The sequence below is a fragment of the Streptococcus sp. AM43-2AT genome (assembly GCF_003603405.1).
Lineage (GTDB): Bacteria > Bacillota > Bacilli > Lactobacillales > Streptococcaceae > Streptococcus > Streptococcus ilei.
Map to the genome: position 1 here is coordinate 1 of NZ_QTND01000004.1, position 115,343 is coordinate 115,343.

Annotated in this window: 109 protein-coding genes and 2 tRNA genes (1 of these 111 running past the window's edge); 18 read left to right on the plus strand and 93 right to left on the minus strand. The window is 42.6% G+C overall.

Annotated elements, in window-relative coordinates:
* The 27 genes from DW930_RS08270 to DW930_RS08400 all read right to left on the minus strand — a co-directional run.
* Window positions 1-317 (minus strand): ATP-binding cassette domain-containing protein (locus tag DW930_RS08270; protein WP_123159908.1); only part of this gene is annotated, 317 nt, incomplete at its 3' end.
* Window positions 318-676: 359 nt separating this feature from the next.
* A complete protein-coding gene (locus DW930_RS08280) occupies window positions 677-1,609 on the minus strand; it encodes an alpha/beta hydrolase (protein ID WP_165851219.1) in 933 nt (310 codons plus the stop codon).
* Between the two features lie 142 nt (window positions 1,610-1,751).
* A complete protein-coding gene (gene lacG / locus DW930_RS08285) occupies window positions 1,752-3,158 on the minus strand; it encodes a 6-phospho-beta-galactosidase (protein ID WP_123159765.1) in 1,407 nt (468 codons plus the stop codon).
* Window positions 3,159-3,252: 94 nt separating this feature from the next.
* Entirely contained in the window at window positions 3,253-4,953 is a 1,701-nt protein-coding gene (locus tag DW930_RS08290) for a lactose-specific PTS transporter subunit EIIC (RefSeq protein WP_023027669.1), read from the minus strand.
* Window positions 4,953-5,270 carry a PTS lactose/cellobiose transporter subunit IIA gene (locus tag DW930_RS08295; RefSeq protein WP_117745228.1) on the minus strand — a complete coding sequence of 106 codons (318 nt, stop codon included), beginning with the start codon at window positions 5,268-5,270 and terminating at the stop codon, window positions 4,953-4,955. The genes DW930_RS08290 and DW930_RS08295 overlap by 1 nt, the downstream gene beginning before the upstream one ends.
* Window positions 5,271-5,312: 42 nt before the next feature.
* The gene (locus DW930_RS08300; protein ID WP_123159766.1) at window positions 5,313-6,146 is read right to left on the minus strand and encodes a transcription antiterminator; all 834 of its coding nucleotides are present in this window, start codon (window positions 6,144-6,146) and stop codon (window positions 5,313-5,315) included.
* A gap of 291 nt (window positions 6,147-6,437) precedes the next feature.
* Window positions 6,438-7,418: a tagatose-bisphosphate aldolase gene (lacD, locus tag DW930_RS08305; protein WP_123159767.1), complete on the minus strand. Its 981-nt coding sequence runs from the start codon at window positions 7,416-7,418 to the stop codon at window positions 6,438-6,440.
* Window position 7,419: 1 nt separating this feature from the next.
* Window positions 7,420-8,349, minus strand: coding sequence for a tagatose-6-phosphate kinase (locus DW930_RS08310; RefSeq protein ID WP_117745227.1), 930 nt, complete (start codon window positions 8,347-8,349; stop codon window positions 7,420-7,422).
* 11 nt (window positions 8,350-8,360) lie between these two features.
* Window positions 8,361-8,876: a galactose-6-phosphate isomerase subunit LacB gene (lacB, locus tag DW930_RS08315; RefSeq protein WP_023027663.1), complete on the minus strand. Its 516-nt coding sequence runs from the start codon at window positions 8,874-8,876 to the stop codon at window positions 8,361-8,363.
* Window positions 8,877-8,892: 16 nt separating this feature from the next.
* Window positions 8,893-9,318: a galactose-6-phosphate isomerase subunit LacA gene (gene lacA, locus DW930_RS08320; protein WP_006595007.1), complete on the minus strand. Its 426-nt coding sequence runs from the start codon at window positions 9,316-9,318 to the stop codon at window positions 8,893-8,895.
* A gap of 213 nt (window positions 9,319-9,531) precedes the next feature.
* The gene (locus DW930_RS08325) at window positions 9,532-10,287 is read right to left on the minus strand and encodes a DeoR/GlpR family DNA-binding transcription regulator (protein WP_023027661.1); all 756 of its coding nucleotides are present in this window, start codon (window positions 10,285-10,287) and stop codon (window positions 9,532-9,534) included.
* Window positions 10,288-10,441: 154 nt separating this feature from the next.
* The gene (locus DW930_RS08330) at window positions 10,442-11,323 is read right to left on the minus strand and encodes a class II fructose-bisphosphate aldolase (RefSeq protein WP_048789867.1); all 882 of its coding nucleotides are present in this window, start codon (window positions 11,321-11,323) and stop codon (window positions 10,442-10,444) included.
* A gap of 192 nt (window positions 11,324-11,515) precedes the next feature.
* Window positions 11,516-11,968, minus strand: a complete 453-nt coding sequence (locus tag DW930_RS08335; RefSeq protein ID WP_123159768.1) for a hypothetical protein — start codon at window positions 11,966-11,968, stop codon at window positions 11,516-11,518.
* 77 nt (window positions 11,969-12,045) lie between these two features.
* A tRNA-Leu gene (locus DW930_RS08340) sits at window positions 12,046-12,131 on the minus strand.
* Between the two features lie 127 nt (window positions 12,132-12,258).
* Window positions 12,259-12,954, minus strand: a complete 696-nt coding sequence (locus DW930_RS08345) for a phenylalanine--tRNA ligase beta subunit-related protein (RefSeq protein ID WP_123159769.1) — start codon at window positions 12,952-12,954, stop codon at window positions 12,259-12,261.
* Between the two features lie 263 nt (window positions 12,955-13,217).
* Window positions 13,218-13,796, minus strand: a complete 579-nt coding sequence (gene rpoE, locus DW930_RS08350; RefSeq protein ID WP_006595011.1) for a DNA-directed RNA polymerase subunit delta — start codon at window positions 13,794-13,796, stop codon at window positions 13,218-13,220.
* Between the two features lie 217 nt (window positions 13,797-14,013).
* A complete protein-coding gene (gene tig / locus DW930_RS08355) occupies window positions 14,014-15,297 on the minus strand; it encodes a trigger factor (protein ID WP_123159770.1) in 1,284 nt (427 codons plus the stop codon).
* Between the two features lie 218 nt (window positions 15,298-15,515).
* Complete coding sequence (locus DW930_RS08360) at window positions 15,516-16,079, minus strand: TIGR01440 family protein (protein ID WP_123159771.1); 564 nt, start codon at window positions 16,077-16,079, stop codon at window positions 15,516-15,518.
* 3 nt (window positions 16,080-16,082) lie between these two features.
* The gene (locus DW930_RS08365; RefSeq protein WP_048691530.1) at window positions 16,083-16,553 is read right to left on the minus strand and encodes an ECF transporter S component; all 471 of its coding nucleotides are present in this window, start codon (window positions 16,551-16,553) and stop codon (window positions 16,083-16,085) included.
* Window positions 16,543-17,304, minus strand: coding sequence for a bifunctional hydroxymethylpyrimidine kinase/phosphomethylpyrimidine kinase (locus DW930_RS08370; RefSeq protein ID WP_123159772.1), 762 nt, complete (start codon window positions 17,302-17,304; stop codon window positions 16,543-16,545). Before DW930_RS08370 ends, DW930_RS08365 begins: the two co-directional genes overlap by 11 nt.
* Window positions 17,297-18,043 carry a tRNA pseudouridine(38-40) synthase TruA gene (truA, locus tag DW930_RS08375; RefSeq protein ID WP_123159773.1) on the minus strand — a complete coding sequence of 249 codons (747 nt, stop codon included), beginning with the start codon at window positions 18,041-18,043 and terminating at the stop codon, window positions 17,297-17,299. The genes DW930_RS08370 and truA overlap by 8 nt, the downstream gene beginning before the upstream one ends.
* A 145-nt stretch (window positions 18,044-18,188) precedes the next feature.
* On the minus strand, window positions 18,189-21,749 hold the full coding sequence (locus DW930_RS08380) for a family 20 glycosylhydrolase (protein ID WP_123159774.1): 3,561 nt from the start codon (window positions 21,747-21,749) through the stop codon (window positions 18,189-18,191).
* Window positions 21,750-22,373: 624 nt separating this feature from the next.
* Window positions 22,374-23,615 carry an aminopeptidase gene (locus DW930_RS08385; RefSeq protein ID WP_023022163.1) on the minus strand — a complete coding sequence of 414 codons (1,242 nt, stop codon included), beginning with the start codon at window positions 23,613-23,615 and terminating at the stop codon, window positions 22,374-22,376.
* Window positions 23,616-23,634: 19 nt separating this feature from the next.
* On the minus strand, window positions 23,635-23,784 hold the full coding sequence (locus DW930_RS10470; RefSeq protein WP_023022162.1) for a hypothetical protein: 150 nt from the start codon (window positions 23,782-23,784) through the stop codon (window positions 23,635-23,637).
* A 15-nt stretch (window positions 23,785-23,799) separates the two neighbouring features.
* Window positions 23,800-24,477, minus strand: coding sequence for a hypothetical protein (locus DW930_RS08390; protein WP_123159775.1), 678 nt, complete (start codon window positions 24,475-24,477; stop codon window positions 23,800-23,802).
* 37 nt (window positions 24,478-24,514) lie between these two features.
* Window positions 24,515-24,793 (minus strand): type II toxin-antitoxin system YafQ family toxin, encoded by a 279-nt coding sequence (locus DW930_RS08395; protein ID WP_023022161.1) that lies wholly within the window; start codon window positions 24,791-24,793, stop codon window positions 24,515-24,517.
* Window positions 24,786-25,049, minus strand: a complete 264-nt coding sequence (locus DW930_RS08400; RefSeq protein ID WP_023022160.1) for a type II toxin-antitoxin system RelB/DinJ family antitoxin — start codon at window positions 25,047-25,049, stop codon at window positions 24,786-24,788. The genes DW930_RS08395 and DW930_RS08400 overlap by 8 nt, the downstream gene beginning before the upstream one ends.
* Before the next feature lie 191 nt (window positions 25,050-25,240).
* On the opposite strand from DW930_RS08400, the gene DW930_RS08405 reads away from it, so the two are divergent.
* Window positions 25,241-26,824 carry an ABC transporter ATP-binding protein gene (locus DW930_RS08405; protein WP_123159776.1) on the plus strand — a complete coding sequence of 528 codons (1,584 nt, stop codon included), beginning with the start codon at window positions 25,241-25,243 and terminating at the stop codon, window positions 26,822-26,824.
* A 9-nt stretch (window positions 26,825-26,833) separates the two neighbouring features.
* On the opposite strand, the gene DW930_RS08410 is transcribed toward DW930_RS08405, so the two are convergent.
* The 16 genes from DW930_RS08410 to DW930_RS08485 form a co-directional block, all read right to left on the minus strand.
* A complete protein-coding gene (locus DW930_RS08410) occupies window positions 26,834-27,697 on the minus strand; it encodes an Rgg/GadR/MutR family transcriptional regulator (RefSeq protein WP_123159777.1) in 864 nt (287 codons plus the stop codon).
* A 289-nt stretch (window positions 27,698-27,986) separates the two neighbouring features.
* Complete coding sequence (locus DW930_RS08415) at window positions 27,987-32,378, minus strand: PolC-type DNA polymerase III (RefSeq protein ID WP_123159778.1); 4,392 nt, start codon at window positions 32,376-32,378, stop codon at window positions 27,987-27,989.
* A 142-nt stretch (window positions 32,379-32,520) separates the two neighbouring features.
* The gene (locus DW930_RS08420; RefSeq protein WP_123159779.1) at window positions 32,521-34,371 is read right to left on the minus strand and encodes a proline--tRNA ligase; all 1,851 of its coding nucleotides are present in this window, start codon (window positions 34,369-34,371) and stop codon (window positions 32,521-32,523) included.
* Between the two features lie 17 nt (window positions 34,372-34,388).
* Window positions 34,389-35,648: an RIP metalloprotease RseP gene (gene rseP / locus DW930_RS08425; protein ID WP_123159780.1), complete on the minus strand. Its 1,260-nt coding sequence runs from the start codon at window positions 35,646-35,648 to the stop codon at window positions 34,389-34,391.
* Between the two features lie 41 nt (window positions 35,649-35,689).
* Window positions 35,690-36,493 (minus strand): phosphatidate cytidylyltransferase, encoded by an 804-nt coding sequence (locus tag DW930_RS08430; RefSeq protein ID WP_023022154.1) that lies wholly within the window; start codon window positions 36,491-36,493, stop codon window positions 35,690-35,692.
* An 11-nt stretch (window positions 36,494-36,504) separates the two neighbouring features.
* A complete protein-coding gene (locus tag DW930_RS08435; RefSeq protein ID WP_023022153.1) occupies window positions 36,505-37,254 on the minus strand; it encodes an isoprenyl transferase in 750 nt (249 codons plus the stop codon).
* A 131-nt stretch (window positions 37,255-37,385) separates the two neighbouring features.
* Window positions 37,386-37,715 carry a preprotein translocase subunit YajC gene (yajC, locus tag DW930_RS08440; protein ID WP_023022152.1) on the minus strand — a complete coding sequence of 110 codons (330 nt, stop codon included), beginning with the start codon at window positions 37,713-37,715 and terminating at the stop codon, window positions 37,386-37,388.
* Window positions 37,716-37,903: 188 nt separating this feature from the next.
* Complete coding sequence (locus tag DW930_RS08445) at window positions 37,904-38,149, minus strand: hypothetical protein (protein ID WP_023022151.1); 246 nt, start codon at window positions 38,147-38,149, stop codon at window positions 37,904-37,906.
* A 290-nt stretch (window positions 38,150-38,439) separates the two neighbouring features.
* Window positions 38,440-40,545, minus strand: coding sequence for an ATP-dependent Clp protease ATP-binding subunit (locus DW930_RS08450; RefSeq protein ID WP_123159781.1), 2,106 nt, complete (start codon window positions 40,543-40,545; stop codon window positions 38,440-38,442).
* 435 nt (window positions 40,546-40,980) lie between these two features.
* Window positions 40,981-41,745, minus strand: coding sequence for an amino acid ABC transporter ATP-binding protein (locus DW930_RS08455; protein ID WP_006595036.1), 765 nt, complete (start codon window positions 41,743-41,745; stop codon window positions 40,981-40,983).
* Between the two features lie 19 nt (window positions 41,746-41,764).
* Window positions 41,765-42,451, minus strand: coding sequence for an amino acid ABC transporter permease (locus tag DW930_RS08460; protein WP_006595037.1), 687 nt, complete (start codon window positions 42,449-42,451; stop codon window positions 41,765-41,767).
* Between the two features lie 3 nt (window positions 42,452-42,454).
* Complete coding sequence (locus DW930_RS08465; protein WP_123159782.1) at window positions 42,455-43,147, minus strand: amino acid ABC transporter permease; 693 nt, start codon at window positions 43,145-43,147, stop codon at window positions 42,455-42,457.
* A 66-nt stretch (window positions 43,148-43,213) separates the two neighbouring features.
* A complete protein-coding gene (locus DW930_RS08470; protein ID WP_123159783.1) occupies window positions 43,214-44,092 on the minus strand; it encodes a transporter substrate-binding domain-containing protein in 879 nt (292 codons plus the stop codon).
* A 27-nt stretch (window positions 44,093-44,119) separates the two neighbouring features.
* Entirely contained in the window at window positions 44,120-45,121 is a 1,002-nt protein-coding gene (locus tag DW930_RS08475; RefSeq protein WP_123159784.1) for a uroporphyrinogen decarboxylase family protein, read from the minus strand.
* 99 nt (window positions 45,122-45,220) lie between these two features.
* Window positions 45,221-45,421, minus strand: coding sequence for a hypothetical protein (locus DW930_RS08480; RefSeq protein WP_123159785.1), 201 nt, complete (start codon window positions 45,419-45,421; stop codon window positions 45,221-45,223).
* 17 nt (window positions 45,422-45,438) lie between these two features.
* Window positions 45,439-46,440, minus strand: coding sequence for a uroporphyrinogen decarboxylase family protein (locus tag DW930_RS08485; protein ID WP_123159786.1), 1,002 nt, complete (start codon window positions 46,438-46,440; stop codon window positions 45,439-45,441).
* A gap of 317 nt (window positions 46,441-46,757) precedes the next feature.
* Between DW930_RS08485 and DW930_RS08490 the strand changes: the two genes are divergently transcribed.
* Window positions 46,758-47,579, plus strand: a complete 822-nt coding sequence (locus DW930_RS08490; RefSeq protein ID WP_123159787.1) for a Cof-type HAD-IIB family hydrolase — start codon at window positions 46,758-46,760, stop codon at window positions 47,577-47,579.
* Between the two features lie 371 nt (window positions 47,580-47,950).
* On the opposite strand, the gene glmS is transcribed toward DW930_RS08490, so the two are convergent.
* The 6 genes from glmS to DW930_RS08520 all read right to left on the minus strand — a co-directional run bounded on the left by glmS (window position 47,951) and on the right by DW930_RS08520 (window position 55,609).
* A complete protein-coding gene (glmS, locus tag DW930_RS08495; protein WP_123159788.1) occupies window positions 47,951-49,759 on the minus strand; it encodes a glutamine--fructose-6-phosphate transaminase (isomerizing) in 1,809 nt (602 codons plus the stop codon).
* A gap of 326 nt (window positions 49,760-50,085) precedes the next feature.
* Window positions 50,086-50,964: an ABC transporter permease gene (locus tag DW930_RS08500; protein WP_117744927.1), complete on the minus strand. Its 879-nt coding sequence runs from the start codon at window positions 50,962-50,964 to the stop codon at window positions 50,086-50,088.
* Window positions 50,957-51,886, minus strand: a complete 930-nt coding sequence (locus DW930_RS08505) for an ABC transporter ATP-binding protein (RefSeq protein ID WP_123159789.1) — start codon at window positions 51,884-51,886, stop codon at window positions 50,957-50,959. Before DW930_RS08505 ends, DW930_RS08500 begins: the two co-directional genes overlap by 8 nt.
* A 354-nt stretch (window positions 51,887-52,240) precedes the next feature.
* Window positions 52,241-53,167 carry an XRE family transcriptional regulator gene (locus DW930_RS08510; protein ID WP_243635768.1) on the minus strand — a complete coding sequence of 309 codons (927 nt, stop codon included), beginning with the start codon at window positions 53,165-53,167 and terminating at the stop codon, window positions 52,241-52,243.
* 217 nt (window positions 53,168-53,384) lie between these two features.
* Complete coding sequence (locus DW930_RS08515; RefSeq protein WP_165851220.1) at window positions 53,385-54,770, minus strand: glycoside hydrolase family 1 protein; 1,386 nt, start codon at window positions 54,768-54,770, stop codon at window positions 53,385-53,387.
* Between the two features lie 146 nt (window positions 54,771-54,916).
* Entirely contained in the window at window positions 54,917-55,609 is a 693-nt protein-coding gene (locus DW930_RS08520; RefSeq protein WP_123159791.1) for a gamma-glutamyl-gamma-aminobutyrate hydrolase family protein, read from the minus strand.
* A gap of 168 nt (window positions 55,610-55,777) precedes the next feature.
* Here DW930_RS08520 and DW930_RS08525 point away from each other — a divergent pair, with 168 nt between their 5' ends.
* Window positions 55,778-55,966 (plus strand): Blp family class II bacteriocin, encoded by a 189-nt coding sequence (locus DW930_RS08525; protein WP_117744932.1) that lies wholly within the window; start codon window positions 55,778-55,780, stop codon window positions 55,964-55,966.
* Window positions 55,967-56,180: 214 nt separating this feature from the next.
* Entirely contained in the window at window positions 56,181-56,339 is a 159-nt protein-coding gene (locus DW930_RS08535) for a class IIb bacteriocin, lactobin A/cerein 7B family (protein ID WP_023027625.1), read from the plus strand.
* Between the two features lie 299 nt (window positions 56,340-56,638).
* Here the strand turns inward: DW930_RS08535 and leuS are convergent, their stop codons facing one another.
* From leuS to DW930_RS08600, 13 genes are all read right to left on the minus strand, one after another.
* Complete coding sequence (gene leuS, locus DW930_RS08540; RefSeq protein ID WP_123159793.1) at window positions 56,639-59,140, minus strand: leucine--tRNA ligase; 2,502 nt, start codon at window positions 59,138-59,140, stop codon at window positions 56,639-56,641.
* Window positions 59,141-59,411: 271 nt separating this feature from the next.
* Window positions 59,412-61,394 carry a peptide ABC transporter substrate-binding protein gene (locus tag DW930_RS08545; protein ID WP_006595054.1) on the minus strand — a complete coding sequence of 661 codons (1,983 nt, stop codon included), beginning with the start codon at window positions 61,392-61,394 and terminating at the stop codon, window positions 59,412-59,414.
* Window positions 61,395-61,581: 187 nt separating this feature from the next.
* On the minus strand, window positions 61,582-62,256 hold the full coding sequence (locus DW930_RS08550; protein ID WP_123159794.1) for a type II CAAX endopeptidase family protein: 675 nt from the start codon (window positions 62,254-62,256) through the stop codon (window positions 61,582-61,584).
* A gap of 18 nt (window positions 62,257-62,274) precedes the next feature.
* Window positions 62,275-62,496, minus strand: coding sequence for a hypothetical protein (locus DW930_RS08555; protein WP_123159795.1), 222 nt, complete (start codon window positions 62,494-62,496; stop codon window positions 62,275-62,277).
* A gap of 61 nt (window positions 62,497-62,557) precedes the next feature.
* Window positions 62,558-62,698, minus strand: coding sequence for a bacteriocin (locus tag DW930_RS08560; RefSeq protein ID WP_123159796.1), 141 nt, complete (start codon window positions 62,696-62,698; stop codon window positions 62,558-62,560).
* A 211-nt stretch (window positions 62,699-62,909) separates the two neighbouring features.
* On the minus strand, window positions 62,910-64,001 hold the full coding sequence (locus DW930_RS08565; RefSeq protein WP_123159797.1) for a glycerol dehydrogenase: 1,092 nt from the start codon (window positions 63,999-64,001) through the stop codon (window positions 62,910-62,912).
* Between the two features lie 14 nt (window positions 64,002-64,015).
* Window positions 64,016-64,684: a fructose-6-phosphate aldolase gene (locus tag DW930_RS08570; protein ID WP_023027620.1), complete on the minus strand. Its 669-nt coding sequence runs from the start codon at window positions 64,682-64,684 to the stop codon at window positions 64,016-64,018.
* Between the two features lie 15 nt (window positions 64,685-64,699).
* Complete coding sequence (locus DW930_RS08575; protein WP_123159798.1) at window positions 64,700-67,138, minus strand: glycyl radical protein; 2,439 nt, start codon at window positions 67,136-67,138, stop codon at window positions 64,700-64,702.
* Window positions 67,139-67,280: 142 nt separating this feature from the next.
* Complete coding sequence (locus tag DW930_RS08580; protein WP_123159799.1) at window positions 67,281-68,582, minus strand: PTS sugar transporter subunit IIC; 1,302 nt, start codon at window positions 68,580-68,582, stop codon at window positions 67,281-67,283.
* An 11-nt stretch (window positions 68,583-68,593) separates the two neighbouring features.
* The gene (locus tag DW930_RS08585) at window positions 68,594-68,902 is read right to left on the minus strand and encodes a PTS sugar transporter subunit IIB (RefSeq protein ID WP_123159800.1); all 309 of its coding nucleotides are present in this window, start codon (window positions 68,900-68,902) and stop codon (window positions 68,594-68,596) included.
* A gap of 14 nt (window positions 68,903-68,916) precedes the next feature.
* Complete coding sequence (locus tag DW930_RS08590; RefSeq protein WP_123159801.1) at window positions 68,917-69,240, minus strand: PTS lactose/cellobiose transporter subunit IIA; 324 nt, start codon at window positions 69,238-69,240, stop codon at window positions 68,917-68,919.
* A gap of 166 nt (window positions 69,241-69,406) precedes the next feature.
* Window positions 69,407-70,378 carry a sugar-binding transcriptional regulator gene (locus tag DW930_RS08595; RefSeq protein WP_123159802.1) on the minus strand — a complete coding sequence of 324 codons (972 nt, stop codon included), beginning with the start codon at window positions 70,376-70,378 and terminating at the stop codon, window positions 69,407-69,409.
* Window positions 70,379-70,392: 14 nt separating this feature from the next.
* Window positions 70,393-71,136: a DeoR/GlpR family DNA-binding transcription regulator gene (locus DW930_RS08600; protein WP_123159803.1), complete on the minus strand. Its 744-nt coding sequence runs from the start codon at window positions 71,134-71,136 to the stop codon at window positions 70,393-70,395.
* A 129-nt stretch (window positions 71,137-71,265) separates the two neighbouring features.
* Between DW930_RS08600 and DW930_RS08605 the strand changes: the two genes are divergently transcribed.
* The gene (locus DW930_RS08605) at window positions 71,266-72,042 is read left to right on the plus strand and encodes a glycyl-radical enzyme activating protein (RefSeq protein ID WP_123159804.1); all 777 of its coding nucleotides are present in this window, start codon (window positions 71,266-71,268) and stop codon (window positions 72,040-72,042) included.
* A 168-nt stretch (window positions 72,043-72,210) separates the two neighbouring features.
* On the opposite strand, the gene DW930_RS08610 is transcribed toward DW930_RS08605, so the two are convergent.
* A complete protein-coding gene (locus tag DW930_RS08610) occupies window positions 72,211-74,106 on the minus strand; it encodes a M13-type metalloendopeptidase (RefSeq protein WP_123159805.1) in 1,896 nt (631 codons plus the stop codon).
* Window positions 74,107-74,254: 148 nt separating this feature from the next.
* Here DW930_RS08610 and DW930_RS08615 point away from each other — a divergent pair, with 148 nt between their 5' ends.
* The 4 genes from DW930_RS08615 to tpx all read left to right on the plus strand — a co-directional run bounded on the left by DW930_RS08615 (window position 74,255) and on the right by tpx (window position 77,342).
* Window positions 74,255-74,977, plus strand: a complete 723-nt coding sequence (locus tag DW930_RS08615; RefSeq protein ID WP_123159806.1) for a metal ABC transporter ATP-binding protein — start codon at window positions 74,255-74,257, stop codon at window positions 74,975-74,977.
* A complete protein-coding gene (locus tag DW930_RS08620) occupies window positions 74,974-75,816 on the plus strand; it encodes a metal ABC transporter permease (RefSeq protein WP_123159807.1) in 843 nt (280 codons plus the stop codon). Before DW930_RS08615 ends, DW930_RS08620 begins: the two co-directional genes overlap by 4 nt.
* A gap of 11 nt (window positions 75,817-75,827) precedes the next feature.
* Window positions 75,828-76,760: a metal ABC transporter substrate-binding protein gene (locus DW930_RS08625; protein WP_123159808.1), complete on the plus strand. Its 933-nt coding sequence runs from the start codon at window positions 75,828-75,830 to the stop codon at window positions 76,758-76,760.
* An 87-nt stretch (window positions 76,761-76,847) separates the two neighbouring features.
* Entirely contained in the window at window positions 76,848-77,342 is a 495-nt protein-coding gene (tpx, locus tag DW930_RS08630; RefSeq protein WP_040802778.1) for a thiol peroxidase, read from the plus strand.
* Window positions 77,343-77,449: 107 nt separating this feature from the next.
* Here the strand turns inward: tpx and DW930_RS08635 are convergent, their stop codons facing one another.
* A complete protein-coding gene (locus DW930_RS08635; RefSeq protein WP_123159809.1) occupies window positions 77,450-78,475 on the minus strand; it encodes a DUF3114 domain-containing protein in 1,026 nt (341 codons plus the stop codon).
* Window positions 78,476-78,615: 140 nt separating this feature from the next.
* Here DW930_RS08635 and DW930_RS08640 point away from each other — a divergent pair, with 140 nt between their 5' ends.
* Complete coding sequence (locus tag DW930_RS08640) at window positions 78,616-79,269, plus strand: metal-dependent transcriptional regulator (RefSeq protein WP_123159810.1); 654 nt, start codon at window positions 78,616-78,618, stop codon at window positions 79,267-79,269.
* Between the two features lie 293 nt (window positions 79,270-79,562).
* Here DW930_RS08640 and dtd read toward each other — a convergent pair whose 3' ends face one another.
* Window positions 79,563-80,006 (minus strand): D-aminoacyl-tRNA deacylase, encoded by a 444-nt coding sequence (dtd, locus tag DW930_RS08645; RefSeq protein ID WP_123159811.1) that lies wholly within the window; start codon window positions 80,004-80,006, stop codon window positions 79,563-79,565.
* A 454-nt stretch (window positions 80,007-80,460) separates the two neighbouring features.
* Window positions 80,461-82,680, minus strand: coding sequence for a bifunctional (p)ppGpp synthetase/guanosine-3',5'-bis(diphosphate) 3'-pyrophosphohydrolase (locus tag DW930_RS08650; RefSeq protein WP_123159812.1), 2,220 nt, complete (start codon window positions 82,678-82,680; stop codon window positions 80,461-80,463).
* 261 nt (window positions 82,681-82,941) lie between these two features.
* On the opposite strand from DW930_RS08650, the gene DW930_RS08655 reads away from it, so the two are divergent.
* The gene (locus DW930_RS08655; RefSeq protein ID WP_123159813.1) at window positions 82,942-85,410 is read left to right on the plus strand and encodes a bifunctional 2',3'-cyclic-nucleotide 2'-phosphodiesterase/3'-nucleotidase; all 2,469 of its coding nucleotides are present in this window, start codon (window positions 82,942-82,944) and stop codon (window positions 85,408-85,410) included.
* 40 nt (window positions 85,411-85,450) lie between these two features.
* On the opposite strand, the gene DW930_RS08660 is transcribed toward DW930_RS08655, so the two are convergent.
* The 6 genes from DW930_RS08660 to DW930_RS08685 are packed head-to-tail and all read right to left on the minus strand — an operon-like array spanning window position 85,451 to window position 89,614.
* A complete protein-coding gene (locus DW930_RS08660) occupies window positions 85,451-86,200 on the minus strand; it encodes a 16S rRNA (uracil(1498)-N(3))-methyltransferase (protein ID WP_123159814.1) in 750 nt (249 codons plus the stop codon).
* A gap of 1 nt (window position 86,201) precedes the next feature.
* Complete coding sequence (gene prmA, locus DW930_RS08665; RefSeq protein ID WP_123159815.1) at window positions 86,202-87,152, minus strand: 50S ribosomal protein L11 methyltransferase; 951 nt, start codon at window positions 87,150-87,152, stop codon at window positions 86,202-86,204.
* Between the two features lie 10 nt (window positions 87,153-87,162).
* Window positions 87,163-88,062, minus strand: coding sequence for a GIY-YIG nuclease family protein (locus tag DW930_RS08670; protein ID WP_123159816.1), 900 nt, complete (start codon window positions 88,060-88,062; stop codon window positions 87,163-87,165).
* On the minus strand, window positions 88,063-88,497 hold the full coding sequence (locus DW930_RS08675) for an NUDIX hydrolase (RefSeq protein ID WP_123159910.1): 435 nt from the start codon (window positions 88,495-88,497) through the stop codon (window positions 88,063-88,065). It abuts the gene before it with no gap.
* Between the two features lie 48 nt (window positions 88,498-88,545).
* Window positions 88,546-89,088: a hypothetical protein gene (locus DW930_RS08680; protein WP_123159817.1), complete on the minus strand. Its 543-nt coding sequence runs from the start codon at window positions 89,086-89,088 to the stop codon at window positions 88,546-88,548.
* Window positions 89,089-89,143: 55 nt separating this feature from the next.
* The gene (locus tag DW930_RS08685; RefSeq protein ID WP_023027600.1) at window positions 89,144-89,614 is read right to left on the minus strand and encodes a DUF3013 family protein; all 471 of its coding nucleotides are present in this window, start codon (window positions 89,612-89,614) and stop codon (window positions 89,144-89,146) included.
* Between the two features lie 114 nt (window positions 89,615-89,728).
* Between DW930_RS08685 and DW930_RS08690 the strand changes: the two genes are divergently transcribed.
* Together DW930_RS08690 and DW930_RS08695 are read left to right on the plus strand one after the other, a co-directional pair.
* Window positions 89,729-91,000, plus strand: coding sequence for a replication-associated recombination protein A (locus DW930_RS08690; RefSeq protein ID WP_117744953.1), 1,272 nt, complete (start codon window positions 89,729-89,731; stop codon window positions 90,998-91,000).
* Between the two features lie 264 nt (window positions 91,001-91,264).
* Window positions 91,265-91,337, plus strand: a tRNA-Lys gene (locus DW930_RS08695).
* A gap of 86 nt (window positions 91,338-91,423) precedes the next feature.
* Here the strand turns inward: DW930_RS08695 and DW930_RS08700 are convergent.
* Genes DW930_RS08700 through DW930_RS10675 form a run of 4 tightly spaced genes read right to left on the minus strand, consistent with a single transcriptional unit; the run spans window position 91,424 to window position 93,970 of the window.
* Window positions 91,424-92,563, minus strand: a complete 1,140-nt coding sequence (locus DW930_RS08700; RefSeq protein ID WP_123159818.1) for a site-specific integrase — start codon at window positions 92,561-92,563, stop codon at window positions 91,424-91,426.
* Between the two features lies 1 nt (window position 92,564).
* A complete protein-coding gene (locus DW930_RS08705; protein WP_002903611.1) occupies window positions 92,565-92,753 on the minus strand; it encodes a DUF3173 domain-containing protein in 189 nt (62 codons plus the stop codon).
* A gap of 11 nt (window positions 92,754-92,764) precedes the next feature.
* Entirely contained in the window at window positions 92,765-93,742 is a 978-nt protein-coding gene (locus DW930_RS08710; protein ID WP_123159819.1) for a replication initiation protein, read from the minus strand.
* A 45-nt stretch (window positions 93,743-93,787) separates the two neighbouring features.
* On the minus strand, window positions 93,788-93,970 hold the full coding sequence (locus tag DW930_RS10675) for a hypothetical protein (RefSeq protein WP_003009863.1): 183 nt from the start codon (window positions 93,968-93,970) through the stop codon (window positions 93,788-93,790).
* A gap of 207 nt (window positions 93,971-94,177) precedes the next feature.
* Here DW930_RS10675 and DW930_RS08720 point away from each other — a divergent pair, with 207 nt between their 5' ends.
* From DW930_RS08720 to DW930_RS08735, 3 genes are all read left to right on the plus strand, one after another.
* On the plus strand, window positions 94,178-94,687 hold the full coding sequence (locus tag DW930_RS08720; RefSeq protein ID WP_123159820.1) for a helix-turn-helix transcriptional regulator: 510 nt from the start codon (window positions 94,178-94,180) through the stop codon (window positions 94,685-94,687).
* Window positions 94,688-94,909: 222 nt separating this feature from the next.
* Window positions 94,910-95,425 carry a DUF308 domain-containing protein gene (locus DW930_RS08725; protein WP_023022109.1) on the plus strand — a complete coding sequence of 172 codons (516 nt, stop codon included), beginning with the start codon at window positions 94,910-94,912 and terminating at the stop codon, window positions 95,423-95,425.
* A 578-nt stretch (window positions 95,426-96,003) separates the two neighbouring features.
* Window positions 96,004-97,014 (plus strand): YeiH family protein, encoded by a 1,011-nt coding sequence (locus tag DW930_RS08735; RefSeq protein WP_123159821.1) that lies wholly within the window; start codon window positions 96,004-96,006, stop codon window positions 97,012-97,014.
* A gap of 593 nt (window positions 97,015-97,607) precedes the next feature.
* Here the strand turns inward: DW930_RS08735 and DW930_RS08745 are convergent.
* Window positions 97,608-98,147, minus strand: a complete 540-nt coding sequence (locus tag DW930_RS08745) for a T6SS immunity protein Tdi1 domain-containing protein (RefSeq protein WP_123159822.1) — start codon at window positions 98,145-98,147, stop codon at window positions 97,608-97,610.
* 126 nt (window positions 98,148-98,273) lie between these two features.
* A complete protein-coding gene (locus DW930_RS08750) occupies window positions 98,274-98,759 on the minus strand; it encodes an immunity protein YezG family protein (protein ID WP_123159823.1) in 486 nt (161 codons plus the stop codon).
* A 491-nt stretch (window positions 98,760-99,250) separates the two neighbouring features.
* Between DW930_RS08750 and DW930_RS08755 the strand changes: the two genes are divergently transcribed.
* On the plus strand, window positions 99,251-100,354 hold the full coding sequence (locus DW930_RS08755; protein ID WP_123159824.1) for an ABC transporter permease: 1,104 nt from the start codon (window positions 99,251-99,253) through the stop codon (window positions 100,352-100,354).
* Between the two features lies 1 nt (window position 100,355).
* Complete coding sequence (locus DW930_RS08760) at window positions 100,356-101,045, plus strand: ABC transporter ATP-binding protein (protein WP_123159825.1); 690 nt, start codon at window positions 100,356-100,358, stop codon at window positions 101,043-101,045.
* Between the two features lie 44 nt (window positions 101,046-101,089).
* On the opposite strand, the gene DW930_RS08765 is transcribed toward DW930_RS08760, so the two are convergent.
* The 15 genes from DW930_RS08765 to DW930_RS08835 form a co-directional block, all read right to left on the minus strand.
* On the minus strand, window positions 101,090-102,412 hold the full coding sequence (locus tag DW930_RS08765; protein ID WP_123159826.1) for a HAMP domain-containing sensor histidine kinase: 1,323 nt from the start codon (window positions 102,410-102,412) through the stop codon (window positions 101,090-101,092).
* The gene (locus tag DW930_RS08770) at window positions 102,409-103,062 is read right to left on the minus strand and encodes a response regulator transcription factor (RefSeq protein ID WP_009731294.1); all 654 of its coding nucleotides are present in this window, start codon (window positions 103,060-103,062) and stop codon (window positions 102,409-102,411) included. Before DW930_RS08770 ends, DW930_RS08765 begins: the two co-directional genes overlap by 4 nt.
* 70 nt (window positions 103,063-103,132) lie before the next feature.
* Window positions 103,133-104,509: an ABC transporter permease gene (locus tag DW930_RS08775; protein WP_123159827.1), complete on the minus strand. Its 1,377-nt coding sequence runs from the start codon at window positions 104,507-104,509 to the stop codon at window positions 103,133-103,135.
* Between the two features lie 12 nt (window positions 104,510-104,521).
* The gene (locus DW930_RS08780) at window positions 104,522-105,163 is read right to left on the minus strand and encodes an ABC transporter ATP-binding protein (RefSeq protein WP_023027590.1); all 642 of its coding nucleotides are present in this window, start codon (window positions 105,161-105,163) and stop codon (window positions 104,522-104,524) included.
* A 6-nt stretch (window positions 105,164-105,169) separates the two neighbouring features.
* Window positions 105,170-106,432, minus strand: coding sequence for an ABC transporter permease (locus tag DW930_RS08785; protein WP_117744962.1), 1,263 nt, complete (start codon window positions 106,430-106,432; stop codon window positions 105,170-105,172).
* Window positions 106,433-107,180: 748 nt separating this feature from the next.
* Entirely contained in the window at window positions 107,181-108,803 is a 1,623-nt protein-coding gene (gene groL, locus DW930_RS08790) for a chaperonin GroEL (protein ID WP_023022100.1), read from the minus strand.
* A 23-nt stretch (window positions 108,804-108,826) separates the two neighbouring features.
* Window positions 108,827-109,111, minus strand: coding sequence for a co-chaperone GroES (gene groES / locus DW930_RS08795; protein WP_006595108.1), 285 nt, complete (start codon window positions 109,109-109,111; stop codon window positions 108,827-108,829).
* Window positions 109,112-109,238: 127 nt separating this feature from the next.
* Window positions 109,239-109,532 carry a hypothetical protein gene (locus tag DW930_RS08800; protein WP_023022099.1) on the minus strand — a complete coding sequence of 98 codons (294 nt, stop codon included), beginning with the start codon at window positions 109,530-109,532 and terminating at the stop codon, window positions 109,239-109,241.
* Between the two features lie 102 nt (window positions 109,533-109,634).
* Complete coding sequence (locus DW930_RS08805) at window positions 109,635-110,489, minus strand: PTS system mannose/fructose/sorbose family transporter subunit IID (protein ID WP_042361448.1); 855 nt, start codon at window positions 110,487-110,489, stop codon at window positions 109,635-109,637.
* Window positions 110,473-111,315: a PTS sugar transporter subunit IIC gene (locus tag DW930_RS08810; protein ID WP_023022097.1), complete on the minus strand. Its 843-nt coding sequence runs from the start codon at window positions 111,313-111,315 to the stop codon at window positions 110,473-110,475. Before DW930_RS08810 ends, DW930_RS08805 begins: the two co-directional genes overlap by 17 nt.
* Window positions 111,316-111,379: 64 nt before the next feature.
* Window positions 111,380-111,874 carry a PTS sugar transporter subunit IIB gene (locus DW930_RS08815; protein ID WP_006595112.1) on the minus strand — a complete coding sequence of 165 codons (495 nt, stop codon included), beginning with the start codon at window positions 111,872-111,874 and terminating at the stop codon, window positions 111,380-111,382.
* A gap of 17 nt (window positions 111,875-111,891) precedes the next feature.
* Window positions 111,892-112,332, minus strand: a complete 441-nt coding sequence (locus DW930_RS08820) for a PTS fructose transporter subunit IIA (RefSeq protein WP_023022095.1) — start codon at window positions 112,330-112,332, stop codon at window positions 111,892-111,894.
* A 134-nt stretch (window positions 112,333-112,466) separates the two neighbouring features.
* A complete protein-coding gene (locus tag DW930_RS08825; protein WP_117744963.1) occupies window positions 112,467-113,774 on the minus strand; it encodes an extracellular solute-binding protein in 1,308 nt (435 codons plus the stop codon).
* On the minus strand, window positions 113,771-114,457 hold the full coding sequence (locus DW930_RS08830) for a response regulator transcription factor (protein WP_023022093.1): 687 nt from the start codon (window positions 114,455-114,457) through the stop codon (window positions 113,771-113,773). Before DW930_RS08830 ends, DW930_RS08825 begins: the two co-directional genes overlap by 4 nt.
* A protein-coding gene (locus tag DW930_RS08835; RefSeq protein WP_123159828.1) for a sensor histidine kinase crosses the window boundary here: on the minus strand, window positions 114,454-115,343 show its 3' portion. Its footprint extends 430 nt past the window's final position; 890 of the gene's 1,320 nt are visible here — the last part of the coding sequence; its start codon lies off the right edge, out of view; it ends in the stop codon at window positions 114,454-114,456. Before DW930_RS08835 ends, DW930_RS08830 begins: the two co-directional genes overlap by 4 nt.

The following is a 115,343-nucleotide window of genomic DNA, read 5'->3' on the forward strand; positions in this document are numbered from 1 at the left end:
CGTTGTCCGAAGACTACTCCAATATCCTTGACATAATCCTGGCGATTGTCCTGCGGAATCTTGCCATTAATTCGACAAAAACCAGATGTTGGTTTCAAAATCCCTGTTAGCATTTTGATGGTTGTCGACTTCCCAGCCCCATTGGCTCCGATAAAGCCTAGAATCTGCCCCTTGGGTACTTCGAAAGTCAAATCCTTGACCGCTTCAAAGGTCTGCTTTTCAGGATGAATAAAGGAACGCAAAGCCCCCTTCAAACCTGGCTCCTTTACTGTCTTCACAAAATTTTTCTGAAGATGTTCCACTTCTATCATTGCCATATCTATCTCCCTATCGTAAGAAGCAACATTGTATTTTTGACTACAAATATTCTAAATCCTTACTTTCTACACTTTTTCAATATTATTACAGAAGGCTTTATACCAACCTATTATAATCTAATAAAAATAGGACTGCAAGCGTTTGCTTATTGATTATGAAATTAGAGATTTCTCTCTTAAAATGAAACTTTTAATCAAAAATTCTGTTAAATAGTTTCCTTAAGACACCAAAAAAACCACCCTCACGAGAAGGTTTATTGTTAAGAAAAAGAATTTTTTTAATCGAGAAAATTAACGATTCTACTGTTAATCCTTCAGCATTTAATTATTATCATCAGTCTCAATGAATTTTTAAGCCCTCAATTATTCTCTAAAAATTCTTTAATACGAGAAACAATAGCATCGCTTTGATAATGATAGAGGTCGTGAGGCGCATCCATATAGTCAACTTGAACATTAGACTGGTCGCTTGCAAATCTCTCTGCATAACGTTGCCACTCTGATTGGCTAAAGGTCGTGCCTTCACCGTTAGAAACCAGGAGTAAGGCTGGAATTTTCGGATTAATGCTAGATGGAACTTTCTTAGCATTTTCCTTTGCCAAACGGGATTCATGAAGCATGGCTTGTGACATCAACTGCTTATATGCTAGTAATTTATATTGTTGTCGTTCAGTTTCAGTCAGAGTTGGATTTTTTATATAAAAGAACTCAGGGAAATAGCGTAATAAGCCAATCTTACTGCTCCAATAAGCCACAGTAAGCAAGGCCTGATTATCCTTTAAATCCTCATAACTTGCTGGTAATGCCCAATCCAGACCAACCAAGGCTTTCACTTCATTAGGATATTTCTCTTGCCAAGCAAGGCTCTCAAGGCTAGCCATTGAATGAGAAACAATCACATAAGGCCCCGAAACTTCGGCTTGAGACAAAGCTTGACGGGTCTCAGAAAGAACCGTCATCACATCTCTTGATTGATTACTATCTTCACTAAAACCATATCCCGCTCGCTCTACGACGACTACTTTGTATTTTTTGGATAGGGAATCTGTTAGATTCTTAAAGTCTAATATAGGTGAAGCAATACCTGCACCTGAAAGAAATACTACCGTTTCAGATCCTTCACCTTTAATGTATACATTCATTTGATGTCCATTGACTACAACCTTCTTACCTATAGGCATGAGAAGCTTACTTTCATTTCGTAAACTGAATTGATGAAAAACAAATGTAGCACCTAAAAAGAGGATAAGAAAGCCACAAAGGATCCAACTCCACTGTTTAAATTTTTTCATAGCGTTATTGTACAAGTTTTAGAGTATTTTAGCAATACGACTTAGAAATCTTTGTTGCAATTATAAAAGAGATAAATAATCACCTCCAATACCAACAAAAAGGCTTATCCTTGCGGATAGACCTTCTTACATGTTTATTTCTTTATTCAATCACTTGGCTTTCTGCTACTTTCTTGTACCAATGTGCAGATTTCTTAGGATAACGTTCTTGCGTTTCAAAGTCCACATAAAAGAGACCATAGCGTTTTTCGTAACCATTTGACCAAGAGAAGACGTCCATAAGAGACCAGATGAAGTATCCTTTAACATTTGCTCCATCCGCAATCGCATCGGACAAGACTTCCAAGTGTTGCTTCACATAATCAATCCGGCCATCATCGTAAACAGTGTTGTCCACAAATTCATCTTTGTATCCCAGTCCGTTTTCGGTGATGTAGATCTTCTTGTAGTTTGGATAATCTTTCTTGACACGCATGATTTGATCATACAAACCTTGAGGGTAGATGATCCAGTCCCAGTCAGTGCGAGGTACATAGTCAGGAGCTACACGACGACCAACACATTTAATTTGGTACTTAGAGCTTCCTTTTTCCCCTTTACCGTTGTGGATGATTTCAGTTTCACCATCAAATGCTTCCATCCAGTCACTCATGTAGTAGTTAATTCCAAGGAAGTCGTTCAAATCTTTAGCTGCTTCAAGCGCTACAAAGTCTTCGTCACGAAGATCCAAGCTACCACCATTTACTGATAAGATGTGGTTTACCCCTTCCATGGTTGCATCTGAGTAGTGTCCAAGGTAAGTAGCATCCAAGATAAATTTGTTGTGGATGATATCTTCCAACTCAGCCGCACGAACATCTGCTGGATTTTTCGGATCCAAAGGATACTTAGTTGGAAGAGCATGTACGACACCAATTTCACCCGCATAACCTTTGTCTTTGTACAATTTCACAGCACGGGCGTGCGAAATCATCATATTATGGTGTGATTGGAAAACTTTGGCAAGATCATACTGGATTCCTGGCGGGAATTTACCTACCAGGTACTGACCATCACCGATGGGACCAATTTCATTGAAGGTTGTCCAATAGTTAACTTCTGGGAATTCTTCAAAACAGAAGGCAGCATAATCTACAAAGTGTTGGATGTTTTCACGATTCAAGAAATCTCCATTTGAATGAAGAGCTTCTGGTGTATCAAAGTGATGGAGGGTTACAAAAGGCTCCACATGGCGTTTGTGGCATTCCGCAAATAGATTGTGGTAGAATTCAACCCCTTTAGGATTGACTTCCCCGTAGCCAGTTGGGAAGATCCGCGACCAAGCGATGGAAATCCGGATGCCATTGACACCGTATTCTTCAGCCAATTGAAGATCTACTGGATATTTGTGGTAGAAATCACTTGCTGGTTCTGCTGTATACCAATAGTTATCAGCTAAGTATTTGTCCCAAGCAACTGGACCTTTTCCATCAGTATGAGTAGCACCTTCTGCTTGATAGGCAGCCGTTGCCCCACCAAAAATAAAATCTTTAGGAAGTGTTTTTGTCATTATTTCACCTATTTCTTGATTGAATCAAATGAAAAGTGAGAGGAGAGGAGCTAGTGAGCCATCCATCTCCATCTCACTTCTTAGTTCTTAGTTCTTATTCTTCAAATTGAGCTTGAACAAAGGCGAGAGCACCTTGTCCATCACGTGTTAGTTTAATGTACTGAGCACCTTCTGTCTTAGCCAGTTTGATGCCCAACTTGTCTGTTTCTGCCTTCATATCTTCGAAGTTTGAAGCAACCTGAGGAGCTAAGATGACTAGATCAAACTCTGGCAACATTTCACGGTGGGCACCGTAACCACCTGCTGCCGCTTTGACAGGAACCTTATATTCAGCTGCAGCCTTATTCAAGGCATTGGCAAGGAGGCCACTGGTTCCTCCACCTGCACAGAGAACCAAGACGTTTGTTTCTTCTGTAATCGTATTTTCAGCTGGTGCATCTTCAACACCTGCTTTTTCAAGAATAGCGTCTGCTTTGGCAGTATTGAAGTTTGCAGCTACTTTTTCTTTTAATTCATCGTTTGCTTTACCAGAGCGTTCTTCTTCAAGAATCTGCTCATCATAAACCTTGAGGAATGGATAGTAAATAGCAACGTCTACAACAATCAGGAGGGCCGCCAAGATAAAGGACAAGACTTGGAAGTTCGTACCCAAGATTTGTCCAAGTGGTGCTGGAGTAGTCCATGGAAGGTTGGTCGTGAATGAGTTCATCCCAAGCGTTTCAATAAAAAACTTGAAGATCCAAACGTTAGCGATTGGCGCAAAGATAAATGGAATAAAGAAGATTGGGTTCAATACAAGTGGTGCACCGAACAAGATTGGCTCGTTTACACCGAAGAAAGTAGGAACGACTGATGCACGTCCAATAGCACGATTTCGTTTCGATTTACATAGCCACATAAACATAAATGGAACTACTAGGGTCGCACCTGTTCCACCCATGGTAACGATAAACATTTGCGTACCAGAAGTGAGAATCTTATCCGCATGCATCCCTTCTTTTAGCAAATTCAAGTTAACTTCGGCATTTGCGTAAGTAATCGCTGCAATAGCAGGTTCAACAATAGATGGTCCGTGAATCCCAACAAACCAGAAGAAAGCAAAGGCCCCAAAGATAATGGTAATTCCTACATAGCCATCTGCTGCAGAGAAGAGAGGAGCGAAGAGTTTACCAATCGATTCGGCCACACTTGCCCCGTCAATATGACGAACAATCAAATCAAGAGCATAAAGAGAAACAACTGAGAGTGTGAATGGAATCACATCTTTAAAAACTTGAGAGATATTCGGTGGAACTTCGTCCGGCATGCGGATGGTAACATTGTTTTTCACACAGACCTTGTAAATATTAACAGTAACAAAGGCCGCAAGGAAAGCAGAAAGCAAACCTTTTGTTCCAAGGAAACCTGTAGAAATACCACCTTCAATTGGGTCAGCAGCCAGCATCAACAAACCAACGATTGCTGCCAAAAGTGTTGACATATAGTTGATTTGATTGGTTTTTTCCATATTACGATTGACAGAGTCTGTTAAGGACTTGGCTGTTGTTCCTGCTACCAATAGAGCAAGGATCCCCATGGAATAGCTGTAAGGTTTCATCAAGAAGCCCACTACATCATCAGACCATTGGAAGCCCCATGAGTTTGGTACGAAGGCAATCAAGATAAAGATACTTGAAAAGAGAATGACTGGCATTCCCGCAATAAAGCCATCACGGATGGCGCGGAGATAAATATTCCGCGATAATTTTTCAAAGAAAGGTTTCTTTTTTTCAATAAATTCAATTAATTTATGCATTATTTTACTCCTCTTTTGTATAGTTCAATGAGATGATGAATCACATCTTTTAATAGGATCGTTGTCATTAAGTGGTCCTGCCCATGCATCATGGTAATGCTGTAAGGGAGGTCTTCTCCGGCTGCTTCTTGCGCTAGCATAGTTGTTTGAGACTTGTGAGCCTCTGCGATGCAGCTTCCTGCTTCTTCTACCAAGCTTTCCGCTTGAGCGAAGTCACCCTTCTCAGCTGCCTTGAGGGCCTCCAAAAGTTTAGAGCGAGCATCCCCTGCATAGGCAACGATCTCAAAACCTAATAGTGTCATTTCTTCTTTGGTCATGACCAATTCCTCCAATTTGAATTTCTTAATTTTTAAAAGTTGTTACAATAATCGTTGAATGTGTAAGACAAGATAGACCCGTTCGCTCTTGTACAAGTCAACTCCAGTCTCCCTAGAAATCACATCATAAATCTTGGAACCAATCTCAAAGGCTTTGGGATAGGAGCTTTTGATGTGCTCCTCCATATCTAGAAGTGATTGATTATCGTCTCGATTGCGATCCAGGTAATCCAAGAAGTAGTTGAGATGAATCATGAAGCGATCATAAAAGTTATTGTTGGTCTCGGTTCGTTTGATTGAGTAACTATCCAAAACCTCTTCCACACCTTTTAAGATTTCTTTGCGCTGGTCCATGGAATCCACGATTTCCAATCCATTTTCACCTTCTGCGTTGATGAAATGATAGGCGATGCGAGTGATCTCATCTTCAGGGAAGCTAGTTGTGAGCTTCTCCCGATAGATATCTACTGCCTCTTTGGCAATCTCAAAAGCCACTGGATAGTTCTCCGAGATATCCAAAAGATTACTTTCCTTATACCTGCCTTGGGTCATTGCTTGGTAAGAGCAAAACATGTGGTCGGTCAAGGTCACATAGATATATTCTTGAACGGGATAGTGATACTTTTTGATCAAGTAATCAATCATCTCGTAGGTCACTGTGATGAAGTCTAACGGAACATCTTTTAGCAGGGTCATAAAGTTCTCTCGGGATTCCTCTGTTTTCATCCGAAAGAGCTTTTCTACCTTTTCTTTAGGGACTAGGTCGCCCTTCTTTTTCCCAAAAACAATTCCTTTTCCAATGACAATCAGTTCTTCCCCTTTGTCATTTCTCACCAGAGCAACATTGTGATTGAGTGGATTTAAAATCCGATACATGGTACTCTCCTTGCTAGTTTATTTAAGGTTTAGGGTATAAAAAATGACCACAAATGAGATCAGAGAGGGTTCTCCCCGATTCATCTGTGATCATGCGTAATCTAACTTACTAACACTCACCTTGTATTCACTTATGGACTAAGTATAGCATACGCTTTTGTTTTTGTAAACCCTTTCTTAACAACTTTTTAACTTTTTTGTTTTTTCCTAACAAATAGCTGTTTATAGCTGTCTTCTCTGGGCTCTTCAAGGAAATTTGAACGCCCATCGTTAAAGGAGTGGTCTACACTTTTAAATACGCTCTTTCCAAGAAGTTGCGACTTGGTCCAAGACTTGGTTGAGTTCTTCAATGTTGCGACGACCTTCGGTACGCAACCATTCACGAGCTGCAGCTTCCCCATTCTTGATGTAGGCTTCTACAGATCCAGCCCAAGTTGCACGTCCGCAAAGAACCCCGTTGAAGTTTGCGCCTGCTTCATGCGCAAAGACTAGAGTTTCTTGGAAGAGTTTGGCAGAAACACCTGCACTCAAGTAGATGTATGGAAGGTTGGTTGCTTCTTCTTGTTCTTTAAAGAAGGCCGCAGCTTCCTCACGACTATGCACAATTTCTCCATCGCCAAATCCTTCTACATATTTGACATTGACTGGCACTTCTACTTTCAAGACATCGATGTTGAAGCGTGGGTCTGAGAAGACTTTCATCGCTTCGATGACCTTGCGAGGTTTCACTTTAGCGTATTCTACAGAACCGGCATCAGCGATTGTTTCATCGTAAGCCAAGATTTCAAGGAAGAATGGAATTTCTTCTGCCGCACATTCTGAACCGATGCGTTCGATGTAGGCTTGTTTTTCTTGGTTGAGTTCGTCTGCACTATCCACATCATAGTAGAGCAAGAATTTCACTGCATCTGCACCCTGCTCTTTGATGCGTTTAGCTGACCAAAGGTTGAGGCAGTCTGGCAGACGCTTGGTGCTAGAAGTGTCATAGCCTGTTTTTTCATATGCCAACAAAAGCCCTGCTTCTGCATCCAAGACCTTGGCCGCTGGAAGTCCATACTCAGGGTCCAAGAGCATAGAAGATGCGAATGGAGTCAATTCTTCAGCCACCAAGACCTTCAATTCTTCCATTTGAGCCACTGTTGGTTCTGTATCTTGATACTGAGCCATGAGACGTTTCAAGGCACCGCGTTGGTCAAAAGCCAAGGCAGAGATCACACCCTCTTTGGTGCTCAATTTTTCTAAATAGTTGCGTTTTTGTTCTGTTAATACCATCTTATACCTCTTTTACATTTATCTGTTGATACAAATCATCATAGTGATGAATATTGATATGGCCTGTCGTTGCTTCTTGAGCATTCAACATGCCAAGGACATTGGCTTTGGTTAAAAGCGCTTGGTCATCTTCCTGATGATAGAGAGCTGAGGCAATCCCAGCAACCGTTGAATCACCAGAGCCCACTGGGTTGACGACTTCAATTTTTGGAATATCCACTTTATAGAAGACATCTCCGTGTTTGGCAAAGGCACCGTCAGCTCCTAGGGAGACGATGATCCAGTCAATGCCTTCAAATAAGTCAGTTTGAAGAACTTCTTTTAATTGATCAAAATCCTTGGTCACCTCATAGCCCAGTAATTGGGACAATTCTTCATTATTTGGCTTGATAACCGTTGGTTTAATAGGGGCTGCTAGAGCTTTTTCTAAGGAAGCACCTGAGCAATCCAGAACGACTGGTTTTCCTGCCTTCTTAGCACGCTCGACCAATTTCACATAATAATCAACTGGTAACCCAGCTGGTAAACTTCCTGAGATAACAACAACTGTTACAGCTGGAAGCAAAGCTTCAAAGTGAGACAGAAAGGCTTTCCCTTCTTCTTCAGAAACAGATGGACCTTTTTCCAGGATTTCAGTTTGTTGCCCTTCGTGGAGAATAGCAATACAATTGCGGGTCTCCCCTTGAATTTCAAAGAATTCTTTGCCGATCTTCTGATCCAGATGTTCCAAGATAAATTGGCCTGTTGAACCGCCAACCAGACCAGTCGCTGAGACAGGATCTCCAATCTCTGCTAGGACCCGTGTGACATTGAGTCCCTTACCTCCTGCAGTTTTGCTTACCTTGCCTACTCGATTGACCGTATCCAATTGTAAGGTTTCTAATGGATAGGAAATGTCAATAGATGGGTTCATGGTTACTGTTAAGATCATAATCCCACCTCTTAGTCGTGGTATTCACCACGATCCCATTTTTCAAGGAATTCTGTGAAGAAATCCTCATCTTCTTGATGGTCGTTGTGGGTTTCCAAATGTTGAATCTTGGCGATCAATTTCTTGTTTTCTTCACTTGGTTTGTATTCTGCATGAATGAAAGCTTCAATAATATCGCACATGAGCAATTCACCAGTTACTTTCCCACCGAAACCAATGACGTTGGCATTGAGTTCTTCTTTGGCATAAAGTGCAGTTGTCATATCGCGGACCAAGGCTGAACGGATTCCAGGGACCTTGTTAACCGCGTTGTTAATCCCAACGCCAGTTCCACAGATACATACTCCAAAATCTGCAAGACCACTAGCTACAGCTTCTCCGACTTTTTTCCCAAAAATTGGGTAGTGGGTGCGAGCATGGTCATAGGTTCCGAAATCAAGGACTTCATAACCTTTTGATTTCAAAAATTCAGAAACAGCCATTTTTTCATTCGTGACAATATGGTCACATCCAATTGCAATTTTCATTCTTTTACTCCTCCCTTTAGCACATCTTGTTGAGCATATCCACACGGATTTGGTGGCGACCACCGTCATACTTACCGTTAACAAATCCCTTGGCAATATTTTTCGCCAATTGGTCACCCACGATTTGAGCACCCATGGTGATCATGCGAGAATTGTTATGACCACGAGTCATATAAGCTGAACGCTCATCTGAAACTTCTGCCGCAACCATTCCTTTAATTTTAGTTGCGACCATGAAAGGACCTGCTCCATAGGCATCAATGACGATACCAAGATTGTCTTCTGCTTGTTTGACTTCCTTAGCGACAGCCAAAGTCACATCGACAAAGTCTTGCCCTTCTTCTGTCACATCCACTACTTGGAAACCTTCTGCTTCCAAATATTCTTTGACTACTTCTTTTAAGCGAATACCTGCTGCATCCGCACCAACTACAATTGCCATATGATTCTCCTTTTTATATTTCCGTCAACAAAGAAAGTTCTCCTCTTTCTTCATCCGACTTCGTTTTGTTGTTCACAAACATAGTATAGCGCTAATTTTGTTTGTTGTCAACTATATTTGTTTATTTTTTTCATTTTTGTTTTAATTTTCAATCTTATTCTGTTTATAACAAACAAAAAGAGAGAATGATTCTCTCTTTTTTCAGTTCATCATTTATACAATCACTCGTGTATACTCCTCTAATTCTTCATGTGCTTTCTCAGATGCATCGTCCGTTATCACTGCCGTCACTTTCTTTAAGGAGCAGATAGAGGTAAAGTCTTCTTTACCAATCTTGGAGGAATCAATCAGTAGGTAGGCTTCGGAAGAACGTTCTAAAGCCAACTTTTGCGTATAGGCTTCTTCGAAAGAAGATGTTAGAACGCGTCCATCCACTATGCCGTTCCCACTGAAAAACATCTTGTGGAAGTACATTCTTTCCATGAGAGTGTTCGTTATCTCGCCGACAAAAGCTTGACTGGTTTCTCGGAGCTCCCCTCCCAAGAGGATCACCTTAAAGGTATCACTTTTCTTCTTTAACAACTCTTGGAAAATCGGCAGACAGTTGGTCACCACGCGCAATTCCTTATTATTAATAGCTTCGGAAAGAACTTCAACAGAGGTCCCCGGTCCAAGGAAGATACTCTCACCTTCTTTTATCAGTTCGCAAGCTTTCTTCGCTACCTCACGCTTAGCCAGTATATTCTTGAGCAACTTCTCTTCATGAGGAAGTTCTCGTGAAGGGAGGAATTGGTTACTTTTAGCTCCGTTTCGAACCCGAATAATCAGCCCCTGTTTTTCCAGTTCAATCAAATCACGACGGACCGTCATATCCGACACCTGCATACTTTCCATTATATCTTGAACGTAAACGGTTCCAGCCTTATTAACCAGATTGATAATCTCATTCAGTCTTTCCTGTTTCTTCATTTCCTACCTACTTGCTTCGTTTTTGTTTATTATAACCTTAAACTGTCAGAATCGCAATCATTATTTGTTTGAAACAAACATTTTTCCAAAAAAGAGAAATCAAAAAGGTTTATCCTTACGGATAAACCTCTGGTTACTATCGTTTCAAGCGAAATTAAGCTTTGTTTTCTGAACCGAATACGTCGATACGTTCTTCAACTGAAGCTGTGATTGCTTCGAATCCTGGTTTCAAGAATTTACGTGGGTCGAAGAGTTTCTTCTTGTCGTATTCTGCTTCGTTTGCATCGTATTCACGTACGAATTGACGAGTTGCGTTAGCGAATGCGATTTGGCACTCAGTGTTAACGTTAACTTTCGCAACACCAAGTTTGATAGCTTCTTTAATTTGCTCATCAGGGATACCTGAACCACCGTGCAATACGATTGGGAATCCTGGAAGAGCTTCTGTCAATTTCTTCAAGTGGTCAAGGTCAAGACCTTCCCAGTTTGCTGGGTATGGACCGTGGATGTTACCAATACCTGCTGCCAAGAAGTCAATTCCTGTAGCAACCATTGCTTTAGCATCTTCGATTGGTGCCAATTCACCTTTACCAACGATACCGTCTTCTTCACCACCGATTGTACCAACTTCAGCCTCAACTGAGATACCTTTAGCGTGAGCTTTTTCTACAACTTCTTTCGCCAATTTAAGATTTTCTTCAACTGGAAGGTGTGATCCGTCGAACATGATTGAAGTGTAACCAACTTCGATACACTCAAGAGCATCTTCGTAGTGACCATGGTCCAAGTGGATTGCAACTGGTACAGTGATACCCATTGCTTCAACAAGGTTAGCGATCATGTTGCGAGCTACTTTGTAACCACCCATGTATTTAGCAGCACCCATAGAAGTTTGGATCAAAACTGGAGCTTTTTTAGCTTCTGCTGCACGCAAGATAGCTTGAGTCCACTCAAGGTTGTTTGTGTTAAATCCACCAACTGCGTAACCATTGTCACGAGCTGCTTGGACAAATTTTTCTGCTGAAACGATTGCCATTAGTAGTAGGCCTCCTCTAATTTTTTGTGGTTAAACCACTTACATTGTTTATTTTATCACTTTTTCATTGAAAATGCTAGCTTTTCCTGTAGCTTTAAGCGCTTTCTTATGATAAATGAGAGGAATGCTTACTTTTCCAAGACTTCCACAGGCCATAGAAAAGTAAAAGAAGGGAGCCCAAGCCCCCTCATTTCAATTCTCTGCTTTAAAATTTTTTAATGAAAGGAGAAAACCAATCCCGCAAATCACTAGAAGTACTGCTACAAGCCATTGAGCATAGAAGAAATAGGTAAATACATGAACTTCCCCAAAGATTTTTCCGAATAGCCACATCAAGGGACCTTCAAGAGACGATAAAATCCAGGACTTAACAAGTACATTTGTAAGAAAAAGAATAAATCCCGCCACCAGAAAGAGATTGGGAATCCATTTTTTGATTCTTTTTTCATCTTTGAGGAGCCATCTAGAAACAATTGCCAGGATAAAGACAAAGAGGTTCCAGCTATTTAAAGCCATAATGGCACTTCCAAAATCTTTGTGAGCAGCAAGCCCCATCGCCAAAATCATGACCGGAGCAAAAACATTAATGGCACTTCCTAAGAGCGCTAGTAGGCCATCGGCTAAAATTAGATACTTCTTCTTCATTTTCTCACCTCCTACCTATTCTATCACAAAACTCTTGAGAAACAAAAAAGACAGCCGAAGCTGTCTTGATAATCCGATGCGGAGAGAGGGACTTGAACCCTCACGACCTAAAGCGGTCACAGGATCCTTAGTCCTGCGCGTCTGCCAATTCCGCCATCCCCGCGATTGAGTACTTTACTAGTATATCAATCTTCTACTTTCTTGTCAAGATTTTTTTCAAACTTTTTTCAAAGTCTACACTTTTCTCTCCTGTTCAGATAGTGACAAATCTTCCTTACTGAAGGACTTCTTTAAGGGACTGGAATTGTCTCACGGGGCGTAACCAGAAACTTTTCAAATTCTAATTCAGACATGCATGAGGCCAAATCTTCTCTGATCCGATTGAGTGCTTCCAAGCGCATCTCTACAGAGGTCGCTCGATTCCCCTGGATGATAAAGAGGACATTACAGGTCGTCTCCTCCATCTTGTAGCGTTCACCATCTCTCACATCTAGCCAGGCCATAATACCTTGTTGATCTCGGTAGACCGGATCGGTTTCACTAACATGCTTTTCTGTTGATAAGATGGGCAAAAAGGTATCCTCTCTTTGACTAATCGTAAACTCGATTGGTTCCTGTATCTTATCCAAATCATGCCCTCCGATGGCTAGAAAGGAACGAAGACATTCAACATTATAGATATCAATCACACTATTGATTGTCGGAAGGAAGCCACGACTTTGGATATTCTTAATCAAAGCAAGAATAGTCGGCGGGTTCTTCTTAGCACTACGCCCCACTTCCTTCAACAAGTCGATATATCCTTGTACAACTGCCTCCTCTTTCACCGAGCTGAGATCACAATTCAGGGCCCAAGCTTCCATCTCCTTCTTTTTAGATAAAAAATCTGCAGATAAGGGAGCTTGCGGATCCACCTGTTTGGCCACTCCGATTACAACTGTCTCAATCCCCAAATCCACCAAACTTTGATTCAGTATCCAGTCCATATCCCCTTCCTCCTTCTACGCTACATCAGTCTTACACCCTTATTATACTCCTCCTTGAAGCGTTCTTCAAGTAAAGAAAGAGAGTGGGACAGAAATCGGTAATTCGTTAGAATTCGATTTCGTCGTCCAACCTCCGCACAGTTGAGTAGGGCTATAAAAGCTGATGAAATCAGCGTAGTAGAGCCCACTCAACCACTGCGTCTTGCTCGACAATCCAAATAAACATAGAAAGAGGCTAGGAATTTTGTCCCAGCCTCTTTGGGTTATTCTTCTTCTTCGTAAGAATCTTCTTCGTCTTCTTCGTCACTTAACTCAACTTCCTCATCCAACTCATCTGGTGAGATTTCATTAATTTCAGCGTCATAAGCTTCCACTTCATCCTTCTCATCTTCTGGGTTTTCATCATCGTAAGTAAGCGCTGGATCTGCTTCATAGACATCTTCGTCTTCTGGATCATCCGCATTATAATCGATCGCGTCTTCGTCTCCGTCCATAAAGGCATTGACACGTTTTTTCTTACGTTTTTTAGGTTCTTCGTCCTCATCTGTTTCTTCAAGAGCGATGATTTCTTCATCTACCTCATCAATCGCATACCATGAGCGAAGTCCCCATTTGTTATCCCCTAGTGGGATAAAGCTTCCATCCACATTCAATTCCGTATAGAATAATGGAAGAGCTTCACGAATTTCACTGTTTGATTTTTCGAGGTAGTTTTGAATTTCATTGACCAGGTCATTGAAATACATTTCATGATCACGGCCACGTGACTCCAAAATCGCACGGGCTACTTCAATCATTGAAAGTTCACTTTTTTCTTGTCCAGCAAATACTTCTAATTCCAAGGTAGATCTCCTTCATTTTTATCTCAAGGCAACACTCTTTTTCATTAAAAAAGAGGATACCCCTAGAATACATCATTTATCGTTACACTCTATTGTACGATAATTTTCCCCTTTCGTCAAAGGAAAATTCCGCGCCAATAAGAAGAGAAAAGCCGGGACACATGGCCTCAGCTTTTCCTCTTATGACTTCTTTCCATCATGATGGAAGATCATCTTTTTATTTTACTTTCGCAGTGCTTGTGATCACTTCAACAGCTTTCTTCACAGCGATATCGTGTTTCAACATTTCTGGTGAAAGCAAGCTACGAACTTGTTCAACTGGCATGTTGTAGTCTGCTGCCAATTGTTCGATTTCAGCAGTTACTTCTTCGTCGGTTGCTTCGAAGCCTTCTGCTTTAGCAACTGCTTCTACGACAAGGTTTGTCTTAGTACGTGCTGCTGCATCTGCTTCATATTGTTTGTGAAGATCTTCTTGAGTTGTTCCAGTGATTTGGAAGTACATGTCTGGAGAGATTCCTTGACGTTGCATGTTTCCAAGGAATTCATTTACAGCACGGTGTACTTCTTCATGGATCATTTCTTCTGGAAGGTCAATGATTTCTGCGTTTTCTACTGCAAGGTCAATTGCTGCTGACTCAACTGCATCTTTGTAAGCTTCTTCTTTCGCTTCAGCCAACTCTTTGCGGTATTTTTCTTTCAGTTCAGCAAGAGTTTCAACTTCTTCGTCGATGTCTTTTGCCAATTCATCGTCAAGAGCTGGTACTTCTTTTGCTTTTACTTCGTGGATCGTTGTCACGAATTTTGCTTCTTTACCTGCAAGGTCAGTTGCTTGATAGTTTTCTGGGAAAGTTACGATGACATCAACTGTTTCACCAGCTGAGTGTCCAACCAATTGGTCTTCGAAACCTGGGATGAATTGACCTGAACCAAGTCCAAGTGAGAAGTTATCTCCTTTTCCTCCGTCAAACTCAACACCATCAACAGAACCTACAAAGTCGATCACAACAGTATCACCTTCAGCTGCTGGTCCTTCTTTGATTACCAATTCAGCCAAGTTGTTGCGTTCGCGTTCGATACGTGCATCTACATCTTCATCTGTTACTTCTTTAGAAACTTCTACAGATACTTCAAGGTCTTTGTAAGCACCCAATTTTACTTCTGGTTTTGTAACAACATTTGCTGTCAATGTCCAATCTTGACCTTTTTCCATTGATACAACGTCAAAAGTTGGTTGAGCAACCACTTCAAGACCTGCTTCTTTTACTGCAGATTCATAAGCTGCTGGAAGAAGATCGTTCAAAGCATCTTGATAAAGTGATTCTTCACCAAAACGTTGGTTGAAGATCGGACGTGGAAGGTGACCTTTACGGAATCCTGGTACGTTCAAGTTTTTCTTAACAGACTCAAACACGCGGTCTAAAGCTGGTTTAATTTGGTCTTGACTGATGGTAAAAGTCAATACTCCGCGGTTTGTTTCTTTGTTTTCAAATGATACAGACATTCTGTCTCTCCTTAAAATAATATAGTCATTCCTTATAATTTTACCATAAAACTTCGAAAATGCAAGTTTTTGGACATCCTGGTTTTGTGAAAACTGCTTCTTTTTAGAGAAATATTATAGTGGTTTCTGGAGACCAAAAGATTTTCAATCCCTTTCCAATCTTAAAATTTGTCCCGGAACAAAAAAACCAGTCCATGCCTGAACTAGTTTCCTTCCTATTAGGATTTCCGAAGCGAATCTTCTTGGTAAGTAGCACGCGCCCCACCGATTAACTTTGGACGACTCGCTAGAGCCGTCACATGAGCGCCACCCAGTTCTTTCAAGACAGGGCGAACGGGTACTTGCACATGCTTGACATGCATCCCAATAGAAGTGTCCCCGATGTCCAAACCAGCCTGAGCTGTGATATATTCCACTTCGACAGGGTCTTTCATATAACCGAAGGCTGCCAACTGTCCGGCACCACCCGCATGGAGGCTCGGTAGTACATTGACGATTTCTAAGTCTTTCTTTTCTGCTAGTTCACGTTCGACCACAAGAGCGCGGTTAAGATGCTCACATCCTTGGACAGCTAAGTAAATCCCTTTGGGAGTTAGGGTATCTAGGATGGTTTTCACAATGGCTTGCCCAATCTCTAGGCTTGAGTTCTTCCCGATACTTGCGCCAGCGACTTCACTGGTGGACAGGCCTAATACGAGGATTTGTCCCTGATGCAGATTGTCCTTGGATAAAAGATCCAGCAAAATCTCCTGGGTTTCTCTTTTTAATTGCTCTAACTCCATCCTCTAATTCCCCTTCTTTGGCAAGAAATGGTACAGAGCATATCCCAGAGCCATCCCAACGAAGTTTTGAACCAGATTATGAGGAACCTCTTCAATGGCCGCTACCCAGGTATTTCCTAAAAAGAGCGCTGATGCTAGGGCATAGCCGCCTACCATGATAACCGTTCCTAGAAGCAGACCGATGTAACGGGCTTTTCCTTTAAAGCCAGCAAAGTAGCCTTGAGCTCCGTGGAAAAGGAGACTAAAGAACATCCATTGAGGATAGCCAGAGAGGAGGTCTAAGAGAAAGGCTCCAAGACCACCGACCACTGCTCCTTCTTTGCGCCCCAGATAAAAGGCGGTAAAATAAACGCCTAAATCCAGCAAGGTCACCATCCCGGTTGGAGTTGGCAACTTGGTGTAATAGCCCAGCACAACTGTCAAGGCGGTTAAAATGGCTAAATGCGCGATTACTTGGGTACGGTTATTGGTCATATTGAACTACTCCATATTGATCTGATTTTTGAATGGCTTGGTAGACAAAGTCTTTAGAGGCTTTGACAGCTTCTAAGGTTGCCTTCCCTTGGACTAACTGGCTTGCTATGCTAGAGGCAAAGGTACAACCAGCTCCTGTATTATTCTTTTCTAAAACGTCTTCTTCGAAGACCGTAAAGTCTTGGCCGTCATAAAAGACATCGATGGCTTTTTCCTTGTTAAGGCGGTTGCCCCCTTTGACCACGACAGTCGCTGCTCCCAATTCATGGAGCTTGCGCGCCGCCTCCTTCATATCGTCGAGCGATTGAATCTTGCTTTGAGTCAAGATCTCAGCTTCTGGTAAGTTTGGCGTGATGATGGTCACATAAGGGAAGAACTTGATCAATTCGTCTCGAAGGGCTGACACTTCCACGTCATGGGTTTCCTTGCAGACCAAGACAGGGTCTAGTACCACAGGGATACCGGCATGAGCTTTGACATAATCCAAGGCTAAGTCTGCCACTTGGACATTTGGCAAGAGGCCGAGTTTAATAGCAGAAAAAGGAACATCTTTGAGAGAGTGGAGCTGTTGGGCAAAGGTCGTCGGATCGACCGGAATCACTTCAAAACCATGCTCGGTCATAGCGGTCAAACAAGTCACCGCTACAAAGCCATGTTGTTTGTTGGTTGTATAGGTGGCCAGGTCAGCGTGAAGGCCTCCCCCACTAAAAATATCATTTCCTGAAATAGCTAGAATCAATTCATTACTCATAACGGATCTCCTTTAAATATAAGCCATTTGGCGCTGCTGTAGGACCTGCTAGATTGCGGTCCTTCTTTTCTAAAATCAGATCGATTTGCTCTATCGGCATCCGATCATTTCCAATCTTCAACAAGGTCCCCACCATATTGCGGATTTGCTTGTAGAGAAAGCCATTGCCCGAAAAGGTAAAGATAAGGCGATGATGTTCTGCATCCTCGTCCAAGCGAGCCTCTGTAATCGTGCGAACCTTGTCTTCCACACTGGTACCCGAAGCTGTAAAACCGGTGAAATCATGGGTTCCCTCCAACTTTCGGATGGCTGCTTGCATCTTGGCCACATCCAAATGATAAGGGTAGTGGGTGGCATAGTGGCGCATCATGGGGTTCTTGGGACGACCATAATCCACGATAAATTCATAGGTCTTGCTGTGCTTCCGGTAGCGTGAATGAAAGTCATCTGCTACTTGCTCCACCCGGATAAAGTCAATATCCTCTGGGGTTTGGGTATCGAGGGCAAAGCGAAGCTTCTCCTCATCCCGCGCTTGAGGGAGATCAAAATGGATGACCTGTCCAAGGGCATGGACACCTGCATCCGTCCGGCCTGCTCCATGGATGGTCACAGGATTTCCTTGATTGAGACGCATCAAGGTCTTCTCGATTTCTTCTTGCACACTACGGGCATGCGGTTGTCGTTGGAAACCTGCAAATAGAGTTCCATCGTAAGAAATAGTTGCTTTGTATCGTGTCATGTTTTTATTTTATCAAGTTCATCCAAGCTGAACAAGGCAGAAAAGAGAGAACTGTCCGGGTACAGTTTCCGAGACAAAAAAAGAACCAAGTCTTTCCTTTTCCATGTCTGGAAAATAGAAAGACTTAGTTCAATCGGGGGGCTGATTAGTCTTCTTTCCGTCCTTTGATACTCATCCCAGTTGCTCCTAAGATCGCTCCAAGCAAGGCCAAACCTAGGACAGATTCTTGTCCAGTCTCAGGAAGCTGATGACTAGACGGTGTTTGATCTTGCATCGGTGTTAGCTTAGCCTCTTCTACTGTTTTTTGTTCTGAAGCGACTGGAGCTGGTTGAGCGTTCACAAGTGGCTTCACTTCAGGAGTTACTGGTCTTACTTGATGATGACCTCCTTGATCAACTTGAGGTAAGTCTGGTTGAGGACTAGGACGATCCTGTATACCTGGAGTCGGAGTGATTACTTCTGCCTCCTTGGTTCCCACTTCCACAATCTCAGCAACAGCTTCTTTCGATACTTCTGTCCCTAGCACTTGGCGACTTTCATCAAGGGCAGAGACCGCAACAAATTCACGTTGCTGGCCTTTGACACCTGTTTGAACCACTTTTCGTTCACCCTTGGCTAGTTCTGGATTGGTCCGTTCGACAACTTCAAAATCTAGTTCTTTTTCAATGACTTCCAAGCTTGGTTTGTCTTCTACCAAGGCTCTGACATCATTTTCTGCTTGGCTTCCCACTTGGGTGATTGGTTTCAATTGACTGAGAGCTTGAGTTACCTGTTCAACCTGCTCTGCCACTTTTTCTTGATGAGCACGACTGATCTTCCAATTTAACTGATCTAGCACCGTTGCAAGAGCTGAACGAGATTCCTCAGTGTAGATGGAAAGATCGGTTGGAACATTGGCAAGAGCCACACGAAGGGCTGTATAGTCAGCTTTGAAGTAGTCCTTATTGTGGTTGGCAAATGCTTCCATGACCTGGAAGACTTCTTCTTCCTTGTATTCATTAGCTGGTTCATCTGCCCAAATTCCCAACATACTTCCGGACACTGGTAATTTCACATCAGGGTATTTGGTTGAAGCTAATTGTTCAAATGGAACGGTTTCTGAATGTTGAAGAGCTTTATCGAGTGGATAGCTTTGATCTCCTCTGTGGCCCAAAACATAGTACCAGTCCCCGTTTGTATTGAGGAATTTGTAGCCCTTGTCTGCTAGGTACTGTGGTGATGCGAGGTTATAGCCCCACCATCCTTTAGACCAGTAAGAAATCAAGACGTCCTTGTCAAAGGAAACATCATCTTCGTCTCCATAGTAGAAGCCATCGTTAAAGGCCATTGGTTGCAAGCCTTTTTCACGGGCCATGGCTGCCAGACTATTGGAATAGTCCGCAAATTTACCATAAAGCTCATACCATTTGAGGTAGTACCAGCCTTGGGCATTGGTAGCATCATTGGCGTATTCGTCTGTTCCGTAGTTAAAGATCTTAGACTTGCCTTTGAAATAATCCATGTACTTGCCAATGAGGGCCTTGGTGAAATTGACTGCTTTTTCGTTGGTCAGATCCATGGTTGTCTTGGAAACCGTATCAAAGGTCGCTTGCGGATGTTCGATACCTAGTTTTTCCATCGCTACCAAGATAGCATCCATATGACCTGGACTATTGACTGCTGGGATCAAGCCAATTCCTTTAGAAGTCGCATAAGCTAACAATTCGTCCATTTCTGCTTGGGTCAAGGCTTGACCATTTGGATCGTCATAGTAGGCCTTGGTTCCTTCGAGAAGGGCCTGTTTCACGTCATCGCTGGCATAAGTCTTGCCATTGGCTTCCACCGTCATATCATCGAGGACGAAGCGCATGCCATCGTTTCCGACAAGGAGGTGCAAGTCAGAGTACCCTAGCTCACTGGCCTTGTCCACGATTCGTTTCAGCTGATCCAATGAGAAGTATTTGCGTCCTGCGTCAATGGAAATCACCTTGCTCTTAGCTAGTTTTTCAGCAGCTTCCTTGTCTGCCAACTCTTTGGCATAGCTTTCTGTATAGACTAAGGACTCTTGAGCGGCTTTGAGAGAAGCAATTAGTTCCTTAGCTTCTGCTCGAGTCGTCTCTGCTCCTACTCCTTCCAGCGCCTTTTTTGCTGCTGTAAAGGCTACTAGGGATTCCGGTGTGTAGTGGTCCAAATCAGTTGGAGCTTCCGCCAGAGCTTTTTCAACGACTTCAGGATCCGCTACAAAGTAGTCCGCATTCTTATCCGCAAAAGCGTGCATGAGCTTAAAGAGAAGCTCTTTTTTGTAGGTTGCGGATGGCGTATCTGCCCAGGCAGCTACCATTCCACCGATGAAGGGAACCTTAGCCCCATCATTTTTCTGAACGGAATCGATCGCTGATTTAGAAATTCCTTCAAGACCTTGATCAAGATTGTACCAACCTGATCCAGCTTTGTCACGACCGAGGACATAGTACCAAGCATCATTGGTATTCAGAATTTGATGGCCTAGTTCAGACAAAAGCTTGGATGAAGCAACATCATAGCCATTCCAACCACCTGTCCAGTAGGATACAATGATATCCTTATCAAAAGTTCCATAGGAAGTATCGCCATTGTAGTAGATACCATCGTTGAAGGCCATTGGCTTCATCTTGTGTTTTTTCACAATAGCCGCTAGATCATTGGCATATTGGATGAATTTTTCGTATCCTTTGTCTGGATAGCCTTCGTCTGGCCAATACTTGCTGGCTTGAAGGACTTGCCAACCATGGGCATCTGTTGCATCATTGGCATATTCGTCCAAACCAATGTTAAAGATTTCTGTCTTGCCACTGAAATAAGCCGCATACTTGTCCACCAAGGCTTTGGTGAAATCTAGGGCTTTTTGGTTGTCTAAATCAACGGTCCGTTCTGATTTTTTCGTACCAAAGTAATTGAAGTGAGGGTTTTCGATCCCCAATTGCTCCATAGCTGTCAGAATTGCATCCATGTGCCCTGGGCTATTAATCGTTGGAATCACGCCTATATTCTTGGATTTGGCATAAGCCAAAATGTCATCCATTTGAGCCTGAGTCAAGGCTGTTCCATTTGGATCATCATAATAAGCTTTGGTTCCTTTTTCGACTGCTTCCTTCACCGCCTGGCTAGAGTAGGACGTATCTCCTACCTGCAAGGACATATCATCAAGAACAAAGCGCAAACCATCATTTCCAACTAAGAGATGCAAATCGGTATAGCCCGTCTTACTAGCTTCATCAATGATTTCCTTGATTTGATCAGGTGAGAAGTATTTGCGACCGGCATCGATAGAGATGACCTTTTTCTTAGCCAATTTTTCTTCTTGCTCTGGATCTTTAGCTGGTGTTTCAGTCGTTGCTGTTACCGGTTGAGCTGCCACATCAGCTTCTGTGACAGAGATTGCTTCTTCACGAATCAAGCGATCAAGATCGGATGCGCGTAATTCTCGATCAGGTAGGGTCGGTTGACTTTGATCGACGATTGGAGCAGGAACAATTGGTTTTTCTACTGCTGGCTGAGTAGCTTCATCAGTAGTAGAGGGAGGCAAGTCTCCTTCACTTGCTTGCGTCGGAAGAGTCGTTGCAGGATTTTCTGTAACGCTCGGCGTATCTGCTGCTACAACTTGACCACTGGCAAAAAAGCCAACCAGTACCGAAGCAGCTCCTACAGCATACTTGCGAATAGCATAACGTGGTTGATGTGATTTCATCAGGACCTCCTAAATTTTGTTGTTTGTAAACGTTTACTCTCAGTCTATCTAGAAAGCCTGCCCTCGTCAAGGCTTCTTTGAAATGTTCTTTAATTAAGAGAAGAAGCTATAAAATTTTATCCCTATATTTTATTAAAACTAGCGGACACAAGAAAAAGAGCTTGGCTGTTAAAACCAAACTCTTTATTTTTATTCTCAAAAAACAACCGCTCTGAGTGCCTGATTTTTATTTCTTGGCGCAGTGGTTGATTGCTCAAAACACTGTTTTGAGGTAGCGGATAGGGATTGCGAAGCAAGGCCCTTCCTAAGCAACTGGACGGTGGACCTTTTTTGCCCGAGCCTTAAAATCGAGAAGCGAGGAAGAAATCAAACTCTTCGAGTTACCGATTTCTGTCTCTCGGCGCAGTGGTTGATTGGAACTACTCCTACCTACGGTACTCGTACTTCCTAATCAACTGTGCGGGGGCAGGACTACGAAATCGAGACTGCGTTTACCGATTTCTGTCTCTCGGCGCAGTGGTTGATTGGAACTACTCCTACCTACGGTACTCGTACTTCCTAATCAACTGTGCGGGGGCAGGACTACGAAATCGAGACTGCGTCTACCGATTTCTGTCCTGCTCCCTATATTGCCCAATCTCCGTTGCGGAATACTGGGACGCGGGTGCCGTCTTCTCGGATGCCGTCGATATCCATTTGGCTTGAGCCGATCATGAAGTCGACGTGGACATCTGAGCGGTTAAGGCCGGCTGCTTCGAGTTCTTCTTCTGTGAACTCTGCGCCACCTTCTACACTAGTTGCATAGGCTGCTCCGATGGCCAAGTGGTTAGAGGCATTTTCATCAAAGAGTGTGTTAAAGAAGGTAATGCCTGATTGGGAAATTGGGCTTGGGTCTGGTACGAGGGCACATTCACCCAAGGCACGCGCTCCCTTGTTTTTGAAGACCAAATCTTTCATGACTTGATCGCCTTTTTCAGCTGTAATATCTACAATTTCTCCATTTTCAAAGGTCACTTTGATCCCTTCGATGATATTCCCATTGTAGCTAAGCGGTTTTGTAGAAGTTACATAACCTTCTGCGCGACGGAAGTCAGGAGCTGTGAAGACCTCTTCTGTCGGCATATTTGGCAAGAATCCTTCGCCTTGGGCATTAATAGCTCCGGCTGATTCCCAAACGTGGTTTTTCGGTAAACCAAGGGTCAAATCTGTTCCAGGCGCTGTGTAATGAAGGGCTGAGAATTGCTCCTTGTTCAGCATCTCTGCCTTGCTCTTGAGAATAGCAGCATGCTCTTCCCAAGCCTTGACTGGATCTTCTTCGTAAACCCGGCAGGTCTTGAAGATTTGATCCCACAGGAGATCCACTGCTTCTTCATCGCTAGCCGCATTTGGGAAGACCTTCTTCGCCCATTCTAACCCTGCTGCAGCAGCAACTGTCCAGCTGACCTTATTAGACTGAGTGGCGATGCGCATGGGTTTCATGGCCATGCCCAAAGCCTTAGCAGAGGCAGAAAGCTTCTCTGCATCGACACCATTTAAAGCACCTGGGTCAGACGAGCGAACACCCAAGCGACTCGCCTTGTGGTCCAAGAGGTAGTTCATCTCTGCAATCTTGTAGTCAGGTACATTGTCCAAGCGATCCATCGGGGCATGGAGGAATTTTTCCCGATTAGTGAAGTCATCCGCCCATTGGACAATGACTTCGTGCGCCCCCAAGGCATAGGCTTCCTTCACAATCAAGTGGGCTAATTCTCTTTGTTCCACATCGATGTTCAAAGCCAAGGTATGGCCAGGCTGCACGTTAACTCCGTTCGCAACCAACAATTTAGCATATTTTTCTAAGTTTTCTTTAAAATTTGGTAAAACCATTTTTCAATCCTTTTCTATATTAATCCTTTAAGAGTGACAAGAGATTTGCTACCACGACAGTGGAGCAGACCAAGCCAGTGACTTTTAAAATTGTATCGGTATCTAGCTCTAATTGATAGCTAAATGTTTTTTGAGCAGGTTTGTCTTCTGCAAAAATTTTTACTCTCATCGTTCCATTCCTTTCTTAGTCATCCTCCTCACCTAGATAGAGGCGTCTTGCCTCTGGGCTGTTGGTAAGAATATCGATATAGGTTTCATAATCATCGGGCAGGGGCTTTCCCAAAGAGATATCTAGCTCTGGATTCACATTTTTCCCATGGAGAAAGCAGAGATAAAGACGTTCATTGAGCGTCGGAAAGACTTCGATGGACATGAGCTCAGCCTGACCTACCCGCTCCCAATCTTTCTCTTGGATATCTGGTAAGATATAGGCTTGGAAGAGTCCCATTAGAGGATTATCCTCTGGTAGGCCACTTTCCTTATCCGCCTGAACTAAGGAAAGCCGTTGGCCAAAACCAGCTACTTGGCGCTCCCGTCCCTTCACCGAAACCGTAATCGGATGCCCTCCCATATGGCTGTAAATCCATTCTTTAGGTAGCCGATAATCTAACAGAGGCTCAAGATCTTTGACAATCGTTACAGGACTATAGCGTAGAAACTGACGAGTGACTGCTTTACAAAAGAGAATATTCTCCTCTTTCAAGGTCACTCCCTTCCAACTATTTTCCTCCTTAAAATGGTTAAAAAATACCAGATAGGGCTCTCGGACCATTTGCGCTAAGACATAGACGCCATTCCGTAGGCGAATGGAAATGACTTTCCCTGACTTCCAGGGTGTTGCTCTTTTTTTCTTTTCTATCATTAGCCAACCTCAAAACGAGCGAGGATCCTTGAATCCATCAAAACAAATCACTATGACTTCCTGTCCTCAGCAAGTTTAAAATCAATTCATCCTTGTCCACTTTATACACCAAAAGCCAATCCGGCTGGATATGACACTCACGAACACCTTGAAAATGCTTGGAGTTGGTCAGTTGATGGTCACGATATCTGACAGGAAGTTCTTTTTCTTGAATCAGAAAATGCAAGACTTCTTCTAACAAATCTGCTTTCAATCCACGCCTCATTGCCAACTTAAAATCTTTTTTAAACTGTTTATGATAGCGAATCTTAAGCACGCAAGTCCTCCATCAAGTCTGAGACAGATTCAAAAGACCGACTCATATTCCGATTTTGATCTACATCCGTTACTACTTGAAGCAATTTCCGATTATCGTCTATTCTAACATCAAAAGGTAAGCCCTGATATTGAATAGCCTGACGGAGAAAAATGTTGATGGCTGTTGTCATATCCATCCCTAAATGATTAAAAACCTGTTGAGCCTGTTCCTTAACCTCACTATCCAAACGAATACTCATACTCGTCTTAGACATATTCTCACCTTCTTTCTATTGATTATTATAACAAAACATAAGGCTAATGTAAACTCATTGGATATACAATGGATAGCTGTTAGCTAAAATATAGTAAAGAAATAAAATTAATGTCCCAAATATGGGAGATCTCAGCCTGAGTTTTAGTTTTAGAATATAATGTTGCTATCATAGATTAAGAGGTGAAAAATATGAACCAGATTATGAAACAATATAAATTACTATATTTCTTGATTATTTTATTAAGTTTGACAAGTGCTCTTTTAATGACATTCTTCTCTCTTCAATTAGGAAGAATACTTGATAGTATAACTAATTCAAATAGTGGATTACTCTTTCATATCACTATTTGTGTAAGTTTAATTTTACTGTGGTTCTTTATCTCTTGTTCTTATTCCTATCTTAAAAATCAATATGTAAAAAAAGTTATTATAGATCTAAAAAAGGGTCTCTTATTACATTATTTATCGCGTGAATTTAACCAAATTGACAACCGTAACCATTCAGATTTCTTAAATAATATCACCAAAAATAGTGACCTTATTCAAGAAAATTTATTGATTCCTAGAATCTCTCTAATTGCAAATTTAGGGACCCTTATCATGAGTGTTGTTGCCATTATCTATATAGAATGGCGATTAGCATTAGTCTTTCTTTTATTGTCGAGTATAACGATTTTTCTATCTCAAATTCCTGGAAAGTTAATGACTAAAGCAACTAATAATTATTCCCTACAAAATAGTCACTATTTGTCAAAAATGACAAACTTTATTAATGGTTTTGAACAAATTAAGTTATTAAATATTCAAAGCTGGACCCAAGAAAAAATTCAGGGAATCAGTTTAGAATTTGAAGAGTCCAGAAAGACATATCAATTCTTAAAAGACTTAGCTTCAACTACTGGAATTTTACTAAGTTTTGGCTCTCAACTATCCTGTATGGTCGCTGGTATCTTTTTTGTAAGAAATAACTTACTGACTATTGGACTACTAGTAGCAAGTATTCAATTATTAAACGGTGTTTTTGCTCCATTACAATCTATTCTTTACAATAAAAATTTAATCAGCAGTAGCAAGTCCATTATTGATAATATCCAAGAAAATCTATATGAGACAAATCATGGAACTTTCCATAAAACAAGTACAATTGATTGTGATAACATTTCGACTATTTCTATTAGCCAATTATATTATGAAATTGAAAATAGAATATTATTTGATCATTTTTCCTATGAATTTAAAAAAGGCAAGCGCTATGCCATTATCGGTGCTTCAGGAACTGGGAAAACAACTTTAGTAAAATTAATACTAAATTATTATCCAAAAAATCTTTATGATGGAGAAATAAAAATCAACGGAAAACAGAATATTGATATTCCCTCAGAGGAGTTATATAAAGATATTGCGTTTGTGCAAAAAAATGACTTTCTAATTGAAGGCAATATTCTAGAGAATATCAAATTGGCTAGAAACCTTCATTTAACTGAAAAATTAAGAAAATCCTTAGGTTTTAATGAAGACTTCCTTCGTAAAAACCTAGCTCAATCAAACAAAATCATTTCAGAAGGAGAAAAGCAACGAATTGATTTAGCTAGGTTTTTAGTCAAAACATATTCAGTTTATATATTTGACGAACCTACAAGTAACCTTGATCCAATAAAAGCAAAAGAAATAATGGACTACATTCTATCCATTAAAGATGCAATTGTTATTGTCATTACTCATGATCAAAATCCAGAAATATTGGAAGAGTTTGATCACGTTATTACCTTATAGATAAATGGCCTAGTCTACTAAATGAATGATGTGTTTCTCAAAGTATTGTTTGTAATTTTTGTAGATTGTTTTATTGAAGAGTTCGAAAATTTTTAAAGCTTCTTTGATTTTTAAAAGTGATTTTTGATTATGATAGAATTTCAGTTCCAAATATCCATCTAAATATAGCAAAATAGTTTGTTCAAAAAAATCTGTGGAATCCGCTAATATATTCTTCGTAGCCTGTTTTAAAAATAAAGATTCCTCATATAAGTCGTTCTCAATCATTATAATCAAAGAATTGAGAAGTAGTTGAATGAGAGATTGTCTATTTCTAGGTATAGGACTATACAACTTCCCTTTTTTGAGCGCCTCTTTGGCATATCTAAATAATAAATCTGGAGATAGAACACGACAGCAATTTCCAAGGATGAGCGTTTCGTAATAACCCCAGTTTTCAACGGAAAATAAATAGTTTGTAAGATAAGAGGCGTCTTGACGACTCAATTGATGATTCTTATCCATTCCCGAAACAATACTTTCGATGAAAATAGCATTTAATTTATGGTAATGAGAATTTGTCTCATGAAAAAGTTCTATTTCTTTCTCTACCATATCTAGTAATGCTTGAGCATCTTCATTATATGCGGCCTGTTTAACAGAAGCTATTAAGGTATTAAAATCCGAAGGTTGATAATGATTACAGATAAGCAGAAATTCTTCTAGTGTTACTCCTATTCTTTCAAGAAGATACAATAACTTAAAGACAGAAATCTCTGTTTCTCCTAATTCAAATCTAGATATTTGAGATTTTGAAATTTCAGCACCTGCTAATGAAGAAATAGAAATCCCCTTTTCTTCTCTTATTTTCCTATAAGTTTCACCTAAAATCATACTTATCTCCATTCCATATCGAAAAGTTATTAAGGTATAGCAAACACTACTTCCATTAAGCTTACTCTTGTTTGAGAGTATCATTATTAGTAATTTATAGCAATCATTTTTGATAATTTCAATATATAACTTCCTAAAGTTTTAGTCTTTGGATAAAAACTTACTTATACTCTATCATATCTAAAAACCAGTAGAAATGAAAATCATAAAAAATCATCTCTACTGGTTTTACTGTTAAGTCTTAATTAGATGAAACTTAGTCGGCTTATTTGAACAAGTTGACTTTAAATTAGAACAAATCATCAAAGAGGCTCAACTGGTTATCCTCTGGCATATTGCCAAGGATTCCCATCTCGTCCATCTTTTCCACCAGGGTTGAGGAGACGCCGCCACGTTTGCGCAACTCTGTTTTAGATAGGAATTCTCCTTCTTTGCGAGCTCGTACAATCTGCTTGGCGACGTTTTCTCCCAATCCATCCATGGCGACAAATGGTGGGATAAGGGTGTCTCCATCGATCAAGAATTCCGTCGCATCACTACGATAGAGATCTAGCTTGCCAAACTTGAAACCTCGCTCCCACATCTCATTGACAATTTCAAGCGTCGTGTAAAGGTCAATTTCTACGTTGGAAGCTTCGTTGTTCTTGCGTTTTTCAGCAATCTCCTTCATCCGCGCTTTCACGGCTTCTAGGCCTGCACCCATAGTCTTGATATCAAAGGCCTTGGCACGGATTGAGAAGTAAGCACAGTAATAGTAGAGCGGATGATGAACCTTAAAGTAAGCCACCCGCAAGGCCATCATAACGTAGGCTGCCGCATGGGCTTTAGGAAACATATACTTGATTTTTCCACAAGACTCGATGTACCATTCTGGGACGTTGTTAGCCTTCATGGCCTCGATATAGCCATTGCGCTCTTCTTCAGGAATCTTGAGCCACATGCCTTTCCGCACCCGCTCCATGATGGTAAAGGCCATTTTTGGATCTAGGCCAGCGTGCATGAGGTAAACCATGATATCGTCCCGACAGCCGATAACGGTCGATAGGTCGGCAATTCCCGCCTTGATCAAGTCTTGGGCATTTCCCAACCACACGTCGGTACCGTGAGACAGCCCTGACAGCTGAAGCAACTCGGCAAAGGTGGTTGGATGGGTCTCATCCACCATTCCCCGAACAAAGTTGGTCCCAAACTCTGGGATTCCCAGCATACCGGTTGAGGTACCGATTTGCTCCGGTGTGACTCCTAAGATATCGGTTCCTGAGAAGAGAGCCATGACACCAGGATCATCCATAGGAATATCGTTTGGATCAATGCCTGACAAGTCCTGAAGTTTGCGAATCATGGTCGGATCATCGTGTCCCAGGACATCGAGCTTGAGAACGTTCTCATCGATATCGTGGAAGTTAAAGTGAGTGGTTTGCCATTCGGCTGTCACATCATCTGCTGGATACTGAACAGGGGTGAAGTCATAGACATCCATGTAGTTAGGAATAACAACGATTCCCCCTGGGTGCTGACCGGTCGTCCGTTTGACTCCAGCAGCACCTTGGGCCAGACGTTCTACCTCTGCATCTCGGTAGTACTTGCCATAGTCCCGCTCATAGCCTTTAACAAACCCATAGGCCGTCTTGGCCGCAACCGTACCTACTGTTCCTGCCCGGAAGGCATATTCTTCCCCAAAGATATGGCGAACATCCAAGTGGGCACTCGGCTGGTCTTCCCCTGAGAAGTTCAAATCAATATCGGGTACCTTGTCCCCATCAAAACCAAGGAAGGTCTCAAACGGAATGTCTTGGCCGTTTTTGCTGAGTTGGTGACCACAGTTTGGACAGTCCTTATTGGGCATATCAAATCCTGAACCATAAGAACCATCCGTGATAAACTCACTGTATTTACACTCCCCGCAGACATAGTGAGGAGAGAGCGGATTAACCTCGGTAATCCCGATCATGGTCGCAACGAAACTGGATCCAACAGATCCCCGGGAACCAACCAAGTAGCCCCGTTCATTGGAACGGTGCACCAAGAGTTGGGAAGCCAGATAGATCACGGCGAAGCCATTCCCCAGGATAGAGGTTAATTCTTTTTCAATCCGTAAATCAACAATATCAGGTAGCGGATTGCCATAGATTTCAAAGGCCTTCTGATAGGTCAATTCGGCAACCGTTTCTTCGGCCTTGTCGATAAATGGGGTATAGAGGTCCCCCTTAACCACTTCGACAGGTTCAAAGATTTCTGCCAGAGCATTGGTGTTTTCAATGACCAGTTTTCGTGCTAAGTCTTCCCCTAGAAAAGCAAATTCATCCAGCATTTCATTGGTTGTACGGAAATGGGCTTTTGGTAGGGGTGCAGGTTGGGCGTTTTCTCCATGACCGATGGTCCGGTTAATCATGGCCCCTTGCCCAAGACTGCGGACAATGATTTCTCGATAAATCTCATCCTCGGGCTCAAGGTAGTGGACATTTCCTGTCGCGAGGACTGGCTTGCCAAGGCGATCTCCCACCTCAATCAAGCTCTTGATGATAGTCTGGAGCTCGTCCATGTCTTTGACCTGCTCTTTAGCAATGAGGGGCGCATAGATGGCTGGAGGCATGACCTCAATAAAGTCATAATACTTGGCCACTTCCACTGCCGCATCAACTCCTTGAGAGACGACCGCGTCAAAGACTTCTCCTTCAGAACAAGCCGTTCCCAGGATTAAACCTTCCCGGTGGGCATCTAAAACTGTTCGCGGAATCCGAGGAACTCCCTCAAAATATTGGGTATTGGAAAGGGAGACCAATTTGAACATGTTTTTCAAGCCCGTCTGGTTCTTGACATAGATGGTTGCGTGTTTGACCCGAGCCTTTTTGTAGGAATCCGGACTAATCAAATCCAAATTCAGCTTGGCAAGATTAGTCACGCCATGCTTTTCTGCTACATCCTTGATAAAGATAAAGAGCAAGCGACCCGTCGCTTCTGCATCATAGTTGGCCATGTGGTGGTGTTCCAAGGCAACCCCAAACCGCTTGGTCAAGGGGCCCAAACCATGACGCTTGTACTCTGGATAAAGGTTCCGAGCAAACTCTAACGTATCAATTACTGGCTGGGTGATTTTGGGAAGGCCATGACGCTCATAGTTGGCATTCATGAAGCCCACGTCAAAAGTGGCATTGTGGGCAACCAAAACCGCATCCTTGCAGAATTCCTGGAACTCCTCCAAGACCTGTTTCAAAGGTTTGGCATTGCGAACATGGTCATCGGTAATGCCTGTCAGATCCGTTGTAAAGGCGGAAATGGGGTGCCCTGGATTGATAAACTCATCAAATTCAGCAATGATATTGCCCTTGTGCATTTTAGACGCGGCAACCTGAATCAGATCATTGTAAATTGCTGAGAGTCCTGTCGTTTCCACGTCAAAAACCACATAGGTCGCTTCATGAAGGTCTAGATCGACTTCATTGTAGGTAATCGGTACACGGTCTTCAACGATATTGGCTTCCATCCCATAGATGAGTTGGATACCAGCTTTTTTAGCTGCCTTGTAACCATGAGGGAAGGACTGCACATTGCCATGATCGGTAATAGCAACTGCCTTGTGGCCCCATTTGGCTGCTTTTGCGACCAACTCCTCTACCTCAGGTAGGGCATCCATGGTCGACATATTGGTATGGGCATGGAACTCGACCCGACGCTCGCCTTCTGGCATCAGATCCTTACGCTCATAGTGGACCACTTCTTGAACATCTTGAACATTCATAGTCAAATCTCGTGTAAAGCTATTGACCTCGATATTCCCACGAACCCGTAACCAAGAGTTTTTCTTGATCATATCAAACTTCTGAGCTTCTTCTTCATTTTTAGCCCATTTCTGGAGCGAAAAACTGGAGGTATAGTCGGTCATCTTGAAATTGATCAAGACTCGACCTGTCCGAGTTACCTTTTGCTCGACATCAAAGACTACCCCTTCAAAAACGATGCGGTTCTCTTCTGTCGTGATATCAATCATAGGAGTGATCTCTGCCTTATCCAGCTTAGGCTTGGCCGCAGCCTTTTTGGCTTTGAAATCAAAGGCTGGTTTTTCCTCTGCTGGTGGAGGAGCCATTTGAGACAAGGACTCCATAGCCCGCAAAGTTTCTTCGTTGGCTGCTTGGAAGATTTGATCCTTCTCAGCTTCGAAGGCCTGTTGGAGTTCTTCTGTCAACTGGTCATCAGCTTCTACCCGACACTGAAAATGAGGAAAACCAAACTTGGTCAATTGACTAGCAAGATTTGGCAGATGGTTTTTCCGGTGATGCTCCGTATCCACAGATGAAGGGCCACTAATGATCAGCTCTTCTCCCTGTGCACGAACCTGCAAGTGTTGATACATGCTCTTAAAGCCCTGGCTCGCACAGGGACCATCTTCAAAAGCTTCCTGGTAATAGGCTTGCAAGAGCTCCTCACTAAAAGTTGGATTCTTTACCTGAATCTCAAACACCGCTCGATTGCCTGTCTTTGAAAACTCCTCAGCCAAGCGGTTTTTGAGCTCCCGAAAAATCGTGATGGGAAGAATTTCGGCAAAAACAAAACGAAATTCCCAAACACGACTGAGCTTATGGACGATGACCTCTTGGATTTCAGCCCCTTCAAAAGCGCCTGATTCACGCATTTCCAAAGGCATCCCTAACTGATTCATTAAAATTTCAAAGCTAGTTGACATGATTTCTCCCTGACGAATTACTAGCCTTTATTTTATCATATTTCGCCTAACTTTTCGACTGTCAGAAGGTCCTTTCGTCTAGCTGGCTCAGCTTACAAAAAAGAAGGCTAGGGTGTTGAGCATCCTAGCCTTCTACTATTGCTTATTTATTTAAAATTGAAAGGGTTTCAAGCAGGTTGTCTGCATGCACTTCAATCGTGTCTCCTGAAGCTTTGATTTTCACTTCTACGATACCGTCAGCTGCTTTCTTCCCAACAGTGATGCGGATTGGCAAACCAATCAAGTCACTATCGCTAAATTTAACACCTGCACGTTCGTTACGGTCATCCACCAAGACTTCGTAGCCAGCCTTGACCAATTGGTCTTCGATCTTGCTAGTCAATTCAAGAGAGGCTTCGTCTTTGACATTTACTGGAATCAAATGCACATCAAACGGCGCCAATTCTTTAGGGAAGTTGATTCCCCAAGCGTAACGGTATTCACCTTTTGGTGTCTTATTAACGAAGAGGCGAGCGTGTTGTTCCATGACTGCTGAAAGGAGACGACTCACACCGATACCATAGCAGCCCATGATGATTGGCACAGCACGGCCATTTTCATCCAAGACATCTGCACCCATACTTGCTGAGTAGCGAGTACCAAGTTTGAAGATGTGACCAATCTCGATCCCACGCGCAAAGTTGAGAACACCTTGTCCATCTGGAGAGATTTCACCCTCACGCACTTCACGGATATCCACATATTCGGCAGTAAAGTCACGGCCTGGATTCACACCCGTCAAGTGGTAAACATCTTGGTTAGCACCCACAACAGCATTGCGGCTATCTTGCACTTTGCGATCTGCAATAATTTTGACAGTTTCTGGAAGATTGACTGGACCAAGAGAACCAAAGTCAGCTCCCAACAATTCTTTCACTTCTGCCTCAGTTGCAGGTTCCAAGAAGTCTGCTCCAAGGTGGTTTTTCAACTTGACTTCATTGAGTTGGTCGTTGCCAACCAGTAGAGCTACAACTGGCTCTTGATCTGCGATATAAACCAAGGTCTTGATGGTTTGTTCTTCAGAGATGTTCAAGAATGCTGCGACTTCATCAATTGATTTGACACCTGGTGTTTCCACGCGAGTCACCTCTTCTTCCGTCACAACGCGGTTGCTTGGTTTGTAGGCGTTGGTTGCCATTTCCAAGTTGGCCGCATAGCTTGACTCACTTGAGTAGGCAATGGTATCTTCACCAGAAACCATCCATTTGAGCAATTCTGCCTTGATTTCTTCTTGCACTTCTGCAGGAATCTCGTCAAATGATGCAACAGACTTGTCTAACACCACCCAACGGTCAAGGTCTGTACGAGAAGGAGTAATGGCCATAAATTCTTGGCTATCCTTACCACCCATGGCTCCACCGTCACCGATGATGGCTTTGAAGTCCAAACCACTGCGAGTGAAGATACGCTCATAGGCTGCCTTGTACTCATCATAGGTCACATCCAAGCTATCATAGTTAGCGTGGAAGCTGTAACCATCTTTCATGATGAACTCACGAGTACGAAGAAGTCCATTACGAGGACGTTTTTCATCACGGTACTTGGGTTGGATTTGGTAGAGATTCAGTGGCAACTGCTTGTAAGACTTAACAGAATCACGGACAATAGCTGTGAAAGTTTCTTCGTGAGTTGGCCCCAAGATAAAATCTGACTTCTCACGATTTTTCAATTTGTACAAGTCTTCCCCATAAGTTTCATAACGGCCAGATTCGCGCCAAAGGTCAGCGCTGAGAAGGGCCGGAGCCAACATCTCAACGGCACCAATCTTATCAAATTCCTGACGCATGATCTTCTTAGCTTTTTCGATTACACGGTTGGCAAGTGGTAGGTAAGAGTAGACACCTGCTGATACTTGACGAACATAACCAGCACGGAGCATCAAAGCGTGGCTGATGACCTGCGCATCACTTGGCATTTCGCGAAGTGTTGGAATAAGCATTTTACTTTGTTTCATTCAGATTCATTCCTTTTCTATTTCAAAAATAATTTCATGATATCGTTCCAAGTCACAGCAATCATCAAGATAACCATGACCGCCACTCCAGCAAGGGTCAAGTAGGTTTCTACCTCCTGTTTAAGAGGTTTTCTACGAACAAGCTCGATCAGATTGATCAAGATTTTCCCACCATCCAAAGCCGGAATAGGAATCAAGTTAAAGATTCCGATATTAATAGACAGCATGGCCATCAAGGATAGGATAGCTGGAAGTCCTAGCTCCGCAGCTTGCGAACTAGCTTTGTAGATCGCTACCGGACCACCCAACTTGTTCAAACTAAAGTGGAAGATGATATCCTTCAAGGCCGTCAAAATACGAGTTGCTGTGTACCAGGTATCTGTCACACCTGAGAAAAGCTTATCTAGGAAGCCTGTCTTGACAGCATTGGTCACACCGATATAATACCGTCCCCCATCTTCTTCTGGTTGAACCGTCACTTTTTGAGTTTTCCCGTCTCGTTCATAGGTAATCGTTACTTCTGGATTTTTCCCTTGGTTACGGGTCGCCTTCTGGACAGAATCTGTCAACTCATCCCAGTTGGAGACCTTGTATTCATTGATTTGAACGATCTGGTCATTGTCTTTCAAACCAGCCTTAGCCACCACTCCTTGGGGAACGACCCGAACATGGTTGCTATAGTAGTCCACTGCACCTCCCTGCATAAAGGCAAGGAGAGAGTACACGACAATACTTAAGATAAAATTGTTCATTGGACCAGCAAAGTTGGTAATGAGACGTCCCCAGATACTAGCGTTTTGATACTGCACATCCAGAGGAGCAATCCGTACTTCTGTCCCATCTTCCTCAACGATGGTTGCATCATGGTGGACAGGATAGGTTTTGGTCTCTTCGATGACGATTCCTGTAATTTGAAGTTTATCCTCAAAATCAAAATCTGTGACATTCATGGGAAGAGCTGTCTGGTCGATATTTTTTCCAGAAAGGTTAATCCGAACAACTGTTCCCTCAGGGTTCAAGGTTAGACTGACAGGAGTTCCTGTCTTAATCTCTGTCGTGTCTTCGCCCCAACCTGCCATTCGGACATAGCCCCCCAATGGAAGGATTCGAATGGTATAGGCTGTTCCGTCCTTGCCTACATGGGCAAAAATCTTTGGCCCCATCCCAATCGCAAACTCGCGGACTAGGATACCTGATTTTTTTGCAAAATAGAAATGACCGAACTCATGCACTAGGACAATGACGCCAAAAATGATAATAAAGGCAATAAATTGCATACACGCTCCTTCGTTTTATCTGATGATTGGATGATTTCTGTTTAAAACAGACCGAAGAATAGCATCAGTGGGAAGACAAAAATCAAGCTATCGAATCGATCCAAGACACCACCGTGGCCAGGAATAAAACGGCCAGAGTCTTTCACTCCAAAATGGCGCTTGATGGCACTTTCAACTAAGTCACCAAACTGAGCTGCTATACTGAAAAGAATAGTAAAGAGAATCATGGTCACCCAACCGTAAGATCCCGCAACAGTACGATCTAGTATCATAAAGATCAGCGTCACGACGACAGCACAAGCGATCCCGCCTAGACTTCCTTCAACAGTCTTATTGGGCGATACTCTTGGCAAGAGTTTTTTCTTACCGAACTGGCTCCCAATGAAGTAGGCCCCTGAATCCGTTGCCCAAACAATAAAGAGGGCCAAAAGAATTTTATCCACACCTGCTAAGCGCGCTTGAATCAAGGCATGGAAGCCAAAGCCAACATAAAAGCTTGAAGCAATCGGATAGACAACCTCGTCATAGGTATAGCCTTGCGCCAAGACAGTTGTCCCCATCAATAATAAGACCAAAAGGCCGTAGGCGATGAAATTCCCACCTGCTGGCAAGAAAGGGAGGTAACTTTCTAAAGGCAGAGCCAACACAAGAGCTGCTAGCATAGCCAAGGCTCCTTCGATGGTTTCGGTCTGCAATCCTTTCATCTTCAGCAATTCATGAACACCCAACATAGCGATGAGTCCCACTACAATCTGAAAAACAACTCCTCCAATAAGGACGACTGGAATAAAGAAAGCTAAGGCGATTCCTCCAAAAATCACTCGCTTCTGTAAATCTTTTCTCATATATTTCTCTCCTATACACCACCAAAGCGTCGATGACGATGGCTGTATTCTTCTATTGCATCATGCAAGGCCTTTTCTCCAAAATCCGGCCACATCACATCGGTAAAGTAAAGCTCACTATAGGCCGCTTGCCAAGGCAAAAAGTTACTCAAGCGAAGCTCCCCACTGGTCCGAATAATCAGGTCAGGATCTCGTAAGTCCTTGGGTAGACTACTGGTATACAAATAATTGGCAATCATCTCTTCTGAAATATCGCCTGGATTCAAGCGCGCATCTAGGACTTCCTGGGCAATTTGTTTGACTGCTTGGGTCAGTTCTGCCCGTCCTCCATAGTTCAAGGCGAAATTCAATATTAAGCCTGTATTGGAGCGTGTTAAGGCCTCTGCCTTTTCCAGAGCCTCCAAGGTTTCCTTCGGAAGACGGGAAACCTCGCCAATCATCTGGATCTTCACATTATTTTTGTGAAGCTCTGGAACAAAGCGGTCATAGAATTCAACTGGAAGATTCATGATAAAGCTCACTTCCTGTTGAGGACGTGTCCAGTTTTCAGTTGAGAAAGCATAGACCGTTAGGGCTTGCACACCCATCTCCTTGGCTGCAATGGTTACTTCTTGCAGAGCCTCCATACCAGCTTTATGCCCAAAGACACGAGGTTGCATCCGTTTTTTGGCCCAACGACCATTCCCATCCATGATAATTCCAATATGCTTGGGCACTTCTAGGGGAACACTTAACTTTTCTTTCTTTTTAAAACGAAACATGTTTTTCTACCTATTTCACTGTTTTTATCGCTTCATTATATCATAAATCCGCTTAAAATGGCAGTCTTGTCCCTTTTCTAGGGGGATCTAGCTAAAAATAAAAAAAGCGACCTTTTGATCGCTCCTTCTTATTATTCACCGTCGATGATAGAATCTGATTCGCCAGCGCCTTCAACTGCACCAGCTGTCACTCCTTCTGAAACTGGCAAAACTGTTTTAATAGCTGTCAATTCAAATGTGAGGTATACGCCATCCACATCCAAGACAACGGTTTTCCGTTCAGTGTCTACTTCATCAACTGTTCCATACAAACCACCGATGGTAATCACTTCATACCCTTTTTGAAGCTTGTTCAAGCTTTCCATCCGTTTTTGGTATTGTTTCTTTTGGCTACGGCTCATGAAGAACATCATTCCGACCATTAGCGCAAGCATAAATAGCAAGGTTGTACCACTTTGCATACCATTTCTCCTTTTTAAATCATATATGCTCTACTATAGCAAATTTTATAGGGATTTTCAATATGAACCCCTGATTTTCAAAAAATAAGTCGGTAGATGGAGATGGTCTGCTCACTATTCGATCCAGACAGCTTTCCTAGTGATTCCTTTTTTTAGAAAAAGAAAAAACCATAAAAAATAGGTTTTTGCTAATCGATTGTGATTCCATATTTTTCATGATTTTTATCATACCATTCAATCAACAACATGGCTGTTTGGTAGGTAATGTTTTTTATTTTACTGGTTCCTTTTGTCAAGGTAGCTAGACTCATCTTGCTAATATCTGTCTCAGTCGCTACTCTATAACTTGTCACCTTTCCATCCACCATCAATTGAACGACAGCTTCAACTTTCTTATAATCTTTTGTCGAATAAATATCAATTGGATTTTTCATAAAATCATCCTATCCCCTTAAATTTAGTCTTTTATATATTATATAATTTATTTGTTCATTTATAAGAAAATCTTGCTTACAGACGCTTTCTAAGGCATTTTCATGCTGTATTTTGCACTAATTTATGAAAAAACATACCTATTTTTTATCATTTTTCACTTTCTGGGAAAAAAAACGATAAAACTATACCTCATATATTTTCTTTTGTTGACATAAAAAAGGCTAAGAATTTCTTCCTAGCCTTCTTTTTCAAACTGATTTTCTCTTGTTTATGGAGCTAGATGTCTCGGTTATTCTTCTGAGGTTCCATTCTCTTTAATAACCAATTCTCCATCTTCCATATCAGCCAACAAGTGTTTTGCGTCAAGGTGATCCAAGTGGAAGTCTGTCACCTTATCACGGATTTGTTGCTCAACCACACGACGGAGTGGACGAACACCCATGACTTCATCGTATCCTTCTTCAGTCATATATTCTTTAGCCGCATCGGTAACTGTCAAATCAATGTCTTTCTTAGCAAGCGTTTTGTTCACTTCTGCTAACATCAAGTCAACAATCTTAGAAAGATCTTCCTTGCTCAAGTGTGAGAATTCGATGACAGCATTGAAGCGGTTGAGGAATTCTGGACGGAAGAATGGTTTCAAACGATCCATAAGTTCTGGTTTGTCAGCATCTTCTGTCAAGTTAGCCTCATAACCAAAGCCAGCGTTTGAAGTAGCGATAATGACCGTATTCTTGAAGTTAACGGTGTTTCCTTGACCATCTGTCAAACGACCATCATCCAAGACTTGAAGGAGAAGGGTGATCACTTGAGGATCCGCCTTTTCAATCTCGTCAAGAAGGACGATAGAGTATGGATTACGGCGAACACGTTCTGTCAAGGTATTGTTGTTGTCGTCGTAACCGACATAACCGGCAGTTGTACCGATCAATTTAGACACGGCTGTACGGTCGCTGTATTCTGACATGTCCAAACGGATGATGGCATCTTTAGTACCAAACATATCAAGGGCCAATTGTTTAGCCAACTCAGTCTTACCGACACCAGTAGGACCTACGAAGAGGAAGCTACCGATTGGGCGGTTTCCTTCGTCAAAGCCTGCACGGTTCCGACGGATCGCTTTGGCAACGGCTTCAACAGCCTTGTCTTGACTAATAACCTTGGTTTGCAAACGGTGACCCATATCTTTCAAGCGTTCGATATCAGTTGCACCCATTTGTGATACTGGAATACCAGTCATCCGTTCGACAGACTCTGCTACGTCATTGACAGTTGCCGTCACCTTGTGATCTTCTGTATGGTTTGCAATTTGTTTTTCAAGTTCTTCGATCCGAATTTTTGCATTAAGGGCTGCTTCGTAATCTTCTTTAGCAGCTGCAACTTCTTGTTTCGCTTTTTCTTCTTCAATTTCATGTTCCACAGCATGGACATCTGTCACTGGGTGTTGTGCTGCCAAGTGAGCAGCTGTCACATCGACCAAGTCGATGGCCTTATCAGGCAAGCTACGTTGTGGAATGTATTGAACAGAATAATCAACTGCCGCTTTCAAGACTTCATCAGGCAAGACCACATTGTGGTGTTGTTGATACAATTCACGGATTCCTTGGAGGATCTTGAAGGTATCTTCAGCAGATGGAGCATTAACCTTGACTTCGTTGAAACGACGTGCAAGAGCTGCGTTTTTCAAGATGGTGTTGCGGTATTCATCTTGAGTGGTTGCCCCAATCACGGTCAATTCCCCACGTGAAAGAGCTGGTTTCAAGATATCCGCAAGACCTTTAGATCCTTGACCATCCCCTGTGCTACCTGCACCAAGGATTTGGTGGATTTCGTCAAAGAAGAGGATAATGTTTCCAGCTTCTTTAACTTCGTTGACCAAGTTTTGAATATTTTCTTCAAAGCTACCACGGTATTGTGTACCAGCTTCTAGACCAGAAATATCAATGGAGATGATTTCTTTGTTCTTGATAGCAGCTGGGACATCCCCATTCACGATAGCTTGGGCCAATCCTTCTACAACGGCTGTTTTACCAACACCAGCATCACCAACAAGAACAGGATTGTTCTTAGTACGGCGAGAAAGAATTTCAGAAGTTTCTTGAATTTCTTTATTACGTCCAATAACTGGATCCAATTTTCCTTCACGAGCTTCTTCAGTCAAGTTACGACCAAGTTTTGCAAGGATCCCATCTTGTTTCATGCCTTTACCTTGATGGTGTTGCACTTGCTCGCTTCCTTCAGTTGGAAGTTGTCCAGTTTGACGGTAAATAGCGAATTCTTCCGGTGTCACTTCACGACCGTTGATCATATAGCGACGGCTTTCAGAACGAAAACCTCCCATGTTTCCCATTAGTTGATTGAAAAGATCATCCATATTGTTAAAGTTGTTATTCATAGTTGTTACCTCTAGTTTACATAATTTTAATTTATTCTTGAAAATGAGTAGCCAATTTGGCTACTTTACGTTTTTTACATAATTTTATTTTACTTTTAAATGAATAGCCTCGAGGGCTAGGATCTTGTATTTCTTCTTTTATCAATTAGTTTTCTATATTTTGGAAATAGCATTTCACCATCTCCTTTCCACTATTGATCTTGTATTTCTTCTTTTATCAATTAGTTTTCTATATTTTGGAAATAGCATTTCACCATCTCCTTTCCACTATTGATCCTGTAAACTTTTGAGATTTTCTCAACCTCTTTTTGTTTACATAAATTATTATAAAGCAGACTGGGTTTTTTGTCAACACTTTTTTACATAATTTTTTACATTTTTTAAAAAAATTTTTCCGAAGCAAAAAAACACACCCTTACCAGGGTGTGCCTCTTATCAAATCATGTATTCGACGCTGTAGGTGGCGTCGGATAGAATCCGTGAAAGGAATTGTTTGGTTCGTTCTTCTTTTGGACTGTTGAAGAATTCATGCGGTTCATTTTCTTCGATGATGTGCCCGCCATCCATAAAGATGACGTGGTTGGCCACATCACGCGCGAAGCCCATCTCATGGGTTACGACAACCATGGTTACGCCTTCTTGAGCCAATTGCTTCATGACATCTAAGACGTCCCCGACCAATTCTGGGTCTAGCGCTGAAGTTGGCTCATCCAGCAAGATCACGTCGGGTTTCACTGCGATGGCACGCGCAATCCCGATCCGTTGCTGCTGACCACCTGACAATTGAGAAGGATAGTAATCCTTATAAGCGAGGAGGCCGACTTTTTCAAGGGCGGATTCTGCCCGTTGGATGGCTTCTTCTTTTGGAATCTTCCGAGCCACAATCAGGCCCTCTAAGATATTTTCAATCGCTGTTTTATTAGCAAAGAGATTGTAATGCTGGAAGACAAAGGCTGTCTTTTGGCGGATTTCTAGAATTTCTTTTTTGCTGAGCTTTGAGAGATCATACTCTTTTCCACCCAAAGTCAAACGGCCTGTGTCTGCCTTTTCCAAGTGATTGAGGCAGCGAAGGAAGGTTGTTTTTCCTGATCCAGATGGACCCAAAATAACGACGACATCCCCTTGGTTGACCTTGAGATTAACATCTACCAAGACTTGGTGGTCCTTAAATTTTTTCGATACGTGTTCTACTTCTAACATCTTCTCATTTCTCCTTCTTCTATGCGAGTGTCAGGCGTTTTTCTAAGAGGTTGAATCCCCACTGAATCACCCCACAAATGACAATATAAAGAATAAAAATCACTAAATAGGATTCAAAATATTGATAGCCATAAGAGGCTTCGACCTTGGCAATGGCGGTGATATCCTTGATGGTCATGACAAAGACAAGGGAGGTTCCTTTGACCAAGTTGATGACCAGGTTACACAGATTAGGCAGGGCCGCACGCAAGGCTTGTGGAAAAACAATGCGGATATAGGCTTGGCGGTTGGTCAAGCCAATGGCTTGCGCTGCTTCTAGCTGGCCCTTATCCACCGTCAGAATGGCTGACCGTAAAATTTCAGCCAGACTTCCTGTCGTCATCAAGCTAAAGATGATAAAGGCATAGTAAATGGGATTGATCTCAAAGACATTAAAGTGACTGCCTATGCTCTTAAAAAAGCTATTTAAGAGGCTAGGGAAGAGACTATAAAAGAAGAGAATCAAGAGAATCGGAGGCGTCGCGCGTATAAAGGCCAAGTAAACCACTGAGAAACTGCGAACCCCTTTAACCTTATAAATCTGACCGAGCGCCAAAAAGAGGGCTGGAAAAAAACTCAAGAGAATGGAGACGACCATAATCAGAAGAGTCACTGGAACACCACCCAAGGTGGCTAGAAATGTTTTACTAATAAAATTGAAATCCATAAGCTACCTTTCTGTGACACTGAGTCGTTTCTCAAGGAGTTGAGCTGAGAAGGAGATCACCAAGGCAATCGCCCAGTAGATTACTGCTACGGCTGTATACGTCTCCAGAGAATAATTTCCGAGATTGCGGCTGATCAAGTTATTTCCTGCTCCCATGATGTCGATAAAGCCAATGGTATAAGCCAAAGCGGCATCGCGCATGAGGTTCAAGATGGCCGTTGTCATATTGGGAAGAGCCACGCGAAAAGCTTGGGGAAGGACAATCCGCCAAATAGTTTGAGCTGGCGTCAAGCCAATACTCAAGCCGGCTTCCATCTGGCCTTTTGGAATTGCCAAATAGGCTGCCTTGAAGACCTCAGAGATCATCGCCGCGAAGAGAAGAAACATAGCCACAAGGACAAAGACAAACTTAGACCAGTGATCGATATCTACTCCCAACCACCAGTTTAAAAATTGGGGCAGTCCATAAAAGACCAAGAAGAGCAAGACAATCGGAGGGGTACAACGTAGCGTAAAGATATAGCCTTTTGCTAGACCTGCTCCCACCTTCTCTTCTGATACCTGTGCCCAGGTCAAAACCAAGCCAAAAGCCGAGCCGAGAAGCGTCGTTAAAACCATCAAAGCTAGGGTCGCCGGCAGGGCTTGGACCAAGGTTGGGAGAAATGACCAGACCTTGGAAATGTCGTATGAGACCATCTTTCTTTTCCTTTCTCTATCCGGATAGAAATAAGGAAGCTGGGGCTAAACGCACCCAGTTTCATCTTATTTTTCTTTATCTACATAACTGAAGACATCTTCACCGAAATATTTTTCTGATAGTTTAGCAAGTGTGCCATCTTTTTCCAATTCTTTGATGGCCTTGCTGTAGGCTTCCGCAAATTTTTCGTTTTTCTTATCCTTGTGGATCAATGGGTAAGTTGGAATTCCTTTGTAGGCAAACCAGCTGAGTTTATCTGCATATTGGTGGTAAGAACCATCTTTATCTGTGACCGCTTTTTCAAAGGACAGTTTGATGTCGAAGAAGGCATCGTAACGCCCTTCCAGAACCCATGCATAGGCATCTGCCACTTTGAAAGATTCCGCAGCTGTTAACTCAATTTGTTGGTCCTTATGCTTGTCATTGTATTCTTTAATAACATTCCATTGGGCATTTTGTGGGGAGATTGGAACCAATTTTCCTTTTTCTTTCGCGAAGTCATCGATGTTCTTGTATTTATCCGCATCTTCTTTACGTACGGTAAAGCCAATGATGCTGGCTCCGATTGGTTCTTCCGGAATGATGAATTTCTTAGCGCGTTCTTCGGTATACCAAGCTCCTTTGGTCCCGATATCGTACTTCCCAGATTCTAGACCGATCAAGAGATCGTCATCACTCGTTCCAGTGTACTCAAACTTGTAGTCTGGAAGTTTTTCGTCAATGGCTTTCAAAACAGCTACTTCATAACCATCTGATTCCCCTTTTTCATCGACGAAATCATACGGCACGTAATTTTGAGTGTGGGCTACTTTCAAGGTTGTTACCTTGTTCGATCCTGTTGAGCCTTTGCTGTCGTTTGCGTGGTTCAAGCTCCGTCCAATAATCGTTGCACCTGCAAGGGCAAGAACGGCCACCCCACCGATAATCCATGTTTTTTTACTCATATTCTGTTCTCCCTCTTTCTATTTTCCTTATTCTGCTGCAGCTTCCCGAACCCATTCGATTCGTTCTTCATCGATGTCACTTGGAATGGTACAATCTGCACCGATGACCAAGCCTGTGGTTCCTGTTTCTGCGATGATGCGTTTGGTTTCTGCTTGGATGGCAGCCTTGTCTCCTGTGTAAAGAAGACCATTTTTACCATTTTCAAAGCCACCAAGAACCGTGCGCCCACCAAAGATTTCGCGTCCTTCTGCTAGGCTGATGCCCTCTGGCCCGACTGCCCAGTTAATGACTGGGGCTGGGTAATCTGTGAAGAGGTGGATATCATTGCGAGCCCCTTCATAGCCACAGATATGAAGGATATTTACGCCACCGGCTTCCTTGGCCGCTTCTAAAACATGAAGTTCGCTTGGCGCAATGACTTGTTTGTACACTTCTTGGTTCACGCGCGCATCTTGGATACTTTGAACACTGAGGTAGATTCCGTCCGCTCCAGCTTCTTTGATGATCCGTTGGCTCAAACTAGCAATGTCTAGGCCAATGGTATCTAGTACTTTTTTAAGAGTAGCAGCATCTTGATCGATAAAGTTTGCGATCAAGTCATCTCCTCCTGAAACTTCTCCGACCAACCATTTGAAGTAGGTCACCGGAGCAAAGATATTGTAGATAGCCACAATGTCTTCTTCGAAACCGGCACGGATTTTTTTAACGAGCTCTACCTGCTCTGTGATCCATGGATGATCTGCTCCGAGTGGTTCAATCCCTGCTAAGTCAGAGATATTTTCAAGGCCTTTGTGAATGGCTGGATTTGGATAAGCAAAGTAACCATCACTCATGAGTTTGACAAAGTCTGGTTTGACCTTGTGAAGGAAGTTTTTATGGCCATTGAGGTTTTTTTCAATAATTTCAGGATTAGAAAATCCTTTCAACCATTCTTCTTCTGTTGTAAAATGATGCCAAAATCCAACTGGCACACGATCAACCGCTTCCCCTTTAAAAGCTTTTAAGACTAGTTCTCTTTTTGTAGACATGTTCTGACCTCGTTCTATCTTTTTCTTGTTTGTTATCTTATCACTTCAAAAATTATTTGACTAATATATATTTTTTATCAAGCTCTTCATCTTTTTTTATCACTGATCTTCTAGAAGCAGGACTCCCGCTAGATCAGACGGGCGGATGAGGGAGAGGCTATGGGCTGGAATCTTCTCCACTCTTGCCATATCCGGATCTTTTTTGTTTTCCCCGTGACTGCTTGCTAGAGCAACTTTTGCGAGTCCTAGGACTAATAATAAAGCTACCAGCACCATACACCATACATTGATCTTTTTCATCTCCCTCTCCTTTCTTCTTACAAGACGGCTGCCTGACGCACCCAGTCTAAGCGTTCCAATTGGAAATCGTCTGGCACTGTGCAGTCCGCCCCAAGGATCAAACCGCGACTACCTGCTTCTGCAACCAAGCGACGCGTTTCTTGCTCGATCGCTTCTTTTTCACCTCTGTAGAGCAAGCCTTTCTTGCCATTGACAAAACCACCCAAGACGGCACGATTGCCGAAGTGTTTTCTTCCCTCTGCTAGACTCAACCCTTCATGATGGGTCGCCCAGTTAATGACTTGAGCTGGATAATCCTTGAAGAGTTCCACTTCATTACTGGCTCCTTCAAAGCCACAGATATGAAGGATATTGATCCCACCAGCTTCATTGGCTGCCTCTAGGACAGCAATGTTGCTCGGTTCGATGATCTTACGGTATTCTTCTTGGGTCACGCGCTCATCTTGGACCTGCTGGGTGGAGAAGTAAATTCCTTCCACACCTGCTTCTTGGATCAAGCGACGACTAAGAATGGCGATGTCTCCTGCAATCACGTCAAGAACATGAGCCAAGGTTTCTGGATCTTCCTTAATAAAGTCTGCGATCACTTGATCCCCACGGGACTGATCCGTTCGGAACCAGCGCTTCAAATAGGAAATAGGCGAGAAGATATTGTAGAAAGAAGCGATCTCCTCATGGAAATGGGAACGAATTTCCTTGACGACTTTAATTTGTTGCTCAATCCAAGGATGATTCTCTCCAATCGGTTGAATGTCCTTCAATTCTTGGATCGATGTGATCTCTCTAGAATAAAGGACACTCGGATAGCGGAAAAAGCCATCGCTCATAATCTTGACAAAATCAGGAGATATTTCTTCGACATAGTGTTGGTGTCCTTTGATACTTTTTTCAAGTACGGCTGGATTGTCTAGCCCCAACTCTTTTTCTTCTTGAGTCACATAATGGAGCCAGAATCCTACAGGGATTCGCTCAACTTTTTCACCTCGAATGGCACGAAGAACCAACTCTTTTTTACTCATACTGTGAAACCTCCTCAATCTCTTCTCCAAAAGGAAAACTGACTGCTGCCCTTCTGAAATTTGTAACCATGATATCACCTCGAAAAGTAGCTGACTAATATATTTTCCCTATCAAGGCCTTAAAATTTCTTTATTGAGGCAGGTATCAAAAAAAGCGCAAGCCCTTGAAAATAAAGCCTTGCGCGCGTTCTTAACTATTTTTTTATTTTTGAAAAAGGGTCTGCTTTGAAAATTACTTGACCCAGTTATAAGAATCAACTATACCCCTTCTTTTAATTCTCCTAAAATGTGGTATACTTAAGAAAAAGGAGGAGCCTATGTATTCCATTCGTTTAATTGTTAGTGATATTGACGGAACCATTCTGGACCAGCAGCATCAGGTTGATCCCAACCTTATCAAACTCATTCCCCAGCTCCAAGAAAAAAAGATTCCTTTTATCTTGGCATCGGCTCGCTCTCCTATCGGGATTGCCCCTATCGCAAGAAGTTTGGGCGTCCATCAGGAACCTATCGCTTGCTACAATGGGGCTCTCATCGTCAAGGGAGCAGAGATTTTATTTGAACACAGCCTGGACAAAGATGAGATCCGCACCTTCCTCCATCGTGTGGACGAACTAGATCCCAGCATTTCAATTAATTGTTATAGCGGGGCAGTCTGGTTCAACTCCAGAGAGGACCAGTGGACCCAAGTTGAGGCTGCTATTACGGGTGAAACTCCCCAGATACAATCACTTTCTCAGACCCTCTCTGATGATACTCTCCATCTACATAAATTGCTCTTGATTGGAGAGACTCAGAATATTCAAGAACTCTATCAGAAGCTGGATCCGCAAGAATTTCCACAGACTGCTTTTTACCTTTCAAAGGAAAACTACCTAGAAGTCACTGCCAAAGCCGTCTCAAAAAGAGATGCTGTCCTTGAACTCGCGGCTTACTATCAAGTTCCCTTAGAAGAGGTCATGACCATCGGAGATCACTTCAATGACCTCCCCATGATTCGTCTGGCTGGACTTGGAGTTGCCATGGGAAATGCTCCTGAAGCCGTCCAGAAGGAAGCTCAAGTTGTCACCACCAGCAACCAAGAACACGGCGTAGCACAAGCTATCCAAGAGTATGTCTTACCGCCATCAAACAAATGAGAGTGGGACAGAAATCGGTCATTCGTTAGAATTCGATTTCGTCGTCCCACCTCCGCACAGCTTCAACAGTCTGGGAGACTGTTGAAGGTTGCAGATAAAGGAAACATAATTTCCGTCAACATAGGGCATCTTTGAAGCTTAAAAAGCGAATAAAGACTTAGGATACTTGCTTCGCAAGTTCTATCCGCCACCTCAAAGCAGTGCTTTGAGCACTCAACCACTGCGTCTTGCTCGACAATCCAAAGACAATTGAGAGGCTAGGACTTTTATCCCAGCCTCTTTATAACTCTTCCTTCTCTTTTCTAACTCACTGTTTGTAACCCAGCCTCTAATAAAAAAAAGAAGCTAGGACTGGATCCTAGCTTCTTTTTTTATTCTACTGTTACGGATTTAGCAAGGTTCCGTGGTTTGTCCACATCAAGTCCACGGTGAAGGGTTGCAAAGTAAGCGATCAATTGGGTCGGTACCACCATTGAGATTGGTGAGAGGTAAGGGTGGACCGTTGTAAGAACGATATCATCTGTATCTTTGGCAACATTTTCTTCTGCGATGGTGAGAACCTTGGCACCACGCGCCGCCACTTCTTGGATATTTCCACGAGTGTGGTTAGCTAGGACAGGGTCTGACAAGAGGGCCAAAACAGGTGTCCCCTCTTCAATCAAGGCAATGGTTCCGTGTTTGAGTTCTCCGGCCGCAAAGCCTTCACATTGGATGTAAGAAATCTCTTTGAGTTTGAGACTGGCTTCCATGGCTACATAGTAATCTTGACCACGTCCGATGTAAAAGGCGTTGCGTGTTGTTTCAAGAAGCTCACGAACCTTACTCTCAATCAATTCTTTTTCTGAAAGAGTTGACTCGATCGACTGAGCGACGATAGACAACTCATGAACCAGATCAAAGGCTTGCGCTTTTTCGTTGCCATTTGCTTCACCAACTGCTTTTGCAAGGAAGGCAAGGGCTGCGATTTGTGCTGTATAGGCCTTGGTTGATGCTACGGCAATTTCAGGACCTGCATGAAGCAACATCGTATGGTTAGCTTCACGAGAAAGAGTTGACCCTGGCACGTTTGTAACTGTTAAGCTCGGAATACCCATTTCATTGGCTTTGACCAAAACCTGACGGCTATCAGCTGTTTCACCAGACTGACTGATGAAGATGAAAAGTGGTTTCTGGCTGAGAAGCGGCATACCGTAGCCCCACTCAGATGAGATACCAAGTTCAACTGGTGTATCTGTCAATTCTTCCAACATCTTCTTAGAAGCAAATCCTGCGTGGTAAGATGTTCCAGCCGCAAGGATGTAGATGCGGTCTGCCTCTTGAACAGCCTTGATGATAGCTGAATCTACGACTACTTGACCAGCCTCATCCGTGTAGGCTTGGATCAACTTACGCATCACCGTTGGTTGCTCATCGATTTCCTTGAGCATGTAGTAAGGGTAGGTACCCTTACCGATATCTGACAAGTCAAGTTCAGCAGTGTAGCTAGCACGCTCACGACGATTGCCATCATAGTCTTGAACTTGGACGCTATCAGCCTTAACAATTACCAACTCTTGGTCATGGATTTCCATGTATTGGTTGGTTTCACGAATCATAGCCATGGCATCAGAGCAGACCATGTTGTAGCCTTCCCCAAGACCAATCAAGAGTGGTGATTTGTTTTTTGCCACGTAGATGACATCTGGATTTTCAGAGTCAATCAAGGCAAAGGCATAAGAACCACGGATGATATGAAGAGCTTTTTTGAAGGCTTCAAGTACTGACAAGCCCTCTTCTTCGGCAAATTTCCCAATCAAGTGAACAGCGATTTCTGTATCTGTTTGTCCCTTGAAGTGGTGACCTGCAAGGTGTTCTTCCTTGATTTCAAGATAGTTTTCAATCACCCCATTGTGGACCAAGACAAAACGACCTGTCTCAGACCGATGTGGGTGAGCATTGTCTTCTGTTGGTTTCCCGTGAGTGGCCCAACGAGTATGTCCAATACCAGTTGTCCCCTCAACACCAGCAGTTTTAGCAGACAATTCCGCAATACGACCAACAGCCTTGACTAGATGGTTTTCAGCACCACCTAGGACAAAAATCCCCGCCGAATCATAACCACGGTATTCGAGTTTTTCAAGTCCTTGAATCAAAATATCCGTTGCATTTGTATTTCCAACAACACCAACAATTCCACACATAGTTTTTACGACACAGACAAGCTGTGCTTTCTCCTTCTATAAAAATGAAAGAAAATAGGTATCCATACTTGAGTTCCCTTATTTTCTTAGCCAATTTATAAAATTGGTCTAGTCTGATTTGATAGAAAAATCATCAGCGGAGTCAGTATACAATGCTTTTTCCTGTTTGTCAACCTAAAAAATACCAGAAATTGGTCTAGTTAAGAAAGGGTTAAGAAAAACCTACCAACATGTCAGTTGATAGGGTAGGATGATTGGCTTCATTTAAGATAGTAATTGATTTCAACTAATCTAGATGCCTATCCAATAATTTCATGAGCTTCACTTCATTTTTTTACCTTTTTAATTATAAAATGAACTCCCAGCAAAACAACTATGATAATAGAAATATAGGCAAACATGAACTGATTCGATAGATGTTCACCACTCGCATTCTGCAAGATAATCCCATAAGATTCTTTGTAGTTCGTAATGACCGAAGATGGGGCGTCATTAAATACTTGAGCAATTGAATCTTTCATCAAAACTTGTTTTAAGAGTGCATTCACCTGTGTTAGAGGGAACCAGGTCATGACCTGGTGCAAGGTTTCTCCTACGGATCCAATTGAAAGATAAACACCAGAAATGAAGCCGATAAAGGTTCCAACTATTGTACTCAAAGTTGTAAAAGCTGAACTAGTTCGGATAAAAGTCAAAATTGGAAGAATAATAGCCGCAGATAAGATCGTTCCTAATGAGGTAACCCCCAAAATTGATAAGTAATCAGTCATTGAATAATCAAGAAGAGAACTAAAACCATTAAAAATACCAATTGCAAAAACACAAGAGAACATGGTCATAATAATCCCAAATAGAATTGCAAAAACTGCATAGGCTAATTCAACCTTAAAGTTAGATACTGGACTGACTTTAAAGTCCTCACTCAACTTCTTTTCTCTATCTGAAACCATTACGCCAAATGCACCAAGAGTACTTGTCATTGAAATAATAGTTGTTAAACCTGAGATTAACCAATAATTGACCATCTGAATGGTATCCGTAGAGGCGGTATCACTATTCAAAGCCTCCTTGATGGCATCAATCTGAATTTGTCCTAGAAAGACTTGATAAACCAAGATTAAGATGATGACCGATAAGAAGGACATCAAGAAAGCTAATCGATCTCGTGTATAGACTTTCCGATTTCTAGAAATTAATTCAAGCATTCCCCTCTCCTCCTTTAGATTTTAGTAAGTTCAAATAAGCTGCTTCCAAATTGGAGTACTCCACATTAAATGTTTCAATAATTGATTTTCCTTGATTTTCTGAAATAATCTCCATCATCTCTTCAACCGAGACATCCTTAAATACGACTTCTGCCTCAGAGAGAACTTGACACTTATTTACAAATTTAGATACAGATAACGATTTTACTGATTGACCAGGTTTTAAAGTGACATTCAAGTTAGTGGTTGAATGCTGTTTAATAAAATTAGCAATATCTCCTGAATAATACAAATTACCTTCGATTAAAACATTTAAGATATCACAAGCAGCCATCTCTTCCAAATAATGAGTGATAAGAACGACAGTCATATTACCTTTTTTGTTCAGCTGATGGATCGCTTCCCATAAATCATGACGAGATTGTGGATCTAAACCAGTTGTTGGCTCATCTAACAACAGCAAAGACGGTTGTGGCAATAAAGCTCGGGCAATATCTACTTTTCGTTTTTGTCCTCCTGATAAACTGCCATATTTTTTCTTTTTTAGAGTAGCTACATCCAAATAGGATTGCAAATCTGTAATACGCGTTTGTACTTGTGATTTTGATAAGCCGTACAAGGATCCACGAGATACTAAGTTTTCCTCTACCGTTAAGTTATCATCTAAACGATTACTTTGAAATACAATACCGATATGTCGATAAAAATCTTTCGTTGGCAAAGATTTTCCATCCACTTCCCAAAGAATCTCTCCTGAACTTGGCTTGAAATTTTTAATCAACAAATTAAAGAGTGTTGTTTTCCCTGCACCATTCGGTCCAAGAAGTCCATAAAATTTTCCTTCCTCAAGAACTAAATCAATTCCTTTCAAAGCCTCAAAGGAACCATAGCTTTTCTTTACATTGTGTAATCTAATTTCCATTCTCTGACACCAACATCCTTCCTGAAGCAACTTCTTCCTTCCTTTCTTCTACTCTCAGTATATCCAATTTCTATCATTTAACGTGAGGACATTCATGTCCTGTATAATCATCAATTTCACCAAAAAAAGCTGGGACAAAAGTCCTAGCCTCTCAATAGTCTTTGGATTGTCGAGCAAGACGCAGTGGTTGAGTGGGCTCTACTACGCTGATTTCATCAGCTTTTACAGCCCTACTCAACTGTGCGGAGGTGGGACGACGAAATCGAATTCTAACGAATGACCGATTTCTGTCCCACTCTCTCAATGTTCATTTTATATTTTTCAAGAACAACAGACGAAAGGATAAATACTTCTCTATACCTCAGTGTAGTTTAGACCCTTTTTCTCAAGGTCCTCTTTCCATTCTTCTTGCATGTTTCTCTTCACTAGATCCTCAGATAATAAGTCTGCCATCAAGCATACTTTTTGATAATCATTTTGTGCTTTTTCTAGATCATCTTCTATAAATAAAGCAACTTTCCAATTTAAAGCATAAACAAAAATATTATCCTGAAAATCATGTCTCTTTGTCATAATATCATTTAAGGCTTTAACAATGTCTGGCAACCTGTCGTATATCCCATAATGGGCTAACACGCCTGCGGCTGAGATTAGAGTGTTTTGTAGCATTTCCAACTCTGATAAGGGGAAATAATCTATCGCAAGTATAATCTTCTCCACTAAGTGTATAAATTCTTCTTGATCAAAGACCCCCAAAGCCAAAGAAAGCAAGCGCAATTTAATTATTTCCACATCGTTGGGGCTTAACTCTTTTTTCTTCATGGCTTGCCCCAGATACTCATCTAATAGACCTTGATCAAAAGAAGAATTTTTGGATCCAATCATATCAACCGTAGCTTGGGCGACCTGGACAGACAGTTTTTCTTCCTCTGGCAAGTTATCAAAATAATTTTCATAAATGTCCTCAATAATTTCTTCATGCCGATGAAGACGATCTTGATCTCCATAATGGTATAAAGTCCGTAATTGATACTTAAGGTTCAGATATTCTGCTGGCAATTCTAAACTAGTTTGATTCGTTAGCTTATCTAGGGAAACACCTAGTTGCTCAGCAATATACTTTGCCGTTGCAATCGTTGGTAAAGACTGACCTTTTTCAATTCTCTGGAGTTGGCGCGTCGTTAATATGTCCTCAATACCACAGATTGCTTGTCTACTTAATCCCTTACTTTCACGTAGAGTTTGTACTTTTTTCCCTAATTCTGTTTTAAAATCCATCATACAAGCTCCTTTTCTTCTGGTTTTATTATAACACATATTAAAGTTGAACGTTTTTTAACATTTTCCAGCACTAAATGAAAAATCGGAAATGAAGAACTCCATCAGAAACATCTGCATCTGATGAAGTTCCACACTTCCGAAAATAAAACTGCCAACTACTGAAACGAACGAGTCCTATCATACTTGGACAATAGAATCCTCAACCATCCTCAAAAACTTACTCTTCAAATCCATTCTGCTTGCTCAACTCACGGAACCAATGGCCCGATTTTTTCAGGCGCCTTTCTTGAGTGGCTAGGTCTAATTCGACAAGGCCGTAGCGATTTTTATAGCCGTTGAGCCAAGACCAGCAGTCGATAAAGGTCCACATGAGGTAGCCCTTACAGTTGGCTCCTTCTTGAATAGCCCGGTGCAACTCACGCAGGTGATCTTTGACGAAGTCAATCCGGTAGTCATCTTGGATTTCCCCATTTTGACGGAATTTTTCTTCCCCTTCAACTCCCATTCCATTCTCTGTTAGAAGCCACTCGATGTTGCCATAATTTTCTTTGATATTTTGCGCGATGTCATATAAGCCCTGCTCATAGATTTCCCAGCCTCTGTGTGGGTTGATCTTTCTTCCTGGCATGACATAGGGTTCGTAGAACTGCTCGACCAGCATAGGAGAGTCTGGGTTTGGCGCATAACGAGGCGCAGAAACCCGCATTGGCTGGTAATAGTTGACCCCTAAGAAGTCAACTGTATGTTCTTTTATCAGCTCTAAGTCACTTGGATCCACCTCTGGCAAGAGATCGCGCTCTCGCAGAATCTCTACCAACTCTGGTGGGTAAGTCCCAAGCACAGACGGATCGAGAAAAGACTTGGCTTGGAAGAGTTCAGCGATTCGTGCCGCCTTGACATCTGCTGGATGTTGGCTCCGAGGGTAGGCTGGTGTCAAGTTCAACACTACTCCGATTCGATAGCTTAGATCCACCTCATGGCAGGCCTTGACAGCAAGGCTACTTGCCAACTGAGTATGGTAGGCAACTTTAACCGCTGCAGCCGCATCTACCTTATGTGGGTAATGGGCATCATAAAAGTAACCAAACTCTACAGGAACAATGGGTTCATTAAAGGTGATCCACTGATCAACCAAGTCCCCATAGGTTTCAAAGCAGAAACGAGCATAGTCGCGATAGGCGTAGACCGTCTCCTTATTTTCCCAGCCATCTCCTTGTTCTTGCAAGGCAAAAGGAAGGTCAAAGTGATAAAGATTGACCATCAAATGAATGCCTTTGGACTTGATGCGTTCAAACACTTGGCGGTAAAAAGCCACTCCTACTGGATTGACTTCTCCACGTCCTTTAGGGAAAATCCGAGACCATTGGATAGAAGTCCGAAAGGCAGTATGCCCTGTCTCGACTAGAAGCTCAATGTCTTCTTCCCAATTTTCATAAAAGGTCGAAGTTAAACCGGGCCCTTCTTGGAAACGAAAGCGATGAGGCTCTACTTGATACCAGTAGTCCCAGAGGTTGTCCCCCTTGCCATCTCCGGCAAAACGCCCTTCTGTCTGTGGACCAGATGTCGATGTCCCCCATAAAAAATTTTTTGGAAACTTAATCATGTGTTTATCCTCTCTCATTGTCTTCCTCTCTATTATACTCCCTTTCAGCGCGGTTCCTAGAGACTATTTTCAGTCATTTTTACGCAGATTATAGAAAAAACACGCTAGCTATCAGAAGACCCGATTTCTAGCGTGTTTTGTTTCCATTATAATTGATTGACGACATAATCAAAGAGAGCCTTGTCTCCCTCGCTTATCTGATAGCGCAGTTCTGGATGCCACTGAACCCCTAGAAAGGCTGTCCCGTAGGATGATTGAACCGCTTCGATAATCTGGTCATCCGGACTAACAGCAATCACTTCTAGATGAGGGGCTAAATCCTTGATCCCTTGATGGTGGTAGGAATTGATCTGACCAACTTCTCCGAACAAGTCTCGCAAAACGGTCCCCTCGACGGTTTCGATTGAATGACTGGCTTCGCTGGCGGGATTTTCTTGCCAGTGGTGGTCGATATCTTGGTAAAGTGTCCCGCCCATAGCTACATTGTAGAGTTGCATGCCTCGGCAAACCGTAAAGATAGGCTTCTTAGCAGCTATTGCTTCCTTGATCAAGGCCAATTCAAAAAGGTCGCGCTCAAGCAAGTAATCGTCACTGACAATTTCCTTTTCTGCTCCATAAAACTGAGGAGAGACATGCTGACCACCTGTGATAATCAACTTGTCAATCAAGGAAATATAGTGGCCAGCCGTTGTAGGATCTCCAATTGGAAGGATCAGAGGGATGCCCCCTGCTTCTTGAACTCCCTGGACAAAGCCTGTCGGTGTATAGCTGAGGTACATTCCTTCTTCTTCACGAAAAGGGCGTTGATTACCCGTTATCCCAATCACTGGTTTCTTCATCGCTCGTTCTCCAATCTCTTCATAGCTAATATAGTTCCTTATTTTATCACACTCTGAAGGTGACTTTCAACTTTTTTTCATGATTTTTCAAACAATGAGAGCTTTTCCAGAATTTTTACGAATTGTATAGATGAAGAAGCAATTTTCTTCAAAGAAAGGAGAAGATAGATGAACACAATTTCTATTCATTCTGATGACATACTATCAGATCATGAACTAGCTACTATTCAAGGTGGATTTATCCCAGCTGTAGTTGCAGGGGTAGCTACATGGAAAATTGCCACAGCTGCTGTCGGTAGTATCGGACTAGTTTTTGCTGCTGGAGCAGGTCTAGGATATCTAGCCAACCGTCCATAGGTATGAATGATGAAAAAAAGACACCTATTCCACATCATCACGATATCTACTTTACTTTTGTCTAGGATCTTTTTAGCAGTTCTACAAATCCTACACGACCTTCATTATCTCACACTCCCTTTTGAAACTTACGGAGTAAGTGACTTACTTTCTTGGATTCTTGTTATTTGGATCCTAAGCATAGCATATAGAGAAATTAGAAAGGAGAAAAACAATGAATAACTTACAACTTTTAACAACTGAAGAATTGGAAAACACCCGGGGCGGTATTGGCCTAGCTGAAATCGTAGCTATTTCAGGAGTTGCAAACTTTTTCGTTTCCGTCTTTAATGCAGGTTATAAATTTGGGGCTGACTTGGCCCGACGTCATTAATATAGAAAAGAGAGTGGGACAGAAATCGGTAATTCGTTAGAATTCGATTTCGTCGTCCCACCTCCGCACAGCTTCAACAGTCTGGGAGACTGTTGAAGGTTGCAGATAAAGGAAACATAGTTTCCGTCAACATAGGGCATCTTTGAAGCTTAAAAAGCGAACAAAGACTTAGGATACTTGCTTCGCAAGTTCTATCCGCCACCTCAAAGCAGTGCTTTGAGCACTCAACCACTGCGTCTTGCTCTACAATCCAAAGACAATTGAGAGGCTAGGACTTTTGTCCCAGCCTCTTTTTAACCTTATTTTACAACAATATTAACCAATTTATTTGGTACACTAATCACTTTCACGATTTCCTTGCCGTCGATCTCTGCTTTGACTTTGTCGTCAGCGAGAGCCACTTCTTGCAATTCTTCGCGTGACAGATCTTTGGCGACCATGAGTTTAGCACGGACTTTACCTTTGATTTGGACGACGATTTCGATTTCGTCTTCAACCAATTTGCTTTCGTCCCAAGTTGGCCAAGCTACGTAAGAGATGGACTCACCAGTTGCTGCCACTGTTTGCCAGAGTTCTTCTGCCAAGTGAGGCGCAAATGGAGCGATCAATTGGATAAAGCCTTTGGCGTAGTCCACATAGAGCTTGTCTTCCTTGTTAGCAGCATTGACAAAGACCATGAGTTGGGCAATAGCTGTGTTGAATTTCATCGACTCGATTTGCTCTGTGACAGCCTTAACGGTTTCGTTGTAAACTTTGTCAAGAGCACCTGTGTTTTCCGCAACGATTTCTTTACTTGTAATCAAACGGTAAACACGGTCCAAGAACTTACGGCTTCCTTCCAAGCCTTCTTCTGACCAAGCGATGGAAGCATCGAGTGGCCCCATGAACATTTCATAGACACGAAGGGTATCAGCACCGTATTGTTCCACTACATCGTCTGGATTGACAACGTTCTTGAGGGATTTCGACATCTTAGCGGGTGCTTGCTCCAATTCTTCTCCTGTTTCCACATGGAAGAAGGAACCGTCACGTTTTTCAACCTTATCAGTTGCTACAAGAGCACCACGATGGTCACGGTAGCTTGTTCCCAAGATCATTCCTTGGTTAAAGAGTTTTTGGAATGGTTCCTTAGTTGGAACGACACCGATATCATAGAGGAATTTATGCCAGAAGCGAGCGTAGAGCAAGTGGAGCACAGCGTGTTCTGCACCACCCACGTAGATATCGACTGGCAACCATTGTTTGAGGAGGTCCTCATCTGCCAATTTCTCAGTGTTGTGTGGATCGATATAGCGGAGGTAGTACCAGCTTGAACCTGCCCATTGTGGCATGGTGTTGGTTTCACGACGACCTTTGACGCCATCTTCACGAGTCACTTCCAACCAATCTGTCAAGTTGGCCAATGGGCTTTCCCCAGTACCTGAAGGGCGGATGTCCTTGGTTACAGGCAAGACAAGTGGCAAGTCACTTTCTGGAACGGCTGTTGAAGTCCCATCTTCCCAATGAATGATTGGGATTGGTTCACCCCAGTAACGTTGACGGCTAAAGAGCCAGTCGCGGAGACGGTAGGTCACCTTTTCTTGACCACAGCCTTTTTCTTCCAACCAAGCCACGATTTTAGCAATCGCTTCTTCTTTGTTGAGTCCATCTAGGAAGTCTGAATTGACGTGAAGGCCATCTTCTGTGTAAGCAGCTTCAGCTACGTTTCCACCTTCCAGTACTTCTACGATTGGAAGTCCAAACTGGTTGGCAAATTCCCAGTCACGCTCATCGTGGGCAGGCACAGCCATAACAGCACCTGTTCCGTAGCTAGCAAGAACGTAGTCGGCAATCCAGATTGGGATTTCTTTGCCATTGACAGGGTTTATGGCATAAGCACCCGTCCAAACCCCTGTTTTTTCCTTGGCAAGGTCTGTACGAGCCAAGTCTGACTTGAGGCTAGCTTGGTGTTTGTAGTCAGCCACAGCCTCAGCTTGTTCAGGGCTTGTAATGGCATCTACTAGTTCATGCTCAGGTGCAAGAACTGTGAAGGTCGCACCAAAAAGGGTATCTGGACGTGTCGTAAAGACGGTGAATTCCTTGTCAGTCCCTTTTACTTTGAAGGTGACATTGGCACCAGTTGATTTACCAATCCAGTTACGTTGCATGTCCTTGATAGACTCTGGCCAGTCTAGTTCATCCAAGTCATTAAGCAAACGTTCTGCATAAGCTGTGATTTTAAGCATCCATTGGCGCATTGGTTTGCGGACAACTGGATAGCCACCACGCTCAGAAGTTCCATCAGGAAGGACTTCTTCGTTGGCGATAGCTGTTCCGAGTTCCTCAACCCAGTTTACAGGTACTTCGGCTTCATAGGCTAAGCCTTTTTCGTAAAGCTTGGTGAAGATCCATTGCGTCCACTTGTAGTAGTTTGGATCTGTTGTGTTGACTTCACGATCCCAGTCGTAAGAGAAACCAAGGGCATTGATTTGGCGTTTGAAGTTGGCAATGTTTTCTGCTGTGAATTCCGCTGGGTCATTCCCAGTATCCATGGCATATTGCTCAGCTGGCAAACCAAAGGCATCCCAACCCATAGGGTGAAGGACATTGTAGCCTTGGGCACGTTTGAAACGGCTAAGGATATCTGTCGCTGTGTAACCTTCAGGGTGTCCTACGTGAAGACCCGCTCCAGATGGGTAAGGGAACATGTCAAGCGCATAAAACTTCGGTTTTGAGACATCTGTTCCTGTCTTAAATGTATGATGGTCAGCCCAGTGTTTTTGCCACTTAGGCTCGATTTCTTTATGATTGTAAAAACTCATGCTGTCTCTCCAATTTTCGTGATGCTCCTATTATACCATTTTTAGGGGATTTTTAAAGGTTCTATCCACCAAAAAAGAGGCTGGGACAAAAGTCCTAGCCTCTCAATTGTCTCTGGATTGTCGAGCAAGGCGCAGTGGTTGAGTGGGCTCTACTAGGCTGATTTCATCAGCTTATACATCCCTACTCAACTATGCGAAGTTGGGACGACAAAATCGAATTCTAACGAATCACCGACTTCTGTCCCACTGTATACAATCGCTCCTAAAGCTCCTAGTCCTCTACGTGACTTTCTAGTTCTTTTTGAGCTTTCTTATTGGATTCTTCTTTTTCTTTCTTCCATTGTTCACGCGCTTCATCGTACTCCTTGGTTGTCAAAACTTTGTCTTGCAATTCCAAGTACTTGTAGTTGAAGGTTTGACCCTTGTGTCCTGTCCAAGCAAAGGCAGCTGTGTATGGAACTGTCTTACGAACACCTGGAGAGGCACCATCTGAATGAATCGGGATTAAGAGGGCACTATCAGTCAACCAAGCCTGAGCCTTAGCATATTTTTCATAGCGGTCATTGACATCTTTTGTTTCATTATGTGCATCTTCAATCAATTGATCGTATTCATCAAAACCAGCTTCTTTAGCAGCTGCGTTATTAGTACCAGCATCAAATCCGAAGTAAGAATTTGCATTTTCACCATTCTTAGAGTTTGTGATATCTAGGTAAGAAGATGGATCGGTATAGTCTGGACCCCAACCCAAGTTGTTGTTCAAATCCCAGTCTTGTTGAGAAGCATTTTCAGCAAAGTAGGTCACTCGATTAAGATCGTCCTCAGATACCATATTCAAGTCGATGACGACATTTTCTGCTCCTAGGGTAGATTCGATCGACTGTTTAAAGGATTGAGCTTGCTTGACTCCTTCTGTATAGGTGGATGAAACAGGGAGGTCCAAATGAATCGGGAACTCTACCCCTTGGCCTTGAAGAGCTTCTTTGGCCTTGGCAAACTCTTCCTTGGCCTTGGTTGGATTGTAAAGGGTATCTTTTCCATCTTCGACAGAAACACCTTTCCATTCATCACCATATTCTTCTAAGTTTTTCTCTACAGACTCACCGAAATCTTTGCCATCAATTTGAACAAAGTTTGGAGGAGTGAAGGTGTTGCGGATGACCTTGTCTGCAGATGCTTCCCCATTGGCTTGCGCTACATAGGCCTTGCGGTTGAAGGCAAACATAATGGCTTGACGGAAGTCTTTATTCAAGATTGCTTTCTTGGTTGAGCTCTTTTGAGCATCTGTAGTTTTAGTCGTAATCTCATAAGCTTGACGGTCAATGTTGAAAGACAAGTTATAAGTAGAGGATCCTTGGTCACTGAAGACAATGTCATCTTTGTGTTTCTTCTCTACACTCTTATAGTTAGAGCCATTTGGGAAGACACGGGCAAAGGTATAGTCTCCGTTATCAAATCCACGGATCAAAGATTCTGAATCTTGTCCATCATAATAGGTCAGCTTAACCTTAGAAATTTTTACATTATCAGCATCCCAATAGGTTGGGTTCTTTTCAAGCGTCACAACAGATTTAGAGGTGATAGCTTTAATCAAATAAGGACCACAATAAAGAATACTAGAAGGGTTCGTACCTTGACCGTAGTCATCTCCCTTAGAATCTAAGAATTCTTTATTGACTGGCATCAAAATGCCCATGGTGGTTTTTGAATTCCAGAAACTTTCTGGTTGGTTCAAGGTGTATTGAACCGTATAGTCATCGACAGCTTTGATACCAACTGTTGAGAAGTCTTTGGTTTTCCCTGAGACATAATCATCCAACCCTTTGATAGATTGTTGGACGAGATAGAGGGCCGAAGATTTCTTGTCCGCTGCGTGCTGAAGCCCCGTCACAAAGTCTTGGGCCTTAACTTCTCCGAATTCTTCCCCTTCAGCGGTCACCCATTTAACCCCTTTACGAAGTTTATAGGTATAGGTCAGACCATCTTTTGAAACAGTCCAATCCTTAGCAAGAGATGGGATTAAGTTGCCGTATTTGTCAACTTCTAACAAACCATCCACAGCATTACCTGTAAATTCTGAAGTTGACCGTTTATTAGAGAGTGAATAATCCAAAGTATCCGGATCTTGCGTATATACATAACTAAAGACCTGGTTGTCCGAACTTGAAGATTTCCCTCCTTGTGAGCAGGCTACCAGTGCGCTTACAGACAAAAGCAGAGCGCCGGTGGCTAAGAGTAGCTTCCCTTTTTTCATATGGATCACCTCTGTATAAAATGTTATTCTTCATATTAAATTATAGCACTTTACGGAAAAATGTAAACGCTTAACTGTATAATATTTCAAAAGTTAGAAAAAATAGTTGTTTTGACTGCATGCAAAAAAGCAGTTTTGACTGCTTCTTTGATGATGGATAAAGGCCCCTGCCACTCCTTCCCCTTACTTAAATCCCACTGACCAGGAGGGATAAGAGGGTAAGGAAGCTATTCCAAGAGGCATGCTGAAGGATGGACCAGTAAATCGATTTGGTATAACGTAAGACCGCACAAAATAGCAGGCCCGGTACCAGGTAGACGATAAAGCTTGGCAAATCCCAGCCATGCTGCCAGACATGCGAGAGGCTGAACAAGGAGGCCGAAACCAATATATCTAGCTTATACTTCTGATAAGATGCCAACGCCGTCATGACCAAATCACGAAAGACGAGTTCCTCCACAATGGGAGCCAGCAAGCAGGCATAGACATAACGTATCAATACCAAGGCCCAGCCTGACAAATCACTAGATATTTCTGCAAGGGCTATGGAATTCTTAGTGGGCGGAAATACCGCTGCAGAAAACAGATCCCATAAAAAGTGAGCAAGAAAAACAAGCACAAAAACCGCTAAATAAGAAGCTTTAAAAGTAAATTTCCCGTACAACTCCCAACGACGACTCTTTACCAAGAGTGTAACAGCTAGCCCCCCAATCAATCCAATCAACAAGAGGAGCAAGCTATAATAAGAAGCATCCGATAGGTGGCCCACTAAGTCCGTTGGGAGCTCCACGTTAAATAGCGCAAAATTGATACAGAGAATTCCAAGAGTCGCCAGTTGAAACGGTCTGTCTGTCTTTCTCATTGCATTCACCTTTCTATCTTACTTTCTTTTTCTACTAAATATTGGGGCAATTTGCTCCAGCCATCTAAAACCGCCACCTGAAGGCGACATTCCTTGATTTCCCCAACCTGGGTAAATTCCAGGGGTCCCCCAACCACCGCCACCATACGTTAATTCAGGGCTTCTGATTGGAGTAATCACCCCTCCTACTGTTTGTTCGAGTTCATTTGTCGTCAATTCTGTTTCTGTATATAATTTCATTTTTTCTCCTATTCTTTCTATCTAGATTTCAAAACACCATTATCAAGAACTCTACCATGTCTTAAATACGAGCGAGCGGTGGTCGCTTCACAAAGCCAGGACGACCGATCTCAATCTTATCTGACTGACCTTGAACCACATTTGGGTGAGAAACCCCACCTCCAACAATCTGTGCCAATTCTTTTTGACTACATTCTGTCATTTCATTTCCTCCAATTTGTATTTGTAACGCTACCTCCTGAGTCTATCAAAGATTGGAACATTTTCCTTTTCTTTCTTCTATACGGTTGCATTTTTCAGCTATGTGGGTGGAGAATCTCCTAATTCCGAAGGATACATTTCCAAATCAAACCAAAACGGAAGACCATCAAAAAAACCATCGCCAAAAGACGATGGTTTTTATATTCTTTCAATTAGCCTAAGGACTTGACATAAGCATCTACTGCTACAATGGCTTGAGCAATATCAGAAGCTTGGACCTTGAATGGCATTTGATGGATGGTTTCTCCCTCAATTGTTGCTTGTTGGCCAACCTTGAGAAGATCTTCGTAGCTTGCATTTTCAAGATGCATTTCTTTCAGAGTCGTTGGCATACCAATTTGTTGATAAAAACGAATATATTTGTTCAATTCTTCTTTTGGACGGTTTTCCAAGAACAATTGAACCAAGGTGCCATAGGCTACTTTTTCACCATGTGTCAAATGGTGGATGTCCCCCGTGAGGGCCGTAAAGCCATTATGGATGGCGTGAGCAGCAGCTAATCCACCACTTTCAAACCCAATCCCACTGAGAAGGGTATTGGCTTCAATGATGTTTTCAAGAGCAGGCGTTACAACTTTGGCTTCACAAGCCGCCATGGCTTGGAGACCATCAGCAAATAAGATTTCTTCACAACGTTGCGCAATCGCGACACCCGCTAGGGTTTGGTGTTTCCCTAGCATGGTTTTTCCGTTGGCTTGCATGACCGCACGCGCTTCGACCCAAGTCGCTAATCCATCTGCGATACCAGAAGCCAGCAAACGTTTTGGTGCTTGAGAGATCACTTTACTATCCACCAAGACCAATTCTGGGTTTTTAGAATAGAAGATATAGCGAGCAAAGGCTCCTTCATCCGTGTAGATAACTGACAAGGCTGAGACTGGAGCATCTGTCGAGGCAATGGTCGGAGCAATGACAACTGGTGATTGTAAAAGATCTGCAATAGCTTTTGCACTGTCGATGGTCTTTCCGCCACCAAGTCCAATAACCAAATCACAGCCATTTTCTTCTGCCAGACTGACCACACGATTGATTTCATTATCAGAAGCTTCACCATTGAAGAACACTGGCAAGACTGTAAAGCCATACCGGAGGAGATACTTTTCAAAACGTTCTCCTACAATATCATAGACCACTGAATCACAGAGTAAAACGGGATGACTTCCCAGCTCTAAAATAGGTTTTGCATTTTCAAATAAAGCATTCTCACCTTGTATGTAACGAGATGGACTTGCAAAATTTCTCATACACTTCTCCTTTATCAAATTGTAGTCTTTTGATGAACGGCTGACCAATCTGCCTCGAAGTCATCTACTGCTTTTGCAATAGAAGGCATTCCAAAAGCTGCTTCAAAGACATCTGCCCCTGCCGTAATTGCTTGTGTTCCTTCTTTAAATGCTCTATTAACTTGAGCCACATTTTTAAAGGAAGCTGCTAGAATTTTGCTTGATGAATGATTACGCTCTATGGCACTCGCTAACTGAGAAATAACCTGAGCTGAATCAATGTTTAAGTTTTCCATACGATTGTAATACGGTGCTAAATAGTCGGCTCCTGCTTCAATCGCTAACAGTCCTTGAAAAACAGTATAGATTGCTGTTGCAGTAATTTTGTAACCCTCTGCTTTTAACACTTTAATTGCAGCAAGTCCTTCAGGTGTAACCGGGACTTTAATATAGGTATTTTCATCGCATTGTTCGCGAATTTTAGCCGCATCTTTTAAAATTCCTTCATAATCTTTTGCGACAACTTGAACATGGATGGAAGGAGACCCTCCGATGATTTCCCGCACCTTATGGATACGATCAAAAAAATCAATGTCCCCTTCTTTTTTGGCAATTGTTGGGTTCGAAGTTACCCCTGCAAGGGGTAACACTCGCGCCCATTTTTTTATCTCATCTAAATTTAAAGTATCAAGCATAAATTCCATATACATACCTCTTTACTATAGAGTATGCTCTGTCCGTCCAATAATATCATCTTGTGTAGCTCTTGATAGTACATTGAAGAAAGCTGAGTAGCCTGCAACACGTACAATTAAGTCACGGTGTTTTTCCGGATGTTTTTGAGCATCTAATAATGTTTCTCTAGAAACCACATTGTATTGAATATGGTATCCATGTAGACGATTAAAGAACGTACGGAGTAAAGCAATAAGTTTTAATTTATCTTCTTCTTTGGCTAAAGTTTGTGGGTTTACTTTTTGGTTCAGTAGAACACCACCAACAATTTCATCTGTTGGTAATTTAGAAACAGATTTTAGAACAGATGTTGGGCCATGTTGGTCCATATTGTGGGATGGAGAACATCCTTCTGCTAGCGGAGTTCCGGCATTACGACCATCCGGAGTAGCTAATGTTCCACGACCTTGTCCTACATTGGCTGAAATAGAGGATGTACCGGAGTAACGAATTCCTCCAATAGGTCCTCGTCCATATCGAGTATTTGGATATTTAGCAATTTCATCCACATAAATATCGTATGCTTCTCGAACTAAACTGTCCGCATAATCATCATCGTTTCCATACTTCGGTGCATCATGGATAAGCATCTCTTGGATTTCTTTTCCACGTTCGCCAGCATAATCTGTTTCCAGAGCATGCCATAGCTCTTGTGGCGTTAAGCGCCCTTCTTCGAATACGAGTTTCTTGATTGCTGCAAGTGAATCGGATAAGTTTGCAATACCCACTTGTAAACCAGAAATATAATCGTAGACAGCTCCACCTTCTTTTAGGTGTTTTCCACGTCCAATACAGTCATCTGTCAAAGCTGAACAGAGGATATCTGGTACTTCTCTTTCAAGAGATAGGTCGATAGAGTTTTCTACGATCACACTCATACGTGTTAAGTGGCGTAAGGTCTTGTCCCAAGCCGTTTGCAATTCATCGAAGCTCTTCATGTCTTTAAAATGACCAAAGCTTGGTGCAAAGCGCTTGCCAGAAGCAGGATCGATTCCATCATTCATCGTAATGAGCAAAACTTTAGGGAAGTTCATATAACTCATACCTGTACAGCGATATCCCCATTTACCTGGAACAGCTGTTTCTACACAACCAATTGCACTGTAATCATAAGCATCTTCTTCAAGAACACCTTTTGAAATAAAGGATGGAATAATGATCTCATCATTATTGAAAGCAGGCATACCGAATCCGAGCTTCATAACCTCAATACATTCGTTCATGAAGCGGGCATCCAAACCAGCATGGTAACGAACAGTTAAGTTTGGTTGCGGAAGGTGAGTTTGAGCAACAGACTTCAACACTAAATAAGACAGTGGGTTGACGGCATCTTTCTTATCTCGCGTTTGTCCACCAATTGTAACGTTTTGGTAAAGCGGACTACCCGCAGATGAGAAGGTATGTGCTTGACTACGCACTTTGTTAATTGTAATAGTTTTAATCCAAAGATTGGTCAAGCGTTCAACAATACTCTCTTCAGTTTCCCGTCCACTTTCCAAATCAGCTTTAACATATGGATACATATATTGATCAAAACGGCCATATGAAAGGGAGTGTCCATTTGATTCAATCTGAAGAATACATTGAATAAACCAAACAGACTGAACAGCCTCTGCAAATGTACTTGCAGGCTCATATGGAACTTTTGAGCAAATCTCTGCAATTTCAAGCAATTCCTTCTTACGTTCAGGAGTTGCTGTCTCAGCAAGTTGTTTAGCAAGTTCCACAAATCGTTGAGCATAAGCCTTAACAGCATCAATTACGATAAAGATAGAATCATAAAAATGGTATTTGTCAATACTAGCTGGATCCGTTAGATCAAGAGCTGCCTTAGCTTGACGGGCTCTTTCTTCAAAACCTTTCAAACCATATTGCAATAATTTTTGATAATTTACTGCTAAGTGGGCATCTCCTGAATTCATCTTCCCTTCCATACCGAAGAATCCTGTTTCCATATAGACAGAAACTTCTTCAGGTAGAAGAGCTCCAGCTCTTGCACGTAAGTTATTATTTTCCCAGAATGGTGCGATACTACGGAGTTGTTCTTTCGTTTCTTCCGTAATATAGAAGACATCACCATCCCGCTTTTCAAAAAGATCCAATTCCTTCAGAACGAACTCTAAAGTATATTCTGGGAAAATTGGAGCATCTTTATTAGAGGACGCTTGGTTCCCAGCGATCATGGATTCATCCTCAATATAGATTGTCATATTTTCAAGAATCTCTTTCAACATATAGGCACGTTTAAGAACATTTGGTTGTTCCTTATAACGATCATATGCTTTAGTTGCAAGAACAGCACGTTCAGCATCGATGTAAGGCTTCTTGTTTAAGACATCTTCACGATACTTATTCATGCGTTCAGTGAGGCTTCCAAAATATTCTGTTTTAATGCTTGTACTTGCTACTTCTACTTGTTTCATTTTTTTCAAAACCTTTCTTTTGAAATTATTTTATTTTCTTTCGTAACTATAGTAGCATTAAATTTTACGAATTTCAATGAATTATGAATTATACATATAAATTCTATTCTAGTCGCACATCTGTGCATTCCTGATAAAGGCACTATTTTTCAGCTTGTAATTCATTGTTATAGGCAAGATTATCTTGGAATTTGAAGAATGGGAAATATACGACGGTCGAGGTCACAAGAACAAGCACTTGAACGAAAGCACCTTGCCAACCTCCAACCATAAATCCAGAAATAATGGCTGGTGTACTCCAAGGAAGGGTCACACCTGAGAATGGGTGCATAAATCCAATAACAATTGAAGTATAAACAATTATCGCTGCTAAAATTGGAACGATAATGAATGGAAGGAACATCACTGGGTTCATTACTATTGGGAAACCGAATACGACCGGCTCATTAACATTGAAGATTGCAGGAAAAGCTGCAACTTTTCCGAGTGCCTTATACTGTTTTGATTTAGCAGCAAATAACATGGCAACAACCAACCCAAAGGTTATACCTGATCCAGACAAAATAAGGAAACTATCTAAAAATTGTTGGGTGACAATGTGTGCACCATTTTCAACAGATAGCTTTCCAGCTGCCAACATGGATTTATTGGCATCTAGGTTGGAAAGTAATAAAGCTGTTACTACACCGTTGACAACTGATTGTCCATGCACACCAAACCACCATAGGAATGAAATAAAGAAGGCAATCCCAATCGCTCCGTAAAGTGATCCTGTTAAACCTTGTAAAGGAACCTGAATGACATCATAAATCATTTCAATGAAGGTACCGCCGTTTGTCACTACTTTTGATACGATGTACACAATCATTGATAGTAAGAAAATCACGAAAGCAGGAATCATCGCTTCAAATTGTTTGGCAATAGCTTGAGGTACTTGTTCTGGCATTTTTATAACAATATGTTTTTGGATAAACACTGTATAAATTGCACCAACTACCAGACCAATAATAATGGCACCGATAATCCCTTGACCACCAAACCATACTTTTGCAATGGCATCGCCAATCGGTTCTCCCTTAGCTGGTACATAAGAAGATTTTAACAAGATAAAGAATGAAGACAGGGACAAAACTCCCGCTGGCAAGGGTTCTACTCCACTGTTTTTAGCATAAGAATACCCAATGGAGAAGCAAGAAATTAAGCCCATAATGGCGAATGTTCCTGAATAAACTTGCATAAATGGCTCTGTCCATGTATCGCCAAATACACTAGCAATAGCCTGGTTAAGGCCTTCAAATGGTAATTGCCCAATAATCAGAAACAAACTACCAACTACCGTTAATGGAAGGATCGCTAACATCCCATCTTTAAGAGCAATAATACCTTTCATGTTTACAAAACGCATGATTGGAGCGATAATTTTCTGAGAATTAAAATTAGACATGGGAAGCCTCCTTACTTTTCTCCTAGCAATTCTAGGGCTAGGTTTAATACTTTCTTACCATCTAGCATTCCATAATCTGCCATAGGAATGACAGCAATAGGGATGTGGTTTGCCTCACAAATCGCTTTTGATTTATCCAAAGTATAAGCTACTTGAGGTCCTAACAAAGCGACATCTATTTCTGGGGCAAAATCTGCTAATTTTGCTTGAGAATATGCTTCAATTTCAGCATCAATACCTAATTCCTGAGCCGCCACCTTCATATTATTTACCAACATTCCTGTTGAAAATCCTGCCGCACAAAACAATCCAATTTTCATCTTCTTTTTCCTCCTTATTGTTTCGCTGAAAGTTCTTTACGTAAGTCAATCATTTCTTTGATCAAGTTAATCTCTGTGATTGAAGTCATTAAGTGATCTTGTGAGTGCACAAACAAAGCTGTAATCTCTGTCTTTGTCCCACCTGCTTCCTGGGCTAAAAATTTTGTTTGCAAGTTATGCGCTTCTAGCAATGCTACATCTGCTTTTGCAATTTCATCTTCAGAAGAGGTGAAATCTCCCTCTTTAGCATATGATAAAGCTTGGTAAATATGCTGTTTGGCATCACCTGCATTTAAAATCAATCCCATAATAATTTGGTCTGCAACAATTATTTCCATGTGCACTACACTCCTTTGTCAATCTAATGAAAGCGCTTTTTCTACAGTCAATATACCATTTATATTTTTGCCGGTCAATAAAAATCGCAACATTTGATTATTGTTTTTAAGTTTTGCACATTTGTGCTATTTGCCTCAAAAAAATAAGGACTGCATCCTTGCCGTCCTATTTTTTTGTAAATTGCTGATCACCATCTAATTCTAAAACCTTTAGGATAGTCGCTTCATCTGTGACTAAATGATTGATGTAGTTGGCTTTCAAAACAGATAAAATTGCTTTTGCTTTTTGATCTCCATACGCCAAAGATACAGTGTTTGGAACCTTTCTCAATTCCTCCAATGTGATAGAGATTGTTCTTTCCTGTAATTCAGGATAAACTGGAGTTCCTTCTTGATCAAAGAAACGACAGCATACTTCTCCTACAGCATGTTCTGACTCCAATTTCTTAAAATCATTTGTTGTTAGCATATCAAACCACTGAGGATTCTTACTATCTGCATACCCTCCAATCCCTACAGCTGCAACATCTAAGCAACGCCAACTATCTTTTAAGTCCTCGAAATACTTTGAGGACAGGATTCCTTCCGTTAAGTCACAATTTTCTTGAATCACACTTGCGTTAATAAAATGACATTCTCCATGAAATTTACTTGCCATACTGTAGATTAGTGTATTGACATGGTAGCGAGCATGAATATGACTGGGACCTCCAGCTAAAGGATAAAATTGAACACCATCCAAGCGTTTAGTTCCAACTTGTTCTACCATTAATCTGAGAGACTTCCCCCATGAAAATCCAACTGTCATTCCATCTTCAATCAAATTACGAAGCATAACTGCACTTGCCTGTGCCAGTCGTTTTTCAAGACTTTCTCGAGGCTCATCTACTAAATTTGGTATAATCTCAATAGCTTTTAGGCCATATTTTTGTTTGATATAATTTTCTAAATTGAAGAGGCGAGTATCAAAATTTTCAATTTCAATTTTTACAACTCCCTCTTTTTTAGCCTCCGCTAGCATTCTGCTAACAGTTGTACGGTAGATTCCCGTTTCTGCTGCGATTTGTGATTGACTTTTGTCTTCAACATAGTATAGATAGGCTAATTTCGCAAGTAACTTTTTCCGTTCATCTTTCAATTGGCTTCTCCTTCTTATACTAAGGTTAAAATTGTTTGCGAATCCTCAAGCTTTTCCTTTGCTTCTTGAGATATATTCTTATCTGTTATCACTCTAGAAACTTGTGAAAGTGCAAATCGTCTGACAGTCCCACATTTCTCAAATTTACTTGAATCTGTCAAGACAACCACTTCTTTAGAAACATCAGACATAGCTTGAACAACTTCACTCCGCATCATATCTTTCCCAGTAAAGCCAAGTTCATCATCATATCCGTCAACCCCCACAAAAGCAAAGGGAACTCTAAACGAGCGAATCAACTCTTTCAGAAGAGGACCTACAGTCACTCTAGATTCTTTTTGAAATTCACCACCAAGTAGGATGATTTTACAGGAATCATATCCCTGAATATAATCCGCAATAAAATAAGAATTTGTCACAATCTTAACATTCTTTTTTGTTTGGCAAATTTCTTCCGCTAGCAAGGCACAAGTAGAGCCTGATTCAATCAGAACCGTGTCGTTATCCTTAATTAATTTAGCAGCCTCCCTAGCTATTCTTTTCTTGGTATCATATTGAAAGGACAATCGAACATTGATATCATCTCCACTATTTAATACAGCATAACCATGCTCTCTATGCAATAATCCTTTTGACTCTAGCTTGTCCAAATCCTTTCGAATGGTCACTTTAGAGACTTGTAATTTCTCCGACAAGCTATTAACATCAATCTTTTCAAACTCCGATACTAATTTCAATATTTCATCTAAACGTTGCATTGTTTTTACCTCTTCTCTATTTTAGCAAATTTTCTAGGGAAAACAAAACAAAATAAACTTTCGTTCGTAATTGAAATAGTTTCTTAAATAATATATAATAGACTTACTAGATTGATAGGAGAGCAGAATATGGAACAAAAAAGCGGCATTATCTTTAATATCCAACACTTTAGTATCCATGATGGCCCTGGCATCCGAACTACTGTATTTCTAAAAGGATGTCCCTTGCGTTGTCCATGGTGCTCCAATCCCGAATCCCAACGTGCAAATCCTGAAAAAATGTTGGATGCTGTTACTAAAAAGGAAACCATCACAGGAGAAGAAAAAACAGTTACAGAAATCATAGATGATGTATTAAAAGACATTGACTTCTATGAAGAATCTGGCGGTGGCCTCACCCTATCCGGTGGAGAAATCTTCGCTCAATTTGAATTTGCCAAAGCTATCTTAAAAGCTGCGAAAGAAGTTGGACTTCATACTGCAATCGAAACGACAGCTTTTGTTGAACATGAGAAATTTGTCGATCTCATTCAGTATGTTGATTTTATTTATACAGATCTTAAACATTATAATACACTTAAACATAAGAAAGTCGTTGGTGTTAACAATCATCTGATTATTAAAAATATCCATTACGCCTTTGCTCAAAACAAAACAATCGTTTTACGTATTCCAGTCATTCCTAATTTCAATGACTCGCTAAACGATGCTGAAGAATTTGCTTCTCTTTTTAATTCGCTTAACATCGATGAAGTACAACTTCTCCCATTTCACCAGTTTGGAGAAAACAAATACAAACTTTTAGGACGTCGCTATGAACTGGAAGGAATAAAAGCTCTGCATCCAGAAGATTTATATGACTACCAGCAAATTTTTTTAGATCATGACATCCACTGCTATTTCTAATCCATTCAAAAATCCCCAAAGCTAGTTTCAGTAAGTTGAAACTTGGCTTTGGGGATTTTTAGTATTTTTTTCGAGCGTCGAGAAAAAGAGAGATTGACTTGTGGGCATGGCCCACATCGTCAATCTCCTATTTTCTTCTCGCTTTTTTTACGGGCTTAGTATCTTAGTTTACCAAATGATCACACGGTCTTCTGGTTTTCTCCACATGCCGTCGCCTTCTTTGACATCAAAGGTTTCAAAGAATTCATCAAAGTTTGGTAATTGGACATTGGTACGGAGTTTTCCTGGTGCGTGCACGTCAACACTTGCGAGGAGTTGCATGTACTCTGGTCGAGCTTTCATGCGCCAGATGCGAGCAAAGTTGGTGAAGAATTCTTCTGCGGAGAAGTCTGCCTCTTTCTTAGCGGCTTCAAGGGCTGCGGCAATTCCTCCGAGGTCTGCCACATTTTCAGAAACGGTCAATTTCCCGTTAATCTTAGCACCGTAAGAGTCTTGGCCTTCGAACTGATCGATGACCTTTTGGGTCCGAGCAGTAAAGGCTTCGTAATCTTCTGGCTTCCACCAATTTTTCAAACTACCGTGCTCGTCAAAGGATGCTCCATTAGTGTCAAAAGCATGGGAGATTTCATGGGCAATGACCGCACCGATTCCGCCGTAGTTAGCTGATGACGATTGGTGAAGGTCATAGAAAGGCGCCTGTAAGATCGCTGCTGGGAAGACGATTTGGTTTTGTTGCGGATCATAGTAAGCATTGACCATATTAGCTGGCATGTGCCACTCACTCCGATCGACTGGTTGGTTCCACTTGCTCCAGACATGGGCAATCGAAATTTGCGCCAATTTTTGAGCATTTTCCACCAAGGTCTTGCTCTCGTCGATGATCTTCTTGGCGTAAGTTTCTGGTAATTTTTCAGGGTAGCCGATATGCGGTGTGATGACATTGAGTTTAACAATGGCTTTTTCGCGGGTTTCAGGAGCGAGCCAGTCTGCTTTTTCCAGACGATCCTTGTAGACCTCAATCATAGTCGCTACTTTATGCTCTACGTCTGCTTTCGCTTCTGGTGAGAATTTTTCGCCCGCATACCAAAGGCCAAGCGCTTGGCTATAAGGCCCTTCTGCTAAAGCCAAAGCTGCCTTTTCTTTCGGACGTGCTTCTGGTGTCCCTGTGATGGTCCGTCCATATTCACCAGATAAGACACGGATTTCTTCGGTCAAGAAGGAAGTCCAAGAAAGAGCTGCGCCGAGTTTCAATTTAGCATGAAGGGTTTCCCAGTTGGCTGCTGAATAGAATTTTGGCGCAAATTCCTTCCAAAAACGCTCTTCCGGAACGATGATTTTATCTGGTGTTTGTCCAATCACTTCTGTAAAGAAGGTATCAAGTGGCAATTCTGGAACCAAGGCCTTGAAATCTGCCCATTCATAAGGATGGTAGAGTTTGTTGTACTCGGATTTTTCTTCATTTGATAAGACATATTTGGCCAATTCTGCATCGGCCGCAATGACCTTATCCAGGATATCCTTGATTTCTTCCTCTGAGAAATCGAATTTTGCCAAGAGTTTTTCCATCATCTGGCGCCAAACAGCCAATAACTCTGGGCCTTTTTCATTGCCTTCTTCATAGTAGGTTGTATCAGGCAAAATCAAACCGAGTGCTTCTCCCCACAAGACATTCATTTGGGCATTCATAAAGTCTGGTGACACGCTAAATGGCATGAGATTTGGTTTGCCAGCTAGCTCATAGGTGCCCAACTTGCTGGTATAGTCTTCGAAAGAAGATAGAGCCTTGATTTCATTGATCAAGGGCATAGCCGGAGCCACACCAGCTGCTTCCCGTGCATCAAAATCTGCCACCATTTTGTGGTATTTGACAAAGTTTTGCAGAATACTGTCCTCGGGCAACTCTTCTCCCCGCTGCCATTTTCCGGTAATATCCAACATCAAGTTTTCGATCTCTTGGATCAAGTCCATAAAGCCACCGGTTGACGGTTTATCATCAGGGATGACGGCTGTCTCAGCCCATTTCCCGTTGACGTAATCATAAAAATCATCTTGTAAACGTACCATGATCTTCTCGCTTTCATTCTTTTTTATTAACCTTATCAAAAATAGGTCTATTTTTCAATGATTACAAGTGAGTTAATCTAAATTATTTAAAAAATTAACTTGACTTAATTTTTTCATTCATGTATATTAATATTAAAGGAGCAAAATCATGATTCAAATTGAACATCTCAGTGTTGCTTACCAGCAAACACTGGCCTTGGAGGATCTTTCCCTCACCATCCAGGGTCCAACCATCCTAGGAATTCTTGGACCCAACGGTGCGGGGAAATCAACCCTGATCAAGGCCATGCTAGGACTTCTCCCTCATTCGGGAAAGGTCCTGCTCGATCAACAAGATCTCGGCCAAGTTCTTCAACGAGTGGCCTACGTCGAACAAAAGACAGCTATTGATTTCCACTTCCCCATCACGGTGCGGGAGTGTGTCTCACTGGGCCTCTACCCCCATCTTTCTATCTTCAAGAGAAAAAGCAAAGAGGATCTCCAAAAGGTGGAAGATGCCTTGAAACTTGTCAATCTTCTTGATCTAGCAGATCGCCAGATTGGCCAGCTTTCGGGAGGGCAATTCCAACGGGTCCTAATCGCCCGCTGCTTAGTCCAAGAAGCAGATGTTATCTTCTTGGATGAGCCCTTCGCCGGGATTGACTCTGTTAGCGAAGAGATCATCATGCAGACACTCCAAACCTTGAAAAAGGAAGGCAAGACCATCCTGATCGTCCATCACGATCTCAGCAAGGTTCCAGCTTACTTTGACCAAGTCCTCCTCCTTCATCGCAAACTGATTGCTTTTGGGAAAACAGAGGAAACCTTTACCAAAGAGAATCTGCATGCAGCCTACGGGCATGAACTCTTTATAGGAGGTGGAGTCGGATGATTACAGAATTTATCGATGGATTACAGCAATTCCACTTCTTACAGAATGCCCTGATCACAGCCATTGCTATCGGGATTGTCGCTGGAGCTGTCGGATGTTTCATCATTTTGCGAGGCATGTCTCTCATGGGAGATGCCATTTCACACGCGGTCCTTCCGGGGGTAGCTCTGTCCTTTATCCTGGGCATCAATTTCTTTATTGGTGCCATTGCCTTCGGGCTTTTAGCTTCCATCCTCATCACCTATATCAAGAGCAACTCCATCATCAAGAGCGACACTGCGATTGGGATTACCTTTTCTTCTTTCCTCGCCTTAGGAGTCATTCTGATCGGGGTTGCTAAAAGTTCCACCGACCTTTTCCACATCCTCTTTGGGAATATCTTGGCCGTTCAAGACCAAGATATGTGGATGACTATCGGTGTTGGGATAAGCGTATTAGTGGTGATTCGCCTGCTCTTTCGTCCCTTACTGCTCACTTCTTTTGATCCTGTTCTGGCTCAATCCATGGGCGTTCGGGTCAAGCTCTATCACTACCTCCTCATGGTGCTCTTGACCTTGGTTTCTGTCACTGCTATGCAGAGTGTCGGGACCATTCTCATCGTCGCCATGCTCATCACGCCCGCTGCGACAGCCTATCTCTATGCCAATAGCCTCTGGTCCATGATGCTCCTTTCATCTGGATTAGGTGCTCTTGCATCCATCCTAGGACTCTTTATTGGCTATAGCTTCAACATCGCCGTTGGGTCTTGTATTGTCCTCACTTCTGCAATCTTCTTTCTCATCAGCTTCTTTATCGCTCCTAAGCAGAGAAAGAATAAGCAGGCTCTTTCACCTCATTAAAGGAGAAACACATGAAAAAAATCGCTTCTGTCCTCGCCCTCTTTGTGGCGCTCTTATTTGGATTACTGGCTTGTAGCAAAGACTCTTCTTCCAAGTCCTCATCTGATAAATTGAAAGTGGTCACCACCAACTCCATCCTCGCAGATATCACCAAAAATATCGCTGGGGACAAAATCGAGCTCCACAGTATTGTCCCTGTCGGTCAAGATCCTCACGAATACGAACCGCTCCCAGAAGATGTCAAAAAAACTTCACAAGCAGACCTGATCTTCTACAATGGGATCAACCTCGAAACGGGTGGCAATGCTTGGTTTACCAAATTGGTCAAAAATGCTAATAAAGTAGAAAACAAGGACTATTTCGCTGCCAGCGATGGCGTAGAGGTCATCTACCTAGAAGGCCAAAACCAAGCTGGAAAAGAAGACCCTCACGCTTGGCTCAATCTCGAAAACGGGATTATCTACGCTAAAAACATTGCCAAACAATTGATCGCCAAAGATCCAAAAAATAAGGACTTCTACGAAAAAAATCTAGCAGCCTACACTGAAAAACTCAGCAAGCTAGACCAAGAAGCCAAGCAAGCATTTAAGAACATCCCAGCAGACAAGAAGATGATCGTAACCAGCGAAGGTTGCTTCAAGTACTTCTCCAAAGCCTATGGCGTCCCATCTGCCTATATCTGGGAAATCAACACTGAAGAAGAAGGGACACCCGAACAAATCAAAACGCTAGTAGAGAAATTGCGTCAAACTAAGGTACCGTCCCTCTTTGTCGAATCCAGTGTCGATGAACGTCCTATGAAAACTGTCTCTAAAGATACCAATATCCCAATCTTTTCAAAAATCTTTACTGACTCAATTGCCAAAGAAGGGGAAGAAGGCGACAGCTACTACAGCATGATGAAATGGAATTTGGAGAAAATCGCAGAAGGTTTGAACAAATAAGATTCCAAACTGATTAGATTCTCAAACAAATTAGTGGCTCTTCCCCCTTCATTGATGTACAATGAAAAGAAAAAAGGAGTCTTTGCTATGACAACATTTCTAGGAAACCCTGTTACCTTTACCGGATCTCAACTTCAAGTTGGCGATACCGCCCACGACTTTTCACTGACTACTCCAAACTTGGAGAAAAAATCTTTGGCTGATTTTGCTGGGAAGAAAAAAGTCCTCAGCGTGATTCCATCTATTGACACAGGTATCTGTTCCACTCAAACACGTCACTTCAACCAGGCCCTCTCTGACATGGAGGACACTGTGGTCTTGACGGTTTCCGTCGACCTTCCTTTCGCTCAAGGCAAATGGTGTGCTGCTGAAGGGATCGAAAATGCCATCATGCTCTCAGACTACTTCGACCATTCCTTCGGGAAAGCCTATGGCCTCTTGATCAATGAATGGCACTTGCTCGCACGCGCTGTTTTGGTCCTAGATGCGGACAACAAGGTCACTTACGTCGAATACCTCGACAACATCAACAGCGAACCCAATTACGACGCGGCAATCGAAGCCGTCAAAGCACTTGATTAAAGTAAAAAGAGGTCTACGACCTCTTTTTCATATCTACAAAATTCGTTCAGAGACTTTCCTTAAGTGAGTTTCTAAGAGTCCTTTTTCTTCAATCCGAAAGAGGACTACTATAAAATCCGATGGAGTCCATTCTTGAGTAAAAGTCGCCAGCGTAAGCGTGGGATGCCTCTGAGGAACTTCCGCACGCGCTTTGCTACTTGTTGCTTGTAGCTCTTACCTCCTTGTGCAAAGGTTCCCTTCCGGCTCCAATAGCCCTGCTCTCCACGATCATTCTTCGGAGCTAGATAGCGAACACCTTGCTGATAGAGGATCTTCTTACGAAAAGGTGGATCCCAAGGTTTGACGGGATCAATATCCAAGTCCTTATGGGTCCGGCCCTTGGCTAATCCATAGTTGAAACTGGCTCCATTGACAATGCCATTTTCAGAAATCTGATACGGATCCACTTCGTTGAGAAACTTGCCACCCTGATCCAGGATATACTCTGTATGAAAGTTGAGCAAGACCTTGAAGTTCAACTGGGCATGAGCACGAGATGGGAAGACGAGCTGGCTGTCTTGATCCACATAGACCTTATTGTGGAGACGAGCCGCTGCATAAGCATCGATTTTGATCCCTTTTGTCTCCTGCAAGTAAGTTTGTAGCGCCTCTTCATCAGTCTGCCCCGCTCTGGCATAATGCTTCCGAATCCACTGGGCCTGGTAGGCAGAGAGCAGATAGCGGAACTGGTGGATCTGGCGTTTTAAGAGCTGGTCTCCTTCTTTGCTAGCTAATAGATCCTGAGCAAAAGCTGCTTGGACCACTCTTGAAAAAGAGGACCAAAAAGACGAATGAGGGGGGCAATCTGGCCAGAACCGCTTCAGTAAGAAGGCAGTCTCCTCACAGGTCCCCGATAAATCCCGTGGCATGAGACAAAGATGCATGACCCCTTTTAAAAGGGCCTGGGCACGGCCTTCCGTCAACCCTTGCAGTTCTCTCTGCCACATCTCTTGGAAAAGAGGACTTGCAAAGACGAAGACAGAACGGTAGCAAGCTTGCCTTCTTGCTTCATCCTGGCAAGACTGTAACTGGTTTTCTAGGTGGCTGAGACCTCTGGTCGTCCAGCCTAGTTTTTCCAATTCCTGTCGCTGCATCTGCCCCCTCCTTTCCACATTGCTGTTTGTTTATGCTTCTATACTATCATCTTTCGCCCTCCCAGACAATTCCTATCCACTGGCCAAGCCATTTTGCGCTTTTTTTGATATACTAGAAGGAGCGAAGAAAAGAGGACCCTATGACACCAAATAAAGAAGATTACCTCAAGTGCATCTATGAAATCGGCACGCAACATGAAAAAATTAGTAACAAAGAGATTGCGGCCCGGATGCAGGTTTCGCCTCCAGCCGTGACGGAGATGGTCAAACGCATGATCTCGGAGAATCTCCTGATCAAGGATAAGACCCACGGCTATCTGCTCACCGAGCTCGGCCTCCAAACAGTTTCCGATCTCTATCGCAAGCACCGCTTGATTGAAGTGTTCTTGCTCAAAAAACTTGGCTATACGACTGAAGAAGTCCATGAAGAGGCTGAAGTGCTCGAACATACTGTCTCCGACCGCTTTATCGATAAACTTGACCAAATGTTAGACACTCCCAAGACCTGCCCCCACGGAGGAACCATTCCACCAAAAGGACAACTTCTCATCGAGGCTTACCAGGACCGTTTGAGTGATGTCAGCGAACCGGGAACCTATCGTTTGCGAAGAGTCCAGGATAGCTTTGAATTGCTGAATTTTTTAGACCAGATCCAGCTGACCATTGGAGATGTCATTCTCTTCAAAGGCTATGATGATTACACCGGCCTCTATCATCTCCAGATCAAAGACCAAGACATCCAAATCAATCATCTGATTGCCCAACAACTTTACATAGAAAAACATGCCCTTTGATAAAGGGCATGTCAGATTGAAGAAATAGTATTCCTAGAAACTTTCCTTAGGTGAGTACGGACGTCAGCGAACTTCTACGAAGTTCCATGACTTAGTTTTGAACCTAAGGTTTCAAAACTCCCGAATGCTTGAAACAACAATGTTTCAAGCATTTTTCTCACAGCGGAAAGTTTCGGATTTACTTTGACAATCCAGAGTAATATAAGAATTTTTTTGAAAAATTATCCAGCTATCCTAAGTAAAAAGTAATTTGTCTACATTCAAACATGCCTTTTAATCAAGGGCTTGTTTTTTTATGGATTTTTCGTATCGAGGATGATGGTCACTGGACCATCGTTGATGAGTTCAATTGCCATATCTGCAGCGAAGATCCCTCGTTTGACAGGGACTTCCTTTTCCAACAAATCATTGAAGTCATCGTAGAGCTGGCTGGCCATCTCTGGACTGGCTGCCCCAATAAAGGCTGGACGATTGCCTTTTTTTGTCTGGGCAAAAAGGGTAAACTGCGAAACAGAAAGGATCTCCCCTTGAATATCCTTGACAGATAAGTTCATCTTCCCTTCTTCATCCGAGAAAATCCGCATTTGGGTGACTTTGCGCACCGCGTATTCCAGGTCCTTCTCGTCATCCTCCGGCCCCACTCCCACTAAGAGAAGAAGCCCTTCTTGAATCTGACTATAAACTTGACCATCAATGGAAACAGAGGCCCTTTTGACCCGTTGAATCACTAATTTCATCTTATTATCCTATTTATACAATCTATTGGGCATTCACTGCTAAACTTCAAAGAACATCGACCTCAGGCAAGGTCGTGAGAAGCAGGCAAACTATCTGAAAAACAGAGGCTATTCAGTGGCTTTTAGAGCAAGGCAGCGAGACGAGCTAACCAAGCTATAAAAGTGATCTGACCATCCCCTACTTGCTTCAAAGAAAATCGACTTCAAACAAGGCAGTGAGACGCAGGTAGACTATCTGAAAAACAGAGGCTATTCAGTTACTTTTAGAGCGAGGCAGCGAGACGAAGACAGTACTCAAGTACGGCAAGGCGAGCTAACCAAGCTATAAAAGAGTTCTAACCATGTTCTACTTGCTCCAAAGAAAATCGACTTCAGACAAGGCAGTGAGACGCAGGCATAACTGTAGTTAGGCCAGTAGAAACTAACGCAGTATGAAGTCGATTTTCGCAGAAGATTAGCCGTTGGTACGCTTAACAGAGTACACCTCCGGCACACTCTTAATCTTATCCACCACCGTTGTCAACATGGACAGGTTTGGAATCCCGAAGGAAATGTGGATATTGGCAAACTTCATATCTTTGGTTGGTTGGGCATTAACGGTTGAGATCATCTTAGCCGTATTGGACAAGACTTGGAGGACATCGTTGAGGAGGCCTGCACGATTGAGGCCATAAATATCAATATGGGCGATGTAGTCCTTGGTCGTGTTATTGTCTTCCCACTCGACGTCGATCAAGCGTTGCTCGTAGTTATCTTGGGCACGTAAGTTCATACAGTCCCGACGGTGAATGGCAACACCACGACCTTTAGTAATGTAGCCGACAATTTCATCTCCTGGGACGGGATTGCAACACTTGGCAATCCGAATCAAGAGACCGGAAGCACCTTGGATGACCACGCCACCTTCATGGCGAACCTTGAGGGTGTCTTTTTTATTTTCAACCTTGACCTCGCCACCTTTGACTAGCTCTTCAGCTTCCGCACGCGCCTTGGCCTTTTCCTCTTCGCGACGCTCTTCTTCCGTTAAACGGTTAAAGACAGAGATGGCTCCTACTTCTCCAAAGCCGATGGCCGCAAACAAGGCCTCTTCGGTCTTGTAGCTGGTCTTTTGCAAGACCTTGTCCATGTGCTTCTTATCCATGAACTTGTTGGCAATCATATCATGCTCATGGAATTGGGCCATGAGCAATTCTCGTCCACGGTTGATAGAGAGTTCCTTGTCTTGGTTCTTAAAGAATTGGCGAATCTTATTACGCGCCTTGCTGGTCTTGACGATGTTTAGCCAGTCACGGCTTGGTCCAAATGAATTTGGATTGGTGATGATTTCAACCTGGTCACCCGTTTTAAGCTTGGTAGTCAAGGGAACCATACGGCCATTTACCTTGGCTCCAGTCGCTTTTTCCCCGATCTTGGTATGAATCTCATAGGCAAAGTCAATCGGTCCAGAGTCCTTTGGAAGTGATCGAACTGCTCCATCTGGGGTAAAGACATAAATCTCTTCAGCTAGATAGTTTTCTTTGACAGTATCTACAAATTCCTTGGCATCATCCGCCTGGTCTTGGAGTTCCATCATCTCCTTGATCCAGTTCATCCCAATAGCAGATTCTTTGCTATTGACTTGGCCCTTGATTCCTTTCTTGTAGGCCCAGTGTGCCGCAACCCCGTACTCAGCAACCTCGTGCATTTCTTTAGTACGGATCTGGAACTCGATGGGACCTTTTGGACCGTAGACAGTGGTATGAATAGACTGGTAGCCATTGGCCTTCCGATTGGCGATATAGTCCTTGAAGCGACCTGGCATCGGCTTCCACAACTCGTGGATATAGCCCAGCATGGCATAGACATCGCTCGGTGATTCCAGGATACAGCGAATGGCAATCAAATCATAGATTTCATCAAAGCGCTTCTTCTTATCCTGCATCTTGCGGTAGATGGAGTAGATATGCTTAGGACGACCATAGATTTTCCCATAGAGGTGGCGTTCTGCCGCATAGGACTCGATCTTTTGGACAACTTCTTCTACCAAGGCTTCCCGCTCGCGACGCTTCTCCTTCATCATATGGGAAATTTTATAGAACTCGACTTCATTCAGATAACGGAAGGATAGATCTTCCAATTCCCACTTGACGCTAGAAATCCCGAGACGGTGGGCTAGCGGTGCATAGATTTCCATGGTTTCCTGGGAAATCCGTTCTTGCTTGTCCTTGCGTAAATGCTTCAAAGTCCGCATGTTGTGCAAGCGGTCTGCTAGCTTGACTAAAATGACACGGATATCTTGAGACATGGCCATGAGCATCTTGCGGTGGTTCTCTGCCAACTGCTCTTCATGGGACTTGTATTTGACCTTCCCGAGCTTGGTCACTCCATCAACAATCACTCGGACATCATGTCCAAATTCGCGTTCTAAATCATCTAGGGTCGCGTCTGTATCCTCGACAACGTCGTGCAAAAAACCACAGGCAACGGTCACAGCATCCAACTTCAATTTTGCCAAAATGCCGGCAACTTGAATAGGGTGGATGATATAGGGTTCACCTGATTTACGGAATTGCCCACTATGGCAGTCGACTGCATAAAGGAGAGCTTTTTCTACAAATGCAACATCCTCTCCCGACAAGTATTTTTTGGTAAGGGCAATAACCTGGCCCCCTGTTAAAGGTTCTTCTTTCGGCATCTAGTTTTCTCCACTTTCTTGCCTTCTATTCTATCACTTTTAGCTCTATATGAAAACTAGTCCGATTGACTTTCATGCTATTTGAGGAGCTTTCCAGCACTACCAGCCAGTAATCCCGAACGTAGGCTCCCTTTTTATACAAATACTCCATTTTTTATAAAAAATCCATTAATTTGTAATATATAAAAAATAAGAAAACGAATAAATTCTGGACAAAATAAGATATAATAGAAAGACATCAATTTATTTAGGAGGACAACCATGTCATCATTCCGTAAACAGGCTGCCCTATTCAGCCTTGCTGCTGCTTTCTTGGCAACAACTACTGCCCAGGCAGATGAAGCGACAAGCTCAAGCACAACTGATTCGTCAGCAACTGCTGTCACAGAGGCCGCAACTCCTGCGTCTCCAGCGACTAGCTCTGAAGCAACAGCTAGCGATACAAATCCGACAACTAGCGGAGAAGCCACTGCTACAGCAACCGAAGCGACTCCTGCTGTACCTCAAAATACCGCAAGTGACGCAAAAGCGAACACTCCAGTTGAGGGGCAAGAAGTCGATGTCCGTATCCTTGCGACAACGGACCTTCATACCAACTTGGTCAACTATGACTATTACCAAGACAAACCCGCACAAAACGTCGGTCTGGCAAAAACTGCTGTCTTGATCGAAGATGCAAAAAAAGAAAACAGCAATGTCCTCCTCGTTGATAACGGAGATACTATCCAAGGAACTCCTCTTGGGACCTACAAGGCCATCGTCAATCCTATCAAAGATGGTGAGCAACACCCGATGTATACAGCTCTTCAAAAATTGGGCTTTGATGCAGGAACGCTTGGAAACCACGAATTTAACTACGGACTAGACTACCTTAAAAAGGTCATCGCAACAGCTGGTATGCCGATCGTCAATGCCAACGTTGTGGATGCAAAAACTGGTAAATTTGTCTACGACCCATATAAGATCATTAAAAAGACCTATACTGACAAAAACGGTCGTTCCGTCGATGTTAATATTGGGGTAACAGGGATCGTCCCTCCACAGATCCTCAGCTGGGACAAGTCCAACCTCGAAGGCAAGGTCAAAGTCAATGACTCCGTCGAAGCCATCCAAGCCATCATCCCAGAAATGCGCAAAGCCGGAGCAGATGTCGTCCTCGTCCTTTCTCACTCTGGTATCGGAGATGACAAGTATGAAAAAGGTGAAGAGAACGAAGGCTACCAAATTGCCAGCCTCCCAGGTGTTGATGCCGTCGTAACAGGACACTCACACGCAGAATTCCCAAGCGGAAACGGAACCGGCTTCTACGAAAAATATGCTGGCGTTGACGGTGTAAACGGTAAAATCAATGGCACACCGGTTACCATGGCTGGAAAATACGGCGACCACCTCGGGGTGATCGACCTCAACCTCCGCTACACGGACGGCAAATGGTCTGTTGTCGGAAGCAAGGCTGCCATCCGCAAGATCGACACCAAATCAAAAGTAGCCGATGAGCGCATCACCGAGATCGCGAAAGAAGCACATGAAGGAACCGTCAAATACGTCCGCCAACAAGTCGGAACTACTTCTGCTCCAATCACTAGCTACTTTGCCCTTGTGAAGGATGACCCATCTGTCCAAATCGTGAACAACGCACAGATTTGGTACGCTAAGAAAGAGTTGGCAGGAACTCCAGAAGCCAACCTTCCAATCCTCTCTGCTGCAGCACCATTTAAGGCGGGGACACGTGGGGATGCTACTGCCTACACAGATATCCCAGCTGGACCAATCGCTATCAAGAACGTCGCTGACCTTTATCTCTATGATAATGTCACTGCCATCCTCAAGGTGACTGGTGCCCAACTCAAAGAATGGTTGGAAATGTCTGCTGGTCAATTCAACACGATCGACCCGACTAGCAAAGAGCCTCAACAGCTTGTCAACCCTAGCTACCGGACTTACAACTTTGACGTCATCGACGGCGTGACCTATGAGTTCGACGTGACCCAGCCAAATAAATACGACCGCGAAGGAAAAACGGTTAACCCAGACGCTAGCCGTGTCCGCAACTTGAAATACCAAGGTAAGGAAGTAACTGCGGATCAAGAATTTATAGTTGTTACCAACAACTACCGAGCTAACGGAAAATTCCCAGGCGTTCGCGATGCTAGCCTGAACCAACTCCTTGGATTGGAAAACCGCCAAGCTATCATTAACTATATCTTGGAAGAAAAGAACATCAATCCAAGCGCAGACGGTAACTGGCGCTTTACAAGCAGCATCAAGGATGCAGACGTTCGCTTCTTGACCGCTGATAAAGCCAAGGATCTGGTTGGTAAAGACGGAGATGTCGTCTACCTTGAACCATCTAAACAAGAAGGATTTGGAGAATTCCGCTTTGTATATGTGGAACCAAAAGTAGAACCTGAAACAAAACCAGAAGAACCAACAAGTCCTGAAACAGGAAACCCTTCATTTGTCTTTGTACCGAACCATCAGAAACCGGCACAAGATGAAACCATCACCTTATCTCATAGCCAACAAACCATTACCCTTCCTGCGCCAAGTCAAGAAGGAACTCGCCCTGTAGAAGCTCGCCAAGAAACTGCCAAGCCAGCATTCGCTTCTTCTATCAGCGAAAAAACCTTGCCTGAAACAGGAGAACGTGCTTCTATCTTGGCCCTTGTCGGATTGGTGATGACGGGACTTGGCTTCCTTCTCCCATCTCGTAAGAAAGAAGAAAACTAATTCTTTCCTAGTTTAAAAAATTAACGCATGAAGATCACCTTCACGCGTTTTTCATTAATTCTGTGACAACACTCACTGCGCTGAGAGCGTAAAGTGGCGCTGTTTCTGCTCGTAGGATGCGAGGGCCAAGGCCTGCAAGGACTGCTCCTTTAGCTTCAAAACTTTCAATTTCAGCAGGTGAAAGACCACCTTCTGGACCAAAGATAAAGAGAACCTTGCTCCCTTTTTCAAGACCACTTACAGCTTGTACAAGAGCAGCGCTTTCGCCTTCTTTGGCCGACTCTTCATAGGCCACCACGATGCGGTCAAACTGATCCAGTTGTGCTAAAAAGTCTGCTTTTTTCTCAAAGAGAGTTACTTCTGGAACCCGATTCCGCTTACTTTGCTCGGCTGCTCCAAGGGTGATTTTTTCTAGCTTCTCGACCTTTTTGCCCAATTTCTTGCCATCCCACTTGGCGACTGACCAGTCTGCGGGAAAGGCCCAGATTTGACTAGCACCTAGTTCCGTCACCTTTTGAGTGATAAACTCCAGCTTGTCTCCCTTGGGAAAACCTGATGCGATGGTCACTTGAATAGGCAGTTCCACATTGTCAGCCAATTCCTCAACTAGCTCCAACTGACGTGCTTCCACATCTAGCACGCGCGCCAAATGCTTGATCCCATCATCAAAGACTAGTGTAACCTCATCATCTTCCTTCAAGCGCATGACCTGAAACATATGCTTGCTGGTTTCCTTGTCCTCGATAGTGACTGGTGAGCTAGCACTACCTTTTACAAAATACTGTTGCATGCTAACCTCCAATCACACCAGAGATATCCCTTGTTTTTTTGAAGACACAGGCATTCCATTCTCCTTGGATCATATGGGTTTCAAGGAAAAAACCTGCTGACTCAGCCGACTGGCGCACCATGTCCCACTTGTCCTTGATAATGCCACTCATGATGAGATAGCCTTCATCCTTGACCAAACGATAAGCATCGTCTGTCAGATGAATGAGAATATCCGCCAAGATATTGGCCACGATGACATCGGCTTCGATCTCCACACCCTTGAGCAAATCGCCTGGCGCTACATGAATGTTTTTCATGCCAGGATTGAGCTCAATATTTTCCTGAGCTACTCTAACCGCTACATCATCCAGGTCATAGGCGAAGATTTCCTTGGCTCCAAGAAGAGAGCTAGCAATAGAAAGAACCCCTGAACCAGTCCCCACATCTAGCACTGTTTCGCCACCACGAAGAACCTGCTCCAAGGCAAAGAGGCTCATCTTGGTCGTCGGGTGGGTTCCTGTTCCGAAGGCCATACCAGGGTCCAGCTTGATAATCTTTTCTCCCGCCGTTGCCTCATAGTCCGTCCAAGATGGCACGATGGTCAAGTCATGGGTGATACGGGCAGGTTCATAGTATTTCTTCCAGTTATCGGCCCAGTCTTCCTCAGCCAAGGCAGTCGTACCCATCTTGACCTCTCCTAAATCCATAAAATCTGTCAATTCTGCTAAGCGAGACTGTAAGTCTGCCTCAACCACTGCTACATCAACCGTATCCGGGTAGTAGGCTGTGACCACGATTTCTTCTTGCTGTTCCACCTCAGGGAAAATCTCACCAAAACGATCGACATTCCCCACATAGTCCATGCTGTCTTCAATCGCAACACCTTGTGCCCCCAGCTCAATCAAGAGATTGGAAACCAATTCCTCTCCCTCACGCTTAACTGTAACTTTTAACTCTTGCCATGTTTCCATCTGATTCTCCTTAACACTCTATCATTTCTTCTAATTCTTTTAAGGTCTTGCCGTCCTTATTTTTCCAATCCGTTCGTCCATTCGTATTCATTCCTAGCACAAAAGCAGCTGCATAAGATGGACTGGAGAACAGTTGTTTTTCTTGTAAAACACCATCTCTAATCACATTTGATTTGATTAATTCCTCACGCAATTCTTTTAGACTTGCTGGTATTGCGGGTGAATCAACTTCATCAACTTGACTGCCTTCTAAAACAACAAACCCTTCTGAAGTATGTTCACAGATTGCTTCGATCGTTCTATTTGATTTCTTTGTTTTCCTCTTCAAATAGAGATGGGTTGAATTCCCCTCAGAAATATTCTGGCTTGTTTTCTTTGTCATAGGAACAAACACTCGATACCCTAATGTTCCTACAATCATCAAAGTGTTTTCTACCACCTCATCCAACTCCGACTGCTTTTCTTCCGTTACATTCCCAGAATTTGGCTCATTCCCATTTTTTACAATGAAGCGCCCCGCGTCCTTTGCTAGTTGTGTAAATTTATTTTCCAAGTAACTAATTTCCGTGGGTCCAAAGGAGTTATTCTGCGTCGTCAAAATAATGACATCATTAAAATAATCTGCATGGTTGTCACGAGTATGTTCCTGAACACGTAAAAGGACACCTTCACCATTTTTGCGATTCGTCGCCTGCCCGATGTATGTAACATCCTTTTGCTTATCCTCATTACGACCAAATAGGAAATAAATGCCGCTTTGCTTCATTTCATCACGTGATTTTAAATCTGCCAATTGAATTCGAGGAATTTTATAAATCACCCCTGTCCAATTCGACAAGGTACATTTAATTATCCCAGTAACTTCTCCATCCATGAGAAACATATTGATATTCTTACTACGATTTGGCATCTACCTTACTTCCTCCAAATAATCCCTCAATTTCCCCTGCAACTGCGAAATTACTTGACTGGATGTCAAAAATTCCTCAATGTTCATCAATTTATAGCCCTGTCCTTCGTCCCCAAAGGTAATATTGTCAAATTGTTCTTGTCTTAGCTGACCAACCATAAATACTGACTGTCTGCCTTCATAGAGCATGCTGGGATAGACCTTGCTCCAGAGCAGGCAATCTTCGGTCAAGTGAATGCCTAGTTCCTCATAAACTTCACGCGCCGCGCATTCAAATGGGCTTTCGTCCCCTTCACGACCACCACCTGGTAGCTCCCACAGATTGGGCCAGGGAATGGTTGGTTTGTCATCACGCAAGATGGTCAAAATTTGCCCATCACAAATCAAGGCAATCTTACAACCTGTGAAATCCAATTGTTGATCCAATAATTCCATGATGATGACCTTTTCTACCATAACAACCACTCTATAGGAAAAATCTGGCTAGCTTTCTTCAATCACCTTTTGACACTCTGCGTCCCAGTATGCCTGCCATCTACCATGTTTTTTAGCAAAATAAACGGTAAACTCATCATTTACATAATCTGCGACATAGCGAAGATTAGGCGGATTTTCCTCAAAACTTAATACCCAAGGATGGAAGTAAAAAGTTTTCTCCCACCTCTTCTGAGTATAGCCCAAATCCTTGGCAAACTGAGGGATGGGTTGCTGCATCTCACTTTCCAAACAAGACTGAATGGCATTGTCAATACTATTTAAACGAGCTAATAGTTGCTGAAACTGCTCTTCCTCCTCAATTTTGAAAGCACCTATGAACTCAAATTCTGCAAAGTCTTCAGGAAATTCAAGTTCTGTGATTTTCCCATCCTCAGCATAGCGTCCTTCCTCATTAACAAGGCGACGAGTTCCAGACTTCAATATTCGCTCGAAATCTAGATCCGCAAAGCGATTGCGGGGAAGAATATCAACTGACGGCTCAGTTTTAGCTGACCTTCTCCTGAAAAACTGTTTGACTTTTTCTAGCATAGTCTCCCCCTTCTCCTTGAATTCATTATTTAAAAATGTCCACTTAGAATCTTTTCTAATATCTTGGATAAGGGTAAAAAGTGCTCTCTTCTAAGCCAACTTTTCCTTCTTCAAAAACTTCTTGGTTCCAGACGATCTCAAAGCTCTCTGCTTCTTCGTCTGCTAAGAAATCCATGAGGTCATCCAAGGCTAGCTCGGCTGTATCCTTTAGGAAGGTCGCAAAATAAGCTAGAAATTCTCGAGACAAGCCTTTTTTTGGCTCATACGGAAGGGCTGTTAAATAGGCATCTTCTTCCACATGCGACTTGGCTGGATTGTAGAAGATGACGGCTTCTTCAAAGAAGATATCCTCGTCAGATTCTTCGCCCGACTCATCGACCAAGGCAACTCCACCTGTGTTTTGCACTTCTAAGAGAAAAGCCACTTCTACCGCATGATTCTTCTTATCCCAATTGATCTCAAAGTCAAAGGGAAAGACCTTTTCCATTTCCTCTTCTAAAACATCCAAAAATCCATATTTAGACATCGTGTCCTCTTTCTAATTTCCCACTCTTAGAGCGGAATATGATACAATAGTTACTACAATCTTACCATAAAAACTGCCTCTTTTAAAGGAGACAAAGCTAGAAAGGAGACCCTCATGCCGGACAATCTCGCCCTGCGCATGCGCCCCAAAACCATCGATCAGGTCATCGGACAAGAACACCTGGTCGGCCCAGGGAAAATCATCCGCCGTATGGTGGAGGCCAATCGTCTCTCGTCCATGATTCTCTTTGGCCCACCAGGGATTGGCAAAACCAGTATTGCTTCTGCCATCGCGGGTACGACTAAGTATGCCTTTCGGACCTTCAATGCAACCGTCGACAGTAAAAAACGCCTGCAAGAGATCGCAGAGGAAGCCAAATTTTCAGGTGGCTTAGTCCTTCTTTTGGATGAAATCCATCGCTTGGATAAGACCAAACAAGATTTTCTCTTGCCTTTATTGGAGAGCGGTCTGGTCATCATGATTGGGGCAACAACTGAGAATCCTTTCTTCTCCGTTACGCCTGCCATTCGCAGTCGGGTACAGATTTTTGAACTGGAACCCTTGACCAATGAGCAAGTCAAAGAGGCTATCCAATTGGCGCTGAGCGACTCTGAGCGGGGCTTTGACTTTCCTGTTACCCTCGACGAGGAGGCCTTGGATTTCATCGCCACTTCGACCAATGGAGACCTGCGTTCTGCCTATAACTCTCTCGATCTGGCTGTGCTGTCGACCTCTGAAAATGCAGAAGGCATCCGTCATATTACGCTAGACATCATGGAAAACAGCCTCCAGCGCAGCTACATCACCATGGACAAGGATGGAGACGGCCACTACGATGTCCTCTCTGCTCTGCAAAAATCCATCCGTGGTTCGGATGTCGATGCTAGTCTCCACTACGCCGCACGCTTGATTGAAGCCGGTGATCTGCCCAGCTTAGCTCGTCGCTTGACAGTCATTGCCTACGAAGATATCGGTCTGGCTAATCCAGATGCGCAGATTCATACGGTGACAGCCCTTCAGGCAGCGGAGCGGATTGGCTTCCCTGAAGCCCGCATCCTCATCGCCAACATCGTCATCGACCTAGCACTTTCACCCAAGTCCAATTCAGCCTACGTCGCCATGGACAAGGCCTTGGCAGACCTCCGGAAGTCAGGCAACCTTCCCATCCCTCGCCATTTACGAGATGGCCACTATGCCGGAAGCAAGACCTTGGGGAATGCCCAAGATTACAAATACCCTCACAATTATCCTGGCAATTGGGTCCAACAGGACTACCTGCCAGATAAGCTGAAGGGTACCTCCTATTTCACTCCTAATGAAAATGGCAAATACGAGCGAGCCCTAGGGGCGACAAAAGAGAAGATTGATCAACTCAAGAAAAGATGATATCGGTTCCAAAAAATTGAGATTTTCCCTTGAAATTTTTTTGAAATATGGTATCATATACATATAGAAACGCTGTGGTGTACGACTTCACACTTAAGTGTTGACCGACTATTTTTTGTATTATTAGGGAAACAAAGGACTTCTAACAGCATGCAGGCCGTATCACGCGGAAGCAGCTTCAGTTAGAGCAAGTTGCCCACCTGCTTAATTGCGCGGGTTCAATACAAACCGTGAAGTTTCGGCACCAATACAGCTTTTTTGTTTGCCTCCTTAGCTCAGTTGGTAGAGCAGTAGACTCTTAATCTATGGGTCGCAGGTTCGAGCCCTGCAGGGGGCATCTAAATCAACAGGAAAAAGCCTTGATTTACAAGGCTTTTTTGCTTGTCTATAACTGATTTGCCCCATCATTTGCCCCACATTTTTTTATGAGCAATCTTTCCAGACATCTCTAATTTGATTAAATTCTTCAAAAATTTTCTCCTCTAGAGTGTGTCCATATACTTCTACTAACATTGAAATATCTCTATGCCCTAGAATTTTTGCAATAACTCCAAGGTCAAATCCTTTGTGCCAAAGGTAGCTTCCATAGGTATGACGTGCTCCTTTTGTCGTGATAATTGGATAAATATCTAATTCATTTAAAAGAACACTCAAAGCTTTATTGACACTTGCAATATCTGGTACCAAGTGAATATATCCATAATGCTGAAAAATCATTTTATACCTATTCTTGATTCCTAGCTCTTTATTAGCCTTCTCCTGTTCAATTTTTAGGACTTGTAATATCTTAATGCATTCTTCGTCTATCGGAACCATCCGAATAGACGTTTTGTTTTTTGGAGGGACAAATTTATGAGAAAGGGTATTAAACCTCCTATATGTTTTTAGCAGTCCTCTGTCAAAGTCAACTTCATTCCAAGTTAACGCTATTAACTCTCCAAACCTCATGCCTGTTTTTAATAGAAAATAGACGATATAAGGAACAATTGAACGTTGGTAATCAAATTTTCTCTTTACTGCTAAAAGTAAATCCAGATAGTCCTTTTCTGTATGTAAATATTTCTCTTCTGTCATCTGTTGTTCTTTGGATGAAAATAACTCGACATGTTGTGTAAAATCATCTATTAGAACTTTGTCGGCAATTGCCATTTGGATGCTCTGATGAATCCCAGTATTCAATCTACCAAGAAAATTTCTACCAACTGTTTGTCCATACTTATTCATAATTCTTTGGTATTCACTCGCACGAATTTGAGTGACTTTTTTATTTCCAAATAATCTTTCAATTGTGTTTTTACGGAGAAGATATTTTTTCTTTGTCTCTTCCGATCTACTACTCGGTAGAATTTTTAGTTCAAGCCATTCTTGATATAGATCGACAAGAGAAATATCTCTAGAAATTCTTTTCCCTAAAAGAAGTTCTTGCAGAATTGGCTCAGCTTCTGACTCTGCAAGTTTTTTTGTTTTAAAACCGCTATTATGAGCAACAGTTTTTCCTTCGTTACGAATTTCATAGGTCCATAAGTTACTATCTCCTCGCTTTCGATAACGAACACTTGCCATATTACGCCACCTCTGTTCCTAGAATCTCATTTACAACACTTTTTGGAACAACCATCAAACGTTTGCGATTATAAAATGTATAGCCTCGTGATACAAGTAATTCTCTTGCCTGATGAATGATATCATTCGCTGTATGAGGGCGATAGCCCATTTCAATTAATTCTTTGTTACTAATTAAATTATGATCCATAGTTATCCTCCTTAATTATTTTCTAAATTCAGAAACTCGCCTACAAGTAGTTTTAATTCTGCATTTAATTTAGGGAGATTCTGTATTAATACTTCTTTTAATTCTTCCGCAAATTGGTTCGTTTCTTCTCTCAATAGTTTGCGGACTCTTGTTTTTTTCTTTTTGATGCTGTCTGATTTTAAATTTGGAAAAGCCAATGATAACAGTTCAGGATTGTTGAGAAAGATAATTGTAAATGCTCTTTGATCCACTCGAATATGATCTAGCTTATAAAACCCGAAATTATCAAGTCTACTCATAATATCTTGGACCATCTCCTCACCAATCGCTTTGGTTCTGAGTTGGAACTCTAGTCTCCACCAAAACGGATTTACAGCCAAATCTAGCTTTTCTTCGCGCTTGTGAGCAATGATTTCTTTATTCTTATCATATAACCTAACTTGTACATTACTACCGCTAGAACCCCAATATTTCGTCTCTAATTCGCCCCCTCTACCATAGAAGACCTTATGGGTAACGCCCCCTTTAATATGTTGCAAATTAACGATTTCAGGCTTGTTGAAAATGTCAAATGCCAAATCAAAACGAGACAAACGTACCGTCAATGAATTCAATCGAGCAAAGTACATTAATTGCCTCCATACTTTCATTCCATCAAATTCTTTTAAAGTATTAGGATTGAAATCAATTCGAATCAATTGTTCACTTCCATAAATGGCTAATTGGAAAAATATAATATTGATCGAATCATACTCATTAAAATATTTAGTTAAAGTAAAGACATCATCTCGAACGTTATCATGTATTTCAAATGAATCAACTCTTGTACTTATTGCCTGTTTCAGATTTTTGAAAATTCGTCTTAGGGAACCAGTGTCTGTATCCCAGATAACCGTTAATCTATCAATACTGACATCTAACCGCTGTACTAATTCTCCTACATCACATCGTTCTTGAATGCTTCTTAAATCTTGTATAGAAACCAACAAAATTGTCCCCCCTTCTTTTAGATTTTTTAGGCCTCAGAAACACCGTCAAATCAACGTTTGCTCGTTCCGTCGTTCTTTGGGCGTTGCCCTAAGTGTACCTTTTTGCTGGCTGTTAGAATAGCCAGCTTTTGCTTGGCTAGAAATTGTCTGGACGGCAGTCTGCAGGACTTCGCCTGACTTCCCGTCAGGCTCGTCCCTTGTCCTTGTCCACACAATTTCTAGCTCCAAGGCTTCGAATAGTCATAAGTCATCGTCTTGTCCTCAACTTCCTCCCCACTCACCAATCCTAAACTTACGAGCTATTTTGTATTATTTATAACTTATTTATAAGTTATAAATATATTTTATAAAAAATATTTTAATTAGTCAACTAAAAACTTGATTTGTAAGTTTATAGGTGATAAAATAAGTTAAAAATAAAAATAGGAGTTTCCCATGACCTTTATTATTCAAAATTTTGGACCCAATTTGGCACGACTACGCATAGAAAAAGGAGTAAGCCAAACTCAACTAGCTGAAGATTTAGGAATCGGTAAACAGTCCATCTCTGATTACGAAAAACAAAAAAGCTATCCTACCTTTGCAAATTTGGATAAGATAGCAGAATATTTTAATGCAACTCCAACCCAACTCTTTGGAACTAGTAAAGAGATTGAGTTAGAAAAGAGTGTTCTTGAATCTAATGAATACTCTGATAAAGTAAGTGAGATTTTAAAAGCTGTCAAATACATCGAAGATTTTCTAGAAACTGATGGACAGTACTTAGAGGATTTACTTTACCTAACAAGAGGCAACCAACTATACACAGAAGATGGAGATGAGTTGTATATTGATCCAACTTCTCAGAAAAGAACACTTCATAACCAATATGAACCTGGTTTTATTGTAGCAAGGGATAAATCTCCACTAGAACTCTTAATTGAAAATAAGGAGCTATTAGATTAAATAAAAAAAGCGAGGATATCCTCGCTTCAGATTGAAGTTAAAATCTTTAGAAGACACTTTTATAAGGACTTTGTCTTAAATCTGTGAAAAGGAGTGAAAACTCCTTTTCTTTTTGTAAGTCAGACTGAAACTTCCAAATTGTTTATTTATTTTATTGACATTTTCTATAAAAATAAGTATAATAGTTTTATTAGAAAACTATACTATATAGGGGGTATTGAAATGAAATTTTCTAATCGTTTACTGCTATTCCTTGCAGGAGTTGTTTTTGTCCTTTTAGGACTTTTCCTATTTACAAACCCAGTAGCTAATCTTGTTGCTTACAGCTGGTGGATTTCATTTGGTTTACTGGTTTCTTCTATAGCAGCTATTTTAGGCTATTTCTCTGCACCAAAAGAGCTTCGCTCACCTGTTTATCTTTTCCAAGGATTTGTTAGTCTTCTCTTAGCTCTTTACCTCGTTGCTTATGGCTTTGTGACCCTGCCGGTCGTCATTCCGACCATTGTAGGAATTTGGTTAATTGTAGAAGCCATTATTGCTTTCTTTAAAGGCAATCGTCTAAGATTGACTTTCCCTATTATTGGTAGCAATATCACGTGGGTAGCCTTGCTTGAATTTTTACTAGGTCTAGTGATTCTGTTCAATCCAGTGGCTACAGGTGTCTTTGTCGTTTATGTCATTGCCTTTTCAGTTTTAGTTACTGGCTTCACCTACATTATTGAGGCCTTTCGTAAATAGTCTAGTTGCTATTTCTATCGCATTCAAAAAAGCTGGGAAATCATATTCTCAGCTTTTTCGTCTCTTTAATTATCACTTTTTCGCATTCCATTCTGCGTAGAATTGCTCCAAGTATTCTTCCAAAAAGTGATGGCATAGTGCTCTAGCATTCGATAAGTTGCAATAATAACCGGTCGAGAACGGGGCATCGACTCAATCATACCGAAAATAAAAGAGCGAATGTTATCTGCAAAAAGAAAGCTTAGATTCTTTGCGATTTCAACAAAAAAAGCACTGTTTGTACTGATCCCAAAAGTTAGATTTTTTCTGTCTAACTTTTGGGGTGCAGTACATTTTCAACTCTCTTATTTATTTTCTTATCTCACATAATTACTTCACATGTCCAGGCTCATCAAATTCATTTTTTTCAATAACATATGCCACATTTGCATCCTTATTGAACAAAGAACATATATCTATTATGCTACAAAAGCTTTCTGACCGCAAAATTCCATTTATTTGTAACCTTCTTCCTACTTTCTATTTTACTTTTCTGACAGATAAGATTATAATAAGGAGTATTTTTTTCGGAGGTTTTTATGTCATTTCTATCAAAAAATTGGGCAGGACTGTTAGTCTGTCTGATCATTTCTATCATCTCTTGGGTTTTAGGAGGATTTCTTCCTGTTGTGGGAGCACCTGTTTTCGCCATTTTTATCGGAATGATTCTCCATCCCTTTCTCACTTCCTATACACAACTGGATGCTGGCTTGACTTATAGCTCAAAAAAACTGCTTCAGTATGCTGTTATCTTGCTTGGATTTGGACTCAATATCTCTCAAGTTTTCGCAGTTGGAAAATCTTCCCTTCCTGTCATACTTTCGACCATTTCTATCGCTTTAATTATTGCTTTCTTTTTCCAACGCTTTTTTAACCTTGATACAAAGCTAGCTACCTTGATTGGAGTTGGATCTTCTATCTGTGGCGGTTCTGCCATTGCAGCGACTGCTCCTGTTATTCACGCCAAGGAAAAAGAAGTAGCCCAAGCCATTTCTGTTATCTTTTTCTTCAATGTCTTGGCAGCTCTTATCTTTCCAACTCTAGGTTCTTGGCTCCATCTTTCCAACGAAGGTTTTGCTCTCTTTGCGGGTACTGCGGTCAACGATACTTCCTCTGTAACAGCCACAGCTAGCGCTTGGGATAGTCTTTACAATAGCAACACTCTTGAATCTGCCACTATTGTCAAACTGACACGCACCCTGGCTATTATCCCTATCACTCTCTTCCTCTCCTATTGGCAAAGCCGTCAACAAGGCAACAACCAAGGGGTAAAGCTTAAAAAAGTCTTCCCCGTTTTCATCCTCTACTTTATCCTAGCTTCTCTGCTAACTACTCTTCTCACATCTTTCGGTGTCAGCAATAGCTTCTTTTCACCTCTCAAAGAGCTCTCCAAATTCCTCATCATCATGGCTATGAGTGCTATTGGTCTCAAAACAAACCTCATTGCTATGATCAAATCTAGTGGAAAATCCATTCTTCTTGGAGCCCTTTGCTGGATTGCTATCATCCTGACTAGTCTTGGCATGCAATTACTCATCGGTATTTACTAAGAAAAAAGGGAGCCTAAAGGCTACCTCAGAACGTAGACAAACGTCATTTTTGGCGTTTGTCTTTTTGTATGTTCAAAGATATTTTGTCTTATCATATACTATTCCATCCAAAAATCTGATTTAAATCAAAATAAAAAGGGATATTCCCTATCCATTTCGATAATTTTTTCATTAATTTGTTTTTCCATTTTATCCTCCGATTAGTCTCGCACTGATATTTATTGATAACAACACTATATTTCTAGTATAGCATAATCATCAGATATTATAGGTTTTCAAACCAAATGAGAGTCATTCGTTTTTGCCCCATTTTTAAATCATGACATTGGAAATACCTAAAAGTACTTCCCTAAAATCACTTATATTTCAATATTTTTAATTACTCTCAATATGAAAATCCTTTCCAAATCCATGCAGGGGGCATCTAAATCAACAGGAAAAAGCCTTGATTTACAAGGCTTTTTTGCTTGTCATTTTGTTTTTTGTACCAAAAAGTTTATATTCACAAAATAAGCGAGTCTCATCCAAAGACTCGCTAGTTATCTAACACTCGTTTTCATCGAAAAAACCACCGCGAGGGTGGTTCTTTTTTATCAATCGTCCATCACTCCGCCTGTGAGCTGGTACATGAGGTAAATGTGCTCTAAGACTTTGACTTTATCCATATGATCCACATCTTTAAAGCCTCCTAATGCCAAGAGTGGTACAAAACCGAAACATTCATCGTAGGCCAATTCACCATGTTTGGCAAGAGCTTGTCTATATAAATCAAGTTCAAATTTTTTTGTAATATATTCGTTATCTAAAAATTGAACGAATAAATCCATCCCCTTACAAATAATATCCAAATCCTGAATATTATATTGGACAATTCCCACATAGGCGTTCTTTTCCCAAGTAACAATATCTCCAAATGCTGTTACGAACATCGGAAAAGCGATATCTCCTCTGAAATAGCTATCTTGGAGAAGCTCTAGATAATCCTCTGGATTAATCACCTTCAAATAACCATCTAAAAAGGTTCCCAGACCATCTTCCTGCCAAATCTGTAGCAACTCAGCAGGGACTTGGTCCTTGTATTTTTCAATAACTTCTTGGGGCATGTCTGCCACTTTGATAAAGTTTTCTAACATGTTTTCCTCCGATTGGATTTCCTATTCACGTTTCACTCTGCCTCTAGTATACCACAAAACCTATGTACTAGGTTTGATCAAGCCATAAGAAAACCACCGCGAAGGTGGTTTATTCTTTTGATATAACTATTTGCTATTATGCTCTTTTTGAAAAGCTTCCATGGCTTTGAACTGCTCAAGTTCCTTTTCATCTCGAGGTTCAAAACCAAGAAACTGATATCTAAAAAAGTTCATACGAGCAGTAGGTCCAAAATCACTTGCCAACCATGGCGCATAGTCAAAGTCGACTGACAGCTTATTATCTTCATCCAAATGAATGATACAAATATACCAATCCGCCAAATCATTCTCAACGAATACTTTTTTCAGTTCTTCACATTTTTCAAATAAAACGGTATTCTCGTTTAGAACTTCCATCATTGATAGACCAAAATCATCTGACATTTCAAGATGGTAATGATATTCATTCTTATATTTAAAATAAAAATAGGCTTCGCCACTATAGGTCTTGTCCATCTCTATTACAATATACAAATCATCCCACTCAACTGGAATCATATCGTTGGCTTGATGCACGATCTCGATAATTTTTTCATTAATTTGTTTTTCCATTTTATCCTCCGATTTGAACTCGCACTGACATTTATTTATAACAACACTATATATCTAGTATGGCATAATCATTAGGTATTATAGATTTTCAAACCAAATGTGAGTCATTCGTTTTTGCCCCACTTTTGCCCCATTTTGAAATATTTACATTGAAAATACCTAAAAGTATTTCCCTAAAATCAGCTATATTTCAACATTTTTGTTTATTTTCAATATGAAAAGTTCTTACAAATTCATGCAGGGGGCATCTAAACAACAGGAAAAAGCCTTGATTTAAAAGGCTTTTTTGTTTGTCTATAGCATATCTCTTTTTTGTATACATTAACGATTAATAATTGAGAATCAAATTGAACACAGTAAACAAATCCGATCCTTTCATACTCTACCAAACACCATCCCCCTATTATCCCCCCACTTGTGGTATGATGGTAGAGTATGTTTAGGTGCTAGCAACCCTGCTCGAGCACCTCCGTGCTAAAAGGAGAACCAATATGAAAATCGCATGGAATGAAATGAAATACCAACCCAAGAAGTTTATCCTGATTGAACTCCTCATTACCATTCTCATGTTTATGGTGGTGTTTTTGTCCGGACTGACAAATGGACTGGGCCGTTCGGTATCGGCCCAAATCGATAACTATGGGACCCTGCACTACATCCTTTCGACGGATTCAGAAGGGATTATCCCCTTTTCAACCATTACAGCGAAAGATTTAGATGAGGTCCAAAAGATAAAAGGGATAGACTATTCTGGCTTGTCGATCCAGCGAGCAACCGTCTCAAAAACAGAGGATTCCAACACTCTGGATATCACCTACTTCGCGACCGATCACAATGAAAAAGAGATCCTCAATCCAATCATGGAAGATACAGACCTCAAGATCTCCGACTTACAGAAAAACGAGGTCATTTTGGACAGTTCTTTCAAAGAAGATGAGGGAATCCAAGTCGGCGATCAAGTGATCGACAAAACTTCTAAGCAAAAACTCAAGGTCGTGGCCTTTGCGAAAAATGCTAGATACGGCTATAGCAAGATTGGTTTTATCAGCTCGGAGACCTACACAGGTATGCGGCAAAAAACAGATCCAAGCTATCAATGGCAAGCCCAAACCCTTGTGACCAAGAAGAGCATCACTTCTAGTGATCTAGCCAGCAACTTGATGGTGGCGGATAAGAAGCAAGTAATCGATAAAATCCCTGGCTACAAGGCTCAAAACCTGACGCTACGGATGATCACGTGGGTGCTGCTACTCGCTTCTTCTGCTATCCTTGGGGTCTTCTTCTATATCCTGACCCTGCAAAAGTTGAAACAGTTTGGTGTCCTAAAGGCCATTGGCATGTCCATGAGCCAGATTACCTATGTCCAACTATCCCAGCTCACCATCATCTCCCTCATCGGAGTACTGCTGGGGCTTGGTTTGGCAACTATGATGGCGCCATTTTTACCCAATAGCGTCCCTTCCTTTATGACCCTGAAAGACAATCTCATCATCTCGGTTAGCTTTATCCTGACCTCTATTTTGTGTGGTGCCTTGTCCCTTGTCAAAATCAAAAAAGTAGATCCAATCGAAGTCATTGGTGGAAATGGAGAATAAGATGGCCATTATCGCATTAGAAAATATCAGAAAATCCTACGCCGATGGCAGCCAGATGCACCATGTCCTCAACCAGCTTAATTTAAGCGTCGAACCCAACCAATTTGTCGCCATCTTAGGCCCTTCAGGATCGGGTAAATCCACTCTCTTAGCTATAGCTGGTTTACTCTTATCAGCGGACGAGGGGCGGATTTCTATCGCTGGCCAAGACTTGACTGACCTCAACCAAGGTCAGTGGACGCAAAAACGCCTGGAATTGCTCGGCTTTATCTTTCAAGATCACCAGCTCCTCTCCTATATGAAAATCGGTGACCAGTTAGAACTGGTGGCCAAATTGAAGGGGGAAAAGGACAAGAAAAAACGCCAAGAAGAAGTCAAAGCCTTGTTGGCAGATCTGGGCATCGAAGCTTGTTACCACCAATACCCGAATCAGATGTCTGGTGGGCAAAAACAACGGGCAGCCATCGCTCGGGCCTTTATCGGAAATCCCCAGGTCATCTTAGCCGATGAACCAACCGCTAGCCTAGACCCGGATCGGGGACAAGAAATAGCCAGGTTGATCCGGAAAGAAGTCAAATCCAAAAACAAGAGCGCCATCATGGTGACCCATGACCGCTCCATTCTGACCTATGTGGATACCATTTATGAATTAAAACACGGCCAACTGCTAAAGGTAGAAAAGGTTGATTAAATAAAAATAGCGAACAAGAGTTTCTCTTGTTCGCCATTTTTTTATTATTGAGGCTCTTTGGGCAGTTCCATACGGAAGCGTAAGCCCATAGCTGTTTTGTCAAATTGGTAGGCCAGTTCTTCATGGTCTAACAAGTGTTGGACCACGAACAGTCCCAGACCACCTTCCTTCTTCTGGCGGCTAGCGGTCATTGGCATCTCAGCGGTCTCTACCATTTCTTGGCTGGTATTTTCAACCGCCAAGTGCGTCCCTTCTTCTTCGAGACGGAGCTGGATCTCTCCACCGGCATCCGAATGCTTGACGGCATTACTAATGACATTTGAGAGGACCAATTTCAGAATGGCTGGGTCCATATAAACTGCTTTGTCAGGGATTTGATTGTCAATCGTGAGCGCGCGGGATTGAGCCAAGACCTTGTACTGGTCGAGGATCTGCTCTAAGGCCTGATCCAGCTGGATCCACTCCTTGTCTCCAGCCAATTCTTGGACAGAGGACAGAGATAGGATTTCCAGGACAATCTGGTTCATCTCATCGACGATATCGAGGGAGACCGACAGATAGCGGTCCCGATCCTTGTAGCGGCCGATCTTATCTCGCATATTTTCTAGGATAATCTTCAAGCTGGCCAGAGGCGTCTTGAGCTCATGCGAAGCCCCACGTAGGAATTCCACCTTCATCTGCTCCAACTTCAGATTTTCCTGCTTCTGCTGCTCTAGATTGTCGATCACCTCTAAAAGATGATGATAGAGGTCGTTGATCTGTTGCTTGAGAACGCCAATCTCATCCTGCGAATGAATGGGGAGACTAGCTGTCCGATCCAGCCGTTTCATCCGCTTGGTCATCTGCTTGATTTCCAGGATCGGAGCAGAAATCAGGCGGGCATAGAGATAGGAGGCAAGCAATGACAGAACAAAGGAAGCCAGAAGACTATAGGGAAGAAAGCCCAGACTGATGTCCCGCGCTTCCTTTTGGGAATCGACAGTTGCTAAGAATTGCAAGGTCAAGTCCTTCCCCTCTTTTGTCTGGATTTTTCGCTCTTCAATGACTAGGGAATTATTCTGGCTGTCAGGGTTCACGAGCAAGTCATCCTTGACCTCTAGGGCATTTTGTTTTTCCTTGTCCTTGATCGAGACCTTGATATCATTGGTCTTGGAATATAGGTCGATGACCGACTCAATGGTTCCTTCTTCCTGGCCTTGGAAACTCTTGGACAGGGCCTGTGATTTCTTCAAAATCGTCTGGCGCTGGGACTCGATATAGGTCGACGGGAAAATAAAGTAAACCGAAGCGTGTAGAAGGATGACTAAGCCACTAAAAAGGGCAAAGGTGATCAGAAAAATCTTTGCAAAGATACTCCGTTTGGTCATGGTCTCTCCAATTTATAGCCGACATTGCGCACCGTAACGATACAGTCCAGCTCTAGTTTTTTTCGTAGTTCCTTGATATAGACATCAATCACCCGGTCAAAAGGAATCTCCTCCGTCTCCTTCCAGACGGCATCGAGGATCTGAGAGCGGGTCCGGGCCTTGCCTTCATGCTGGAGCAAGTATTCCAAGATTTCCAACTCCTTGGCATTCATGGAGATGGCTTGCCCAGCTAGGCTGGCTGTATAGCTCTCAAAATCCACCCGTGCCTCTCCATAGGTGAAGACCCGGGAAGGCTGGAGCTTTTTAAAAATAGCTTCGATGCGGACCTTCAAGAGGGACAAGGAGAAGGGTTTTTCCAGATAGCCATCCGCCAACTCTCCAAAAGCCGTCAACTTATAGTCCTCGTCATGGAAGGCCGTCAGCATGAGGACAGGGACTGAGCTGGTCTTCCGGATGGTCTTGAGCACTTCCAAGCCATTGAGGATAGGGAGCTGGATATCCAGCAAGACCAGATCTGGCGCTTCTCTGTGAAAGAGGTCCAGGGCCTCCTGCCCATCGCCTGCTTCAAAGACCTCATAGCCACATTCCATGAGATAGTCGCTCATCCCTTCGCGAATCAGGACTTCATCTTCTACGATTAGTATCTTCATACACTTTCCTTTATCTAAGAACTTCTTCTACCTCCTATTATACCCTATTTCTATTTTAGGAAACAATCTCTTATTCGACATCCACCAAGAGTTCCTTTGGTTTCTTATGCAAGAGCCATTGTGAAGAAAGGATGGATACCAGGATCAAGAGCAACCCACCGACCAAGACAATCACCAACAATTGGCTCGGTTGGATATCCATATGGATATCAGTCAGGGTCTTACTGAAGCTTTCTGCCTCAGCTCCTCCACCAAGGTTGGCTGCAGAGGATTCTTGAGCCATTTGTTTGGCAATGCCACTGGTTACGTTCTTAAGCACCGTATCTCCGACTCCTTTGGCAAGAAGACCTGCGACTCCATAGGAGAGGAGGAAGGCTGGGATGGAAATCATGATTAATTCTGCCACGAATTGTCCCGCAATCTGCACCTTGGAGAGTCCTAGAGCCAGCAAGATACCAACTTCTCTGCGACGGGCATTGAGCCACAAGACAAGGAGAAGGGTGAGAAGCAAGCTAGCAAAGATGAGGCTACCGATAAACAAGTAGTTCGCCACTTGGAACATACTGCTGATCGATTTTTGCAAGGCTGGGTAGTTGGAAGAGCTCTTGACTAGGTCATAGTAATTCCATGGGATATCCAAGGCTTTGATTTTTTCGATCAATTTATCGAGGTCCTGATCCCCTTTGGCAAAGAAGGTCGCATCCTCATAGGTAGCTGTTTGGACGGTATTGCCATAGAGCTTGGCAGCTGTATCTAGGTCAGAAATGAGGGTATCTTCATACAATTCTTGGGCGTAAGTTAGAGGAGCTTGGTTCTTACCTGAGAACAGACCCTTAATGGTTACTTCGACAGTTTCATTGGCCCCTTTTTCATTGTCAGCGTCGTAGAGATTGGACTTGAGACGCACCTTATCGCCCACCTTAAGACCATTCTTTTTCGCCAAATCTTCGTGCATGAGGATTTGGTTTTTGTCCTTATCGGTCAGATGCTCCCCTTGAACCAGCTTGTAGGCTCCAGAGACAAACTTATCTTCTTTAGAAGAGTCATTGACCCCTGTCACCATCAAGGTATTCTTAAAGTGCTTGGCCCGCTCTGGAGATTGATTTTGCAGGGTTTCTTCAGTCTCAATGATCTCGTGGTCTAGGATATCTGCGATGGCATTGATCCGCTTGATGGAGGAGGTGATTCCCTCTACCTGGCTGATTTTTTCGATATCCTCTCCTCTGAGATTCCCTGCTCCCCGAGGGGTTCCTGGATTGGTCCGGCGGTTGATCTGCATGGAGAAGCTATTGGTGATGGATCCCAGGCTTTCCGATGAAGCTTGTTGGGTCGCTCCCTTCATGGAGAGTCCAATCAAGCTCAAGGTCCCCATGAGGAGAATGATGGCAAAGAGCAAGAGAGACTTGGGCCATTTACGTGTGATATAAGCAAAAGCATTTCGCAACATAGCATTCCCTCCTTACTTGCTCTTCTCAACGAGGCTACGGCGACTCAATTCCAAGACCACATCAGAGGCCTCTGCCACTTCCTTACTGTGGGTGACGACAATGACACATTTTTGGCGTTCCTTGGCCAACTTCTTCAAAATAGCAATAATGTCACCTGCTGTCTGTTCATCTAAGTTTCCTGTCGGCTCATCTGCCAAGATGACAGGCGCTTCTGAAACGAGCGCACGTGCAATGGCCACCCGTTGCTGTTGCCCTCCGGATAGTTGGAGGACATTGCGTTTGATTTGCGTTTCGTCCAGCCCCAATTCCAAGAGAATCTCTTTCCCAGCTTGTTTGTTGACTAGGCGGACATTTTCAAGTGGTGTCAAATAATCGATCAGATTGTAATTCTGAAAAACCAGGGAAACATGGTGCTTGCGGTGGTAGCTAGATCCTTTGGTCTGGATGTCCTCCCCATCAAAGAGAACCTGCCCTTTCTTGGGATTGTCCAAACCAGCCAAGAGGGAGAGGAGGGTTGATTTCCCAGTTCCTGACTGGCCAATAATACTGTAAAATGTCCCATTTTCGAACTGATAGTTCACATTTGAGAGGATATCTTCACTATAGCTTTGGTAACTATAGGCTACATTTTTGAGTTCTAACATATGTGTCATTTCTCCTTAACTCATTTTTGTTAATATTTCTTTTGGTGTCTTGCGCCAGATCAAGCTGGTGGTTGCACCGAGCGACAGAAGGATCAAGCCCAAGAGGCTAGCATAGGCGATTCCTAAGGAAAGGCCTTGAGGGATCTGATGGAGTAAGTCTAGGGTCTGCTGTTGCCCCGTCTCTCCGACAAATTGTTCTAAGAAACGATGGCTAATCATCCGCCCGATGAGAAAGGCCGGAAGCACTGCCAGTAAGGATACCAGCACCACTTCCAAAAGGAACTGTCCAAAGATCCGTCCCTTGCTCTTCCCTATGGATAAGAGCACCCCGATTTCATGGATCCGCTCCCGTGTCCAGAGACTGAGTAAGAGAGATAGGGCACCTGCTCCCGTCACCAGGAGGACGATCATCATGATCCGTACCAGGCCTTCTAGGGTCTGAGAGGATTCCTTCATCTGGTCAAAGGCCTTGCGATCTTCGACCAAGCGGAGAGATTGCCAATCCAGATCCAAGCTTTTGACTTGCTTCAAGAGAGCATCGATTTTCTCAGGATCTTTAACGCCAAAGGTAACCTGGGTCACTTCTTGTTGACTGAGACCTAAGAGCTTGGTCGCATCCTCATAAGGAAGGTAGACTTGGTTTTCACTCAGATCAGAGGTCATTCCTGTGAATTTTTCCTGTTTCTTACCTGAAAAGATCCCAACGATTTCAAAGGTTTGCTCCTTGGCAGGATTCTCTCCCATCTGAAAGCTGGATAAGGTCAACTGATCTCCGACCTTTAGCTTGTTCTTCTTAGCCAACTCTTCGTGGATTAAGATTTGCCCGCTCGCTTTATCGGATAAGTGCTTGCCTTGCACCAGTTGGAAACTGCCACTTCGGAAATCTAGGTGCTGGTCTGTCTTCTGGGTGAAGACAGCGCCTAGTGCTTGCTTGGCTTCCTGTCCCAGATCATCCCTTTCTACCGACTGCTGTCCCGTCACCGCTTCTTTACCAAGAATACGAACGGGACTTTCATATTGAGGAACCATGGATCCCACCCCGTCCAGTTGCCGCACCTTTTCAGCTTCCTTCAGAGCAAAGGGCTTATCCCCTTGTTTACTGGTCAGAGCAAAACTGGTCCCCGCCGACTGTTTGATGTGGTCCTCCAGTTTTCCTCCCACTTGCATCAGTGAAAAACAGAAATACAAGCAAGAGAGGATCAAGAGGAGAATCAGAAAGAGGACCAGATTCCTCGTTCTTTTTCGAGAAATATAGGCGATTGCCTGTTGTAAGAGCATGATCTTACCCTCCATTTCAAGGTCCACAGCGATACAGTGTGGACGCTTTCATCATTTGTTGCTTTCATTATAGAGGAGAAATGTGAAATGTTTATGAAATACAAAAAAACTCCCCCAGAAAAATCTGGAGGAGCTTTTAGCAAGGGAGTATGAAACATTTTTAATATGAAAAAGGTCGATAAAAATTAAGGATCAAAAAGTTTCAATTTATTCGATCAAGTTTTTGTCTTTAGACATGTATGTGGGAAGTTTTCCTCCCTTGCTCTGATGTAGAACTTTTCTACTTAATATAGTTTAACCTATCTTTGTTACAAAATAAAGGAATTTGTATTGCATTTTTGTTCCAAATATAAAACGGATGGATCACTAAAAAAGAAGATTTCTATAGATGTTTGTTCAATTGAAAAGAACGCACTGATATCACTACATTTAAAGAAAATCGACAATTCAATCACACTTTGTTTTTTTTCATCCAATCGCAGTTTTTTAACCTAGTCGTTAAAGCTTAATTTGCAGAAAAATAAATTTCAATAATTGCACTTCACAAGCGATTATAATATATATAAATATGTAGTCTGTTTGACGCAAATGATTAGAGGCGAAACCTCAATCAAACACACAAGTTACGATAGAAAATAAAGAAGGCCGATAACGCCTTCTTTATTGTCTTAGTAAGATGCTTAGGCAAGGCATCATGGTGCTTGCCGTATCCTAATGAGGTGCTTCAGCACCCATTGGGATAAGCAGGTTACATCATTCCACCCATCATGCTTGGATCCATAGCTGGTGCAGCTGGAGTTGGTTCTGGTTTGTTGGCTACCACTGCTTCGGTCGTCAAGATAAGGCTCGCTACAGAAGCGGCATTTTGAAGAGCTGAACGACTCACCTTCACTGGGTCGATAATTCCTGCTTCAATCATGTTGACCCACTCACCTGTTGCAGCATTAAAGCCTGTTCCGACTTCTGCATGTTTCAAGCGATCAATGACAATTGATCCTTCATAGCCTGCATTGTGGGCAATTTGGCGTACAGGTTCTTCCAAGGCGCGAAGCACGATGTTGCGTCCTGTCGCTTCATCCCCTTCCAATTCAAGGGTTGCCACTGCAGAAATAACGTTGGCAAGGGCCGTACCACCACCGGCAACAATTCCTTCTTCAACCGCTGCACGTGTCGCATTGAGGGCATCTTCGATACGGAGTTTCATTTCCTTCAATTCTGTTTCGGTTGCAGCTCCGACCTTAATCACTGCAACGCCACCAGACAATTTGGCCAAGCGTTCTTGCAATTTTTCACGGTCAAATTCTGAAGTGGTTGTTTCAATTTGTGATTTAATCACGGCCACACGGTTAGCAATAGCTTCAGGATTACCTGCACCTTCTACGATGACTGTGCTGTCTTTATCTACTGTCACTTTACTTGCTTGCCCAAGCGCTTCGATGGTCGCATCTTTTAACTCAAGACCGAGATCTTCTGTGATAACAGTTCCCCCTGTCAAGATAGCGATGTCTTCCAGCATGGCTTTGCGACGGTCACCGAATCCTGGTGCCTTAACAGCTACGACATTGAAAGTTCCACGAATCTTGTTCAAGACAAGAGTTGGGAGAGCTTCGCCATCCACATCATCCGCAATAATCAAGAGCGGACGATTGCTTTGTAGGATACTTTCAAGCAGGGGAAGGATTTCCTGGATATTTGATACCTTCTTATCGGTGATCAAAATATAAGGATTTTCAAGGTCTGCCACCATTTTTTCATTATCAGTGACCATGTATTGAGAGAGGTAACCACGATCAAACTGCATCCCTTCAACGACTTCTAACTCTGTTTCCATTCCACGAGATTCTTCAATCGTGATCACTCCGTCGTTGCCCACTTTTTCCATGGCTTCTGAGATGTACTCACCGACCTTTTCAGAGCGAGAAGAGACAGCCGCAACCTGGGCGATAGCCTCTTTATTGGCAACCGGAATCGCATTATCTTTCAAGGCTTCAACAGCAGTCGCAACCGCTGCTTCAATCCCACGACGGATACCGATTGGATTCGCACCCGCTGTAACGTTCTTGATCCCTTCACGGACGATGGCTTGCGTCAAGACAGTCGCAGTCGTTGTTCCGTCTCCAGCAATATCGTTGGTTTTAGAAGCAACTTCTGATACCAATTTGGCACCCATATTTTCGAAGTGGTCTTCCAATTCGATTTCTTTTGCGATGGTCACCCCATCATTGGTAATCAATGGTGACCCAAATGATTTTTCAAGAACCACATTACGGCCTTTAGGTCCCAAGGTCACCTTAACAGTATCTGCTAGGATATCAACCCCACGGACCATGGCTGCACGAGCATCTGATGAAAATTTAATTTCTTTTGACATACATCTTTCTCCTTTCTGATTCTTTAAGCTTCAACAATGGCAAGAATACTTGCAGTCCCAACAATCGTGTACTTCTCATCGCCGTCTTTCACTTCAACGCCTGCATGATTTTCTACTAAGACAGTATCACCAACTTTGACGCTTGGAGCTACCAACTCACCACTGAGGGTTCGAACCCCCTCACCTACAGCGATGACTTCTGCTGTTTTGGTTTCAGCTTGACTTGCTTTTGCGATGACAAAGCCACCGACTGTTTGTTCTTTTTCTTCTACTTTCAAGACCACGCGGTCTCCTAATGGTTTTAACATATCGTTCCTCCATTTCTGTATTTTAGCACTCTTTGATATCGAGTGCTAACTCATGTTTCTATTGTATCACTTGGTCAAAAATAGTCAAGAAAAAAACACCTCAATCTTTTCGAAGTGTTTTCGATTTCTAGCCAACCAGATCTAGTTTTTCTTGGTAAGCTTGGACAACTTTTTGTAGGTTGGCTCGACCACGATACATCCCATATCCCACTACCAACATCCCCACGATCCCGAACAGGGCGATCAAGCTACCTAAGATCAAAAATAGTAGGGAAGTCTTGTGAAAGAAATAAATCAGCAGCCCACCGATACTAGCCATGAGAAAGAGCACACTAAACCAACGCCCCAAGTTTTCCAACATATGCCGTTGGTAGCGAATTTCTGTCTCATACCCTTTTATTAATTCTTGTCTGGTGTGCATAGATGCCTCCTTCAATAAAAATTGAGAATGAAGTATTCGTAAAGGAGGTCACGTACTTCATTCTCAATGCTCCGGTTGCAATAAACTATTTCTAGTTTTCTCTTAGTATTTGAGACCTGGATCAAAGATTCCAAGAGCTACCCCAGCCAAGGCGATGATGACCAAGAGAAGCATCACCTTGTTTGGTGAGACTTTCTTCTTCGCCATGAGCCACCAGCAAAGAGTGATAAAGGCAGCAGTTAAGAGACCTGGATAAACACCATCAATCTTTTCTTGGATTTTGAGGAAGGCCTCTCCGTCAGCATTTTTAAATTCGAGGGCTGTTGTAACAGAGACCCAAGTCGCTGCTACGGCACCGATGACCATACCACCGACTACACTGATCGCTTTGCGAAGGGCTTGTCCTTTTGGTCCTACAAGGAATTCAACCGCCTTGTCCCCTAAGTGATAACCTTTGAAGAAAGCGAAACGCATTCCCAAGTATACCAAGAGGTTCCAAACGACGATGTAGAAGAGAGCCCCTGCAATGTTTCCACCTTTAGAAAGACCAAGGGCAATACCGAGAAGTACAGGGATTAAAGTCCCAACAACCAAGGAGTCACCAATTCCAGCGATTGGTCCCATCAGACCAGCACGCATCCCGTTGATGGTTTCGCCATCTACTGCTTCCCCATTGGCACGAGCTTCTTCCAAACCAGCTGTAATCCCTACAACCAGTGATCCTAGTTGGGGTTCGGTATTAAAGAAGGCTGTATAGGTTTGCATAGCTTCTTTTTGTTCTTCTTTAGAATCATACATTTCTTCCACGATTGGAAGCATAGAAGTCAAATACCCAAAGGTTTGCATGTGTTCTTGAGAGAAACAGGTCAAGTGACCATAATACCAATGATGGAATGCTTTGGTTAGCGTTTTCTTTGAAATTTTCTTTTTATCAGCCATCTTAGATATCCTCCTCATCATCGTCAAAGTCATTTGCTCCAGCAGGGACGACTTTCATTGTTTTAATCACTTCAAGTTCATAGTAGATCACCGCAAAAATCAATGAAACTACCGCACTCGCTACCAAGTTCAAGCCAAGAGATTTTGCCAAAGTAAATCCAACAAAGAATGGAATGAAGTCTCTCACTTCTGTAACGATTTGCTTCAAGAGGATGGCAATACCGACACATGGAAGAAGGGCACCGACTGTAAAGAGGGCTTTCATCCAGTAACCATCCATCGGAAGGTATTGTTTCATCAAATCCACCATGTTTTCACCGAATTTGGTGATAATCATTGTTGGAAGGAAAGAGAAGAGGAAATGAGAGATCCAAGGGTAAACCCAGTCAACTGCGTAGAGTTTTTTGAAGTTTCCTTCTTCAACGGCTTTCCAACCGATGTGTTGCCAAAGCAAATTCATTGTCGCAGTACCGTAGAAAAGAACGGTACCGATAGTCCCAACGGCTGCACCGATTGGGGCTGCTGCTGCTGCAATTGCTGCCTCACCAGTAATATTGTTAGCATGAACAAATAAGATAGAAAGAGGAATTCCAATATAAGAAATAGCCCGCACATCGGCAGATACAGTTCCACCAGGAGTAACCAAGGCGATGTATACGACCTGAAGGGCAACCCCGACCATGATACCGGTTGTCACATCTCCAAGGATCAACCCTGAAATCAAACCTCCGACCAGGGGACGACCAAGTGTATAGTTCCCGATACTGGAACCACCCATACCAGGCATTGAAGACAAGCTGGCGAAAATACCAAGCAAGATTGCTTGAATCCATGAAATTGTCATAACAAACGCTCCTTTTGTTTGTAAATATAGTTTAGTGACGAAGAGCTAGAATGTGCTCCCCTTTCTAGAATCCGAATTTTGATTTAAAATCATCCCAGTAACCAATCGACACATCTGGTAACAACTGGAATTTTACCTTGTAACCAGCAGCCTGAATAGCTTCAATAGCTTCTGCTTCTTCCTGGGTGATGGATTGGTTGTTCCCCAATTTCACAGCACCCGGACGGTCATTTGCAGGACCGACAATGATTTCTTTGACATCCCCTGGAACAAATCCTTGGTCGACCAAAATTTCTTTCATATCGATGGGGTTCTTGGTAATCAAGAAATAGCGAGTTTCTGATTCAGTTACTTTTGCAGATTTTTCCTTGAAAGCTTCCTTGGTCCAAACAAAGGTTTTCTTATCTGAAGCCCCTTTATAGGCTTGGATCAAGACCTTATTGGAAGCTGCTGCGTCGTTGACGGCGATTAAGCCATCACAAGGCTTTTCTTTAGCCCATCGAGTTACTGTTTGACCGTGGATCATACGGTCATCAATGCGTACAAATGATACTACCATTTTCTAACCTCCCTAAATTAAATATCATCGTCTTCTTCATCATCACCCTCTACTGAAGCAAGGGCAAATTCTTGTAAGGCAGTGGAAGCTTCGGATAAAATCACTTGGGCTAAGTCTGCCCCCTCCATCATGTCCTTCATCACAACTGCTGTCAGCGCCATGGTCAAGTTCATTCCACCTAAGATCAAGGCTCTAGACAGCTTTCCTTGCTCCTCTAGCACCGTTGCAGCTGTTGTCAAAGGACTTCCACCTACAATGTCCGCTAGAACTAAGACAGAGTCCTCATCTGCCAAAGGTGCTAGAGCCTGACGAAAATCATGAGCAAAATCATCTACCGATTTGCCTTCTTTCAGTCCGACCGCAATCACCTGATCTATCTTATCCCCAGCAAACATTGCCAGTGAACTTTTCAGACCTTCTGCCAGTCCACCATGACTGACTAATACCAGATACTTCATCCTTTCGCCTCCTTTATGATGACCTTATTGTATTGCTTTTGAAAGCGTTTTACTATTGTCATTTGTCACAAAGAAAAGTTGACATCTGTCAATAAAAAAATGACATCTGTCACTTGACAGATGCCTAGTTCTTCTTAACGAAACTTTTCCCGAAGCATTTCCTCAATAATCTTTTGAATTTGAGGCAATTGATTATCAATATCTTTTGCTTTAAGGGCATTATGAATGAGATAGTCCAATCGATCCCAGATATCAGTTGGCAGGTTCCCAGGAGTGCTTAGGACAGCTTTTTTCATAATTCGGTCCAGGGTCCGATTCGTCAGGGAGTCGGACCCAAAGTCATCCGCTTTAAGGAGGTCCCGACTTTCCGAACTATTGACCACCGAAGGGAGGACAGAGGTCCCCTGCGACTGCCGAAAGAGCTCCTGCTGGACCTGCTGGTCCTGGGTCAAAAATTCCATGAATTCCTTGGCCTCCTTGCTAGCACTGGCCCGAGAAGACAGAGCAAATAAGGACGTCTCCACTAAGGTTGATGGAGTAGAGCCAGAAGCCCCGGGCATAGGGATACAGGTCCAAGTGAAATTCGAATACTTGGCAACATGATAGGGATATGGTTTATAAGTTCTGTACTGGGCCAAGGTCATCGGATAAAAAGCGACCTTTCCTTCATCAAAATCCTTGGAAGTGACATTGAAGTTCCCATGAAGAGCTTCAAGTTTTTCGACAAAATAGAGCGAGCGCTTCATTTCTTTACTCGTCAGACTAATGTTATCCTGGCGGAACAGCTGTCCCCCGTAGGCTGCCAAGGCCTCTCGCCAAGTATAATCTGTACTTCCAAACTGATCTAGCTCCCCATCTCCATCCGTATCCTTCGTCACTTTTTGACAAATAGCATAAAATTCCTCCAAGGTCCACCCCTCTTTCGGAATAGCAATCCCTTCCTTTTCCAATAAATCCTTATTGACACACATCAAAACAGGATTGCTCTCAAATGGGAGGGCATATTGACGATTCTTGTACTTGCCGGCTTCTAGAGCAACTGGATAAAAATGAGAAGGATCGACCTGTTTTTCCATCAAGGGGGTCAAATCTTCCACCGCCCCACGCGCCGCTAACACTGGCAACTCTGTACTGGATACCATATATAGATCTGGCTCCTGTCCATGGAGGATCTGATTGGCTAACCAGTTCGCATACTTATTCTTCGGAATCCCGCTTTCATAGACAATCTTTATCCCTGGATGCGTTTTTTCAAAACGAGCAATCGCTTGGTCCAAGACTTTTTCTTCTGTTTGGGTGGGTACATCCCAGCTAGATCCTGCGTAGACCCCCAAACGGACAATCCTTGGCTGACGCTCCCACCAAATCCCTCCAGCAAGCAGAAGAAGCAAGAAGATCCCTAGAAAAAATCTGGTACCTCGTATCTTACGTTTTTTCTTCATCGGCCATCACTTTCTGTTCCAAAATCCTTAGTGGTCACACCTTTTTGAACAGACCAAATAGCTAGCTGGGTCCGATCCCGCAGGTTCAACTTAGACAAAATTGTTGACAGGTAATTCCGAATCGTTCCCTCAGACAGGAAAAGTTTGGCTGCGATTTCCTTATTAGACTCCCCAAAACCAACCTGCTGGATGATCCGCCATTCAGTCAGGGATAAGTCGCTCACATATTCTTCAGAAACGGAGATTGTGTAATTGCTCTGAGCCATCTGAGAAAAAATCTGAAAAACCTTACTAGCAATATTAGGGTTTATCATGGCTCCCCCATGATAAACAATTTGAATGGCTTGGTAGAGCTCCTCTGTTGAAGCCCCTTTAAGCAAATACCCTGAAGCTCCATATTTCAAAGCACGAAAGATGAAATCATCATCGTCAAAGGTGGTCAGAATGATGATTTTAACCTCAGGGAAGCGTTCCTTGACTTCTTTTGTTGCCATCACACCATCCATCTTGGGCATACGAATATCCATCAATACGACATCTGGTCGATCTTGGGGGATTCGCTCTAGCACTTCGTGACCGTCCGCCACTGCAGAAGTCACCTGAATATCTTGATGGGCAGACAAAATAATTTGGAGCGACTCGCGAATCAGTGCTTGGTCATCCGCAATCATTACTTTGATCATAAGATCTTTCCTCCTTTTTCTTTGGGCAATTCAATTCGTGTATAAAATCCATTTCGATTGGCAAATTCTATCCTTCCTCCCAAGATAGAGACCCGCTCTCGCATTTGTTTCAAGCCATAGCCGACCTGTAGTTGGTCAAAGCCGACCCCATTATCTTTGAGAATCATGACATAGGCATCTTCCAGCAAAAAGGAAATCTGCATGTGAGTCGCATGACCGTGGCGGACAGAATTGGTCATGGACTCCTGAATCACTCGAAAGACGGTGTCCTCCACCATGACATCCAGATCTACATCATCCCAGTCATAGGTTAGCTCGACTTGTAAGTTGGAAATAGCTTGGTATTCGTGAACCAATTTCAAAACCGCATCCCTCAAGGTATGGTCCTCCAAGGCACCTGGCCGAAGCTTGTTCAAAGAGCCCCGGACGTCCTTGATTCCATCTCGTACCACCGTAGAGACCGATTGAAGCTGGGTCTTGGCACGACCAGGGTCAATATCAATCAAAACCCCAACTGCATCAATCCCTGCAGAAATACCCGTCAAGGCATGGCCCAGAGTATCATGAATTTCCCGTGCTATTCGCTTGCGCTCCCGATCCTCCGCAATCTTTTCCGAAAGGGCCATGTAGCTATTTAATTCCGTATTAACCTGCGAAACCATTTCTAACTCTTTTTCAATCCGATGGTGCTCTGCCACTACCGATAAAATGTAAAAGAGAAGAGAAATAATAAAGACAACCATATTTAAAGAAGCTAGCGCATTTTTAGCGAATAGGATGAGCATCCGAATCGATGAAGGATAGAAGGCAATATAGGCATCTAGCGAAGGCAATTGCACAACTAGAGAAAGAATGTCATAATTGGTCACAAGGAGGACTATAAAAC

Bases quoted from the DNA above. Each gene is read 5' to 3' on its own strand.
- DW930_RS08280 (WP_165851219.1), bottom strand. From the start codon at position 1,609: ATGAAAAAATTTAAACAGTGGAGTTGGATCCTTTGTGGCTTTCTTATC.
- lacG (WP_123159765.1), bottom strand. From the start codon at position 3,158: ATGACAAAAACACTTCCTAAAGATTTTATTTTTGGTGGGGCAACGGCT.
- DW930_RS08290 (WP_023027669.1), bottom strand. From the start codon at position 4,953: ATGCATAAATTAATTGAATTTATTGAAAAAAAGAAACCTTTCTTTGAA.
- DW930_RS08295 (WP_117745228.1), bottom strand. From the start codon at position 5,270: ATGACCAAAGAAGAAATGACACTATTAGGTTTTGAGATCGTTGCCTAT.
- DW930_RS08300 (WP_123159766.1), bottom strand. From the start codon at position 6,146: ATGTATCGGATTTTAAATCCACTCAATCACAATGTTGCTCTGGTGAGA.
- lacD (WP_123159767.1), bottom strand. From the start codon at position 7,418: ATGGTATTAACAGAACAAAAACGCAACTATTTAGAAAAATTGAGCACC.
- DW930_RS08310 (WP_117745227.1), bottom strand. From the start codon at position 8,349: ATGATCTTAACAGTAACCATGAACCCATCTATTGACATTTCCTATCCA.
- lacB (WP_023027663.1), bottom strand. From the start codon at position 8,876: ATGAAAATTGCAATTGGATGTGACCATATTGTCACGAATGAAAAAATG.
- lacA (WP_006595007.1), bottom strand. From the start codon at position 9,318: ATGGCAATTGTAGTTGGTGCGGATGCAGCAGGTATTCGCTTAAAAGAA.
- DW930_RS08325 (WP_023027661.1), bottom strand. From the start codon at position 10,287: ATGAAGAAACAGGAAAGACTGAATGAGATTATCAATCTGGTTAATAAG.
- DW930_RS08330 (WP_048789867.1), bottom strand. From the start codon at position 11,323: ATGGCAATCGTTTCAGCAGAAAAATTTGTCCAAGCAGCTCGTGACAAT.
- DW930_RS08335 (WP_123159768.1), bottom strand. From the start codon at position 11,968: ATGAAGAAGAAGTATCTAATTTTAGCCGATGGCCTACTAGCGCTCTTA.
- DW930_RS08345 (WP_123159769.1), bottom strand. From the start codon at position 12,954: ATGGACTGGATACTGAATCAAAGTTTGGTGGATTTGGGGATTGAGACA.
- tig (WP_123159770.1), bottom strand. From the start codon at position 15,297: ATGTCTGTATCATTTGAAAACAAAGAAACAAACCGCGGAGTATTGACT.
- DW930_RS08360 (WP_123159771.1), bottom strand. From the start codon at position 16,079: ATGGAGTTAGAGCAATTAAAAAGAGAAACCCAGGAGATTTTGCTGGAT.
- DW930_RS08365 (WP_048691530.1), bottom strand. From the start codon at position 16,553: ATGACCAATAACCGTACCCAAGTAATCGCGCATTTAGCCATTTTAACC.
- DW930_RS08370 (WP_123159772.1), bottom strand. From the start codon at position 17,304: ATGAGTAATGAATTGATTCTAGCTATTTCAGGAAATGATATTTTTAGT.
- truA (WP_123159773.1), bottom strand. From the start codon at position 18,043: ATGACACGATACAAAGCAACTATTTCTTACGATGGAACTCTATTTGCA.
- DW930_RS08380 (WP_123159774.1), bottom strand. From the start codon at position 21,749: ATGAAATCACATCAACCACGTTATGCTATTCGCAAGTATGCTGTAGGA.
- DW930_RS08385 (WP_023022163.1), bottom strand. From the start codon at position 23,615: ATGGTTTTACCAAATTTTAAAGAAAACTTAGAAAAATATGCTAAATTG.
- DW930_RS10470 (WP_023022162.1), bottom strand. From the start codon at position 23,784: ATGAGAGTAAAAATTTTTGCAGAAGACAAACCTGCTCAAAAAACATTT.
- DW930_RS08390 (WP_123159775.1), bottom strand. From the start codon at position 24,477: ATGATAGAAAAGAAAAAAAGAGCAACACCCTGGAAGTCAGGGAAAGTC.
- DW930_RS08400 (WP_023022160.1), bottom strand. From the start codon at position 25,049: ATGTCTAAGACGAGTATGAGTATTCGTTTGGATAGTGAGGTTAAGGAA.
- DW930_RS08405 (WP_123159776.1), top strand. From the start codon at position 25,241: ATGAACCAGATTATGAAACAATATAAATTACTATATTTCTTGATTATT.
- DW930_RS08410 (WP_123159777.1), bottom strand. From the start codon at position 27,697: ATGATTTTAGGTGAAACTTATAGGAAAATAAGAGAAGAAAAGGGGATT.
- DW930_RS08415 (WP_123159778.1), bottom strand. From the start codon at position 32,378: ATGTCAACTAGCTTTGAAATTTTAATGAATCAGTTAGGGATGCCTTTG.
- DW930_RS08420 (WP_123159779.1), bottom strand. From the start codon at position 34,371: ATGAAACAAAGTAAAATGCTTATTCCAACACTTCGCGAAATGCCAAGT.
- rseP (WP_123159780.1), bottom strand. From the start codon at position 35,648: ATGCAATTTATTGCCTTTATTATCATTTTTGGCGTCATTGTCCTAGTG.
- DW930_RS08430 (WP_023022154.1), bottom strand. From the start codon at position 36,493: ATGAGAAAAGATTTACAGAAGCGAGTGATTTTTGGAGGAATCGCCTTA.
- DW930_RS08435 (WP_023022153.1), bottom strand. From the start codon at position 37,254: ATGTTTCGTTTTAAAAAGAAAGAAAAGTTAAGTGTTCCCCTAGAAGTG.
- yajC (WP_023022152.1), bottom strand. From the start codon at position 37,715: ATGCAAAGTGGTACAACCTTGCTATTTATGCTTGCGCTAATGGTCGGA.
- DW930_RS08445 (WP_023022151.1), bottom strand. From the start codon at position 38,149: ATGAAAAATCCAATTGATATTTATTCGACAAAAGATTATAAGAAAGTT.
- DW930_RS08450 (WP_123159781.1), bottom strand. From the start codon at position 40,545: ATGAATAACAACTTTAACAATATGGATGATCTTTTCAATCAACTAATG.
- DW930_RS08455 (WP_006595036.1), bottom strand. From the start codon at position 41,745: ATGTTAGAAGTAGAACACGTATCGAAAAAATTTAAGGACCACCAAGTC.
- DW930_RS08460 (WP_006595037.1), bottom strand. From the start codon at position 42,451: ATGGATTTCAATTTTATTAGTAAAACATTTCTAGCCACCTTGGGTGGT.
- DW930_RS08465 (WP_123159782.1), bottom strand. From the start codon at position 43,147: ATGGTCTCATACGACATTTCCAAGGTCTGGTCATTTCTCCCAACCTTG.
- DW930_RS08470 (WP_123159783.1), bottom strand. From the start codon at position 44,092: ATGAGTAAAAAAACATGGATTATCGGTGGGGTGGCCGTTCTTGCCCTT.
- DW930_RS08475 (WP_123159784.1), bottom strand. From the start codon at position 45,121: ATGTCTACAAAAAGAGAACTAGTCTTAAAAGCTTTTAAAGGGGAAGCG.
- DW930_RS08480 (WP_123159785.1), bottom strand. From the start codon at position 45,421: ATGAAAAAGATCAATGTATGGTGTATGGTGCTGGTAGCTTTATTATTA.
- DW930_RS08485 (WP_123159786.1), bottom strand. From the start codon at position 46,440: ATGAGTAAAAAAGAGTTGGTTCTTCGTGCCATTCGAGGTGAAAAAGTT.
- DW930_RS08490 (WP_123159787.1), top strand. From the start codon at position 46,758: ATGTATTCCATTCGTTTAATTGTTAGTGATATTGACGGAACCATTCTG.
- glmS (WP_123159788.1), bottom strand. From the start codon at position 49,759: ATGTGTGGAATTGTTGGTGTTGTTGGAAATACAAATGCAACGGATATT.
- DW930_RS08500 (WP_117744927.1), bottom strand. From the start codon at position 50,964: ATGCTTGAATTAATTTCTAGAAATCGGAAAGTCTATACACGAGATCGA.
- DW930_RS08505 (WP_123159789.1), bottom strand. From the start codon at position 51,886: ATGGAAATTAGATTACACAATGTAAAGAAAAGCTATGGTTCCTTTGAG.
- DW930_RS08510 (WP_243635768.1), bottom strand. From the start codon at position 53,167: ATGATGGATTTTAAAACAGAATTAGGGAAAAAAGTACAAACTCTACGT.
- DW930_RS08515 (WP_165851220.1), bottom strand. From the start codon at position 54,770: ATGATTAAGTTTCCAAAAAATTTTTTATGGGGGACATCGACATCTGGT.
- DW930_RS08520 (WP_123159791.1), bottom strand. From the start codon at position 55,609: ATGAAGAAACCAGTGATTGGGATAACGGGTAATCAACGCCCTTTTCGT.
- DW930_RS08525 (WP_117744932.1), top strand. From the start codon at position 55,778: ATGAACACAATTTCTATTCATTCTGATGACATACTATCAGATCATGAA.
- DW930_RS08535 (WP_023027625.1), top strand. From the start codon at position 56,181: ATGAATAACTTACAACTTTTAACAACTGAAGAATTGGAAAACACCCGG.
- leuS (WP_123159793.1), bottom strand. From the start codon at position 59,140: ATGAGTTTTTACAATCATAAAGAAATCGAGCCTAAGTGGCAAAAACAC.
- DW930_RS08545 (WP_006595054.1), bottom strand. From the start codon at position 61,394: ATGAAAAAAGGGAAGCTACTCTTAGCCACCGGCGCTCTGCTTTTGTCT.
- DW930_RS08550 (WP_123159794.1), bottom strand. From the start codon at position 62,256: ATGAGAAAGACAGACAGACCGTTTCAACTGGCGACTCTTGGAATTCTC.
- DW930_RS08555 (WP_123159795.1), bottom strand. From the start codon at position 62,496: ATGAAATTATATACAGAAACAGAATTGACGACAAATGAACTCGAACAA.
- DW930_RS08560 (WP_123159796.1), bottom strand. From the start codon at position 62,698: ATGACAGAATGTAGTCAAAAAGAATTGGCACAGATTGTTGGAGGTGGG.
- DW930_RS08565 (WP_123159797.1), bottom strand. From the start codon at position 64,001: ATGAGAAATTTTGCAAGTCCATCTCGTTACATACAAGGTGAGAATGCT.
- DW930_RS08570 (WP_023027620.1), bottom strand. From the start codon at position 64,684: ATGGAATTTATGCTTGATACTTTAAATTTAGATGAGATAAAAAAATGG.
- DW930_RS08575 (WP_123159798.1), bottom strand. From the start codon at position 67,138: ATGAAACAAGTAGAAGTAGCAAGTACAAGCATTAAAACAGAATATTTT.
- DW930_RS08580 (WP_123159799.1), bottom strand. From the start codon at position 68,582: ATGTCTAATTTTAATTCTCAGAAAATTATCGCTCCAATCATGCGTTTT.
- DW930_RS08585 (WP_123159800.1), bottom strand. From the start codon at position 68,902: ATGAAAATTGGATTGTTTTGTGCGGCAGGATTTTCAACAGGAATGTTG.
- DW930_RS08590 (WP_123159801.1), bottom strand. From the start codon at position 69,240: ATGGAAATAATTGTTGCAGACCAAATTATTATGGGATTGATTTTAAAT.
- DW930_RS08600 (WP_123159803.1), bottom strand. From the start codon at position 71,136: ATGCAACGTTTAGATGAAATATTGAAATTAGTATCGGAGTTTGAAAAG.
- DW930_RS08605 (WP_123159804.1), top strand. From the start codon at position 71,266: ATGGAACAAAAAAGCGGCATTATCTTTAATATCCAACACTTTAGTATC.
- DW930_RS08610 (WP_123159805.1), bottom strand. From the start codon at position 74,106: ATGGTACGTTTACAAGATGATTTTTATGATTACGTCAACGGGAAATGG.
- DW930_RS08615 (WP_123159806.1), top strand. From the start codon at position 74,255: ATGATTCAAATTGAACATCTCAGTGTTGCTTACCAGCAAACACTGGCC.
- DW930_RS08620 (WP_123159807.1), top strand. From the start codon at position 74,974: ATGATTACAGAATTTATCGATGGATTACAGCAATTCCACTTCTTACAG.
- DW930_RS08625 (WP_123159808.1), top strand. From the start codon at position 75,828: ATGAAAAAAATCGCTTCTGTCCTCGCCCTCTTTGTGGCGCTCTTATTT.
- tpx (WP_040802778.1), top strand. From the start codon at position 76,848: ATGACAACATTTCTAGGAAACCCTGTTACCTTTACCGGATCTCAACTT.
- DW930_RS08635 (WP_123159809.1), bottom strand. From the start codon at position 78,475: ATGCAGCGACAGGAATTGGAAAAACTAGGCTGGACGACCAGAGGTCTC.
- DW930_RS08640 (WP_123159810.1), top strand. From the start codon at position 78,616: ATGACACCAAATAAAGAAGATTACCTCAAGTGCATCTATGAAATCGGC.
- dtd (WP_123159811.1), bottom strand. From the start codon at position 80,006: ATGAAATTAGTGATTCAACGGGTCAAAAGGGCCTCTGTTTCCATTGAT.
- DW930_RS08650 (WP_123159812.1), bottom strand. From the start codon at position 82,680: ATGCCGAAAGAAGAACCTTTAACAGGGGGCCAGGTTATTGCCCTTACC.
- DW930_RS08655 (WP_123159813.1), top strand. From the start codon at position 82,942: ATGTCATCATTCCGTAAACAGGCTGCCCTATTCAGCCTTGCTGCTGCT.
- DW930_RS08660 (WP_123159814.1), bottom strand. From the start codon at position 86,200: ATGCAACAGTATTTTGTAAAAGGTAGTGCTAGCTCACCAGTCACTATC.
- prmA (WP_123159815.1), bottom strand. From the start codon at position 87,152: ATGGAAACATGGCAAGAGTTAAAAGTTACAGTTAAGCGTGAGGGAGAG.
- DW930_RS08670 (WP_123159816.1), bottom strand. From the start codon at position 88,062: ATGCCAAATCGTAGTAAGAATATCAATATGTTTCTCATGGATGGAGAA.
- DW930_RS08675 (WP_123159910.1), bottom strand. From the start codon at position 88,497: ATGGAATTATTGGATCAACAATTGGATTTCACAGGTTGTAAGATTGCC.
- DW930_RS08680 (WP_123159817.1), bottom strand. From the start codon at position 89,088: ATGCTAGAAAAAGTCAAACAGTTTTTCAGGAGAAGGTCAGCTAAAACT.
- DW930_RS08685 (WP_023027600.1), bottom strand. From the start codon at position 89,614: ATGTCTAAATATGGATTTTTGGATGTTTTAGAAGAGGAAATGGAAAAG.
- DW930_RS08690 (WP_117744953.1), top strand. From the start codon at position 89,729: ATGCCGGACAATCTCGCCCTGCGCATGCGCCCCAAAACCATCGATCAG.
- DW930_RS08700 (WP_123159818.1), bottom strand. From the start codon at position 92,563: ATGGCAAGTGTTCGTTATCGAAAGCGAGGAGATAGTAACTTATGGACC.
- DW930_RS08705 (WP_002903611.1), bottom strand. From the start codon at position 92,753: ATGGATCATAATTTAATTAGTAACAAAGAATTAATTGAAATGGGCTAT.
- DW930_RS08720 (WP_123159820.1), top strand. From the start codon at position 94,178: ATGACCTTTATTATTCAAAATTTTGGACCCAATTTGGCACGACTACGC.
- DW930_RS08725 (WP_023022109.1), top strand. From the start codon at position 94,910: ATGAAATTTTCTAATCGTTTACTGCTATTCCTTGCAGGAGTTGTTTTT.
- DW930_RS08735 (WP_123159821.1), top strand. From the start codon at position 96,004: ATGTCATTTCTATCAAAAAATTGGGCAGGACTGTTAGTCTGTCTGATC.
- DW930_RS08745 (WP_123159822.1), bottom strand. From the start codon at position 98,147: ATGTTAGAAAACTTTATCAAAGTGGCAGACATGCCCCAAGAAGTTATT.
- DW930_RS08750 (WP_123159823.1), bottom strand. From the start codon at position 98,759: ATGGAAAAACAAATTAATGAAAAAATTATCGAGATCGTGCATCAAGCC.
- DW930_RS08755 (WP_123159824.1), top strand. From the start codon at position 99,251: ATGAAAATCGCATGGAATGAAATGAAATACCAACCCAAGAAGTTTATC.
- DW930_RS08760 (WP_123159825.1), top strand. From the start codon at position 100,356: ATGGCCATTATCGCATTAGAAAATATCAGAAAATCCTACGCCGATGGC.
- DW930_RS08765 (WP_123159826.1), bottom strand. From the start codon at position 102,412: ATGACCAAACGGAGTATCTTTGCAAAGATTTTTCTGATCACCTTTGCC.
- DW930_RS08770 (WP_009731294.1), bottom strand. From the start codon at position 103,062: ATGAAGATACTAATCGTAGAAGATGAAGTCCTGATTCGCGAAGGGATG.
- DW930_RS08775 (WP_123159827.1), bottom strand. From the start codon at position 104,509: ATGTTGCGAAATGCTTTTGCTTATATCACACGTAAATGGCCCAAGTCT.
- DW930_RS08780 (WP_023027590.1), bottom strand. From the start codon at position 105,163: ATGACACATATGTTAGAACTCAAAAATGTAGCCTATAGTTACCAAAGC.
- DW930_RS08785 (WP_117744962.1), bottom strand. From the start codon at position 106,432: ATGCTCTTACAACAGGCAATCGCCTATATTTCTCGAAAAAGAACGAGG.
- groL (WP_023022100.1), bottom strand. From the start codon at position 108,803: ATGTCAAAAGAAATTAAATTTTCATCAGATGCTCGTGCAGCCATGGTC.
- groES (WP_006595108.1), bottom strand. From the start codon at position 109,111: ATGTTAAAACCATTAGGAGACCGCGTGGTCTTGAAAGTAGAAGAAAAA.
- DW930_RS08800 (WP_023022099.1), bottom strand. From the start codon at position 109,532: ATGCACACCAGACAAGAATTAATAAAAGGGTATGAGACAGAAATTCGC.
- DW930_RS08805 (WP_042361448.1), bottom strand. From the start codon at position 110,489: ATGAGGAGGATATCTAAGATGGCTGATAAAAAGAAAATTTCAAAGAAA.
- DW930_RS08810 (WP_023022097.1), bottom strand. From the start codon at position 111,315: ATGACAATTTCATGGATTCAAGCAATCTTGCTTGGTATTTTCGCCAGC.
- DW930_RS08815 (WP_006595112.1), bottom strand. From the start codon at position 111,874: ATGGTAGTATCATTTGTACGCATTGATGACCGTATGATCCACGGTCAA.
- DW930_RS08820 (WP_023022095.1), bottom strand. From the start codon at position 112,332: ATGAAGTATCTGGTATTAGTCAGTCATGGTGGACTGGCAGAAGGTCTG.
- DW930_RS08825 (WP_117744963.1), bottom strand. From the start codon at position 113,774: ATGAAGAAAAAACGTAAGATACGAGGTACCAGATTTTTTCTAGGGATC.
- DW930_RS08830 (WP_023022093.1), bottom strand. From the start codon at position 114,457: ATGATCAAAGTAATGATTGCGGATGACCAAGCACTGATTCGCGAGTCG.